General features: G+C 56.2%; 95 protein-coding genes, 3 tRNA genes and 1 other RNA gene (2 of these 99 cut by a window edge). 63 read left to right on the plus strand and 36 right to left on the minus strand.

Annotated elements, in window-relative coordinates; all coding sequences use genetic code 11:
* A protein-coding gene (locus tag IEX96_RS02715; protein WP_150004148.1) for a CsgG/HfaB family protein crosses the window boundary here: on the minus strand, window positions 1-621 show its 5' portion. 318 nt of this gene lie to the left of the window's left edge; only the first 621 of its 939 coding nucleotides appear in the window; it begins with the start codon at window positions 619-621; the stop codon falls past the left edge of the window.
* A gap of 326 nt (window positions 622-947) precedes the next feature.
* Between IEX96_RS02715 and IEX96_RS02720 the strand changes: the two genes are divergently transcribed.
* Window positions 948-1024: transfer RNA gene (locus tag IEX96_RS02720), tRNA-Ile, on the plus strand.
* Between the two features lie 142 nt (window positions 1025-1166).
* A complete protein-coding gene (gene msrC, locus IEX96_RS02725) occupies window positions 1167-1649 on the plus strand; it encodes a free L-methionine (R)-S-oxide reductase MsrC (protein WP_150004149.1) in 483 nt (160 codons plus the stop codon).
* A gap of 275 nt (window positions 1650-1924) precedes the next feature.
* On the opposite strand, the gene IEX96_RS02730 is transcribed toward msrC, so the two are convergent.
* Window positions 1925-2428 (minus strand): iron-sulfur cluster assembly scaffold protein, encoded by a 504-nt coding sequence (locus IEX96_RS02730; protein WP_188873451.1) that lies wholly within the window; start codon window positions 2426-2428, stop codon window positions 1925-1927.
* Between the two features lie 110 nt (window positions 2429-2538).
* Here IEX96_RS02730 and hisI point away from each other — a divergent pair, with 110 nt between their 5' ends.
* Genes hisI through IEX96_RS02745 form a run of 3 tightly spaced genes read left to right on the plus strand, consistent with a single transcriptional unit; the run spans window position 2539 to window position 6026 of the window.
* A complete protein-coding gene (gene hisI / locus IEX96_RS02735; RefSeq protein ID WP_150004150.1) occupies window positions 2539-3012 on the plus strand; it encodes a phosphoribosyl-AMP cyclohydrolase in 474 nt (157 codons plus the stop codon).
* Window positions 3013-3042: 30 nt separating this feature from the next.
* Window positions 3043-3819, plus strand: a complete 777-nt coding sequence (gloB, locus tag IEX96_RS02740) for a hydroxyacylglutathione hydrolase (RefSeq protein WP_150004151.1) — start codon at window positions 3043-3045, stop codon at window positions 3817-3819.
* Window positions 3820-3857: 38 nt separating this feature from the next.
* A complete protein-coding gene (locus tag IEX96_RS02745) occupies window positions 3858-6026 on the plus strand; it encodes a prolyl oligopeptidase family serine peptidase (RefSeq protein WP_229773486.1) in 2169 nt (722 codons plus the stop codon).
* A gap of 68 nt (window positions 6027-6094) precedes the next feature.
* Here the strand turns inward: IEX96_RS02745 and IEX96_RS02750 are convergent, their stop codons facing one another.
* Together IEX96_RS02750 and IEX96_RS02755 are read right to left on the minus strand one after the other, a co-directional pair.
* Window positions 6095-7021 carry a DMT family transporter gene (locus IEX96_RS02750; RefSeq protein ID WP_150004152.1) on the minus strand — a complete coding sequence of 309 codons (927 nt, stop codon included), beginning with the start codon at window positions 7019-7021 and terminating at the stop codon, window positions 6095-6097.
* A gap of 73 nt (window positions 7022-7094) precedes the next feature.
* Window positions 7095-7721, minus strand: a complete 627-nt coding sequence (locus tag IEX96_RS02755) for a peptidoglycan-binding domain-containing protein (protein ID WP_150004153.1) — start codon at window positions 7719-7721, stop codon at window positions 7095-7097.
* Window positions 7722-7947: 226 nt separating this feature from the next.
* Between IEX96_RS02755 and IEX96_RS02760 the strand changes: the two genes are divergently transcribed.
* From IEX96_RS02760 to IEX96_RS02775, 4 genes are all read left to right on the plus strand, one after another.
* Window positions 7948-9303 carry an NF038122 family metalloprotease gene (locus IEX96_RS02760; protein WP_150004154.1) on the plus strand — a complete coding sequence of 452 codons (1356 nt, stop codon included), beginning with the start codon at window positions 7948-7950 and terminating at the stop codon, window positions 9301-9303.
* A 153-nt stretch (window positions 9304-9456) separates the two neighbouring features.
* Window positions 9457-10119, plus strand: a complete 663-nt coding sequence (locus tag IEX96_RS02765; RefSeq protein ID WP_150004155.1) for a glutathione S-transferase family protein — start codon at window positions 9457-9459, stop codon at window positions 10117-10119.
* 109 nt (window positions 10120-10228) lie between these two features.
* Window positions 10229-11044 (plus strand): class I SAM-dependent methyltransferase, encoded by an 816-nt coding sequence (locus IEX96_RS02770; protein ID WP_229773487.1) that lies wholly within the window; start codon window positions 10229-10231, stop codon window positions 11042-11044.
* A gap of 85 nt (window positions 11045-11129) precedes the next feature.
* On the plus strand, window positions 11130-12176 hold the full coding sequence (locus IEX96_RS02775; RefSeq protein ID WP_229773488.1) for a LacI family DNA-binding transcriptional regulator: 1047 nt from the start codon (window positions 11130-11132) through the stop codon (window positions 12174-12176).
* A gap of 1 nt (window position 12177) precedes the next feature.
* On the opposite strand, the gene IEX96_RS02780 is transcribed toward IEX96_RS02775, so the two are convergent.
* Entirely contained in the window at window positions 12178-13767 is a 1590-nt protein-coding gene (locus IEX96_RS02780; RefSeq protein ID WP_150004156.1) for a sodium:solute symporter, read from the minus strand.
* 279 nt (window positions 13768-14046) lie between these two features.
* Between IEX96_RS02780 and zwf the strand changes: the two genes are divergently transcribed.
* The 11 genes from zwf (at window position 14047) to IEX96_RS02835 (ending at window position 28768) form a co-directional block, all read left to right on the plus strand.
* Window positions 14047-15537: a glucose-6-phosphate dehydrogenase gene (gene zwf, locus IEX96_RS02785; protein ID WP_229773489.1), complete on the plus strand. Its 1491-nt coding sequence runs from the start codon at window positions 14047-14049 to the stop codon at window positions 15535-15537.
* Window positions 15530-16243, plus strand: coding sequence for a 6-phosphogluconolactonase (gene pgl / locus IEX96_RS02790; RefSeq protein ID WP_150004157.1), 714 nt, complete (start codon window positions 15530-15532; stop codon window positions 16241-16243). The genes zwf and pgl overlap by 8 nt, the downstream gene beginning before the upstream one ends.
* 64 nt (window positions 16244-16307) lie before the next feature.
* Entirely contained in the window at window positions 16308-16925 is a 618-nt protein-coding gene (locus IEX96_RS02795; RefSeq protein WP_150004158.1) for a hypothetical protein, read from the plus strand.
* Between the two features lie 32 nt (window positions 16926-16957).
* The gene (edd, locus tag IEX96_RS02800) at window positions 16958-18766 is read left to right on the plus strand and encodes a phosphogluconate dehydratase (protein ID WP_150004159.1); all 1809 of its coding nucleotides are present in this window, start codon (window positions 16958-16960) and stop codon (window positions 18764-18766) included.
* A 27-nt stretch (window positions 18767-18793) separates the two neighbouring features.
* Window positions 18794-19438: a bifunctional 4-hydroxy-2-oxoglutarate aldolase/2-dehydro-3-deoxy-phosphogluconate aldolase gene (locus IEX96_RS02805; RefSeq protein WP_150004160.1), complete on the plus strand. Its 645-nt coding sequence runs from the start codon at window positions 18794-18796 to the stop codon at window positions 19436-19438.
* A gap of 212 nt (window positions 19439-19650) precedes the next feature.
* A complete protein-coding gene (locus tag IEX96_RS02810) occupies window positions 19651-22122 on the plus strand; it encodes a TonB-dependent receptor domain-containing protein (RefSeq protein ID WP_188873452.1) in 2472 nt (823 codons plus the stop codon).
* A 117-nt stretch (window positions 22123-22239) separates the two neighbouring features.
* Window positions 22240-24168, plus strand: coding sequence for an alpha-amylase family glycosyl hydrolase (locus IEX96_RS02815; RefSeq protein WP_188873453.1), 1929 nt, complete (start codon window positions 22240-22242; stop codon window positions 24166-24168).
* A gap of 1 nt (window position 24169) precedes the next feature.
* Entirely contained in the window at window positions 24170-25072 is a 903-nt protein-coding gene (locus tag IEX96_RS02820; RefSeq protein ID WP_150004163.1) for an ROK family protein, read from the plus strand.
* An 83-nt stretch (window positions 25073-25155) separates the two neighbouring features.
* Window positions 25156-26514: a cytochrome P450 gene (locus IEX96_RS02825; protein ID WP_150004164.1), complete on the plus strand. Its 1359-nt coding sequence runs from the start codon at window positions 25156-25158 to the stop codon at window positions 26512-26514.
* A 37-nt stretch (window positions 26515-26551) separates the two neighbouring features.
* Window positions 26552-28213, plus strand: a complete 1662-nt coding sequence (locus IEX96_RS02830; protein ID WP_150004165.1) for a GMC family oxidoreductase — start codon at window positions 26552-26554, stop codon at window positions 28211-28213.
* A gap of 123 nt (window positions 28214-28336) precedes the next feature.
* A complete protein-coding gene (locus IEX96_RS02835) occupies window positions 28337-28768 on the plus strand; it encodes an FKBP-type peptidyl-prolyl cis-trans isomerase (protein WP_150004166.1) in 432 nt (143 codons plus the stop codon).
* A gap of 181 nt (window positions 28769-28949) precedes the next feature.
* On the opposite strand, the gene IEX96_RS02840 is transcribed toward IEX96_RS02835, so the two are convergent.
* Window positions 28950-30389, minus strand: a complete 1440-nt coding sequence (locus IEX96_RS02840) for a M20/M25/M40 family metallo-hydrolase (protein ID WP_150004167.1) — start codon at window positions 30387-30389, stop codon at window positions 28950-28952.
* A gap of 144 nt (window positions 30390-30533) precedes the next feature.
* Here IEX96_RS02840 and ettA point away from each other — a divergent pair, with 144 nt between their 5' ends.
* From ettA to IEX96_RS02865, 5 genes are all read left to right on the plus strand, one after another.
* Window positions 30534-32186: an energy-dependent translational throttle protein EttA gene (gene ettA / locus IEX96_RS02845; protein ID WP_150004168.1), complete on the plus strand. Its 1653-nt coding sequence runs from the start codon at window positions 30534-30536 to the stop codon at window positions 32184-32186.
* 245 nt (window positions 32187-32431) lie between these two features.
* Window positions 32432-33922, plus strand: a complete 1491-nt coding sequence (locus IEX96_RS02850; RefSeq protein ID WP_150004169.1) for a sensor histidine kinase — start codon at window positions 32432-32434, stop codon at window positions 33920-33922.
* Between the two features lie 113 nt (window positions 33923-34035).
* Window positions 34036-35472, plus strand: a complete 1437-nt coding sequence (locus IEX96_RS02855; protein WP_150004170.1) for a leucyl aminopeptidase family protein — start codon at window positions 34036-34038, stop codon at window positions 35470-35472.
* A gap of 63 nt (window positions 35473-35535) precedes the next feature.
* On the plus strand, window positions 35536-35901 hold the full coding sequence (locus IEX96_RS02860) for a MarR family transcriptional regulator (protein WP_150004171.1): 366 nt from the start codon (window positions 35536-35538) through the stop codon (window positions 35899-35901).
* 106 nt (window positions 35902-36007) lie between these two features.
* Window positions 36008-36814 carry a C40 family peptidase gene (locus IEX96_RS02865; protein ID WP_188873454.1) on the plus strand — a complete coding sequence of 269 codons (807 nt, stop codon included), beginning with the start codon at window positions 36008-36010 and terminating at the stop codon, window positions 36812-36814.
* A gap of 74 nt (window positions 36815-36888) precedes the next feature.
* Here IEX96_RS02865 and IEX96_RS02870 read toward each other — a convergent pair whose 3' ends face one another.
* The 3 genes from IEX96_RS02870 to nudC all read right to left on the minus strand — a co-directional run bounded on the left by IEX96_RS02870 (window position 36889) and on the right by nudC (window position 41407).
* Window positions 36889-37443 (minus strand): c-type cytochrome, encoded by a 555-nt coding sequence (locus IEX96_RS02870; RefSeq protein WP_229773538.1) that lies wholly within the window; start codon window positions 37441-37443, stop codon window positions 36889-36891.
* Window positions 37444-37663: 220 nt separating this feature from the next.
* Window positions 37664-40396 carry a M1 family metallopeptidase gene (locus tag IEX96_RS02875; RefSeq protein ID WP_150004175.1) on the minus strand — a complete coding sequence of 911 codons (2733 nt, stop codon included), beginning with the start codon at window positions 40394-40396 and terminating at the stop codon, window positions 37664-37666.
* Between the two features lie 57 nt (window positions 40397-40453).
* Window positions 40454-41407, minus strand: a complete 954-nt coding sequence (gene nudC / locus IEX96_RS02880) for an NAD(+) diphosphatase (protein ID WP_150004176.1) — start codon at window positions 41405-41407, stop codon at window positions 40454-40456.
* A 204-nt stretch (window positions 41408-41611) separates the two neighbouring features.
* Here nudC and IEX96_RS02885 point away from each other — a divergent pair, with 204 nt between their 5' ends.
* From IEX96_RS02885 to IEX96_RS02915, 7 genes are all read left to right on the plus strand, one after another.
* Entirely contained in the window at window positions 41612-42196 is a 585-nt protein-coding gene (locus IEX96_RS02885; protein WP_229773491.1) for an RNA polymerase sigma factor, read from the plus strand.
* Window positions 42180-42575: a DUF6768 family protein gene (locus IEX96_RS02890; RefSeq protein WP_150004178.1), complete on the plus strand. Its 396-nt coding sequence runs from the start codon at window positions 42180-42182 to the stop codon at window positions 42573-42575. Before IEX96_RS02885 ends, IEX96_RS02890 begins: the two co-directional genes overlap by 17 nt.
* Window positions 42576-42785: 210 nt before the next feature.
* Window positions 42786-42880: signal recognition particle sRNA small type (gene ffs / locus IEX96_RS02895), an RNA gene on the plus strand.
* Window positions 42881-43069: 189 nt separating this feature from the next.
* Window positions 43070-44863 carry a DNA polymerase III subunit gamma/tau gene (locus IEX96_RS02900; RefSeq protein WP_150004179.1) on the plus strand — a complete coding sequence of 598 codons (1794 nt, stop codon included), beginning with the start codon at window positions 43070-43072 and terminating at the stop codon, window positions 44861-44863.
* Window positions 44860-45183, plus strand: a complete 324-nt coding sequence (locus tag IEX96_RS02905) for a YbaB/EbfC family nucleoid-associated protein (protein ID WP_150004180.1) — start codon at window positions 44860-44862, stop codon at window positions 45181-45183. Before IEX96_RS02900 ends, IEX96_RS02905 begins: the two co-directional genes overlap by 4 nt.
* A gap of 4 nt (window positions 45184-45187) precedes the next feature.
* Window positions 45188-45811 (plus strand): recombination mediator RecR, encoded by a 624-nt coding sequence (recR, locus tag IEX96_RS02910; protein WP_188873455.1) that lies wholly within the window; start codon window positions 45188-45190, stop codon window positions 45809-45811.
* 15 nt (window positions 45812-45826) lie between these two features.
* A complete protein-coding gene (locus tag IEX96_RS02915) occupies window positions 45827-46204 on the plus strand; it encodes a DUF2237 family protein (RefSeq protein WP_150004181.1) in 378 nt (125 codons plus the stop codon).
* Between the two features lie 117 nt (window positions 46205-46321).
* On the opposite strand, the gene IEX96_RS02920 is transcribed toward IEX96_RS02915, so the two are convergent.
* The gene (locus IEX96_RS02920; RefSeq protein ID WP_188873456.1) at window positions 46322-47116 is read right to left on the minus strand and encodes an MlaA family lipoprotein; all 795 of its coding nucleotides are present in this window, start codon (window positions 47114-47116) and stop codon (window positions 46322-46324) included.
* Between the two features lie 235 nt (window positions 47117-47351).
* Here IEX96_RS02920 and IEX96_RS02925 point away from each other — a divergent pair, with 235 nt between their 5' ends.
* The 4 genes from IEX96_RS02925 (at window position 47352) to metH (ending at window position 53036) form a co-directional block, all read left to right on the plus strand.
* Window positions 47352-48317 (plus strand): ArsR/SmtB family transcription factor, encoded by a 966-nt coding sequence (locus tag IEX96_RS02925; protein WP_150004183.1) that lies wholly within the window; start codon window positions 47352-47354, stop codon window positions 48315-48317.
* Entirely contained in the window at window positions 48314-49237 is a 924-nt protein-coding gene (gene metF, locus IEX96_RS02930; protein ID WP_150004184.1) for a methylenetetrahydrofolate reductase [NAD(P)H], read from the plus strand. Before IEX96_RS02925 ends, metF begins: the two co-directional genes overlap by 4 nt.
* Window positions 49237-50316, plus strand: coding sequence for a homocysteine S-methyltransferase family protein (locus IEX96_RS02935; protein ID WP_188873457.1), 1080 nt, complete (start codon window positions 49237-49239; stop codon window positions 50314-50316). The genes metF and IEX96_RS02935 overlap by 1 nt, the downstream gene beginning before the upstream one ends.
* A 65-nt stretch (window positions 50317-50381) precedes the next feature.
* Window positions 50382-53036 carry a methionine synthase gene (metH, locus tag IEX96_RS02940; RefSeq protein WP_188873458.1) on the plus strand — a complete coding sequence of 885 codons (2655 nt, stop codon included), beginning with the start codon at window positions 50382-50384 and terminating at the stop codon, window positions 53034-53036.
* Window positions 53037-53112: 76 nt separating this feature from the next.
* On the opposite strand, the gene arsC is transcribed toward metH, so the two are convergent.
* Window positions 53113-53460 carry an arsenate reductase (glutaredoxin) gene (gene arsC / locus IEX96_RS02945; protein WP_150004185.1) on the minus strand — a complete coding sequence of 116 codons (348 nt, stop codon included), beginning with the start codon at window positions 53458-53460 and terminating at the stop codon, window positions 53113-53115.
* A gap of 129 nt (window positions 53461-53589) precedes the next feature.
* Between arsC and IEX96_RS02950 the strand changes: the two genes are divergently transcribed.
* On the plus strand, window positions 53590-56217 hold the full coding sequence (locus tag IEX96_RS02950; protein ID WP_188873459.1) for a M14 family zinc carboxypeptidase: 2628 nt from the start codon (window positions 53590-53592) through the stop codon (window positions 56215-56217).
* Window positions 56218-56297: 80 nt separating this feature from the next.
* Here IEX96_RS02950 and IEX96_RS02955 read toward each other — a convergent pair whose 3' ends face one another.
* The 7 genes from IEX96_RS02955 to secA form a co-directional block, all read right to left on the minus strand.
* Window positions 56298-57125, minus strand: a complete 828-nt coding sequence (locus tag IEX96_RS02955; protein WP_150004187.1) for a ferritin-like domain-containing protein — start codon at window positions 57123-57125, stop codon at window positions 56298-56300.
* 165 nt (window positions 57126-57290) lie between these two features.
* Complete coding sequence (locus IEX96_RS02960) at window positions 57291-57701, minus strand: F0F1 ATP synthase subunit epsilon (RefSeq protein ID WP_150004188.1); 411 nt, start codon at window positions 57699-57701, stop codon at window positions 57291-57293.
* Between the two features lie 106 nt (window positions 57702-57807).
* Window positions 57808-59256, minus strand: a complete 1449-nt coding sequence (gene atpD, locus IEX96_RS02965) for a F0F1 ATP synthase subunit beta (RefSeq protein WP_150004189.1) — start codon at window positions 59254-59256, stop codon at window positions 57808-57810.
* Window positions 59257-59302: 46 nt separating this feature from the next.
* The gene (locus IEX96_RS02970; RefSeq protein ID WP_150004190.1) at window positions 59303-60196 is read right to left on the minus strand and encodes a F0F1 ATP synthase subunit gamma; all 894 of its coding nucleotides are present in this window, start codon (window positions 60194-60196) and stop codon (window positions 59303-59305) included.
* Between the two features lie 23 nt (window positions 60197-60219).
* A complete protein-coding gene (gene atpA, locus IEX96_RS02975) occupies window positions 60220-61749 on the minus strand; it encodes a F0F1 ATP synthase subunit alpha (protein WP_188873460.1) in 1530 nt (509 codons plus the stop codon).
* A gap of 2 nt (window positions 61750-61751) precedes the next feature.
* Window positions 61752-62309: a F0F1 ATP synthase subunit delta gene (locus IEX96_RS02980; RefSeq protein WP_150004191.1), complete on the minus strand. Its 558-nt coding sequence runs from the start codon at window positions 62307-62309 to the stop codon at window positions 61752-61754.
* A gap of 240 nt (window positions 62310-62549) precedes the next feature.
* Complete coding sequence (gene secA / locus IEX96_RS02985) at window positions 62550-65294, minus strand: preprotein translocase subunit SecA (protein WP_188873461.1); 2745 nt, start codon at window positions 65292-65294, stop codon at window positions 62550-62552.
* A 260-nt stretch (window positions 65295-65554) separates the two neighbouring features.
* Here secA and argJ point away from each other — a divergent pair, with 260 nt between their 5' ends.
* Together argJ and IEX96_RS02995 are read left to right on the plus strand one after the other, a co-directional pair.
* Window positions 65555-66793 (plus strand): bifunctional glutamate N-acetyltransferase/amino-acid acetyltransferase ArgJ, encoded by a 1239-nt coding sequence (gene argJ, locus IEX96_RS02990; protein ID WP_150004192.1) that lies wholly within the window; start codon window positions 65555-65557, stop codon window positions 66791-66793.
* Window positions 66794-67016: 223 nt separating this feature from the next.
* The gene (locus tag IEX96_RS02995) at window positions 67017-67229 is read left to right on the plus strand and encodes a hypothetical protein (protein WP_150000955.1); all 213 of its coding nucleotides are present in this window, start codon (window positions 67017-67019) and stop codon (window positions 67227-67229) included.
* A gap of 101 nt (window positions 67230-67330) precedes the next feature.
* On the opposite strand, the gene IEX96_RS03000 is transcribed toward IEX96_RS02995, so the two are convergent.
* Window positions 67331-67534, minus strand: a complete 204-nt coding sequence (locus IEX96_RS03000; protein WP_150004194.1) for a Flp family type IVb pilin — start codon at window positions 67532-67534, stop codon at window positions 67331-67333.
* A gap of 98 nt (window positions 67535-67632) precedes the next feature.
* Here IEX96_RS03000 and IEX96_RS03005 point away from each other — a divergent pair, with 98 nt between their 5' ends.
* Window positions 67633-68094, plus strand: a complete 462-nt coding sequence (locus IEX96_RS03005; protein ID WP_150004195.1) for a (deoxy)nucleoside triphosphate pyrophosphohydrolase — start codon at window positions 67633-67635, stop codon at window positions 68092-68094.
* A gap of 16 nt (window positions 68095-68110) precedes the next feature.
* Here the strand turns inward: IEX96_RS03005 and IEX96_RS03010 are convergent, their stop codons facing one another.
* Window positions 68111-68695, minus strand: a complete 585-nt coding sequence (locus tag IEX96_RS03010; RefSeq protein ID WP_150004196.1) for a carboxymuconolactone decarboxylase family protein — start codon at window positions 68693-68695, stop codon at window positions 68111-68113.
* Between the two features lie 90 nt (window positions 68696-68785).
* On the opposite strand from IEX96_RS03010, the gene IEX96_RS03015 reads away from it, so the two are divergent.
* Complete coding sequence (locus IEX96_RS03015; protein WP_150004197.1) at window positions 68786-69181, plus strand: hypothetical protein; 396 nt, start codon at window positions 68786-68788, stop codon at window positions 69179-69181.
* Between the two features lie 55 nt (window positions 69182-69236).
* On the opposite strand, the gene IEX96_RS03020 is transcribed toward IEX96_RS03015, so the two are convergent.
* The 7 genes from IEX96_RS03020 to IEX96_RS03050 form a co-directional block, all read right to left on the minus strand.
* On the minus strand, window positions 69237-70415 hold the full coding sequence (locus IEX96_RS03020) for an acetyl-CoA C-acyltransferase (RefSeq protein WP_150004198.1): 1179 nt from the start codon (window positions 70413-70415) through the stop codon (window positions 69237-69239).
* A gap of 46 nt (window positions 70416-70461) precedes the next feature.
* Entirely contained in the window at window positions 70462-70905 is a 444-nt protein-coding gene (locus IEX96_RS03025; RefSeq protein WP_150004199.1) for a universal stress protein, read from the minus strand.
* 97 nt (window positions 70906-71002) lie between these two features.
* A complete protein-coding gene (locus tag IEX96_RS03030; RefSeq protein WP_150004200.1) occupies window positions 71003-72499 on the minus strand; it encodes a PepSY domain-containing protein in 1497 nt (498 codons plus the stop codon).
* A gap of 53 nt (window positions 72500-72552) precedes the next feature.
* Window positions 72553-74703: a TonB-dependent receptor family protein gene (locus IEX96_RS03035; protein ID WP_150004201.1), complete on the minus strand. Its 2151-nt coding sequence runs from the start codon at window positions 74701-74703 to the stop codon at window positions 72553-72555.
* 99 nt (window positions 74704-74802) lie between these two features.
* Window positions 74803-75252, minus strand: coding sequence for a hypothetical protein (locus IEX96_RS03040; protein WP_188873462.1), 450 nt, complete (start codon window positions 75250-75252; stop codon window positions 74803-74805).
* A 207-nt stretch (window positions 75253-75459) separates the two neighbouring features.
* Window positions 75460-77970 carry a tetratricopeptide repeat protein gene (locus tag IEX96_RS03045; protein ID WP_188873463.1) on the minus strand — a complete coding sequence of 837 codons (2511 nt, stop codon included), beginning with the start codon at window positions 77968-77970 and terminating at the stop codon, window positions 75460-75462.
* Window positions 77971-78298: 328 nt separating this feature from the next.
* A tRNA-Gly gene (locus IEX96_RS03050) sits at window positions 78299-78372 on the minus strand.
* A gap of 128 nt (window positions 78373-78500) precedes the next feature.
* Between IEX96_RS03050 and argE the strand changes: the two genes are divergently transcribed.
* Window positions 78501-79670: an acetylornithine deacetylase gene (gene argE / locus IEX96_RS03055; protein WP_229773539.1), complete on the plus strand. Its 1170-nt coding sequence runs from the start codon at window positions 78501-78503 to the stop codon at window positions 79668-79670.
* A 54-nt stretch (window positions 79671-79724) separates the two neighbouring features.
* Here argE and IEX96_RS03060 read toward each other — a convergent pair whose 3' ends face one another.
* From IEX96_RS03060 to IEX96_RS03080, 5 genes are all read right to left on the minus strand, one after another.
* On the minus strand, window positions 79725-80684 hold the full coding sequence (locus IEX96_RS03060) for an Hsp33 family molecular chaperone HslO (protein ID WP_150004205.1): 960 nt from the start codon (window positions 80682-80684) through the stop codon (window positions 79725-79727).
* Window positions 80685-80727: 43 nt separating this feature from the next.
* Complete coding sequence (gene argF / locus IEX96_RS03065) at window positions 80728-81684, minus strand: ornithine carbamoyltransferase (protein ID WP_188873465.1); 957 nt, start codon at window positions 81682-81684, stop codon at window positions 80728-80730.
* 24 nt (window positions 81685-81708) lie between these two features.
* Window positions 81709-82890 (minus strand): aspartate aminotransferase family protein, encoded by a 1182-nt coding sequence (locus tag IEX96_RS03070; RefSeq protein ID WP_150004500.1) that lies wholly within the window; start codon window positions 82888-82890, stop codon window positions 81709-81711.
* Between the two features lie 173 nt (window positions 82891-83063).
* On the minus strand, window positions 83064-83843 hold the full coding sequence (locus IEX96_RS03075; RefSeq protein WP_150004207.1) for a hypothetical protein: 780 nt from the start codon (window positions 83841-83843) through the stop codon (window positions 83064-83066).
* Between the two features lie 229 nt (window positions 83844-84072).
* Window positions 84073-84918: an ABC transporter permease gene (locus tag IEX96_RS03080; protein WP_188873466.1), complete on the minus strand. Its 846-nt coding sequence runs from the start codon at window positions 84916-84918 to the stop codon at window positions 84073-84075.
* Between the two features lie 305 nt (window positions 84919-85223).
* On the opposite strand from IEX96_RS03080, the gene IEX96_RS03085 reads away from it, so the two are divergent.
* The 9 genes from IEX96_RS03085 to IEX96_RS03125 all read left to right on the plus strand — a co-directional run bounded on the left by IEX96_RS03085 (window position 85224) and on the right by IEX96_RS03125 (window position 92883).
* Window positions 85224-85631 carry a GcrA family cell cycle regulator gene (locus IEX96_RS03085; RefSeq protein WP_150000970.1) on the plus strand — a complete coding sequence of 136 codons (408 nt, stop codon included), beginning with the start codon at window positions 85224-85226 and terminating at the stop codon, window positions 85629-85631.
* 185 nt (window positions 85632-85816) lie between these two features.
* On the plus strand, window positions 85817-86269 hold the full coding sequence (locus IEX96_RS03090) for an SUF system Fe-S cluster assembly regulator (protein WP_210431832.1): 453 nt from the start codon (window positions 85817-85819) through the stop codon (window positions 86267-86269).
* 20 nt (window positions 86270-86289) lie between these two features.
* Window positions 86290-87759 carry a Fe-S cluster assembly protein SufB gene (gene sufB, locus IEX96_RS03095; RefSeq protein ID WP_150000971.1) on the plus strand — a complete coding sequence of 490 codons (1470 nt, stop codon included), beginning with the start codon at window positions 86290-86292 and terminating at the stop codon, window positions 87757-87759.
* A 52-nt stretch (window positions 87760-87811) separates the two neighbouring features.
* Window positions 87812-88549 carry a Fe-S cluster assembly ATPase SufC gene (gene sufC / locus IEX96_RS03100; RefSeq protein WP_150000989.1) on the plus strand — a complete coding sequence of 246 codons (738 nt, stop codon included), beginning with the start codon at window positions 87812-87814 and terminating at the stop codon, window positions 88547-88549.
* Window positions 88546-89883, plus strand: coding sequence for a Fe-S cluster assembly protein SufD (gene sufD, locus IEX96_RS03105; RefSeq protein ID WP_150004208.1), 1338 nt, complete (start codon window positions 88546-88548; stop codon window positions 89881-89883). Before sufC ends, sufD begins: the two co-directional genes overlap by 4 nt.
* A complete protein-coding gene (locus IEX96_RS03110; RefSeq protein WP_188873467.1) occupies window positions 89883-91130 on the plus strand; it encodes a cysteine desulfurase in 1248 nt (415 codons plus the stop codon). The genes sufD and IEX96_RS03110 overlap by 1 nt, the downstream gene beginning before the upstream one ends.
* A complete protein-coding gene (locus tag IEX96_RS03115) occupies window positions 91127-91609 on the plus strand; it encodes an SUF system Fe-S cluster assembly protein (protein ID WP_150004209.1) in 483 nt (160 codons plus the stop codon). Before IEX96_RS03110 ends, IEX96_RS03115 begins: the two co-directional genes overlap by 4 nt.
* 21 nt (window positions 91610-91630) lie before the next feature.
* Complete coding sequence (locus IEX96_RS03120; protein ID WP_150004210.1) at window positions 91631-91963, plus strand: HesB/IscA family protein; 333 nt, start codon at window positions 91631-91633, stop codon at window positions 91961-91963.
* 2 nt (window positions 91964-91965) lie between these two features.
* Window positions 91966-92883: a hydroxymethylglutaryl-CoA lyase gene (locus IEX96_RS03125; protein WP_150004211.1), complete on the plus strand. Its 918-nt coding sequence runs from the start codon at window positions 91966-91968 to the stop codon at window positions 92881-92883.
* A 75-nt stretch (window positions 92884-92958) separates the two neighbouring features.
* Here IEX96_RS03125 and IEX96_RS03130 read toward each other — a convergent pair whose 3' ends face one another.
* Window positions 92959-93888 carry a TraB/GumN family protein gene (locus tag IEX96_RS03130; RefSeq protein WP_188873468.1) on the minus strand — a complete coding sequence of 310 codons (930 nt, stop codon included), beginning with the start codon at window positions 93886-93888 and terminating at the stop codon, window positions 92959-92961.
* Window positions 93889-94113: 225 nt separating this feature from the next.
* Here IEX96_RS03130 and rpmI point away from each other — a divergent pair, with 225 nt between their 5' ends.
* From rpmI to IEX96_RS03165, 7 genes are all read left to right on the plus strand, one after another.
* Window positions 94114-94314 (plus strand): 50S ribosomal protein L35, encoded by a 201-nt coding sequence (rpmI, locus tag IEX96_RS03135; protein ID WP_150000977.1) that lies wholly within the window; start codon window positions 94114-94116, stop codon window positions 94312-94314.
* 21 nt (window positions 94315-94335) lie between these two features.
* The gene (gene rplT / locus IEX96_RS03140) at window positions 94336-94701 is read left to right on the plus strand and encodes a 50S ribosomal protein L20 (RefSeq protein WP_150002251.1); all 366 of its coding nucleotides are present in this window, start codon (window positions 94336-94338) and stop codon (window positions 94699-94701) included.
* Between the two features lie 142 nt (window positions 94702-94843).
* Window positions 94844-95914 (plus strand): phenylalanine--tRNA ligase subunit alpha, encoded by a 1071-nt coding sequence (pheS, locus tag IEX96_RS03145; RefSeq protein WP_229773493.1) that lies wholly within the window; start codon window positions 94844-94846, stop codon window positions 95912-95914.
* Window positions 95911-98301 (plus strand): phenylalanine--tRNA ligase subunit beta, encoded by a 2391-nt coding sequence (gene pheT, locus IEX96_RS03150; RefSeq protein ID WP_150004214.1) that lies wholly within the window; start codon window positions 95911-95913, stop codon window positions 98299-98301. Before pheS ends, pheT begins: the two co-directional genes overlap by 4 nt.
* A gap of 137 nt (window positions 98302-98438) precedes the next feature.
* The gene (locus tag IEX96_RS03155) at window positions 98439-99434 is read left to right on the plus strand and encodes a methyltransferase domain-containing protein (RefSeq protein WP_188873470.1); all 996 of its coding nucleotides are present in this window, start codon (window positions 98439-98441) and stop codon (window positions 99432-99434) included.
* A gap of 74 nt (window positions 99435-99508) precedes the next feature.
* Window positions 99509-101311, plus strand: a complete 1803-nt coding sequence (gene lepA / locus IEX96_RS03160; protein WP_150000981.1) for a translation elongation factor 4 — start codon at window positions 99509-99511, stop codon at window positions 101309-101311.
* A 119-nt stretch (window positions 101312-101430) separates the two neighbouring features.
* Window positions 101431-103662 (plus strand): methyl-accepting chemotaxis protein, encoded by a 2232-nt coding sequence (locus IEX96_RS03165; RefSeq protein ID WP_188873471.1) that lies wholly within the window; start codon window positions 101431-101433, stop codon window positions 103660-103662.
* A 329-nt stretch (window positions 103663-103991) separates the two neighbouring features.
* Here the strand turns inward: IEX96_RS03165 and IEX96_RS03170 are convergent.
* Window positions 103992-104078, minus strand: a tRNA-Leu gene (locus IEX96_RS03170).
* A gap of 185 nt (window positions 104079-104263) precedes the next feature.
* Here IEX96_RS03170 and IEX96_RS03175 point away from each other — a divergent pair.
* On the plus strand, window positions 104264-105217 hold the full coding sequence (locus IEX96_RS03175) for a complex I NDUFA9 subunit family protein (RefSeq protein WP_150004217.1): 954 nt from the start codon (window positions 104264-104266) through the stop codon (window positions 105215-105217).
* A gap of 214 nt (window positions 105218-105431) precedes the next feature.
* Window positions 105432-105614, plus strand: a complete 183-nt coding sequence (locus IEX96_RS03180; protein ID WP_150004218.1) for a hypothetical protein — start codon at window positions 105432-105434, stop codon at window positions 105612-105614.
* A 24-nt stretch (window positions 105615-105638) separates the two neighbouring features.
* Here the strand turns inward: IEX96_RS03180 and IEX96_RS03185 are convergent, their stop codons facing one another.
* Window positions 105639-106460, minus strand: a complete 822-nt coding sequence (locus IEX96_RS03185) for an undecaprenyl-diphosphate phosphatase (RefSeq protein WP_150004219.1) — start codon at window positions 106458-106460, stop codon at window positions 105639-105641.
* Between the two features lie 527 nt (window positions 106461-106987).
* Here IEX96_RS03185 and IEX96_RS03190 point away from each other — a divergent pair.
* The 3 genes from IEX96_RS03190 to gltB all read left to right on the plus strand — a co-directional run bounded on the left by IEX96_RS03190 (window position 106988) and on the right by gltB (window position 113688).
* Window positions 106988-108457 carry an NAD(P)-dependent oxidoreductase gene (locus IEX96_RS03190; protein ID WP_150004220.1) on the plus strand — a complete coding sequence of 490 codons (1470 nt, stop codon included), beginning with the start codon at window positions 106988-106990 and terminating at the stop codon, window positions 108455-108457.
* A gap of 65 nt (window positions 108458-108522) precedes the next feature.
* Window positions 108523-109056, plus strand: a complete 534-nt coding sequence (locus tag IEX96_RS03195) for a DUF2059 domain-containing protein (protein WP_150004221.1) — start codon at window positions 108523-108525, stop codon at window positions 109054-109056.
* Between the two features lie 126 nt (window positions 109057-109182).
* Entirely contained in the window at window positions 109183-113688 is a 4506-nt protein-coding gene (gltB, locus tag IEX96_RS03200; RefSeq protein WP_188873472.1) for a glutamate synthase large subunit, read from the plus strand.
* Window positions 113689-113780: 92 nt separating this feature from the next.
* On the opposite strand, the gene IEX96_RS03205 is transcribed toward gltB, so the two are convergent.
* On the minus strand, window positions 113781-115343 hold the 3' portion of the coding sequence (locus IEX96_RS03205) for an ABC transporter permease (RefSeq protein WP_150004222.1). 30 nt of this gene lie beyond the right edge of the window; the window shows 1563 of its 1593 coding nt (coding positions 31-1593); its start codon lies off the right edge, out of view — the gene reads right to left on this strand; the stop codon is at window positions 113781-113783.

Below are 115343 nucleotides of genomic sequence, written 5' to 3' on the forward strand. Positions count from 1 at the left end.
TTCGATCATGTCCTCAACGGCAACGGACAGCGCCTTATCGGTCAGGGTACCATCGAATTTCGAAGTGCTCCCCATGCCAAGAATGGTGTGCGTTTCAGTGGTTGCCTCGCCGGCCCCCGTGGCAGAATGAAAGACCAATCCCGTGCTGACATCCACCAGGCGCACGGCCACTTTGGAATGCGCTCTTTGGGTTTTTCTTTTATTGAAAAAGCCGCGTTTGCCATCCACCGTGCTGCCAAATTCAACCACCGATCCCAGGATCAAGGTATCAACGCCAATGATGCGTTCTTTCTTTTCAGCCTCGGCAGGTGCGGAACGGGATTGTTCGCGTTGAATTTCAACAAGGTCAGAGCGTTCAAAGACGAGAAATTTATCCGACTGCGTAAGATACGCAGCCAAAATATCCGCAGCTTGCTTGCCTAGGGGGTCAAGATCTTGGTCACGCAACAAGCTTTTTCCGTAACGGGTTTCATTGGTGAACCGGCCTATGGCGATTTTTTGCTTGAGCTGCGGCGATGCCACCGTTTCTTGCGCATGAACGGGTGGCACAACAGAATTTGGGATCGCAAAAACGCATGCGGAGGCAAATGCCACGCATGCAATCAATTTAATCAACTTCACGACAGTTTCCCCTTTGGCAGACTTATAAAGACAATTTGGATAAAATTTTAGTGATTTACAAGAAATTTTCTATTTCAACTATAAACTAAAAATTAAGGTTGCAAAACCCGACGCTTTGGCCCTTGTGGGGAGGCAATAAACGCCCCTTCTGTATTTTACGTCAGAATTTTCCCGCTGCATTTTTGTGCAAGATCCGGGGCAGATCGCATCTGTTCCGCGGGATCTGGGGGCAAAGCCTGTTAAAATGCATTTTCTCCGAATTGGTTCTTGGCCTCGGCCAAGGGCATTGCTATCTAGGACACATATTCCTTATTGGACAGCAATAGGGGCCTGTAGCTCAGTTGGTTAGAGCGAACCGCTCATAACGGTTTGGTCGCAGGTTCGAGTCCTGCCGGGCCCACCACGTCCTTAATGGTGTGGCGTTGACAAATTGGTGATCCGGGGTCGAAACGCACACCGAGCCCTATCATCTTAAAAGCCACGCTTTGGGGGCCATCCCCATCCTCGATTTATTTCACAATTTCGATCTGTTTTGGGAGCGCCTTATGCAAGATGCAGAAAAAGCCCGCCGATATGGCGAGGTTGCAAAGCAAATTTCCGCCGTTCTTGAAGGCGAATCCAATGAGGTAACACGGATGGCCACGGTGTCGTGCCTCCTGTCACAAGCCTTCGATTATTATTTCTGGACCGGCTTTTATATGGTCGATCCCGAAAAACCGCATGAACTGGTGGTGGGGCCTTATCAAGGCACGCTGGGCTGTTTGCGCATACCATTCGGCAAAGGCGTGTGCGGCGTGGCCGCCCAAAGCAGAGAAACGCAACTTGTGGCTGATGTGAATGCGTTTCCCAGCCATATCGCTTGTGATTCGCGCAGCCAGTCAGAGATTGTCGTGCCGGTTACACGGCCCGATGGCACGCTGATGGCCGTCTTCGATGTGGATTCCACCGCGCTCAATAGCTTTAACGAAGTTGATAAACAGTGGTTAGAACAAATACTTAACGATGTTTTTGGGAAAGAACCCGCATAAAATATCCTCAAAGGGGACAGATTAGGTCTTGCATTTCACGAAAATGTGATCGATACAAAGGGCAGGGGTCATGGCTTAGCAACGGAACAGTGCATCATGCCGGCTATTTCCCCAAATATCTCCCGCAAAGATCTTGATCGGGCGCTCCGCATTTACAAAACGATTTTCGTTTCTCATCCGCCGCGTTTGGCCGATGAAACGGATTCGTCCTATTTCGCGCGCCTTTCCCGTTCAATTTTCACCGGCATTGCGCAATCGCAGATCTATAGCATCCATCAAGACCGGAGCACGCCGCCTCCCTCACCCAAAACGGAGGCCTGAGACGGGCCACTGGCATTCATCTCGTCTTTGGACTTTTCGGCCCAGCCATCAAGTGCAGCCAAAGCGGCGTCGAAAATCAGCATCACAGAGGCATGGCGGGATTTATGATCTCGCACCGGCTCCAGAATGTGCAGGGCTTCAAAAGGCGGCGCAGGCGGCGGCCCGTTTTCCTGCAGCATGGCGCGAAAATCATCCGCCGCATGGGCAAGGCTTTGCCGGTCAAGCCCGATCAGCTTTGGAGCGACAATGGCTGTTGTCGCTTGCCCCAAAGCACAGGCCCGCACATCCAATCCCAATTTCAAAAAGCGGCCTTGATCATCGAAAATCGCATCCAGCCTCAGCCGCGATCCGCAAATGCGGCTGGTGCGGGTGATGCTGATCTGCGCATCCGCCAAAGGCGCGGTAAACGGGATCTCGGTTGCAAGCCGCAAAATGTCTTTATTATATAAAGCGCTCATGCCCCATGAAATAAGAGCTATGCAGGTAAAATCCAAGCACTCTTCATATCCTGAGCAGACATCGTGCAAGCACTCTGGTCAAAGCCCACAGTTCGGGGCAAAGTGCGGCCATGACCAACTTATCTCAATCAACTTCTTTTGCCCCCCCTCCTGCGGACAAAACCGCCTTGGAGCAAGGGACCGCCCTGACGCCCCGCTTTGGCCCCGACGGGCTGATCCCGGCCATTGCCACCGATCATGAAAGCGGCATGCCTTTGATGCTGGCTTATATGAATGCCGAAGCCCTGGCCCTGACCATAAAAACCGGCGTCGCGCATTATTATAGCCGGTCCCGCCAAGCCCTTTGGAAAAAGGGTGCAAGCTCGGGGCATTATCAGGATGTGTTAGAGATCCGCCTTGATTGCGATCAGGATGCGGTATGGCTGCGGGTGCATCAACACGGCCCCGGCGCCTGTCATGTGGGGCATAAAAGCTGTTTTTACCGCCGTGTTTCCGGCCAAGACGCAAGCACAGCACAGCTTGAGGAAACCGCCGCAAAAACCTATGTGCCAGACGATGTATATGGAAAAGATCAACCGTCCTGAGCGCGTCTCGGGAACAAGCGGAGAAAACGGATGAGCGATTTCCAGATCGAACAGGTGTTCATCGAACAGCCTTTGGCCAATTATGTCTATCTGGTGCGAGAGCCTGAAAGCGGGCAAGTGGCCGTGGTCGATCCGGGCTGGACGCAGCCTGTCAAAACAGCGCTGGATGGGCTTGGCTGGAAACCGGAAGTGATTTTGCTCACCCATCATCATGCCGATCATATTGGAGCCGCAGAAGCATTGAAGGCTCTTTATGGGGCGCGGATCGTGGCCCCGGATGCGGACCGTCACCGCATCAAAGGGGCCGACGAATGGGTGCGCGAGGGAGATAGCGTACATCTGGGCGCAGCACGCGGCGACGTGATAGCAGTGCCGGGCCATACCAGCGGCCATGTGGCCTATTATTTTGCCGACCAGAAAGCCTTGTTTTGCGGTGACACACTCTTTTCTTTGGGCTGTGGCCGCCTGTTTGAAGGCACGCCGGAACAGATGCTACACTCCTTACGCAAATTGGCGGCGCTACCCGAAGAAACACTGATATGTTGCGCCCATGAATATACCGAAGCCAATGGCCGCTTTGCTCTGACCATCGAACCGGAAAATCAGGCCCTGCTGACACGGATGAAAGAGGTGGCAGCCCTGCGTGGCGAAGGTCAGCCCACCGTGCCCTCCACTATGGGTATCGAACGTGCCACCAATCCGTTCTTGCGGCCGCACAGTCCGGAAATCCGCAAGCAGTTGGGCATGGAAGCGGCCAGTGATGTGGACGTCTTTGCACAAATACGCAAACGTAAGGATGCGTTTTAAAACCATAATATTTAACCATCATTTTGGGGAGAACTGAGATGGACCAGAGACGATATCTATCGTGGCGCGGGATGTACCGGCTGGGAATGGCGGCAGGTGTCGCGCTGACCTTGGCTGCTTGTGACGCGCAAAATTCCGAAAAATCGACGAAAGAAAGCAACGAATCCGTGACGCAGCAGACGCAATCGGGCGACCCTTATCTGTGGCTTGAAGAGGTAGAGGGCGACAAGGCTCTTGAATGGGCGCGCACGCAAAATGCCGTGTCTTTGGCGCGGCTGGAAGGCGATCCGCGCTATGAAGACATTCGCGCGGCGGCAGAAAAAATCCGCACCGCATCCGACCGTATTCCCTATGGCCAGATCATCGGCGACGAGGTGCGTAATTTCTGGCAAGACGATACCCATGTGCGCGGGATCTGGCGGCGCACCTCTCTTGAAAGTTATCAAAGCGACTCCCCGCAATGGGAGGTGATCCTCGATCTGGATGCCTTGGCCGAAACAGAAGGAGAAAACTGGGTCTGGAAAGGGGCCAGCTGCCTTGCTCCCGATAACCGGCATTGCATGGTCAATCTGTCACGCGGCGGAGCCGATGCGGTGGTCTCCCGCGAATTCGATGTGCAAAACGGCCGCTTTGTGGAAGATGGTTTTTATCTTGCGGAAGAAAAGCAATCGGTCAGCTGGATCGACGCGGACCGGTTGTTTGTGGCCAGCCCCCATGCGGGCGGTTCCAAAAACACATCGGGTTACGCCCGCACGGTGCGAATTTGGCAACGTGGCTCAGATCTGGCCGACGCCGAAACCCTGTTTAGCAGCGCCGAAACCGATGCCTTCACATTCCCGGTGGTCATCCACCGCCCCGAAGGCACCGAATTGTTCGTTTCCCGTGCGCCGGATTTCTTCCATGAAACCCTGTATCATGTGGGGTCTGACAACAAGCTGACCGAATTGGCTCTTCCCGATGACGCCAATTTCCAGGGCCTGTTCAATGGGCGGGTGATCGCCCTTTTGCGCAGCGAGTGGACCGTGGGGGATGTGATGGCCCCGGCGGGTGCTGTGGTGTCCTTGCCGCTTGACGATCTGCTGAAAGACACAGCCTCAAGCATGACCATCATTGCCAAGCCAACCGACAGCATGGCCATTGAAGGCGTACAGATTGGCCGCGATGCGATTTATGTGGCCCTTCTGGATCAGGTGCGCGGGCGTTTGGCAAAGGCCCAACCCAGCGCGGAAGGCTGGACCCTGACAGATGCGGATCTGCCGAAAACCGGCAATGTGTCTATCGTTTCAGGCAGTGGCTTTACCAACACCCTTTTGGTGAATTTTGAACGGTTCCTGGAGCCGGACACGCTGTATCTGATTGATGAGACAACCGCAAAACCCATCAAAGCCATGCCGGCGCGTTTCGATGCGTCTGCCTATGAAGTGGCGCAACATTTCGCCACCAGCGACGATGGCACCAAAGTTCCTTATTTCTTGATTCGTGCCAAAGATGCGGCGATGGACGGCTCTACTCCCACCATCCTTTATGGCTATGGCGGGTTTGAAATCTCTCTCACCCCCAATTATTTGTCGCCCTTGGCCATTGAATGGCTCAAACAAGGTGGCGCTTATGCCGTCGCCAATATCCGGGGTGGCGGAGAATTCGGCCCCCGCTGGCATAAGGCGGCGCTCAATGAAAACCGCCCTCGTGCCTATGAGGATTTTGCCTCCGTCGCACGCGATCTGATCGATCAGGGCCTGACCAGCGCTTCGCATCTGGGCATTTATGGCGGTTCCAATGGCGGTTTGTTGACCGGCGCCACCATGGTGCGCAATCCCGAATTGTTTGGGGCCGTGGTTTCGGCGGTGCCGCTTCTTGATATGTTGCGGTATCACAAGCTGTTGGCCGGTGCATCATGGATTGGCGAATATGGCGATCCTGATATTCCAGCGGAGCGGGCGTGGATCGAAACCTATTCGCCCTATCAGAATGTTTCTGAAGACGGGACATATCCGCCGGTGTTCTTCACCACCTCCACCCGCGATGACCGGGTGCATCCCGGCCATGCCCGCAAAATGGCAGCCAAGATGATGCAGCAGGGCCATGCAGTGCTGTATTATGAAAATATCGAAGGCGGCCATGCGGGCGCAGCCAATCTGAAGCAGGGGGCCATGCGCGATGCGCTGATTGTCACCTGGTTCTTGCAAGAACTGAAAGACGCGGACTAACGCCCGGTTCTTGAGCAGTCATAGCAAGGGGGGGGTGCTTTTCCGGCGCCCCCCGGCTTTCAAACCGATCAGATCAGCGTTTGCGGGGCACTGTCCCCGTCCCGGATGCGGCGGCGGTTCAGGCTACCCAATCTGGCCAGCACAATACCCAACAAGACCACCCCTCCTCCGGCCAATTCCCATGGGCCGAGACGTTCCGCGAACAACAGCCATGCAGCCAAAGCGGCAATCAACGGCTGCAATAGCAACCCCACGGCGGAAAAAGCGGCTGGCAAATGCGCCAAGGCATAAACAATCAATCCCTGCCCCATGATCTGGCTAACCAGTGTCAGCGCGATCAAAGGAAGCCAGCTTTCCGGCGTTGCGGGCAGGATGTCCGGCTCTGATACAAGTGCCACCCCAAGCAGCGCTATGGCGGTGGCAATGGCGGTAAATACCAGAATTTCAAAAGCGCCATGATTGGCGCGCAGCTTTGCCGCGGTGATGAAATATCCCGCATACATCACCGCAGAGGCCATCCCCAAAAGATCCCCGTTCAGACGTTCGGGTGCAAATTCAAGGCTGGCCCCCATCAGGGCCACAGCCCCCACCAAAGCGGCCACCAAGCCCAGCAAAAACAGGCGGGAAAAACGTTCTTGAAACAGCACAAAACCCGCTAATGCCACGAACACAGGATTCAAATTGGTCAAAAGCGTCGCATTGGCCACGGATGTTAAGGCAATCGACCAATGCCACAGCCCCAGATCGGCGGCAAAAAACAGGCCGCACAAAGCCAATAATCCCCAATTATAGGGGCGTTTTTTGGGGCTGGGAGTGACCGCCATCCACAAGGCCAGAAGAGGAACCGACAAAACCATGCGCCAAAAGGCGGTGGAAACCGGGCCAATATCGGAATAGCGCACGAAAATGGGCGCAAAGCCAATGCCGATGGCCCCGATGAACAGCGCGATTAAAGCCAGTTTCGCACCCGAGCCTTCCGGCTTGTTTTGCATCATGAAGACTGCCTTGATCTGCGCAGGCGGGCCTTGTTTTCCAAGCCTCGCCAAGCGATGAGACGATATATATCCCCTATCGGTTTTTCCCCGAAGTCGGCAGCCCTTCGGCAAACAGATGAAACAGCGTGACTTGATCGGGCAGGCCCGTCACCTCGATCTCTTTCGATTTTTGAAACGCTTCCAGAGCAAGGCGGGTTTTCGGGCCGAATGTCCCATCGGCAGTGCCTTCCAGAAATCCACCCTGGATCAATTTAGCCTGAGCGCGGCGCAGAATTTCTTGATAGATGGTTATGCTGCTATCGCCTTGCCCCAGAACGAGAGACTTGGATTCACTACGCAGCCGTTGTTCCGACATGATAAGGCTCAAATAATCCGTCGCCCGAAACAGGGGCGTATCTTGATTGTCCTTGCAAAAGGATATGAGAGCGAGGGTCAGGAACTGGGTATTTTGCCACGGCACCATATCGAAAGTGTCGTCTTGAAAGCGGTTCAACGCCGTCAGATATCCCTGAACCCAGCCGATATAATATGTGTATTGCTCTTTACGGTCCCGCTCGGCTTCCAAGAACAAAGAGCAGGCCTGCGCGCCCCCGCCTTCTACGGCAAAACGCTTGTTTGTATCTGCAGCCCAAGCGGGCGCGGTGCAAAAGGTCGTAGCAAGACACGCTGCGGACAGCGAAACGGCAAGCGCTTTGAACATGATCGGGTCCTCTAAAATTTGTCTCCCATGGCGTGGCGAGCGGTGGCCCGCCTGTCAACTGTCGGATTTTTTTACAGATAAACGGTGTACGGCTTCAGCCTGATAAAAATTCCGACAGGTTTTCTTAAACCAAAGGCTTAAAACATGGAATTCTCCCGTTGAATTAAATGGCATAAGAATTGCTTGGATTGTGTTGAATAATAATAATTGCAATCAGGGTAGAGTAATGAAAAGCATGAAACGGTTTTTGGGCGGCGCTCTCACCGCAGGGATTTTGGCACTTTCTGCACCAGCGCATGCCATTCAGATTGATCTGAATTTCAATTTCGATCCCAATATTGATCCGGCTTTGGCCGATGATGCACGCCGCGGATTCAAGAAAGCTGCGCAATTATGGGAAACGCGTCTTAAAGATGATACCACCATCATTCTGGATGTGGGATTCGCACCCCTTGCCCCCAATGTGATCGGCCAAACGGGGTCATCTTCAGCGGTTGTCAATTATTCTGTGTTCCGCGATGCCTTGGCCGCAGATCAAACCAGCGGTAAAGATAAAGTCGCCGTCCAGAATTTGGTGCAAGACGATAGCCTCTCGTTTTTCACCAACACCTTGGGGACCCTCGATGGCGGCCCGGGCATTTCATTTGATTCGGCAGGAAACAGCGTGTTTTCCACCATCGACAATACAGCGCTGGATGTGAACACCGCCAATTTGAAAGCTTTGGGATTCACAGGCCTTGATGGTGTGGTGGATGGCTCGGTCACCTTCAATTCAGATTTTGATTTTGATTTCAATCGATCAGATGGAATTGATGCAAACGCCTTCGATTTTATCGGCGTTGCCGCCCATGAAATCGGCCATGCCTTGGGCTTTGTCAGCGGCGTGGATTTCGTGGATCAGTTCACTGGCGCGGGCCCCACGTCAGAAGTTATCCGTGACGTGGTGGAAAACCCCGCCAATGCGGATTTCTTCCGGGCGCTTTTGGGCCTACCCGCCGATGCCGTGATCACCCGTGATATTCTGGCCAATGTGAATATCTTCGAGATCGTGAATGCGGTCTTTAATGTTCCCGATAATTTCAATGCGGTGTTCTCGCCGATGGATCTGTTCCGCTTTTCCGATCTATCATTTGATGGGCAGGGCAATTTCGTTGGCTTTGATCTGACCTCCCATCTGGGCATTGACGGGCCTTTGACCTTCGATGATTTCGACACGCAATTCGCCAACCGTACCGACATTCCCTTCTTTTCATTCGATGGTGGCAAAACGCAAATTGCTCCCTTCTCGTCGGGTAGTTTCAATGGTGGCTTTCAGTTCCAGTTCCCCGATGGAACGATCATCGATCTAGGCGGCAATCAGGCGTCACATCTGATTGAGGTCTTCGGCGTGATTTCCCCCTTCGGTATCATGGATCCCACAGCCGGCCGCGGTGAACAGGTGGATATCAGCGGGATCGATTTGGCGGTTTTCGATGTGATTGGCTTTGATATTCCGCTGCCAGCAACGGTCCTGTTTTTAGGATTGGGCTTGATCGGCTTCGGTGCAACCCAGCGACGTCGGCAGGGACGCCAAGCCGCTTAAAACACTGTTGCCGATCGGCGCTTTGATCTAAACAGTCAAATAAATGTGAATGCGCGATGCGTTTGTTCGTATCGCGCATTATCTTTGTTTGCCCCTATCAAAATCTTTCCATGTCAAACCGGCCAGCCGATGCCACAATAGGAAAAGCCCATCATGATTGATCTTTATACCGCCGCCACACCCAATGGCTTCAAAGTGTCCGTCACTTTGGAAGAAATGGGCCTTCCCTATACTGTAAAAGCCATTAATTTGATGGCGGCCGAGCAGAAAGAAGACTGGTTTTTGAAAATCAATCCCAATGGTCGCATTCCTGCAATCATTGACCGGGACAATGATGATTTCGCGGTCTTTGAATCCGGCGCGATCATGCTGTATCTGGCGGAAAAAACCGGAAAACTTTTGCCAAGCGATCCCAAAGCACGCTCGCAAGTCATCCAGTGGCTGATGTTCCAAATGGGTGGTTTGGGGCCGATGCAGGGGCAGGCCAATGTGTTCACCCGCTATTTCCCCGAACAAATTCCTTCGGTGATTGCACGGTATCAAAATGAAACCATGCGTCTTTATGGGGTGCTTGACCGCGCCTTGGAAGGCCGGGATTTTCTGGTAGGCGACTATTCCATTGCTGATATCGCCAATTGGTGCTGGGTCAGAAGCCATGCCTGGTGCGGTCTTGAAATTGATGGTCTGCCCAATCTGAAAGCATGGGCAGACCGTATCGCGGCCCGCCCGGCGGCGGAAAAGGGCGTGTCCGTACCACCGCGCACCATTGATGATGAAACGGCCGTGAAAGCGGCGCGGTCGATGCTCCAACGCTAAAACCATAAAGGCAGGCACCATTTAAGCGCACGAATTCTGTCCTTTTTCTTGCAGCAAGGCCCCGGCTTTTGTAGCCTGCCACCGGGGCCTTTCTTAATGGAGATATTTTATGCGCCTTTCGCACCTCTTTCTCGCGCTTGTGATGCTGCTGCCTGCGCACCGGCTTGCAGCGCAAGATAGCGATGCCATTGACCGGGCGGTTACGGAAAATCCGTATCGCACCGCCGATCAAAAGGCGCGGGATGCCTACCGCCATCCAGCCGAAACCCTGAAATTCTTTGGCATCACCGCCGATATGACGGTCGCCGAACCATTGCCCGGCTGGTACACGGAAATTCTGGGGGATCTGCTCCGGGATAAAGGCACCTATATCGCGCTGAACACAGCGCCACATCTCTCCCAAAATGCCGGCAGCCGGGCGCGCTCCCATGTCTGGCGCGATAATTATATCGCCTCCAAAGGCAAATTGTTTGGCGATAAGGCCTTTGCCCGCTTCATGCTGACCGAAGACGGTTTTGCCGCTGATGACAGTGTGGATGCCATTCTTGCTTTTCGCAGCATGCATGGCTGGGTGTATAGCGATGTGCTGGAAGAGGTTCTGGCCGAATTTTTCCGCGTCATGAAGCCCGGCGGCGTGCTGGGTGTGGTGCAACACCGGGAAAATGAAGACTCACCCAATACCCCCGCTGACCGGCGCGGTTATCTGAAGCAAAGCTTCGTGATCGAAGCCGTTACGAAAGCGGGTTTCGTGCTTGCGGATCAAAGCGAGATCAATGCCAATCCCAAAGACACCAAGGATTATGAAATCGGGGTCTGGGGCTTGCCGCCGGTATTGCGCGCCGGAAGCGATGAAGAACGGCGCAAAAATCAGGCAATTGGCGAATCCGACCGGATGACGCTGAAATTTGTCAAGCCGGGACAATAAGGATCACGGGATGGTGGCGCCTTTTCGCCCCTGTGGCGGCCCTTTTCGCCATCCCGATCCAAAAGCGGGCCATGAGTGACCAATCATGACCATTCGGCGATCCACGCCCAAAGCGGATATCAAAACCATGTCCGATATCGCCCGTCTGGCGGGGGTATCGGAATCCACCGTGTCACGGGCTTTGGCCGACAGCCCGTTGGTGAATGCCAAAACCAAAGACCGGGTGCGCCGCATTGCCCACAGCCACAATTATGTGGTGAATGAACAGGCACGGAATTTCCGCTTGAAACGCACCGGCACCATCGCCGTGGTAATCCCCATCGATGCCAAGCAGCAGCAGCCGATTTCCGATCCGTTCTTTATGGAATTGCTCGGGGCCATCGCCGATGCCTTGAATGCCCGCGGCTTTGACCTTTTGCTCAGCCGCGTCAATGCCGGAGACAGACATTGGCCCGATGCGGCCCTTGATAGCTCCCGGGCTGACGGTACCATCATCATCGGCCAATCCTCCCAGCATGAAACCCTGAACAGTATGGCCGATACCGGTGCGCCAATGGTTGTGTGGGGCGGGCGGCTGCCAGACCAGCGCTATTCCACTGTGGGCTGCGACAATGAAACCGGCGCCCTTGAAGCGACAAAGCACCTGATTGCACAAGGGCGCAAACGCATTGCCTTTATGGGGCATCGTGGCTGGCCAGAGGTGGAATTGCGATATAAAGGCTACCAACGGGCGCTAGAGACCGCAGGCCACGAAATAGATCCGGATCTGGTGTTTGACAGCCGCTTTACCAGCGAGGATGCCCATCGGGTGATCGCACATCTGGATCTGAAGACTTTGGCCTTCGACGGGCTGGTGGCCGCCAGTGATGTTCTGGCCATGGCGGTCATCAATGCCCTGCAGGCGCGGGGCATCCATGTACCCAAAGATGTGGCCATCACCGGTTTTGACGATATCGCCCTTGCCACTTGGTACAATCCACCGCTCACCACCGTACGCCAGCATATTTTGCAAGGCGGGCGCTTATTGGTGGATCTGATGATGTCGAAAATTGCCGGGGAAGCCATCGCGCCTTTGATGATGACCCCAGAGCTGGTGGTACGCGCCTCCAGCGGCGCGCACCAAGCCGATTAGGCTACCAAAAGCTGATCACAATGACAGCGGTGACCGCCAGCAGGCCCACCGACAAAATCCGGTAATTCTGCCACCAGGGCAAAGCGGCAAGTTCTTCGGATTCCGCATGCCATGTGGCAGGCGTCCATAACAATCCTTCGGTTTTTTCCGGCAATGGCGGCGGGGTCATCAGGCTGACCACCACCAAAGTGATGCTTGAGATCACGAACAGGATGGGGGCCACATATAAAAAGCTGATCACCGGTTCATCCACCAGCACCTGATTGCCGATGAAGAACACCAATCCGGCCAAACCGCCAATCACCAAAGCTGCAAACCCGCCCGAGGCATTGGCACGTTTCCACAAAACCCCGAACACGAACATGGCCACAATAGGCGGCACCGTATAGGCCAGAACCGCTTGCAGATATTCAAAGATCGATTGGAATTTTGCGATCTGCGGGGCCCAAAGCACAGCAAGCATCATGAACACAAAGGTCGATATCTGCCCGGCGCGCATCAACTGGTGCGGGTTGAGCTGAGGCCAGATGCGGCGCACGAAATCCATGGTCACAAGGGTCGATGCGGAATTGAGCGTGCTGTCAATTTGCGACATCAAAGCCGCCACAAACCCCGCCAGAACCAATCCCATGATGCCCACCGGCAGCAAATCCACCAGCATGGTGGGATAGACCAGATTGGGATCTTCAATATCGGGATAGAGCAAGATGGCAATGGTGCCGGGGATCACCATGATAAACAGCACCGGCAGCTTCAAAAAACCGGCAAATAAGGCACCCCAGCGCCCATGATTGATATTCTTGGCAGCCAATAAGCGCTGCACCATGAATTGATTGGTGCACCAAAAATAAAATCCCAGCAAAAAGACGCCGGTAACAAGGCCGGGCCAAGGCACACCGGGATCACCCGGCGGACGGATCAGGCTTAATTTGTCTTGCGGCACAGCGGCCACAACGGCGTCCCAGCCGCCCACCTGTTCCAGAGCGAAAATGGTAATCAGCACAGACCCGACCACCAATAACACCGCCTGAATGGCATCGGTGAACATCACCGCCGCAAGACCGCCCGCAATGGTATAAATCCCGGCGGCAATGGCCAAAACCGTAACGGTGGTCCAGATATCGAGGCTGGGGAACATCATTTGCAACAGCAAAGCGCCCGCAAACAGCCCGCCGGCGGTATCCACCACAATATTGAGGAACAAAGTCAATAAGGAGAAATAGGTACGCGCCCGATCATCATACCGTTTAGAGAGAAATTCCGGCATGGTATAAACCTGCGCGCGCAAAATAGCGGGCAGGAAAAACACCGCGAACACCACAAGGACAACCGCAGCCATCCATTCATAGTTAAACACGGAAATGCCGGTGGAATAAGCCGAGCCTGCCAACCCCACAAGCGTTGTGCTGGAAATATTGGAGGCAAAAAGCGACAGCCCGATCACCGGCCACAACATGCCCCGACCGGCAAGGAAAAAATCGCTGGCCGTATCATGCTTCCGGCCAAACCAAATGCCCAAACCGATCGCAATCACGAAATAGGCGGAAATCAACCCGATATCGATCGGATGCAGTGAGATACCCAGTTCCATATGTCTCCCCAAAGCGTTCTGGTTCCCGGCGTCTCACCCTGTTTCGGATGACTCTATCCAAGAAACGTCTTAAAGCTTTTGCGACTTTTGCTGCCCTTGATCGGGCAATCTCCGGCAGTCTAGCGCCCCTTTTTGGCAAAAGCACCCTATCACTGTGCAAATATTTGCAATCGATTGCAATGTGCTAAACATCATTTTTATGCCATAGGAGGGCTTCATCTCTTTATTTTATAACCAAAAACGCCGTACATGACGGTGTATATATGCATGATTTGACGAATGCGGGATAGTTTTATGCAAGAACACGGCACCAACCGACCCAGTGATCTGATCATCTTTGGCGGAACCGGTGATCTGGCCATGCGCATGCTGTTTCCATCCCTGTATTTTTTGGACAGTGATGGCCATTTGGCCGATGATGTCCGGATTATCGGGGCGGCCCGGTCTGATCTTGACCGCGACGGGTTTCTAGAAACGGTGCATGAGCGCCTAAAAAGCCATATCGCCGCAGACTATTATGATGAAGCCTTGTGGCAACGCTTTGCAAAGCGCATTGATTATTGCCCTGTGGATGCGGTGGAGGGCACCGGATTCGATAGCTTGGCCAAGGCGGTGCGTCTGGATGAAGGCGGCGAGCTGGTGTGTTATTTTTCCACAGCCCCGCGCTTTTATGGCGACATATGCACCCATCTCAAGGCCCATGGACTGGCCGGCAAAAACACCCGCGTCGTTTTGGAAAAACCCATTGGCCATGATCTTTTATCATGCCGGGCGGTGAATGATGCGGTGGGAGCCGTGTTTGCAGAAGACCGCATTTACCGCATCGATCATTATCTTGGAAAAGAAACAGTCCAGAATTTGCTGGCTTTGCGCTTTGCCAATTCCCTGTTCGAGCCCCTTTGGAATGCCAATGGCATCGAGCAGGTCCAGATCACCATTTCCGAAACGGTGGGCGTGGAAGGGCGCTGGTCCTATTATAACGACTCAGGCGCTTTGCGCGATATGTTGCAAAACCACATGCTGCAGCTTTTGTGCCTTGTGGCAATGGAGCCGCCCAACACCCTTGATGCCGATGCGGTGCGCGATGAAAAGCTGAAAGTTTTGCGGTCTTTACGGCCCATCACCAAACAAGAGAACACGCTGAAGTCGGTGGCCGGTCAATATACGGCCGGCGCGGTCGGCGGTACGGCGGTTCCGGGCTATCTGGATGAAGCGCAAGAAGAAAGCCGCACGGAAACCTTTGTGGCCTTACGCGCCGATATCGATAATTGGCGCTGGCGCGGTGTGCCTTTTTATCTGCGCACCGGAAAGCGGCTGCCTTATCGCTATAGCGAGATCTTTATCCAGTTCAAAGGGGTACCCCATTCGATCTTCCCCGAAGAAAGCAATCTCACTTTAGATTCCAACAAGCTGGTAATCCGCTTGCAACCGGAAGAAAATATCAAGCTGTGCGTGATGAACAAGGTGCCGGGGCTGGGCCGTGACGGCATGAAGCTGCAAGAAGTGTCCTTGGATCTTTCCATGACCAAAGAGGCGCGCACCCGCCGTCGCCGCATCGCTTATGAGCGCTTATTGCTGGATGTACTGAACGCCAATTCCACCCTGTTTGTGCGCCGCGATGAAACCGAAGCGGCCTGGGCGTGGGTGGACGGCATTTCCAAAGGATGGCGGGATCTGGATTTGAAGCCCAAGCCTTATTCCGCCGGAACATGGGGGCCTGCCGCTTCGGTGGCGCTCACCGAACGATATGGGCATAGCTGGCATGATTGAACCATTATTTGTCGAATATCCCGATGCCGAAGCCATGGCCGACAGCCTGGCCGGACATATGGCTTTAACCTTGGCGGAAGCCACCGAGGCACGGGACATTGCCGGGCTGATCGTTTCCGGCGGCTCCACCCCCAAAGCCCTGTTTCAGCGCTTGGCGAAGCGCAAACTGGATTGGGAAAAGATCTGCATCACTTTGGCCGATGACCGCTGGGTGGATGCGGACCATCCGGCCAGCAATGAAAAACTGGTGCATGAAAGCTTGCTTGTCGATGATGCGAAAAAAGCCTCGTTCATCAGCCTCAAAACTCCGGCCAAAACAGCGGTGGAAGGGGCGCCAGATGTTCAAAAACGCTTGATGGATTTTCCATGGGCTGCGGATCTGGTTCTTTTGGGCATGGGCGAAGATGGGCATACCGCTTCGCTCTTTCCCGGAGCCGAGGCGCTAAACGCTGTCTTGTCCCCTGAAGGGACGGATTTGTGCCTTGGATTGACACCGAAAATCCTGCCAAAAGATGCCCCCTTCGAGCGCATGACCCTGACCTTGCCCGCGCTTTTGGATTCGGCCCGGATCATTTTGATGCTAAAAGGCGCCGGCAAGCGTCATGTCTATGATCGGGCAATGGCGGGAACGGATATCTATGAAATGCCCATCCGCGCGATCTTGCAACAACATGAGGTGCCGGTTGAGGTCCACTGGGCCCCTTGACCTTTCCCCATGGGAGTGCCCCCTATTGGTCGGGTCTGAACAAACGAAACAGCAAGGGGTCGATATGCGGAAATTCTGGTCGGCGGCACTTATATATCTGGGCATTTCTGGCATAAGCCTGATGACAGCCAATGCACAGGAAACGGCGGAGCCTTTGCCCCCATCCGTGGCCAATCAGGATGCCGAAACGGAGACGAACCCTTTGGAGCCCATTGCCGAAACCCAATGGCCGCAGATTTTTCCGCCTTTGAATGTGCTGATCACACCGCGGCGGGACCGGGTTGAACCGGAAAACGATACCGCACAGGACGGCCCTGCCGAATGGGCACAGATACCCCTTGCCAATGGCCGGACAGGCGATCTGTTGGGGTTTTTGAATGCACAGATCGATCATAAAGCCGATTGGCAGGCGGATGAAACATTCATCGCCGCCCAAAAAGCCTTGCGGTTGGACGAAAAAGCGCCCGATACCCGTCAGGCTTTGGTGGAGCGGGCCAATATGGCCGTCATCATGGGCGGCGGATTTTTGCATATGAGCATGGCACAGATCTTTGTGAATTTCGGCTTCGAGCCCGATGGAACACGGCCCAAGCCCAACCCATATGGGGTCCTTTCACCCATTGATCCCGTCACATGCCATGAAGGCGGTATTTCGTGCCGCCAATCAACCATACCGAATTAAGCCTATTTGCCAGAGAAATGAGGAGACACAGGATGCATCCCACACTGTCCGAAGTGACCACCCGCATCCGCGAGCGCAGCACCCAAAGCCGCGCCGATTATCTTGAGCGCATAGAGGCCGCGCACCGCGAGGGCCCCAATCGCAGCACCTTGTCTTGCGGCAATCTGGCCCATGGCTTTGCCGCAGCGGAAGGCGACAAGCCCAGCTTGCGCGGCGAACGGGCGCCCAATATCGCCATTGTGTCTGCCTATAATGATATGCTGTCGGCCCATCAGCCCTATCAACGCTTTCCCAATCTGATCAAATTGGCCGCCCGCGAGGCCGGTGCCACGGCACAGTTCGCAGGGGGTGTCCCCGCGATGTGCGATGGCGTTACCCAAGGCCAGGACGGCATGGACCTGTCGCTGTTTTCCCGCGATGTGATTGCACAGGCCACCGCCATCGCCCTGTCGCACAATATGTTCGATGCGGTGCTGGCACTGGGCATTTGCGACAAGATCGTGCCGGGCTTGATGATCGGCGCCCTGAGCTTTGGCCATCTGCCCGCTATTTTCGTGCCGGGCGGCCCCATGCCATCGGGCCTGCCCAATGATGAAAAAGCCCGTGTGCGCGCCCTTTTTGCCCAAGGCAAGGTGGGCCGCGAAGAGCTGTTGGACGCCGAAGCCAAATCCTATCACAGCCCCGGCACCTGCACATTTTATGGCACGGCCAATTCCAATCAGATGATGATGGAAATGATGGGCGTACATCTGCCCGGTGCGGCTTTTGTGCATCCCAATACCAAATTGCGCGATGCTTTAACGGCCTATGCAGCAAAACGTGCCGCCGCCATCACCGGCCTTGGCAATGCCCATACGCCTTTGGGGCGTCTGATTGATGAACGCGCCATCGTCAATGCCATGGTGGGGCTGATGGCCACCGGTGGGTCCACCAATCATACATTGCATCTGGTGGCCATTGCCAAAGCGGCGGGCATAAAGATCAACTGGACGGATTTTTCCGATCTATCGGATATTGTGCCTCTTTTGACACGCATCTACCCCAATGGTTCGGCGGATGTGAATCATTTCCACGCAGCGGGCGGGATCGGCTTTCTAATCCGCGAACTGACGAATGCCGGGCTTTTGCACGGCGATATTCAAACCATATATGGCGTCCCCCTATCCCAGCATGCGGTGGAGCCGGGATTGGAAGACGATCGCTTGGTCTGGCGGCCTTCTCCGCAAAAAAGCGGGGACGAAGATGTGCTGCGCGGCGTGGACAATCCCTTCTCTGCCACCGGTGGTCTGAAGCTTTTAGAAGGCAATCTGGGCCGCAGCGTGATCAAGATATCGGCGGTGAAGCCCGAACATCGGGTGGTGGAAGCACCGGCACGGGTGTTTCATCATCAAAGCGAACTGGTCGAAGCCTTCAAAGCCGGAGAGTTGAACCGGGATGTGGTGGCCGTGGTGCGCTTCCAGGGGCCACGCAGCAACGGAATGCCGGAATTGCACAAGCTGACCCCCAGCCTGGGCGTTTTGCAAGAACGTGGCCATAAGGTGGCCCTGATCACCGACGGGCGCATGTCGGGCGCATCGGGCAAGGTGCCTGCGGCCATTCACCTGACCCCGGAAGCGGTGGATGGAGGGCCGATATCGCGCATCCGCAATGGCGATATCATCCGGCTGGATGCGGACGCCGGAACATTGAATGTGCTGCTTGAGGATGCAGACTTCGCCGCCCGCACGCCGGAGCAGGCGGATATATCCTCCTACCACTTTGGCATGGGCCGCGAACTGTTCGCATCCGCACGCCAGGCCGTTTCCAAAGCCGAAGAGGGTGCCTCTTTCATTCTGGGATAAAAGGTTCATCATCAAGGAACACTGCATATGACACAGGCCATCCACACAATCATGACCACCGCACCGGTGATCCCGGTTCTGGCAATCGACCATATCGAGCACGCCGTCCCTTTGGCGCAGGCCTTGGTGGCCGGTGGCTTGCGGGTTCTTGAAATTACCCTGCGTACAGACGCTGCAATCCCAGCCATCGAAGCCATGGCACAACAGGTGCCCGGTGCCATTGTGGGGGCGGGCACCATCCGCACACCGGACGATCTGAAACGGGTAGAACAAGCGGGCGCGCGCTTCGCCGTAAGCCCCGGCCTGACCGACGCCGTGGCAAAAGCCGCACAGACCAGCACGGTGCCTTTGCTGCCCGGTGTGGCCACCGCATCAGAAGTCATGCGTGCCAATGACCATGGCTTTGACCATTTGAAGTTCTTCCCTGCCGAATCCTCGGGCGGTGTGGCGGCTATCAAGAATTTCTCCGGCCCCTTTCCCAATGTGTTTTTCTGCCCCACCGGCGGGATCAATGCCACTAAGGCGCGGGATTATCTAAACCTTGCCAATGTGTTATGCGTGGGCGGCAGTTGGGTGGCACCCAAAAACGCGGTGCAGCATGAAAGCTGGGCAGAGATCGAGCGGCTGTCCAAAGATGCCTTTCACAATGCAGCGGGGCCAGCAGCCGGCTAAAGCCTTTCTGACCGCCTGAAAGAGCGTTTTGTTACGTAACATTTTGCAAAACCATTATTGCAATCGATTGCAAAATCTTTTACCGTCCTCGCGATCATATGGATGGGGTGCGCCATTTATGGCGGAAACACAAAGCGCCTGATCCAAACTGGCGGCCATTAAATTCCACAGAGATGCCATGGCCTGCCGCATCATTTTGGGGAGAGAATCCAATGAAACAAGCAACACGCTTTGGTTTAATGCTATCGGTGGCCACTGCAGCCTTTGCCGCATCACCTGCTGTTTCGCAGGTTGAAAACGGGGATGCCGACGAGGCTTCCACAAATGCCGGAATGCTTGAGGAAATCATCATCACCGCCGTGCCCATCAGCGGCACAAAAATGACCACCAGCGTTTCCACCAGTTCTTTAAGCGCCGAAGAAATCCGTAATTTTGCACCGCGCTCCACCGCCGAGATTTTCCGCAATATTCCCGGTATCCGCTCTGAAAGCTCTGGCGGGGGCGGCAATGCCAATATCGCCGTGCGTGGCCTGCCCATTTCCACGGGTGGCGCGAAATTCCTTTCGCTGCAAGAAGATGGCCTGCCGGTTTTGCAATTTGGCGACATCGCTTTTGGCAATGCGGATAATTTCCTGCGCGCCGACAGCACCATTTCGCAAATTCAAGCGGTGCGCGGTGGCTCGGCCTCCACATTTGCGCAGAACTCCCCCGGTGGCGTGATCAATATGATCAGCAAAACCGGCGCACAGGAAGGCGGCAGCATCGGCATCACGCGAGGCATCGGCTTTGACCGCACCCAGCTTGATTTCGAATATGGCGGCCCCCTTGCCGACGATCTGAGCTTTCATGTGGGTGGCTTTTATCGCACCGGCGAAGGCACCCGCAACACCGGCTTCAATGGCGATGATGGCGGGCAGATCAAAGCCAATATCACCAAGGATTTTGAAAATGGCTATGTGCGGCTTTATTTCAAACATCTGAATGACCGGGAAACCACCTTCCTGCCCATGCCGCTTTTGGCCACCGGCACCAATGAAAATCCGAAATTCCGCTCGGTGGAAGGGTTCGACGCCAAATCCGACACTCCCCATTCCCCCTTCTTGTTGTCGGGCCTTGGCCTTGACGGCGAAAACAACCGCCGCCGCCTTGATCTTGATGATGGCATCCGCGCCCTGAGCACCGCCATCGGCATCGAGTTCGAATTCGATCTGGCCGATGATTGGCGGATCAGCAATCGCGGCCGCTATTCCGAAAATTCCGGCGGTTTCGTTGCGCCCTTCCCGGCCAGTGTGGCCAGTGCATCGTCCTTGGCCGAACAAATCGGCGGAGCCGGGGCAACCCTTGGCTATGCCAATGGCCCAAGCGGTGGTCAGGCCATCGCCAATCCCGCAGCGCTCAATGGCAATGGCTTGGCCATGTCCGTGGCGTTGTTCGATGTGGATGTGAATGATTTCGACAATTTCGCCAACGATCTGAAACTCGCCAAATCCTTTGAAATGGGCGATATGGGCGATGTGGATGTGACATTCGGCTATTATAAAGCCTCGCAAAACATCAATATGGACTGGGTGTGGAACTCGTTCCTGATGGAAGTGAAGGGCAAGGATGCCGCCCTTTTGGATGTGTTTGACGCCAATGGCCAAAAACAGACCCTGAACGGCCTGTTCCAGTTTGGTGATCCCTTTGGCGGCTGCTGTACCCGCAATTACAATGCCGATTATGATACCGATGCCCCTTATGCCTCTGTATCATGGATCACCGGCGATCTTAGCCTTGATGCCAGCCTGCGCTACACCTTCGGTGATGTTTCAGGCAGCTTTGCAGGCACCATTCAGGCCCCCTTTGATGTCACCGGCGACGGCGTGATCGAAGGGCCGGAACAAAATGTCAATCTGGTGGATCTGGCCAATCCTTCGCCCGTTGATTACACATATGATTATGCCTCTTACACCTTTGGGGCCAATTATCTGTTGAGCGACGATCTGGCCGTTTTTGCCCGCTATAGCCGGGGTGGCAGCGCCAATGCAGACCGTTTGCTGTTTGGCCCTGCCATTGCCGCCGATGGCTCTTTGGTGGATGAAGACGCCGCTGTGGATATCGTCAAACAAACCGAAGCCGGTGTGAAACTGCGGACCGGCGGGCTTAATCTGTTCGGCACATTCTTCTATGCCAAAACCGAAGAACAGAATTTCGAAATCACCAGCCTCACCTTCATCGACCGCAAATACCGCGCCTATGGCTTCGAGCTTGAAGGGGCCTATTCCTATGGTCCGTTCGATATCACCGCCGGGCTGACATGGACCGATGCGGATATTGTGGAAGACAATCTGTCGCCGGATCTGGTGGGCAACACGCCGCGCCGGCAAGCGGACCTGATTTATCAAGTGACGCCATCCTACACGGATTATGGCTTCACCATCGGGGCCAATATCATCGGCACCACCAGCTCCTTTGCCCAATTCAACAACGAGCTGAAACTGCCCGGCTATACGCAGGTGAATCTCTTTGCCAATTACGAGATTCTGTCCGGTCTGGTGTTGTCGGCCGATGTGAACAATCTGTTCGATACGCTGGGCGTTACCGAAGCGGAAGAAGGCTCTATCCTGCCCAATTCCGATGCGGTGATCCGGGCGCGCGCCATCAATGGCCGGACGGCTTCTGTCACATTGCGCTATAGCTTCTGATCTTTAACGTAAACCCTTAACGCACCCGCTTGGGACGGCTTTAAAAGCCATCCCGGGCGGGTGCGCCCAACGGTTCCGTGCGGCCATATGCGCTGCCATTTGATGCAGGATCGGACTATGTCTCTTCAAACAACGCCGGAGCGGATGCAGGCGGCGGACCTTGATGGCATCGGCCTTGATGACGCAGACAAAGCCCTCTTTGCGCTAAGAAAACAGATCTTTGGCCCTGATGCCGATGCGGCCCTGAAAGCGCTTTACGGCCACCGGGCCGATTTTCAGGATTGGTTGGCGCGGTTTTACGACATTGCAGCCCAAGGCCTTGCCAATCGCTCGGCCGAATTGCGGGAACTGGATGCCAAGCGGGTTTATACCCCTGATTGGTTTCAAAAGCCCCATATGCTGGGCTATTCCGCCTATGCGGACCGGTTTGGCGGCACCTTGGACGGGGTGCGCCAGCGCCTTTCCTATTTAAGCGATCTGGGCGTCACCTATCTCCATTTGATGCCTGTCACCTGCCCACGGGAAGGGGAAAGTGACGGCGGCTATGCGGTGGCCGATTATGAACGCATCGATCCCCGCCTTGGCACCATGCAGGATCTTGAAGCGCTGGCCAGCGCCTGCCGCAAGCACGGCATCAGTCTTGTCAGCGATCTGGCGCTCAACCACACCGCCGATACCCATGAATGGGCACAGGCCGCCCGCGCCGGCGATCCGGTTTATCAAGGCTATTATCATTGCTTCCCCGACCGCCAAGTCCCTGATCAGTATGAACAAACGCTGGAGGATGTGTTTCCCGCCAGTGCGCCGGGCAACTTCACCCATATCGCCGAAATGGATCAGTGGGTCTGGACCACATTCTATCCCTATCAATGGGATCTGAACTATGCCAATCCGGCCGTCTTTGGTGAAATATTGCGTATCATGCTGGTTCTGGCCAATCGCGGGGTCGAGGTCTTGCGCCTTGATTCCGTGGCCTTCATGTGGAAACGCCTGGGCACGGATTGTCGCAATCAGCCTCAGGTCCATCATTTGTTGCGCGCCTTTCGCGCCCTGACCCGCATAGCCGCTCCGGCTTTGGCTTTAAAGGCAGAAGCCATTGTGGCGCCAGAACATCTCACCGCCTATCTGGGCGAAGGCAAATATGCGGGCGAAGAATGTCATTTGGGCTATCATAATACCTTGATGGTGCTGTTGTGGTCGGCCTTGGCGGAAGGACGCGCCGAACGGCTGACAGAGATGCTGCGGCGGATGCCTGCCCCCCCCGCCAATACAAGCTGGATCACCTATATCCGCTGCCATGATGATATTGGCTGGCCGGTTCTGGATGTGGACCGCGAGGCCCAAGGCCCAAGCGACCATGTGCGGTTTTTATCAGATTTCTATGCGGGTCGGGTCGCGGGCGGCTTTGCGCGCGGACAATCTTTTCAAACCGGCGACGACCGCGCCGTTCATGGCAGTTCGGGGATGCTGGCCTCTTTGGCGGGGCTGGAAGCCGCCCTTCAAGAGAGCGATGAAACCGCGATCGATCTGGCCTTGGCGCGTATTCGGCTTTTATACAGCATTATCTTCGCCTTTGGCGGCATTCCGCTTTTGTATATGGGCGACGAATTGGGGATGCTCAATGATTACAGCTATGAAACCGACCCTTTGAAGGCGATAGACAGCCGTTGGCTGCACCGCCCCGATATGGACTGGAAAACCGCCGAAATGCGCCATGACAGCGGCAGCATCGCAGGGCGGGTTTACGACATGACACGCACTTTGATTGCCTGTCGGGCGGATTTTCCAGCCTTGCATGGGGATACACCATCGCGGCCTTTGTCTGGCGACAATCCCCATATATTCATGATGCGGCGATCCGGCGCCCGCGGGCGGCTTCTTTTGCTGGCCAATTTCGCGCCCAACCCACAATCTGTTACCATCAAGGCCATAAACGCCGCACGCTTTCGCTTTCCCTTGCAAGACCGCCTGACCGGGCAGACCTATGAGGGAAGCGGAGATCTTGTGCTTGGCCCTTATGACACGGTCTGGCTTGAGGAGGTCTGACATGACACAGCCAGCGCTTTTGGGTGGCATAGAAGCAGGCGGCACAAAAACCATCTGCCTGATCGGCACCGGACCGGATGATATCCGCGCCCAGATACAGATGCCCACCCGCACAGCGGATGAAACTATCCCCGATATTGTGGCATTTTTCCGCGAACGCAGCGCAGAATTGGGGCCGGTCGCCCGCGTGGGGCTGGCCAGCTTTGGCCCCATTGACCGCGATCCCCTCTCTGCCACTTGGGGGCATGTGCTGACAACGCCCAAAACCGGATGGGCAGGCACGGATTTTGCCGGTGCGGTGGCGCGGGCGCTGGATGTGCCGGTGACATTCGATACCGATGTGAACGGGGCCGCATTGGCGGAAGGGCTGTGGGGCGCGGCGCAAGATGTGGCCGATTATGCCTATCTGACCGTGGGCACCGGCATTGGCGGCGGCATTGTTGCCAATAACCAGCTTGTGCATGGCGCCATGCATCCCGAACTTGGCCATATGGCGGTGCCCCGCGATCCAGAAACCGATCCTTTTGAAGGCCATTGCCCCTTTCACGGCGATTGTTTGGAAGGATTGGCCTCCGGCCCGGCCATAGAAGCACGCTGGGGCCATCCGGCCTATGACCTGTCGGCGGATCATCCGGCATGGGCCATGGAGGCGCAGTATTTATCTGTGCTGGCGGCCAATTTGATCCTGATGCTTTCCACACGGCGCATCTTGTTTGGCGGTGGCGTGATGGCGCGCAACAGCCTGTTTGCCGCCCTGCGCGCCCAAACGAAAGAGCGGCTCAAGGGCTATCTGACGGTTTCGCCCTTTGATGGCGATTTGACGGATGTGATCATGCCACCCGGCCTTGGCAAACGTGCCGGCCCTTTGGGTGCATTGGCGCTGGCGATAAAAGCAAACGCCTAAAACAAGCACGCCGGTTTTGGTGGGAGAGGCATGGACCATAAGCAGATATAGTCTGGCTTGGTTCCACCTTAAAAGGCACCCCCATGGCCAACACGGCACCAGATGTGCAGCATCCCTTGAACGCCGGCAGATTGGATCATATCCCCGGTGAAAATGGCTGGCCGGTCATCGGCAACAGCCTGGAAGACCTGCGCGATCCCCGGGCCTATACCCGCCGCATGCTGGATCGCTATGGCCCTGTTTATCGCCATAAACTTTTCTTCCATGAACAAGTGAGCATGATCGGCCCCGAGGCCAACGAGTTCTTTTTGCTCGACCGTGAACAGGCCCTGTCTTCGGAGCAGGGCTGGATGCCGTTCTTGAAAGATCTGTTTCCGCGCGGCCTGATGTTGTTGGATTTCGACGAACATCGCGCCCATCGCAAGATCATGACCGTGGCCTTTAAAACACCGGCCATGAAGCATTATTGTGAACGGCTGAATCTGGGGGTGCCCGCACGCATTGGCGCATGGGGACAGGCCGGGCGGTTCCGTTTTTATGATGCCATCAAGGCGCTGACACTGGATATGGCCACCGATGCCTTTCTTGGCATGAAGCCCGGCGGGCAATCGGCCAAGGTGAACACCGCCTTATCGGATATGGTGGCGGCATCGGTGGCCCTGTTCCGCTATCCTTTGCCCGGCACGCTTTATGGCCGGGGTGTTGCGGGACGGCGGTTTATGATCGCCTTTCTGGGAGACTTGATCGCCAAGCGGCGGGGCGGTGCGGGCCGCGATACCTTTAGCCTGCTATGCAATGCAAAGGATGAAGACGGCAACAGCTTCACCGATCAACAAATCATCGACCATATGAATTTCCTGTGGATGGCCGCCCATGACACCATCACCTCATCGGTGACCACCCTTGTTTATGAATTGGGCCGCAATCGGGACTGGCAGGAAAAACTGGCCGCTGAATGTGACACCATCGGGGGAGAGCATTTGGATTATGGCGATCTCGGCCGGTTGGAGCTGGTGGATTATGCCTTCAAGGAAGCCATGCGGTTGAATGCTCCGGTGCCTGCCTTGCCGCGGATGACGGTGCGCGATACCGAATTTGGCGGCTATGCCTTACCCAAGGGAACATTGGTGGGGATTTCCCCCACCTTTGTCCATCGCATGCCTGAACTGTGGCCAGAGCCGAACCGCTTCGATCCCATGCGCTTTTCCCAGGAAGGCGGCGTGCGAGACCGTCATAAATATGCGTGGGTTCCCTTTGGCGGCGGGGCGCATATGTGTCTGGGGCTGCATTTTGCCACCATGCAGGCAAAAATCATTCTGTTTCATCTGCTGCGGCATTGGCGGATTGAATTGGACAGACCCGATTATGAAGCGCATTTCCAGATCATGCCATTGACCAAGCCAAAATGCGGCCTGCCCGTGCGGCTGGTGCGGCGGTCATAGGGCCTGAGAACTTCAGGATAACGGGGAAGGAGGGGAGATGGAGGCGTTTGATTTCATCATTGTGGGTGCGGGATCGGCGGGGTGCGTGCTGGCCAATCGGCTGAGCGAAAATCCGGACCACCGCGTCTTGCTGCTGGAGGCCGGACCAAAAGACAGCAATCCCTTCATCCATATGCCTTTGGGCTATGCCATGACGCTAAAGTCCACCACCCTCAATTGGCAATTTCCCACGCTTCCAGATCCCCATACCCACAACCGCATCCATAAATGGCCGCGCGGTAAGGCGCTGGGCGGGTCATCATCCATCAATGCCATGATCTATATTCGCGGCAATCCCGGTGATTATGATGGCTGGCAACAAATGGGCTGTACCGGCTGGGGAGCATCGGACGTGCTGCCCTATTTCATGCGGTCGGAAGATTATCAGCATGGCCAACAACCGGGACATGGCGTTGGCGGGCCGTTACCGGTGCGGGAACCCGCCTATGTCCATCCCATGTCAAAGAAACTGATGGACGCCTGCGCCCAGTTCGGCCTGCCCAAGCGCCATGATCTCAATATCGGTGTGCAAGAAGGGGTGGGCCTGTGCCAGTTCACCATTGATCGCGGCGCGCGGATGTCCACGGCACGGACATTTTTACGCCAGGCAGCCCATCGCCCCAATCTGGACATTCGCACCGAAGCGCTGGCCCATAACATACTATTCGAGGGAAAACGCGCCTGCGGTATTCGCTATCAGCATGCCGGAAAAATCGTGGATGTTGCGGCCCGGCAAGAGGTGATTTTGTCCGGCGGCACGGTCAATTCCCCGCATCTGTTGGAACTTTCCGGCATTGGCGATGCGGCACGGTTGAACGCCATCGGCATCTCCCCCTTGGTGGATCTGCCCGGCGTGGGCGAGAATTTGCAAGACCATTATAATGCGGCGCTAAGCTGGCAGTTTAAAGCGGGAACCCCTTCCATCAATGCCATGGCACGGGGCTTGCCGCTTTTGGGATCGCTGATGCGCTATCTGTTGCGGCGTGACGGGATGATGTCGGTGGGGCCGGCCCATGTCACCGCTTTTGCCCATACACGCCCCGGCCTGAAAAGCCCCGATATCCAGTTCCACGCCACCCCTGCCACCCTGGATGGGGACGCCTATGCGCAAAACGAGCTGGTTTTCCACAAAGAACCGGGGCTCACTTTGGGGGCCTGTGTGCTGCGTCCGGAAAGCCGCGGCTCCATCCATGCCAAAAACGCCGATCCGCAGGCTTATCCCGAAATCACCGCCAATTATCTGGAAACGCAAACGGATCAGGAAACCATGGTGGACGCCTTGAAACAAACGCGCGAGATCATGGCCCAACCCGCAATCGCACCCTTTGTGGAAAAAGAACGCGACCCCGGCGCAGCGGCACAAAATGATGCCGATTTGCTGGCCTTCGCCCGCGAAACGGGCACCACCATTTTTCATCCTGTGGGCACCTGTGCCATGGGGCCTGCCGATGACAAGCGCGCGGTTTTAACACCGGATCTGAAGGTCAAGGGCGTTCAGGGCCTAAGGGTGGCCGATGCCTCCATAATGCCGCGCCTTGTTTCGGGAAATACCAATGCACCGGCCATCATGATCGGCGAAAAAGCCGCAGACCTGATTTTGGGAAAAGCCCCACCGGCGGCAGTTGCATGGCCCTGCCATGGGGAGCAGCCCTCCGGTTGAGCAAGGCATCGACCGAAAAGGGGCTTTTTTTGCCACTTGCATTGACTTTTAAGGCCGAAACCCTGACGTTCAGGCGGTGAACTACGCAACTCTACACGCAAAAGAAGTCCTAGGAGAGAGATTTTGTCCACGGCAAGCACGGGTGACACCGTCAAGGTCCATTATACCGGTACGCTCGACAGCGGCCAACAATTCGACAGTTCGCATGACCGCGAGCCCATTTCCTTTGAACTCGGCAAGCGGCAGGTGATTGTCGGTTTTGAAACCGCAATTGAGGGCATGGCTCCGGGCGAGACAAAACAGGTGAAAATTCCCGCCGACGAGGCCTATGGCCAGCGCCGTGATGATCTTGTTTTCGCCGTGCCGCCCGATCAGTTCCCTGCGGAAATGAAAGCCGAAGAAGGCATGCGGGTCACCGGCACAACACAGCAGGGCCAGCAAGTTGAAATGATGATCGTCAAAGTGACGGAAGAAACCATCACTTTGGATGCCAATCATCCGCTTGCCGGTCATGATCTGACATTCGATCTGGAACTTGTTGAAATTGTTGGATAAGTCCAAACTTTAACAACAAGAAAACCCGGCAGGTTCTGTTCCTGCCGGGTTTTTTTATGGGCAAGGTCCGCCCCGTATCCAAATTGTTTTCACAGGTTCCCGGCTTTGGTTTGATGTCATAAGACATCAGAAAAGCTTGGGACGATGGATGCCGGGCGAATCGGTTCCTTATCCCTGTTTTTTAATTCTGCGTCCCCGCCTGTTCGGGCGCATCCGCTTGTGGGCGGAACTCCACATCCAGATTGGCGGCCAACCACGCAAACACCGCATAAGCAGCGATATTTTGCTGAATATCGGCAAGATCGATTTTATCGAAGGTGTCGTTTGCCGTGTGGTGCAGATCGAAATAATCGGTCCCATCCTGATAAAGCGCGGCCACCGGAACACCAGCCATACGCAACGGAATCACATCAGGGCCGCCCCCCGCATCATTGGCACCGCGCCCGATCCCCAAAGGCCGCAATTGGCGATGAATGGCATTGGTAAAGGGCAGGTCTTCTTCACCCACACGGGTGCGGAAATCCCAGACCCTACCGGCTCCGAAATCGGATTCGGCGGCAATCACATGATCGGCCAATTCGTCCTTATGCGCTTCGGCATAGGCCCTTGCGCCCAAAAGACCCACTTCTTCGGCCCCCCACAGCACAAGACGAATGGTGCGCTTGGGAGCAAAACCGCTGTCTTTGATCAGCTTTAAAGCGGCCGTGGTAATGCCAACGCCGGCACCATCATCCACAGCGCCGGTGCCCAGATCCCAGCTATCCAGATGGCCACCGATCACAATGATTTTTTCCGGCTGCTCGGTGCCTTTGATCTCGGCAATCACATTGCCCGATTGCACCGGTCCAAGGGCTTTGGGGGTCAGGGTCATATGCACCTGTGCGGTGCCGCGCTCCAACAGTCGGGCCAATTGATCCGCATCGGGATTGGACAAGGCGGCGGCAGGAATTTTCGCAATGCCGTCCTTATAGCGTGTGCCGCCGGTATGGGGAAAACGGTGGCTATCGGTGCCCACCGAACGGATCAGAACCCCCACGGCACCCTTTTGGGCCGCAACGGATGGTGAATTGCCGCGAATATAGTTGGTGTTGCCATAGCCCGAACCATCTTGCGAGCGATAAAGCTTCAGATCAACAAACGCGATCTTGCCATCAAGGCTGCCTTTTGGAGCGGCTTCCAGTTCATAAAGATCGGTAAAGCGCACCACTTGCGCTGTGATGCCGTCTTCCGGTGTGGCCACAGATCCGCCCAGAGCGGTGATATGCAAGGGCTGGACCGCCTCGCCCACAATTCTGGCCGTTTCCACGCCACGCGCCCAGCCATCCATGGTGAACGGTTCGATGCGGGCCGTTTCAAAGCCCAGATCCTTTAGCGTCTTCAGCGCCCATTGGCGGGCCGCGGCTTCCCGGTCACTGCCCGCAAGGCGCGGTCCGATCTCTGTGGTCAGCCCCTCGATCAGCTTATATCCTTGCTGGTCTGAAAGCCCTTTGGCCCGCAGCTTTGCCGCCTGTTCAACGAGGGCCGGATCAAGCGTGGCAACGGATGACGTTTGCGCCCCCGTGGGGGTGGTCGCAATGGCGGTGGATAGCACAAGGCATGCGCCCAGGATCATGCGCTTCATCGCATGCGTCTCCTTTTTATTCCAATCAAAGGCCAGACGTTAACCGCCTTCCGGGTTATCTCCAAGCCTGCCGATTGCGTGAAACCGGCGAGTGCGGTATGGAGCGCGTGAAATTCTTGTCGTTTGAAAGGTTCGGTGTACGTCATGGTTCAGTATGTTTTCCACATGCAAGGCCTCAACAAACAATATCCGGGGGGGCGTCATGTCCTGAAGGATATTCATCTCAATTTCCTTCCCGGTGTGAAAATTGCCGTGATCGGCGTCAATGGCTCGGGGAAATCCACCCTGATGCGGATCATGTCCGGTATCGACAAGGACTTCACCGGCGAGGCCTGGGCCGCAGAGGGCATCCGTACCGGCTATCTAAGCCAGGAACCCTATCTGGACCCGGAAAAGGATGTTTTGGGCAATGTGCGGGACGGTGTGGCCGCGCAGCAGGCCATCCTTGATCGCTATAACGAGATTTTGGCGGATTATTCCGACGAGGTGGCCGATGAAATGGCCCGCCTGCAAGACGAGATCGACGCCAATAATCTGTGGGAACTGGACAATCAGGTCGACATTGCCATGGACGCCCTACGCTGTCCGGCCGGTGATGCCGATGTCACCACATTGTCCGGCGGAGAGCGTCGCCGGGTGGCTTTGTGCCGCCTGTTGCTGGAAAAACCCGATCTTTTGATGCTGGATGAACCGACCAACCATCTGGATGCCGAATCGGTGGCGTGGCTTGAGCGCTTCTTGCAAGAATATAAAGGCACCGTGGTTCTGGTGACCCATGATCGCTATTTCCTCGATAATGTGGTGGGCTGGGTTTTGGAACTGGATCGCGGCCACGGTATTCCCTTTGAGGGCAATTACTCGCAATGGCTGGAAGCCAAACAAAAACGTCTCTCCCAGGAAGAGCGCAAGGAAGAAGCCAAGGAAAAGGCACTGGCGCGGGAACTGGAATGGATCAGATCCAGCCCCAAGGCGCGGCAGGCAAAATCCAAGGCGCGTATCCGGGCCTATGATGAAATGCTGCAAGAACAGCAGGAAAAGCTGTCGGGCACCGCGCAAATCAAAATGCAACCTCCCGGCCGTTTGGGCGGCAAGGTGATCGAATTCGAAGGTGTCTCCAAAGCATTTGGCGATCGCCTGCTTTATGAAAATCTCACATTCTCCCTGCCACCGGGCGGCATTGTCGGGGTCATCGGCCCCAATGGTGCCGGGAAAACCACCTTGTTCAAGTTGATCACCGGCGAAGAAACCCCCGATGCCGGCGGCATCACCATCGGTGAAACGGTGAAACTGGGCTATGTGGACCAAAGCCGCGATGCTTTGGACGACAACAAAACTGTTTGGGAAGAAGTGTCTGGCGGCGACGATGTGTTCTATTTCGGCAAGACCGAGATCGCCACACGCTCTTATGTGGGGGCCTTCAACTTCAAGGGGTCGGACCAGCAAAAGAAAGTGGGGCTCCTGTCAGGCGGGGAACGCAACCGCGTCCATCTGGCAAAGATGCTGCGCAAGGGCGGCAATGTGTTGCTTTTGGATGAACCCACCAACGATCTGGATGTGGAAACCCTGCGGGCTTTGGAAGAAGCCTTGGAAAACTTCGCCGGATGCGCCGTGGTGATCAGCCATGATCGCTTCTTCCTTGACCGATTGGCCACCCATATCCTCGCCTTTGAAGGCGACAGCCATGTGGAATGGTTCGAAGGCAATTTCCAGGCCTATGAAGCGGATCGCAAGCGCCGTCTTGGTGATGATGCCAACACACCGCACCGCTTGAAATTCAAGAAATTCGACCGCTCCTGAAGCGGCCCGAACACTGCGAAAACAAGAATGCCGGGTGCTTGTCGCCCGGCATTTTCACATGGAAAGAAAAAACCGGCAGGAGAGCGCATTAAAAACACATCTATATTTTGTAAATATATAAAATGCAGCTATACTTCAACCGGGACAAAAAAATATCGGGCCACCACTTTTGAAGCTGCCGAAAAAGGGAAGACCGCAACACAAGCTGCACGTCTCGGAAACCCACGTCCACCAAGGCAGAACACATGACCGCCACAGCGAGTCAGAAAACAGAAAAAAAAGAGGCACAAGAGCCTCTTCCGCCCGGCAAGCATGGCACGCGTTCTGTCTTGAGCAATCTGCGCATCCTGATCTATTTGATGGCGCTTACCGGACTGACGGGCCTTTTTGGCGGATGGGAAATCCACAAAATCGGGACATTGCACAAGCTCAATTATCTTCATGTAAAATACAATCAGATGCTGGTGCAGGATCTGGAGGTATTTCGCAAAGGAGCGGAACCGATCAATCAGATGCGCCGTGATGTCCAATTGATCCGGGAACAACCCATTGCCTGCCTCGAGATCATCGGCATGGTTGAAAAGGTGGTGTTGTCAGCATTCCAGATCTTGCGGGCCGTACAGGTTTGCCACGACGATCTAAAGCTGACGACGGAGGTTCTTTCCACCCTTGATGCTTATGAAGCCGGGCGATTGTCGCGGCCTGCATTGATCGATATTTTGGAGCAGGCGGTTGTCCAGATCACCAACCATTCCCTGCAATTCGAACCCCTTGTGGAAGATGCGGAAAATGCGGTTCTCAAAACAACAATAACGCTGCTCATCCTGATGGCATTGGTCATTCCCATCGTGGGCATTTTTGTAAGCCGCGCCGTATCCAATGATTGCCAGGAACTGGTCAGAACCCAAAAACGGCTGATAAAAGCCCGCAAGGAAGCGGATGAAGCCAATCTCGCCAAGTCGAAATTCCTAGCACATATGAGCCATGAACTCAGAACGCCCCTAAATGCCATTATCGGTTTTTCCGATCTGATGGCCCTGGAGATTTACGGCAAGCTAGGCGATTCGCGCTATCGGTCATACGCGACGCATATCCGCGAATCTGGAAAGCATTTATTGCATATTATCAATGATTTGCTTGATCTGAGCAAGGTCGAGGCGGGCAAGATGGAATTGCAGCTGAAAAGGACCGAGATCAAGCCACTCATAAAAGACGCGCTAGAGCTTGTGGCGCTGGAAACGAAACAGAACAGCCCCACCGTCCATATCGCCTTGCCAACCCATCCGCCGCGCTTGCTGGTGGACGAACGGTTGGTGAAACAGGCTTTGGTCAATCTCATCAGCAATGCGGTGAAATTTACGCCAGACACCGGCGAAGTCCGTATCAAAGGCTCTTTGACCAAAGATGGACGCTTCCTTCTCGACATTTCAGATAACGGAGTGGGCATGACCGAAAGCGAGTTGGCAATCTGCAAGCGGCCCTTTGGGCAAATTCACAATCACGTCCGGGACGATCAGCACGGAACAGGCTTGGGGCTGCCTTTGGTCAATCTGTTCATGCGGCTTCATGATGGGCAACTGGAAATTTCTTCACAAAAAGGCAAAGGCACCAAGGTGCGCCTGATCTTTCCTGCCTGTTGTGTGCTAACGGCCCAGGAAATGGCGGCGCAAACACTGGCAACGCAGGCGCGAACCACACAGACAGCGCCAACACAGATTGACCGCCGCGTCATTTAAACCACAATACCCCCACTGACTATCGGGCCTATACGCCCCCCACATCCTCTGGATGTTATCGGGGGTCTTGTCGTATAAACGGCGATCATCCTTGCCCCTCGCATAAAAAGAGCATGCCTGTGACCTTTGACCCCAATAGCTTTCTTGAAATCAATGACCACGAACAGGCCATTCCGGTGCTTGCCCTGTCTGTTGCAGCGCATGCGCAATGGCGCAAAACCGCGCCTGCCGATGTGCAGCATTGGGAAGATTTGCAAGGATTCGAGGCCAAAAAGGGAGCGGTGATGTTTGTGCCGCCAACCGCCCAAAGCGGTGCGGCCATTGTGCTGGGACTCGGCGAAAATGGCGATGTCAATGCGCCGGACCCGTGGGGCTGGGCTGCCCTTGCCGACCGGCTGCCGCCCGGTATCTATCGTCTGCCCGAAGGCATGCCAGGCATGGCACAGGAAATGGCCGCTCTGGGCTGGGCCTTGGCGCAATATCGTTTTCGCCGTTATCTGAAACACAGCGATCAAGGGGCACAAACACCGGATAAACCAAAACGCCTGCTCCTTTCCGATAAAGGGGCCTGGGAAAGGGCCACACGGGAAGCCGCCGCGGTAGCACTGGTGCGCGATCTGGTGAACACCCCCGCCAATGACATGCTCCCCTCTGATCTGGAGCGGGAAAGCCGGACCTTGGCCGACCGTTTCTCTGCCACGGTGACAATAACCACCGGCGATGCCCTGCTGGATGCCAATTTCCCCGCCATCCATGCGGTGGGGCGGGCATCTGCCGATGCGCCAAGGCTTATCGATCTGCGCTGGGGACGGGAAGACGCGCCAAGACTCACTTTGGTGGGCAAGGGGGTGTGTTTCGATTCAGGCGGACTGGACATCAAGCCCGCAAACGGCATGCGCCTGATGAAAAAAGACATGGGGGGGGCCGCCCATGTTTTAGGATTGGCGCAACGCATTATGAGCGACAAACTGGATGTGCGCCTGCGGGTGCTGATCCCGGCGGTAGAAAATGCCATTTCAGGCACAGCCTTTCGCCCCGGCGATATCATCAAAACCCGCAAGGGCCTGTCCGTAGAAATTGGCAATACCGATGCGGAAGGCCGCTTGGTCCTGGGCGATGCCCTGACATTCGCCTGCGAAGAAACACCGGATCTTTTGCTAGACTTTGCCACACTTACCGGCGCGGCGCGGGTGGCACTGGGGCCGGATCTTCCCGCCTTTTTCACCGCAGATCACGATTTGGCCGACCACTTCGCCAAAGCCGCAGCAAGCACCGGCGATCCTTTATGGCGGCTTCCTTTATGGGAGGCCTATCTGGACTATCTGGATAGCAGCGTGGCCGATATCGCCAATGCCGGAGACAGCCCGTTCGGCGGGGCCATCACGGCTGCGCTTTACTTATCGCGCTTTATCACCCCGGAGGTGACATGGGCGCATTTCGATGTTTATGCGTGGAACCAAAAGCCGCGCCCCGGTCGTCCGGCAGGCGGCGAGGCCATGGCCCTGCGGGCTGCTTTTTCTGTGATTCAGGATCGATTCGGTGCATCCTGACTTGTCTTTGACAAAAAAACCGATACGCTAGCGAAACGAACCACGTATCGAGGGATACCGGATATGACGGATCGCACGCTGTCCGACCATTTGGGCCTATGGCACCGCGCACTTATTGGCAGTGTGCGCTCTGATGCACCGGATCTGACCACCAGGCAGATGGCTATTCTTCTTTCGATTTATACCACAAGCCCTCCGCATACCGTGCGGGGATTGGCTGCAGAACTCGGGGTGGCCAAACCGGTGATTACTCGGGCTCTGGATACATTAAGCGTATTGGGATATGTGCGGCGCAAGCGCGATGAACAGGATCGACGCAGCGTTTTTGTGCAGCGAACGGTGAAGGGCGCCGTTTTCTTGAGCGAATTTCGCGATATTCTGGCACAAGCGGATGACCCCTCGTCGATCCGACTAACGGCATCCCGGTAACCTCTTGCGATGACATCATCTCCGAAAGCCTGATATGACATCCCCGAAAAGAGATCCTCGTATCACACCGGCTCGGCCGGATTTGGCCGCTCGCTTTCTGGAGGGCATGGTCGAAGCAAGCCGATTCTCCGAAGGCCAACCCTATGTGGTGGTATCAGGCACCACAGCCTTGCGATCGCAAGCCAGTGGCACCGGAGCACAGGTCAGCGAGCTTTTATTCGGTGAACGCTTCACCGTTTATGAAGATCGCGGGGGCTGGGTATGGGGGCAATCGGCGCGTGATGGTTATGTAGGCTATGCCGAACGCACAGCCGTTGCACCCGATCCGTCTTCAGGCCTGCCTACCCATATGGTCAGCGCCCTTTTTGCCCATTTGATCCCCACGCCAGACTTGAAGACCAGCGCCCTTGCCTTGCTGCCCATGTCGGCGCAACTGACCTTGGGCGAATTGAGCCCATGTGGCGGTTATCGGAGGGTGCAGGAATATGATGGCTGGATTTGCGTGCGCCATATCCGGCAGATCGGCGAGCCCAATGGAGATTATGTATCCATTGCCGAGCGCTTTTTTGGTGCGCCTTATTTATGGGGCGGGAAAACAGCAAGCGGCATTGATTGCAGCGGCTTGGTGCAGGTAGCCATGGCCGCGGCAGACATAAGCATGCCCCGCGACTCAGACCTTCAGCTGACAGCTTGTCGGCACCGGCAATGGACAGCCATAAAGCGCAATCATGCCCGGCGGGGCGACCTGGCGTTTTTCCCCGGCCATGTGGGGATCATGGTAGACCATGAAACGCTGCTGCACGCCAATGCCACCAATATGGCGGTAACGGTGGATCCATTAACCGATGTGATTGATTGGGTGGGCCGCAGCGAAGAACATCCCTTTAGCGGGCTTTATCGCCAGCCCGAATAAGCACGCACCAGCCCCTATATGACAAAAGAGCCGTGCCGGGAATTTTCAAGAATCCCCGGCCCCGCGATTTTGTTTTATTCCGACCCGGCTTCCTCTTCCACCGCAGGAAGGGGCAGCGGTTGATCGGATTGGGCACGCAAAAAGGCGATCACATTGGCACGATCAGTCGGTTTGCGCAGGCCAGCAAAGGCCATTTTGTTGCCCGGAATGGCTTCATTGGTGTTCAAAAGCCACGCATCAAGCTGTTCATAGGTCCATTCACCGCCATGATTGGCCAAGGCATCGGAATAGCCAAAGCCCGGTTTGGACCCGATGGCGCTTCCCACAATGCCAAACAGATTCGGGCCGATTTTATTGGCCCCATCCTTATCATAGCTGTGACAGGCGGCACATTTGGCAAAGGCACGCTGGCCCTTGTCGGCAGAGGCTTGCGACAAAAGCATGGCCAAAGACGGCCCTTCGGGCTCGGCTTCCTTTTCCGTGTCCTCACTGGCCACATCCGGCAAGGCCACAGCATAGGCCGGTGTTTCTGGGGCCTCTACATGAAACCGCCCTTCGGTCAAAATAGCACTGCCTTTGACCAACAAAAGCGCGATCAGAATGCCCGCAAGGGCTTTGTTCACCGTCATCGTATCCACGAACTATGCTCCTCCTGCCCTGGTCTTTTTGAACGACGCTTTGGGCGGCGCAGACCATAGACCGACAGCGGCCCCTATCGCAAGCCGCACCAACTTTGCGGTCTTCTTATCGTGCTGTCCGCTTTCATGCAATGCGACAGATGGTCATTTTATAAGAGAAAGGCCGGGAGGACACCCCTCCCGGCCTGATTTCATTGAAATAACGTCTCGATCAGCGTGCGCTGAAATAGCTCGTTACTTGTTCAGCCTTGGCATCCACAAGGGCCGCGCAGAGCCGGATACGCTCCAATGTTTGCGCCAATTCCCGCGGGCCGCCTTCCAGATCGTCCACCTTATCGGCAAAGAAGGCATTTACTTCCTCAGCCCGTTCTACGGAGCAAAAACCACTGCCCATATTGGCAATAGCCCCTTTGCGCCATGTCGGGATACGGGGCAGCAAAACATCCAGATTGCCTTGCACCCATTCCCACATGGCTTCCCGCTGTTCCGAAACGCCCACCTGAGAAAAGGCAATCAGAATCGCTTCATTGTCGCGCACCCGCTCGTCTCCGATCACCGAACGCATCAGGCTCGCCACATCATCGGCTGGCGACGTGGCCAAAGCGCCCAAGGCCCGTTGACGGAATGTTGCATCGCGTGAGGCAAGGGCACGATCCAGCAAGGTCTGGGCAAAGTTGAAATCTTCTTCCTCAACGGCCACAGCCAGCGCTGTTCCCACAATCCCCGCATCCAAGGCACTGTTATCGAGTTCTTCGCCATCGCCAAGATAGGCTTTGGCGCGCTCGACCAAGGTTGCACGCAAGGCTTCATCTTTCCCCAGATTCGCCATGGCACTGACAAGAGAGCCACGCAGCAAGTGGGTTTCACCGGTTTCGCCTGCCGCTGCCTCAAGGCCAAGGCTTTGCAAACGGTCGCCATAAAGATCCCGCACAAGGGCAGAAATACCGTCTTTGGCAGCCTCGCTTTGAGCCAAACGACCATACATCAAGCCCAGATCGGATACTGGCTGGGTTGCCACTTCGCGGTTATCCGCCTTTGCCAGAATACCGAAGGCATCCACCATCGTTGCGGTCGATGCATCATCCGAACGATATGCGGCGGACAAAGAACCCAAAAGCGCCTGTGCTTCCCGCTCGTTCAGCGCATCGAAATTGCTAAACAAAGCCGACCAGCCCTGTTCATCCAGCGCCATGCGGTAATAGCCCGAACCATTGTCATTGGGCATCAACCAGGCCGGGCAGCTTTGTGACGGAAGCTCTATTGTGGCTTCCGCTTCGCTCAAGACCGTGCAAAAGCGATCGCGACCTTCCGCTGTGCCATAAGCCATGCACACCGGAATTTTCCATGTCTGGTCGCGGTCACCCTCTGATCCAACGGGGAAATAACGCGATTGGTTTAACGTGACGCGAGGAATGGCATCGCCATCACAGGACAGTTCCGCCCGCACGATAGGCACACCGGGCTGGAACAGGAAGCTGCGGAACGCATCCACAACATCAGGGCGGTTTGCCCCATCAGCCAAGGATTGCATGAAGTCGTTCACATCCGCCACATCATTGGCAAAACGCTCCATATGCAACCGCACACCTTCGCGGAAGGCATCTTCGCCCAAAAAGGCTTCAAACATGGCCAGAACGCCGCCACCTTTGCGGTAAGTGATGCCATCAAAGGCCGTGGCAATATCATGATTGGAGCGGATCGGTTCACGGATCTGGCGCGCAGTGGCAAGGCTATCGGACCCCATAACGCCCAGTGCTCCCCGGAACGTGGCGGTAGAAAATCCCCGACCCGGAAAGGCCATGTCTACGGACTTGTTCCCCATCCAGGTAGCAAAGGATTCATTCAGCCAGATATCGTCCCACCATTTGGGCGTAACCAGATTGCCAAACCATTGATGGGCCAGTTCATGGGAATGCACAGAGGCATAGGCCCGTTTTTGACCTTCCGACACTTGCGATCCATCGCCCAGCAGCAAAAGCTGTTCGCGATAAGTGATGGCCCCGACATTTTCCATGGCCCCGGCCGCAAAATCGGGAACGGCGATGATGTCCAGTTTGGGATAAGGGAAGGCCACATTGAAATAGCGCTCCTGGGCTTCAATGATGGCTTGGGTGTTTTCCAACGCATAACCAAGCTGGTCGCCTTTGCCCTTGGCGGCCACACCGCGCAATGGCAACGGACGATCGCGCACCTCATTGGGCGGCAAATCGCCAAAATCCACCACATCCAAAGGCCCAACTGCAAAAGCAATCAGATAGGTGGGCAAGGGAGGCGTGGTTTCATAATGACGGGTGACAAGACCATCGCCGGCATCTGTTTGCGAGACTTCCGGCGTTGCGGTGATTACCGTATCGGTGGCTTTGGCGGTTACGGAAATATCGAAAGGCGTTTTGAACGCCGGTTCATCAAAGCTGGGGAAGGCCAGCCGCGCCGACGTGGCTTCAAACTGGGTGAAGGCATAATCTTCACCCCCTTCCGTTACTTTATAAAGCCCTTCCAGCGCGCCATTGAAGGGCGCGGTATATTGGAACGACAAAGTGGCCGGGCCTTTTGGCGGGGTGCTGTCGAGACTGATGCGGGCAATCCCCGTCGGGTCCACTTGTTCGTAACTGGCATCGATGCGCTGGTCGCCCACTGTCAACCACACATCGCTCACATCCAGATCATTGCCATGCACCCAAAGAATGGGCGACGGTTCATTGATGGCCACGTCAATGGCCACCGCACCGGAGAAACTGTCTTTGGTCGGCAAGATGGTCAGATCAAGCTGATAATGGGTAGGAACCACAGAATCGCCAAGCTGGCCATGGGGAATGGCATCCGCCGCTACCGTGGCCTGATCCTGTTCAGACGTGGATGTCTGCTTTGTTTGTGTGTCATCATCACATGCTGCAAGCGCAGAGAGTGCTGCAGCTCCTATCAGTAGTCGCCAAACGCGCATCATAAAGTCTCCCGATCCGATGATTGTTGTTTATATTGCAGCGAAGACTAACGGCATGGGTCACCCCGCGTCCAGCCACCTTTTTATTAAATGATGGGCAAGGGCAAGACGCGGCGGCACCATAAGGGCTTCGCTTTCCCCGTCCATGGCCCTTGCAACCTCCCGGCGTGTGAACCAGCGCGCGTCTTCCAACTCTGTCCGGTCCACCACGATTTCTTCGCTCAACGCCTGAGCGATAAAACCCAACATCAAATTTGAAGGGAAAGGCCAGGGCTGGCTGCCTACATAAGAAACCCCGCCGATCACGATCCCGGCCTCTTCATGCACTTCACGGCGCACCGCAGCCTCCAGCGACTCGCCGGATTCCACAAAGCCCGCCAGCGCCGAATACATACCCGGAGGAAAGGTCGGCTGACGGCCCAGAAGGCAAAAATCACCGCGCACCGGCACCATGATCGCCACCGGGTCGGTGCGCGGATAATGTTCGCTATTGCACGCCTCGCAATAGCGTTGATAGCCGCCGCGCCGGGCAACGGTGGTGCTTGAGCAACGGGCGCAAAAGCGATGCCGCGCGTGCCAGGATAAAATGGCCAGCGCTTGCGCCACGATGCCGGTAATGCCCTGATCATGGGCCGGAGAGCCGAGCTGCATGGCCAGCGACCGCCCATCAAGAAACAAAAGCGGCCGGGATGCCTGTATTACCTCGGTTGGCAGGTCCCACTCTTCGGGGCAGCGCACGGCGAACAACGGCGTTTGATCCTGTTGCACCCCCAAAAACACGCAATCGGCCTGCGCTTCGATCAGCGGGGCCATCTGTACATAAGTGCTGTAAAATAATGTGGGCGGCGTGCCACCATGAACGGCGACCTTCCCGGAGCGCACGGCCAAAAAGCGCCCTTTTTGGCAGGCCTTTAGGAGCCAGTCTTCATCGCCGCGGCGGTTTTCCGCACGGTCGAGCGGATTGCCGCAATAGGCAATCATAAGATCAGGGTGAAACAGAGCTGCATCCATCATCGCCGTTTGATGCCATATATTCCGGTTAAAACCAATTCAGAACCAATCCCGCATGAATGACCACAAGTGCGCCGTCCAGCGATTGGCAGAAAATGCTCACAAAAATGAACCCAAGAGCAACAATGACGCACCTTAATCCTGTACCGCGCAGAAACGAGCCAATCAATAAAAGCGCCGCGAACGAAAACAAAGAAGGGGCCTATCGTGCATAACGACAAAGAGCGCCTACTCGATGACTATCTGGTGACGGCGGCGCGCATTGGCGACCGACGGGCATTGGACCATCTGGTGGCCCGCTGGTCACCCCGGTTTTTGCGCCATGCCTATAGGCTATTGGGCGATGAATCCATGGCGCAGGATATGGCGCAAGAGGCATGGGAGCAGATCCTGCGCGGTCTGGCGCGATTGGAAGACGCGCGGGCCTTTCCCGCCTGGGCATATCGCATTGTGACGCGCCGGTGCGCCCGCGCCATCCGGCAATTGGAAAAACATCGGAACGGCCAGAAAGCTCTGGCCGCGGACCCAACGCCCCTCGCGTGCGACACCGTGGACAATGAACCGGCGGACAGCGCACACCGCGCCGATATGGCCCTTGTTCTGGCGGCATTGAAAACCTTGCCGGGCCCACAGCGGGCTGCTTTGGCGCTGTTTTATATGGAGGATCTCAGCATATCGGAAATTGCAATCGTGCTGGAAATCCCTGTGGGAACCGTCAAAACCCGCCTGATGCATGGGCGTTTGAAAATTCGGGACATCGTGAAAGGAACTGGTGATGACCAAATTGGATGATTTAATCGAAGACGCACTGACGCATGAAAACCAAACATTGTCGGGACACAGTGTGGAACCGGGATATTTCGCACAGGCCAAAGGGCTCTTCCATGGCCCGCTTGGCTGGGTGATGTGGTTGGTGTATATTGTGCAGGTTCTTGCCTTTGCAGCGGCTGCTTTTTCTTTTTGGCAGATGCTCATCGTTTTGGAAAGCGTAATGGCTGTGCGCTGGGGCATCGGGGCCGTTCTTTTGTTCTTGTTCACCCTGTCGGGCAAAAGCTTCATGGGCAGTCATCTGGAAGCGAACCGCATATTGCGTGAAGTGAAGCGACTGGAATTGCGCCTGTCTATGATGGAAGCCGCAAAAGCCAACGACTCAGTGGGAGAGCCAAAATGAGGATATGGTGTCTGCTTGCTTTTCTGGTGGTGCTGTTTTTGCAAAACACCCCCTGTTCTGGCTAAATCGCCAACACAAAGAACAGGGCAAAAGCCAGCCCGCCACAAAACCGGACCTGCGCTTGGCCGGGAAACGCTTACCAAACAAGGCGGACGTGCTCTTCTTGCGCTTCCCTCTTGCATCATAAAGCGGAAACACGCATATAGCGCATGGGAGCCGGTGCGGACGAACCTTTCGCCAATCCGGTCAGGTCCGGAAGGAAGCAGCCGTAACGAATTCGGTCCGGGTCGTGCCGGTTCCCACCTGATAAAATCAGCAAAACATGACAAGGTCCGTTTCAGCGTGGAAGCGGGCTTTTTTATAAGAAATCGGGGCCACGCGCCTAAAAAACACGAAAATGCCATGGAAGACTTGCCTTGATCCGGCCACGCTATGGCATAGTGTGCGCCCATGAGTGAGTCGCAATTTTCGGATAAAATGAAGGTCACATCCGCATGACCGATGGTGCCACCCCGTACCGCGTTCTGGCGCGCAAATATCGTCCTCAAACCTTTGATGCCCTGATCGGTCAGGAAGCCATGGTCCGGACGCTTGGCAATGCCATTGCCGCAGGTCGGCTGGCCCATGCCTTTATTCTGACAGGGGTTCGAGGCGTTGGCAAAACCACCACGGCGCGGCTGATCGCCCGGGCGCTCAATTGCATCGGCCCCGATGGCACAGGCAGCCCCACCACCAATCCATGCGGACAATGCGATCCCTGCCGGGCCATTGCCGAATCACGCCATGTGGATGTGATGGAGATGGATGCCGCCAGCCGTACTGGCGTTGATGATATTCGGGAGATCATCGACGGCGTGCAATATGCCCCGGTTTCCGCTCGCTATAAAATCTACATCATCGATGAAGTGCATATGCTGTCGAAAAATGCCTTCAACGCCTTACTCAAAACCCTTGAAGAGCCGCCAGAGCACGTCAAATTCCTGTTTGCCACCACGGAAATCCGCAAGCTCCCCGTGACCGTTCTGTCGCGCTGCCAGCGTTTCGATCTGCGCCGTGTGGATGCCGATGCCTTGGTAGCGCATCTGATGGGCATTTGCGAAAAAGAAGAGGCAAAAGCGGATACGGAAGCACTGGCCATGATCGCCCGCGCCTCCGAAGGTTCGGTGCGCGATGCCTTGTCTTTGCTGGACCAAGCCATTGCCCATGGGGCAGGCACAGTGGATGCGGCACAGGTGCGCGACATGCTGGGTCTGGCCGACCGGGCGCAGGTTCTGGACCTTACCCGCTCTGTGATGGCCGGAAAGCTGCCCGAAGCTTTGGCGATACTGCGTGGCCAATATGATCTGGGCGCCGATCCGGCGGTGGTCTTGTCAGACATGCTGGATAGTATTCACTGGCTGACACGGCTCAAGATCGCCCCCGAAGCCGGTGAAACAGCCGCCCCGGAGGCGGAACGCACATTGGGCGCGGAAATGGCGAAAACACTGTCCATGCCGCATCTGACCCGCGCATGGCAAATGCTGCTCAAGGGGCTGGATGAGGTGCGCATGGCCCCCACCCCCATCGCCGCAGCGGAAATGGTCCTGATCCGGCTGGCTTATGTGGCCGACCTGCCCAGTCCGGCAGAGGTCATCAAATCCCTCAACAAATCAGCGCCAAGCGGCCATATAGCCGCCACATCCGGTGCCGCACCGGCAGGTGCCGGCCCCACCGCACAAGGCTCTCCGGACACACAGCCTACAAGCGCCTTGGCACAAAACCAGTCCGCCCCCACCCCGTCCGGCGGCGCGCAAATTCTGGCCATGCGCCAAGAGAGGGAAGACGAAACCGGCGCAGACTCTCCCAAGCATCCGATACCAACGGATTTTGTCGGACTGGTCAGGCTGTTTCATCTGGAAAAAGAAGCGGTCCTTGCCACCATGTTGAAGGATCGGGTGCGGTTGGTAAGCTACCGCCCCGGCTGCATCACGGTCAGTGTGGATGAAGATGCCCCGCCCGATCTGGCGCGTCGGGTACAGGCTTGCCTGAAGCAATGGACCGGGCAGGATTGGCAGTTTGTCATCAGCCAGCAAGCGGGCGAAGCCTCGCTGCACGAGAAAGAACTTGCACATAAAGCACGGGTGCGCGAGGAAGCGCTGCATGACCCGCTGGTCGTCGCCGTGATGGACGCATTTCCCGGCGCACGGCTGGCAGAGGTGCGCGAACCCTCGGATCTGGCGGCAATGGCCGCATCCGGAACCCTGGCGCTTTTAGAAACGGATGCCGAAGGCGAGGAGATCGACCAATGAAAAATCTGGGCCAAATGCTGAAACAGGCGCAGCAAATGCAGCAGAAAATGGCGGATATGCAGCAAGCGCTGGATGCCATTGAAGTCGAAGGCCACTCTGGCGGTGGTCTGGTGGTGGTGCGCCTGTCGGCCAAGGGCGATCTGCGGAACGTAAAGATAGACCCGTCGCTTTTGAAGGCCGATGAAGGCGAGATTTTGGAAGACCTGATCAAAGCCGCCCATGCCGATGCCCGCGAAAAAGCCCAGGAACGCAGCCAGGAAGAAATGAAAAAAGTCACGGGCGGTTTGAACCTGCCCGAAGGCATGCAGCTTCCTTTCTAGGAGAATGGCCATAAATCCTCTCCCCCCCGGCGCGGGCACGGCTATCGGCATTGATGGCCTGATCGCTTTATTGGCCAAATTGCCCGGCCTTGGCCCGCGCTCGGCCCGCCGTGCGGTTTTGCAACTGATCAAAAAACGCGAAAGCCTGATGCAGCCATTGGCGCGGGCACTGGCAGAGGTGGCCGACAGTATTCGCATTTGCAGCACCTGCGGAAATGTGGATGTGCAAGATCCCTGTGCCATTTGCCGCGACCCGAAACGCGATGCCGGTCTTATCTGTGTGGTGGAAGATGTATCCGATCTGTGGGCTTTGGATCGCGCAGGATTGTTTCGGGGCCGTTATCATGTTCTTGGCGGCACGCTTTCGGCCCTTGACGGGATAGGGCCAGACGATTTGAATATCGGTCCTTTGGTTGACCGGGTGCGCAAAGGCGACATACGCGAAGTGATTTTGGCGCTCAATGCCACAGTGGATGGCCAGACCACGGCGCATTATATAACGGACCGACTTGGTGCCTTAAACGTTGATGTAACAGCCCTTGCCCATGGATTGCCAGTGGGCGGTGAACTGGATTATCTCGACGACGGTACCTTGGCCGCCGCCATGAAGGCGCGGCGCAAATTCTGATAGAAAGGCGCTTTTATGGACATGGAAGATCCGGTCAATGTGTTGGGCGGACAATTGGCAGACTGTGGCCGCGATCCCGTGACCGGCTTCTTCCGTGATGGCTGTTGTAACACCTCCGATGAGGATATGGGCAGCCACACGATCTGCGTGGTGATGACAGCAGATTTCCTCGCTTTTTCAAAAGCGCGCGGAAACGATCTGTCCACGCCCATGCCGCAATTCGGTTTTCCCGGCTTGAAGCCCGGCGACCGTTGGTGCCTGTGCGCCGCACGCTGGCAAGAAGCGTTTGAAGCCGGCATGGCCCCAAAAGTGCGGCTGGATGCCACCCATGAACGGGCTTTGGACATTGTCCGCCTTCCCGACCTGATCCGGCACGCCATCGATCTGCACTGACACAGCCTTTGGCTCCCTCGCATCACTGAGGGAGGCAAATGAAAACCCCCGGCCACCTTATAGGAGCCGGGGGTTTATAAAGGCACTGCCCTGCAATCAGGCAATCAGCTCTTTAAATTATTGCGGGAAATCACCGAAATCCTGTTCGAACAGATCTTCTTCTTCCTGCGATTGTTCGGTCTTGCCATTGGAAATTTCATATTTACGGCGTTGGCGGAAGGCCGAACGGGCAAAGGCATAAGGATCATCGGCTTTCATCAATTCCTTGATTATACCCCAATTGCGATCCCGCGCTTCTATCACCCCACCGGCTGTCCAGCCGCGCTTCGTCCATTTCTTATCGGCAATATCAAGACCAAGGCCCACCGGCTCGGACAATGTATCGCCAATGAATCCCACAGTATCGCGCGGATTGGTGGGGCCAATAATGGGCAACACAAGATAAGGGCCATCGCCCACACCCCATACCGCCAGCGTTTGGCCGAAATCTTCATCCACATTATCGATACCAAAGGCCGTTGCCGGATCGGCAATACCGCCAATCCCCAAAACCGTATTGGCCAAGAACCGCTTGGTGGCAATGCCCGCGCGCCCCGGTTCGCCCTGCAATAAAGAATTGACGATCACCAGCGGCATTTTGGCATTGGCGTAGATATTGGTCACCGCCTGACGGAAAGGATCGGGAACGATGGTACGATAGACCCATGTGATGGGCTGCAAAATCACCGTATCCAGCGCGCTGTTCACCTTCCACATGGCCCGGTTGAAAGGCTCATAAGGGTCATTTGCCTCTTCATAAGCAGCCAATGCCTCCGGGTCACTTTCCGGCGGGCGCGTGGCACAGGCAGCAACAGAAACAATGAGAAACAGCGCAAAGACGCTACGGAACAAAGAAACAAGGATTGGTTTCATAAACAGAATGGCTCCCGGAAGGGCTGACATTTTGGGGGATGGACCCAAAGAATCAGGCCCCAAGCGCCTCAGCCTTAGCAGAAAGAAAGGGCTTTGCTCAACTATGACAAAGTCCCGTCTCGTGAATTTGATGTGACGGACAGGCAATATTGCAGCGCAAAAAATCATTTACGAGACATAAAGATATGTTTATATAAGATCACCACACGATCATTACCCAAGGACCAGCCTCGCCATGGATGTCATTTTGTCTGCTTTACGTGCTGCCGGAGAACCGACCCGCCTGCGCATCCTTGGGCTTTTGGGGCATGGGGAACTGACAGTGACGGAATTGACGCAGATTCTGCGGCAAAGCCAGCCCCGTGTGTCGCGGCATTTGCGGCTGTTATCGGAAGCCGGTTTGCTAGACCGGTTCCGTGAAGGGGCGTGGGTATTTTACCGCATTGTGGAAAGCGGCCCGCAGGCCTATCTGGCCCGCACCATCGTCGATCTGCTGCCCGAAGATGATATGGAGCATCAACGCGATCTGGAGCGGCTGGGCGATGTGCGGGAAGCCCGCGCCGAGGCGGCGGCGGCCTATTTCCGCGCCAACGCCCCCCATTGGGACAAGATCCGCTCGCTTTATGTGCCGGAAGAACAGGTGGAAAAGCGGATCTTATCGGTTCTCGATGATGTGCAGGTGAACGATCTTTTGGACATCGGCACCGGCACCGGCCGTATTCTGGAAGTCTTTTCCCGCCATATCAAACGCGGCTTGGGCATTGATCTGTCGCCGGAAATGTTAACGGTGGCCCGCGCCAGTCTCGCCGCCAAGGATCTGGCCCATTGTCAGGTTCGGCTGGGAGATATGTATGACATTCCCTTGGCCAATGAGAGCATGGATCTGGTGATCCTGCATCAGGTTTTGCATTTCGCAGAAGATGCGGCATTGGCACTGAAAGAGGCCGCCCGGGTCTTGCGCACCGATGGGGTGGCGCTGATTGTGGATTTTGCCCCCCATGACAATGAAGATCTGCGCGATGATCACCAGCACCGCCGGTTAGGCTTTGCCGATGAAGAGGTGTCGTTATGGGCGCGCGCCGCAGGGCTTGGCACCACCGCGATCGAGCATCTGGACGGCGGTGAACTGACCGTTACCCTGTGGCGTTTGCGCAAAACCGCAGCGGGCCAACAGCCCAAAGGTCTGGAACTGGCATCATGAGCCAGCTTCGCAGCCTTTCCCCGTCCTTGTTTGCCGATCGCCTTGCAGATACGGAGGTATCGTTCGAGTTTTTCCCGCCCAAGTCCGAGGCCATGGAAACCCGCCTGTGGGCGGCGATCAAAACCCTTGAGCCTTTGGCGCCGCGCTTTGTCTCAGTCACTTACGGGGCGGGCGGTTCCACCCGCGAGCGCACCCATAACACCGTGCGGCGGCTGATCCGTGAAACCAAACTTGCCCCGGCGGCGCATCTCACCTGCGTTGATGCCAGCCGCGAGGAAATCGACGCCATTGTGCGCGATTATCGTGACAGCGGCGTGCGCCATATCGTTGCTTTGCGCGGCGATGCGCCCGACCCCAGTAAAGGCTATCAACCAACGCCGGGGGGCTATGCCAATGCCGCCGAACTGGTAGCCGGCATCCGCGCCATTGGCGATTTTGAAATTTCCGTCGCCGCCTATCCCGAATGCCATCCGGAATCCGCCTCATTGGTGGCGGATCTGGATAATCTCAAACGCAAGGTGGATGCAGGGGCCACCCGTGCCATCACCCAGTTTTTTTTCGAAGCGGACCAGTATTTCCGGTATCTGGATCACGCCCGCTCTTATGGCATCGACGTGGAGATTACCCCCGGTATTCTGCCCGTAACCAATGTGAAGCAATTGAAGCGCTTTGCCGATGGGTGCGGGGCCAGTGTGCCGCGCTGGATGGCGGATTTGTTCGAAGGGCTGGATGACCTGCCGCAAACCCGCGCCCTTGTGGCGGCAACGGTGGCGGCGGAAATGTGTCGGCGCTTGCAGGCGGGCGGCGTCAACAGCTTTCATTTCTACACATTGAACCGCGATGAACTGACCTATGCCATCTGCCATATGTTGGGCATCCGGTCTTCCACCCATGACACATCCCAGGAAAAGGCCGGATAATGAATGCTGTTTCAAAAACACCGCCCGTACGGGATGTGGCGCAAGCCCTGCGGGATGTGGCGCAAAAGCGTATACTGGTGCTGGATGGCGCCACCGGCACCATGATCCAGTCTTATAAGCTGGAAGAAGCCGATTATCGTGGCAGCCCGTTCGCCGCATCTGTGCGCGATCAAAAAGGCAATAACGACCTTTTGTGCCTTACCAAGCCCGATATCGTGCGCGACATCCATGAAGGGTTTTTAAGGGCCGGGGCCGATATCATCGAAACCAACAGCTTTAATGGCACCCGCATTTCCCAAGCCGATTACGGCATGGAAGATCAGGTGGAAGCGATCAATCTGGCCGCCGCCCGTCTGGCCCGCGAAGCCGCCGATGCGTGGACGGCGAAAACACCCCATAAGCCGCGATTTGTGGCCGGTGCCATCGGCCCCACCAACAAAACCCTTTCGGTATCGCCGCGCGTCTCCGAGCCGGGCTACCGCGATGTGGGCTTCGATGAAATGAAGGATGTTTATAAGCAACAAGCCCAAGCCCTTCTGGAAGGCGGGGTCGATCTTTTACTGGTCGAAACCATTTTCGATACGCTGAATGCCAAGGCGGCATTGGTGGCGGTGGACGAATTAAACGAAGAACGGGGCTACAAAATTCCGGTGATTCTGGCCGTCACCATCACCGATCTGTCCGGACGCAATCTATCGGGCCAGACGGTGGAAGCCTTCTGGTATTCGGTGCGCCACGCCCGGCCCTTGGCTGTGGGCATGAATTGTTCTTTCGGGGCCGATCAATTGCGCCCCCATGTGCAGGCACTGGCCGCCAATGCCGACACATTGATCTGTGTTTATCCCAATGCGGGCCTGCCAAACGATATGGGCGAATATGATGAATGTCCCGACCATACAGCAGGCTCTTTGGAAGGCTTCGCCAAGGATGGTCTGGTGAATATCGTTGGTGGTTGCTGCGGCACCACAGCCGAACATATCGCCGCCATCGCCAAGGCTGTGTCCGATAAAGCACCGCGCCAAGTGCCCAAAGAAGAGGCCCGTCTGCGCCTGTCGGGGTTGGAGCCCATGACGGTCTGATCGCCTAGGCCCTGTCAAAAAACCCCTTTCCACCCGTCTCGACCCATTTCACAGCCGGAAATTTCATGCCCCAGCCAATCGCACAATTTATCAATATCGGCGAACGCACCAATGTCACCGGATCGGCGCGCTTTAAAAAGCTGATCATGGCCGGGGATTATGAGGCCGCTCTGGATGTGGCCCGCAGTCAGGTGGAAAATGGGGCGCAGATCATCGATGTGAATATGGACGAGGCCATGCTGGACAGCGCCGAGGCCATGACCATCTTCCTCAATCTGATCGCCACCGAGCCCGATATCGCCCGGGTGCCCATCATGATCGACAGTTCCAAATGGTCGGTGATTGAAGCAGGCCTGAAATGCGTGCCCGGCAAGGCCATCGTCAATTCCATTTCCCTGAAGGAAGGCGAGGCCCCCTTTCTGGAGCAGGCCCGCATCATCCGTCGCTTTGGCGCGGCCACCGTGGTGATGGCGTTCGATACGGACGGACAGGCCGATACGGTGGCGCGTAAGGTGGCCATTTGCGAACGGTCCTACCGCTTGTTGACCGAAGCCGGATTCCCTGCCGAAGACATCATTTTCGATCCCAATATCTTCGCCGTGGCCACCGGAATCGAAGAGCATAACCCTTATGCGCACTATTTCATCGAGGCTACCAGCCAGATCAAAAGCCGCTGCCCCCATGCCAAAATCTCCGGCGGTGTCTCCAATGTGTCTTTTTCCTTTCGCGGCAATGATCAGGTGCGCGAAGCCATGCATTCGGTGTTTTTATATCATGCCATCAAGGCGGGCATGGATATGGGCATCGTCAATGCCGGACAATTGGCGGTTTATGACGATATCGATGCCGAGCTGCGCGAACGGGTGGAAGATGTGATTCTCAATCGCCGGGAGGATGCCACCGACCGGTTATTGGAGATCGCCGAACGCTATAAAGGCGGTGGGAAGCAACGCATCGAGGATTTGAGCTGGCGCGAGGCAGAAGTGGAAAAACGCCTTGAACATGCGCTGGTAAAGGGCATCGACAAATGGATTGTCGAAGACACCGAAGAAGCCCGGCAAAAGGCCGAACGCCCCATTCAGGTGATCGAAGGGCCGTTGATGGACGGCATGAATGTGGTGGGCGACTTGTTTGGCTCTGGCAAAATGTTCTTGCCGCAAGTGGTAAAATCGGCGCGGGTGATGAAAAAAGCCGTCAGCCATTTATTGCCCTATATCGAGGCGGAAAAAACCCAGGGCAAAGGTGGCCCCAAAGGCCGCATCCTGATGGCCACGGTGAAAGGCGATGTGCATGATATCGGCAAGAACATCGTTGGCGTGGTGCTTCAGTGCAATAATTTCGAGGTGATCGATCTGGGCGTGATGGTGCCTTGGCAGGATATTCTCGATCGGGCGCACCAGGAAAAGGTGGATATGATTGGCCTGTCGGGCCTTATCACTCCGTCTCTGGATGAAATGGTAACCGTGGCCGAAGAAATGGAACGGGCCGGCCTAGATCTACCTTTGTTGATCGGCGGGGCCACCACCTCGCGCATGCACACGGCGGTGAAAATCGCACCCGCCTATTCCGGACCGGTGGTGCATGTGCTGGATGCCTCGCGTTCGGTGGGGGTGGCGGGCACGCTGGTATCTGACACGATGCGCGATGCTTATGTGGGGAAGATCCGCACCGATTATGACGACATCCGCGAAAAACGTCTGGCGCGGCCCAAGGCCGACCGGCTGATTTCATTGGATGCAGCGCGGAACAATAGGGCAGCGATCGACTGGGAAGGCTATCAGCCGCCCCGCCCCAACTCTTTAGGGCGTGTGGTGTTTGACGATTTTCCCCTGTCTGATCTGGTGGAGCGCATTGACTGGACACCCTTTTTCCGCACATGGGAACTGGCAGGCACCTATCCCGGCATTTTGAAAGATCCGGTTGTGGGTGAAGCGGCGCGGTCCTTATTTCAGGATGCCCAAGACATGCTGGCGCGTATTGTAAAAGAGCGCTGGTTGAAAGCCCGTGGCGTCTGCGCCTTCTGGCCTGCCAATGCAGATGGTGACGATGTGATCCTATGGACCGATGACAGCCGCACCCAAGAATTGAAGCGCGTGCATTTCCTGCGCCAGCAACAGCAAAAGCGGGGCGATCGGGCCAATGATTGTCTGGCGGATTTCATCGCACCAAAACACACAGGTCTGGCCGATTATATGGGCGGCTTTGCCGTCACTGCGGGCTTGGGGATTGAAAACAAACTGGCCCAGTTCAAAGCGGCCCATGACGATTATTCGGCGATCTTGCTAAAAGCGCTGGCGGACCGGTTGGCAGAAGCCTTTGCCGAACGGCTGCATGAACGGGTACGGCTGGACCTTTGGGGCTATGCCGCCGATGAAACGCTGAGCAATGAAGACATCATCAAGGAACGCTATCGTGGCATCCGCCCAGCACCGGGCTATCCCGCCTGCCCCGACCATTCGGAAAAACCGGCACTGTTTGATCTTTTGGATACACCGGAAGCCACAGGCATCCATCTGACCGAAAACTTTGCCATGATGCCCGCCGCCAGCGTTTCGGGCTATTATTTGGCCCATCCCGACAGCCATTATTTCGGCATCGGAAAGCTGGGCCGCGATCAGGTGGAAGACTATGCGGCGCGGCGCGGTGTCTCTATGGAACAGGCGGAAAAATGGCTGTCCCCCAATCTGGGCTATGAACGGACACGCACAATTCGCACATAACCGAGCGGGCAACACCGCGCCCGCCCAGGCTAATCCATGAAGTCAATCCGCGATGGCGGGCTGGCGGAACGGGTGCTTATAAAATCTTCAGCACCTGCTCGGGTGGGCGGCCCAAAGCGGCCTTGCCTTGATGGAACACCACCGGGCGCTCGATCAGCTTGGGATGGGCCGCCATCGCCGCCACCAGATCGGCATGGCTTAAAGACGGATCGTCCAGCCCCAAATCTTTATAAAGGGCTTCACCGCGCCGCATCAGATCGCGCGGGGCTTTTCCCAATAATGTCAGGGCCTGTTCAATATCCTGTGCCGTCGGGGCATTTTCCAGATAGAGCCGGATTTCGGGATTGATGCCTTGCTCTTCCAAAAGCGCCAAAGTCTGGCGAGATTTTGAACAGCGGGGATTGTGCCAGATTTTGGTGGTCATAAGCGCGCTCCTTCAAGATCGAATATGCTCTTTCTAGCTGCCTTTTCCAAAAGCATGCAAGGCTTGGCAGAAAGGGGCGTTGGCGGCTAGGCTATGGGCTCGGGGATATAAATCAAAGGGGCCGCCCATATGTACCGAGCCATCACCACCATCGTCGCTTTGCTGTTTATTTTTACCGGACTTGCGACCCATGCAGAACCCATCGGCTATTTCACACCCGATGATGTCACCTATGATCCGGCCATCCCGACGCCAGAGGCTTTTTTACGCCATGAATTGGGTGCGCAGCCGGTACGCCCTGACCGGATGGTCGATTATCTGCGCACTGTGGCGGGTTTGTCTGACCGGATCAGCATTGAAACCATCGGCTATAGCCATGAAGGCCGCCCCATCGAGTTTCTGGTGGTCACAAATCCTGAAAACCAGAGCCGGCTTGAAGACATCCGCACCCGGCATGTGGCACTCAGCAATCCCGATAGCGGCACACAGCCCAATGACAGCATGCCGGTGGTCACATGGCTCAATTACGGGGTGCATGGGGCGGAATCGTCTGGCATGGATGCGGTGATACCGGTGGTTTATCATCTGGCAGCGGCCAAGGGCGATGCCATTGAGAACACCTTGTCCCAAAGTGTGATCCTGATCACCGCCATCTTCAATCCCGATGGCCATTCGCGGCGTATCAACCATGTCCTGAAATTCATGTCCGATGTGCCGGTGACAGATCCGGCGCATGCGGCCCATGATTTATGGATCGATGCCCGCACCAATCACTATTGGTTCGATCTCAACCGCCAATGGCTGTTGCAAACCCAGCCCGAAGCACAGGCCTGGCTCTCCAAATGGCATCAGTGGAAACCCAATGTGACGGTGGATTATCATGAGATGGGCTCCAATTCGACATACTATTTCCACCCCGGCGTGCCCAATCGCAAAAACCCCCTGATCCCCGACCGCTCCCGCCAATTGCTGAAAGATATGGCGCACTTCCATGCCAAAACGCTGGACCGCGATGGCACGCTTTATTTCACCGAAGAAGGCTTTGATAATTATTATATCGGCAAGGGCTCCACATATCCCCATATCAACGGCTCGGTAGGGATTTTATTTGAAGCCGGCGCAGCGCGCGGCGGGGCCATCGAAACCCCCAATGGGGTGCGTCATTATGCGGCCAATATCCGCAAGCATTTCCGCACCTCTTTGTCCTCCATAGAAGGGGCGCGCAGCCTTGCCCCGCAGCTTTTGGACAATCAATACAGCTTTTTCCAGGAAGCCAAAGAACAGGGCCAGAAAGATGATATCCGCGGCTGGGTGTTCACTTCCCCGGATAAGGCCCGGCTGGCGCATTTCCTTGATCTTCTGGAGCGCCATCAGGTGCAAGCCTATGCCCTTGCCCGCGATGTCACGGTGGACGATCACAGTTTTCAAGCCGGAGATGCCTATCTGGTGCCCGTAGCACAAGCGCAATATCATATGATCAAGGGCCTGTTCGATCGGGTCCGCAGCTTCAAGGAAGCGATTTTCTATGATGTCTCCGGCTGGACGCTGCCTTTGGCCTATGATCTGGATTACGCAGCCCTGAATAAAAAAGCGTGGCGCGCCGACCTTTCAGGCGATGAAGCGCAGGCGCATATGGCATGGCCCCGCGCCGAAGCCCCGGATCGCGCCTCTTATGGCTATGTGTTTTCCTGGGAAGACTATTATGCACCAAAGGCACTGAACCGGCTATTGGCCGCAGGGGTGCATGTACGCGGCGCCATGGAGCCTTTTTCCGTCCTGACCAGCAAAGGCGAACGCCACTTTTCGCGCGGCGCCTTGTTCGTGCCTTTGGCCGGTCAGGATGATGTGGATGCGGACAGCCTTTATGAGCATGTGACATCTGTGACCCAGATCGAGGGCATCCCTGTTCATGCCGTCACATCGGGCCTCACCCCGACCCAAGGTGCCGATCTGGGCGGGCGCAGTTCGTTCCAATCGCTCAACACCCCCCATGTGGTGCTGGTTTTTGACGATGGGCTGTCAAAATATGAAGCGGGAGAGGCATGGCATCTTTTGGACAAGCGCATGCAGATCCCCGTCACCTTGCGCGCCAAAAGCGATCTGATGGGTCTCGATTGGTCACGCTACAGCCATATGGTGCTGCCCGGTGGGCGGGCGGCTTTAAACAGCCGCAGCACCAAACGACTGGAGCAGTGGATCAAGGAAGAGGGCGGCACGCTGATCGCCCTGCGCCAAGGGGCTGCATGGGCGCAACAGGCCCTGCTGAACAGCGGTGGAAACGCCAAGGGCAAAGACAAGGCGCAAGCACCCAAAACATCACAGCGGACGGATTATGCCGATTATGATGTAGAAGAAGCCAAAGACGTGATCGGCGGGGCAATCTTTGCCAGCGATCTTGATATCACGCATCCTTTGGGCTTTGGCTATCAGGATCGGTTGATCCCCAGCCATCGCAACACCACACTTGTATTGGCCACTCCCCAAAATCCCTATGCCACCATTGCCCGTTATCTGGAAACATCGCCCATTCTTTCCGGCTATGCTTCCGACAAGCGCCTGGCAGAGATTGCCGGATCACCCATGATGGTGGCCGAACGACTGGGCCGCGGTACCGTGATCCTGTTTGCCGACGACCCCAATTTCCGCGCCACTTTTCTGGGTACCAACAAGCTCTTTTTGAACGGCCTGTTCTGGTCGAAGGCCTTTCGCGCACCAAGAAGCATTGGCGACGAGGAAGAAAACGCCCTCGCCCATTAAGAACAGGGCATAAGGCTTTCAAAACAAAAAATAAGGGCGGTGCGATGATACGCGCCGCCCTTGTTCATGAAAAGCTGATGTCAGGCGGCTTTGGCCAGCCGGTCGCGCCGCCAGCGCACAAAATGCCAACTGGCACCGGCGGCCAGATTGGCGAAGCGGCCATTGGGATTGAAATCGGCGGCGCGCAGGATCATGCGGGCGGCATTTTCGATATGCGGGCGTTGATAAAGGCTCATCGCCCCGCGCCAATAGGCCGTTGCATTATCGCCGGTATTATAAACGGCATCGGGGTTTTTGGGCAGCACATTGGCGGCGAACCACGCATAGGACAGCTCATCATCTTCGGCTTCTTGCACCCGACCGATGGCCACCTTCAACCGCTCCCACAGGCTGAGCTTGTCGCCGGATTTATAGCGCTGCAGATGCTTTTGGAACAATTGATAGTGGAAAAATTCATCAATGGCGATGCGGCGGCAAACCTCTTTCAACACCGGTTCTTCGCTGGCATCGCGGATGGCGGAATAAAAAGAGGACGTGCCAGATTCCACCACACAACGGGCAATCAATTCCCCGGCATGGCTACCGCGCACCGATTGTTCCGCCCCCAAAGGCAGGGAATAGCCTTTGCGGAACAGCGCAAGGCTTTCCTCGAAGGAAAAGGACGGATCGGCGATTTCCGCCCAGCGGCCAAGGGCGGCCCCATGTTGCGCTTCTTCCACGCCCCATTGGCGTGCCGCATCTTTAAAGGCCTCGTCATGGGAAAAAACATTGCACAAATAGGTCACATAATCGGCGGAATTGGCCTCCACCAGCGCCGCCGCCTTCACCACGGCCAGCAAGGTTGGCGACAGTTTCGTCGCATCGAACTGATCCCAGTCAATCGACTCCAATGTCCATTTTTGCGCCATTGTTTCTGTCTCGACCCTCGTTTAAATGCTGCCACATAAAGACGGCTGCACAGCACAGTTGTTCCAAAAACAAAAAAGCCGCGCCAAGGCACGACTTTACTGCCCAATCGGGCCAAAGGTCAAAAGGAACACTTTGCGCGAAGCAAAGCCGCTGTTTTTGACCGCTCAAGCCTGACGGATGATATCCCGCAAGGGGCCCATCCATGCCAATTTGGCTTCAGCCCGCTGAAGCGCCAGCGCATCTTTCGCCAGCTCCAGATCTTCGGTGGCATTTTTGATGTCTTGATCAAGCTGTGCCGCATCCACGGTATCAAGGTCGATGCTGTCTTCCGCCAGAACCACGATCCCTTTGGCATTCACCTCCACAAAACCGCCTTTCAAGAACAGCTTTTTAGGGGGCTGACTTTCGTCTTCAAAAACGGAAATCATACCGGGACGCAAGGTGGACATGAAAGGGGCATGGCCGGGCAGCACACCGAATTCCCCTTCCGAACCGGGCACGATCACATGCGCGGCTTCCACGTCCATCAACAAACGCTCAGGGCTTACCAATTCGAAATGTATTTGTTCCGCCATAGCGGCCACCTCCTCGATGTGCCTCTCTCCGCACAGGGCGAAGAAAGGCGATCGTCACATCATGTCTCCCGAATGGCGCCCGAAAATTTGCGGACACCACCGGTCATTAGGCTGCTTCAGCGGCCAGCTTACGGGCTTTCGCCTTGGCATCTTCCAGCGTTCCAACCATGTAGAACGCGGATTCAGGCATATCATCGCATTCACCATCCACAATGGCCTTGAAGCCCTTGATGGTGTCTTCAAGCTGCACGAACACGCCCGGGAAGCCGGTGAAGATTTCTGCCACATGGAAAGGCTGCGACAAGAAACGCTGGATTTTACGGGCGCGGGCCACGGTAAGTTTGTCTTCTTCCGACAATTCATCCATGCCCAGAATGGCGATGATATCCTGCAAGGATTTGTAGCTTTGCAGAACGCGCTGCACATCGCGGGTCACTTGATAATGCTCTTCACCGATAATGCGCGGATCAAGCATACGCGACGAGGAATCCAGCGGGTCCACCGCCGGATAGATGCCCAGCTCGGCAATGGCGCGGTTAAGCACCGTGGTGGCATCCAAATGGGCGAAAGATGCAGCTGGGGCCGGATCGGTCAAATCATCGGCGGGCACATAAATGGCCTGCACCGAGGTGATCGAGCCTTTGTTGGTAGAGGTAATGCGCTCTTGCAGAGCCCCCATATCCGTGGCCAATGTCGGCTGATAGCCCACAGCGGAAGGAATACGACCCAAAAGCGCCGACACTTCCGACCCCGCCTGCGTGAAGCGGAAAATATTATCGACGAAGAACAACACGTCCTGACCTTCCTGGTCACGGAAATATTCCGCCATGGTAAGACCGGACAGCGCCACGCGGGCACGGGCCCCCGGGGGTTCGTTCATCTGGCCAAAGACCAGCGCCACTTTCGATCCTTCCGAGGTGGGATTGCCATCTGCGTCTTTGGCAATAACCCCGGCGTCGAGGAATTCATGATACAGATCGTTGCCTTCACGGGTCCGCTCACCCACGCCGGCAAACACCGAGGTGCCGCCATGGCCCTTGGCGATATTGTTGATCAATTCCTGAATCAGCACGGTTTTGCCCACGCCGGCACCGCCGAACAGGCCAACCTTGCCGCCCTTGGAATAAGGAGCCAGCAAATCCACCACCTTAATGCCGGTGACCAGAATTTCCGTATCCGTGGATTGATCCACAAATTCAGGGGCAGGGGCATGGATGGGAGCCGTGGCCTTGGCATTCACAGGGCCGCGCTCATCCACAGGCTCACCCACCACATTCATGATGCGGCCCAATGTTTCCGGACCAACCGGCACGGAAATCGGGCGACCGGTGCTTGTCACTTCCTGGCCGCGCACCAACCCGTCAGTGCTGTCCATGGCGATGGTCCGCAGGATATTTTCCCCCAGATGTTGCGCCACTTCCAACACAAGCCGTGTGCCATGATTGTCTGCTTCAAGGGCGGTCAGGATTTCGGGCAGGTCGCCATCGAACTGCACGTCCACCACGGGGCCGATGACCGATACAATACGGCCCGTATTCTTGGTGCTCTTTGCCATCTCTTCTCTCTCCTCGCGTTCCCGCAACGGATTGCCTGTGCTTGTCTCAGAGCGCCTCTGCGCCCGAAATGATTTCGATCAGTTCCTTGGTGATCACAGCCTGACGGGTCCGGTTATACTGGATGGTCAGACGGTCGATCAGATCTCCGGCATTGCGGGTCGCCGCATCCATTGCCGTCATCCGCGCGCCCTGTTCAGACGCTGCATTCTCAAGAAGGGCCCGATAAACCTGCACGCTCACATTGCGCGGCAACAGATCATCGAGAATTGCTTCTTCATTGGGCTCATATTCGTAAATCGCATCACCGCCTGCATCCAACAGACCATCGGCCTGATCCGCATCGGGCAATGGCACGGGGATGAGCTGTTGTTCGGTGGCGATCTGGGTCAGTGCCGACTGGAAGCGGGCATAAAACAGCACCGCCACATCGAACACGCCTTCATCGAACATCACCCGCACCCGCTCGGCAATGCGCGCGGCATCGGAAAAGCCCACATAACGGGTGCCGCCCATATCCACAGTATCAAGGATACGGGTTCCGTAAAAACGCTGCAGCTGCGCCCGCCCCTTACGGCCAACGCACAGGATTTTCACATCCTTGCCTTCGGCCAAAAGGGCATCAATGCGCCGTTTGGCGGCCCGTACGATATTGGTGTTGAAACCACCGCACAAACCACGCTCGGAGGTGGCAACCACCACCAGATAGGTCCGGTTCTGGCCATTCCCCACAAGCAAGGGTGAGGCGCCGGGCAGGTTGGCCACCGATTGGCCAAGCGCACCCATAACTTTATCCATGCGCTCGGCATAGGGCCGTGCGGATTCTGCGGCTTCTTGCGCTCGTTTGAGCTTGGAGGCCGCGACCATCTTCATCGCCTTCGTGATCTTCTGCGTCGACTTGACGCTGGCGATGCGATTTCTGAGATCCTTGAGGCTGGCCATTGCTGTCCCCTATCGGACGTCGATTAAGCGAAATTGCCCGAGAAGCTGACGAGAATCGATTTTAGTTCGCTTTCGATCGCATCGGTCAACTTCTGCTCAGTACGGATTTTCTCAAGCAGATCGGCATGTTTGGAACGCATCTGGGTGAGAAATTCAGTCTCGAAACGGGTCACTTGATTGGCAGCAACCTTATCCAGATAACCGCGCGTCCCTGCATAGATGGACACCACCTGCTCTTCCACCGGCATCGGTGAATATTGCTTCTGCTTCAAAAGCTCGGTCAGGCGCTGGCCACGATTCAGCAATTGCTGGGTGGATTTATCCAGATCCGAACCAAACTGCGCAAAGGCTTCCATTTCACGATACTGCGCCAGTTCCAGCTTCATGGATCCCGACACCTGCTTCATGGCCTTGATCTGGGCAGCAGACCCCACACGACTCACCGACAGGCCCACATTAATGGCCGGACGAATGCCGCGATAGAACAGGTTTGTTTCTAGGAAGATCTGGCCATCGGTGATGGAAATCACATTGGTCGGAATATAGGCGGACACATCACCGGCCTGCGTTTCAACGATGGGCAGCGCGGTCAATGACCCGGCTCCATGATCTTCGTTGAGCTTGGCGGCGCGCTCCAGAAGGCGGCTGTGAAGATAGAACACATCCCCCGGATAGGCTTCACGTCCCGGAGGACGACGCAGCAACAACGACATCTGGCGATAGGCCACGGCCTGCTTGGACAGATCGTCATAAACGATCACGGCATGCATGCCATTGTCGCGGAAGAACTCACCCATGGCGCAGCCGGTATAAGGCGCGAGGAACTGCAAAGGAGCAGGCTCGGACGCCGTGGCGGCAACAACGATGGAATAGTCCATCGCGCCATTTTCTTCGAGGGTTTTCACGATCTGGGCGACGGTGGAGCGCTTTTGTCCAACGGCCACATAGACGCAATAAAGCTTTTTGGATTCATCATCACCGGCATTTACCTGCCGCTGATTGAGGAAGGTATCGATGGCAACGGCGGTTTTACCGGTCTGACGGTCACCGATGATCAGCTCGCGCTGGCCACGGCCCACAGGCACCAACGCATCAACGGCCTTAAGACCGGATTGCATCGGTTCATGCACCGATTTACGCGGAATGATGCCCGGCGCTTTCACTTCCACGCGCTTTCTTTCGGCATCCACGATCGGGCCTTTGCCGTCGATGGGATTACCAAGGGCATCCACCACGCGGCCAAGCAACCCGCGGCCCACCGGCACGTCCACAATGGTGCCCGTCCGCTTGACGGTATCGCCTTCCCGGATGTGCTGATCGGATCCGAAAATCACGATCCCCACATTGTCGGCTTCCAGATTGAGGGCCATGCCCTGCACACCACCCGGAAATTCAACCATTTCCCCGGCCTGAACATTGTCCAGCCCGTGGACACGGGCGATGCCGTCCCCCACCGAGAGAACCTGACCAACTTCTGAAACTTCGGCTTCAACACCGAAGCCTGCGATCTGGTCTTTGAGGACCTGCGAAATTTCCGCAGCACGGATGTCCATGGTCAAACCCCTTTCATGGCGCGTTCGAGACTGTCGAGCTTGGTGGCGATTGATCCGTCGATCATGCGGGAGCCGAGTTTGATGACAAGTCCGCCGATCAGCGACGGGTCCACATCCGCATTGATCGCCACATCACGCCCGGCAATCGACTTCAATTTGGCCTCCAAGGCCGTCATTTGTGTTTTGGTAAGCGCCCTGGCCGAACGGATATCGGCGGTCACTTCCCCTTTATGGGCAGCCTGCAGCGCCGCAAAATCGCGAATCGCAGGTGCAAGAGTGTTCAGGCGACGGTTTTGCGCCAGAACACCGAGAAATTTCATGGTCAAGGGCGACAGGCCCAAAGGCTTGGCAAGGCTCGCCACCATCGCACCTTGTTGGGTGCGGGTGAGAACAGGCGATGCCACCATTGCGGCAAAATCGGCACCATCAGCCATCAGCGCCTTCAATTTGCTCAGGTCGCTCTCAACGGTGTCCAGCGCGTCTTGTGCTTGGGCAAGCTCGAAGAGCGCCGTCGCGTAACGGCCGGACAGTCCGGAAACGATCGCTTTCTCTGCGGGCAAGGTCTTGATCCTTGTTGGGAAATCATGGTCGTTCGATTGTTGAAGCGATCTTTAGCGGGGTCCGTTTCCGGTCCGACCAGTGGTCTTGCCGCCAAGCCGCTCCACAACCAAGCGCGCACCCCTTAGCACAGGGGTTTTAGAGGTGCAAGCAAGCGGCGGGCAATTCTTTCACAGATCGGCCTTGCCGACCTGTTTTTACATGCAAAGCCGCCGCCATCTGCACCGGTCCAGATACATACATCAAAGCACCCCGTGGCAGTGCTTATATTTTTTGCCAGAGCCGCACGGGCAAGGCGCATTGCGGGAAACCCGCCCCCAAGTCGCGGGATTATTGGGGTCTACATCACGTGCCGCCTGACGCGCTTCCACCGTACCGCCCACATTCACCACCTGGGCAGACGCCCCCAAAGGCGCTTTTCCGGCGATCTGGTCCTGACCGGTATGGGGGTCAGGATGCTGGGCGCTCATTTGTTTGGGCGGTTCCGGCTCGGCCGGGGCTTCGGGGCGTTGCAGCTCCACATGACTCAACATCTGGGTCACCGATTCGCGCACATGGCCAAGCATCGCTTCAAACATCGCGAAGGCTTCCGTTTTATATTCATTAAGCGGATTGCGCTGGGCCAAGGCGCGCAAATTCACCGCTTGCCGCAGATAATCGAGATTGGCCAGATGGTCTTTCCATTCCTGATCGATGATCTGCAATAACAGGCTTTTTTCCACCTGCCGCCAGACATCCGGCCCATAGCGCGTGGCTTTTTCCGCCATAGCCCGCTCGCTGGCCATATCCAGCCGCTCGATCATTTTGGCCTGATCGATGCCTTCTTCCGCCACCCAGTCGGCCAGTGGCAAAGTCAAAGAGAAAACCCGCTTCACCTCGACATCAAGACCATCCACATCCCATTGTTCGGGATAGGCCTTGGCCGGACAATGGGCGCCCACCAGCGCATGGACGCTTTCCTCGCGCATGGCCTTCACCGTATCGGCCACGTCCTCCACATCCATGATCTCGCGGCGCTGCTCGAAGATCACCTTGCGCTGATCGTTCATCACATCGTCGAATTTCAGCACATGCTTGCGCATTTCGAAATTGCGCGCTTCAACCTTTTCCTGCGCCTTTTCGATGGCCCGGTTGAGCCAGGGATGGACGATGGCCTCGCCTTCCTGAATGCCCAGCTTCACCAGCATGGCGTCCATGCGTTCAGGGCCGAAAATACGCATCATGTCGTCTTGCAAAGACAGATAGAATTTCGAGGTCCCCGGATCGCCCTGACGGCCGGAACGACCGCGAAGCTGATTATCGATACGCCGCGATTCGTGCCGTTCGGTGCCCATCACATAAAGCCCGCCGGCTTCCAGCACCTTTTGCTTTTCTTCTTCCACCTCTTTGGTGATTCGGGCGATGGCTTCCTGGCGTTTTGCTTCATCGGTGATGTCGGCGGTTTCATCAGCGATGCGCATGTCCAGATTGCCGCCAAGCTGAATGTCGGTGCCGCGGCCGGCCATATTGGTGGCAATGGTCACCGCGCCCAAGCGGCCAGCCTGTGCAACAATGCTGGCTTCCTGCTCGTGATAGCGGGCGTTGAGCACATTGTGCTTGACCTTGCTCTTCTTCAAAAGCGTGGAGAGAAGCTCGGATTTTTCAATGGAAACCGTGCCTACAAGCACCGGCTGGCCGCGTTCCCGGCATGCGCGGATTTCTTCGACGATGGCCTGATTCTTTTCATCGGCGGTGCGATAAAATTCATCATGCTCATCTTTGCGCTGTACCGGCCTGTTGGTGGGAATGGCCACAACATCAAGGCCATAGATTTCGCCAAATTCCGCCGCTTCTGTGGCCGCGGTACCGGTCATCCCCGCAAGCTTGGGATACATGCGGAAATAATTCTGAAAAGTGATGGATGCCAGTGTCTGGTTTTCCGACTGGATTTCCACCCCTTCGCGGGCTTCCACCGCCTGATGCAAACCGCCGGACCACCGACGACCGGCCATCATACGTCCGGTGAACTCGTCAATGATGACCACCTTGCCATCCTTGACGATATAATCCGTATCGCGCTCGAACATTTTCTGGGCGCGCAGGGCCTGATCCACATGATGAACGATGGCGGTGTTTTCGTAATCGTAGAGATTCTCGCCCTTCAACAAATCATGTTCGCGCAGAATCTCTTCGATGCGCTCGGCCCCTTCTTCGGTGAGGGCAATGGTCTTGTTCTTTTCGTCTTTTTCATAATGCGTGTCATCCAAGCGACGCACCAGACGATCGATCTTCAAATACAGATCCGACTTGTCTTCTGTGGGGCCGGAAATGATCAACGGCGTACGCGCTTCATCGATCAGGATCGAATCTACTTCATCGACGATGGCATAATTGAAGGGCCGCTGCACCATCTGGTCCAGCCGGTATTTCATATTATCACGCAGATAATCGAAGCCGAATTCATTATTGGTGCCATAGGTGATGTCGGCGGCATAAGCAGCCCGGCGCTGATCGTCGTCCAGATCATGCACGATCACCCCAACACTGATGCCAAGGCGATCATAAACCTTGCGCATCCAATCCGCATCGCGGCTGGCCAGATAATCATTCACCGTAACGATGTGAACGCCCTTGCCTTCAATGGCATTGAGATAAGCGGCCAGAGTGGAAACCAGCGTCTTGCCTTCGCCGGTTTTCATTTCCGAGATATCGCCATTGTGCAGCACCATACCGCCGACCATCTGGACGTCGAAATGGCGCAGGCCCAACCCACGTTTTGCCGCCTCGCGCACGGTGGCAAAAGCCTCGGCCTGAATATCGTCCAGCGTTTCTCCGGCTTTCAAACGCTCCCGGAACTGATCGGTGCAGGCACGCAAGGCCTCGTCGGACAATTTTTCAAAATCAGGTTCGAGCGCGTTGATGGCTGCAACTTTAGCCATCAGGCTTTTCACGATCCGGTCATTGCGTGACCCAAAGATCTTTTTGGCGACTGCGCCCAAACCTAACATGTATAACCCCTTGAAAGACGGTGAGCCCATATGCCTCACAGCCATGCTGTTCTTTTGTGGACACGATGTTTTAGATACACATCGCGCTACTTTGCTTGTGGAGATAAGCGGGCCATTTGAGCCTGTCAACCAAGCCGACCCGGACAAAGGCTCTTGCATGGTGATCTGCCTCCCATCAAAGTGCGCTGTTTTTGGCTTTCTGCTGCCCCTTTTCCGGGCTGAAGAGGCTTTGTCGAACGCTTGCTTTTAAAGGAACGCCCATGGTTGCGCTAAAACGTTCGCCGCTTGCCCCCAAGCGCTTTCCCAATATGCTGCCGGTGCCGGGGATCGACCTTGCCACGGCGGCCACCGGATTGCGCTATAAGGGGCGACCGGACTTTTTGGTGATGCGCGCGAAAAAAGCGGTGGCAACCGCCGGCGTCTTTACCCGCTCCCTCACACCATCCGCGCCGGTGGATTGGTGCAAGACACAGTTGCATGATGGCTATGGGCTGGCACAGGCCATTGTCGTCAATGCCGGAAACGCCAATGCCTTCACCGGCAAGATCGGGGCAAAAGCCGCCGAATCCGTGGCCGAAGCGGCAGCGGCCCGGCTTGGCTGTGCACCCGGACAGGTGCTTCTTGCCTCCACCGGAGTCATCGGTGAGCCGCTCGACAGCCGGCCGTTGATCACAGCGCTGGATGGCCTGTCCTTTCACGGATCACATTGGGAAAGCGCCGCAACCGCCATCTCCACCACCGATACCTTTCCGAAAGGGGCCTGTGCCATTGCGCAGATTGAAGGCCAGCAAGTGGTGCTGGCAGGTGTCGCCAAAGGATCGGGCATGATCCAACCGGATATGGCCACCATGCTGGGCTTTTTGTGCACCAATGCAGCCCTTGCGCCGCCTGTTTTAAAAGCGCTGTTGCAAGATGCCGTCGATCATAGCTTCAACCGAATCACCGTGGATTCCGACACATCCACCAGTGATACGGTTTTGATGATGGCCACAGGAGAAGGGGCACAATACGCCCCGATCACCGAAGCGGACGATCCGCGCCTTGAGGATTTCCGAGCGAAATTGCGTATCCTGACACTGGATTTGGCACATCAGATTGTGCGCGATGGCGAAGGCGCCAGCAAATTTGTCACCGTGCGTGTTTCAGGGGCCGAAACCGTTGATGCCGCCACGCATGTAGGCTTTGCCATTGCCAATTCGCCGCTGATCAAAACCGCTTTGGCCGGAGAAGACCCCAATTGGGGACGCATCGTGATGGCGGTGGGAAAATCCGGTGAACGGGCGGACCGCGACCAACTGAAGATCTGGATCGGCGACCAGCTTGTGGCGGAAAATGGCATGCGCCATCCCGCCTATGATGAAGAAACCGCCGCCGCCCATATGAAAGGCACAGATATCTGCCTGCATGTGGATCTGGGGGTGGGAAAGGCCGATGCCACCGTTTGGACCTGCGATCTGACCCATGGCTATATATCCATCAATGCCGATTATCGCAGCTAAGGATATGGCTTCCTGAGATAGGCAAAGCATAAATAACATATGAGGCAGGACCTGCCGGGTATCGGGGGAAGATTCTGCCCCCGACCCGCATCTGTTCTGAAAGAACCTCATAAGGAAAATTAAAAAATATAATTAAAACAGGGAATTACGCATCTTCTTGGACTCTGGCACGGCTCTTGAAAAGACATCCGCAGAAAGCCAACCGCTTGAAGGAGATCTGATCATGTCCAGCCCGTCCGATGCCTATCTCACCTTGCTGCAACAGGTAGAAAATGCGCTTGAAGAGGCTTTGCATGGAGGCAAAGTACCGCCCGGCCACAGCCAGCGCGATGAGCTGGAAAGCATGCGCCGCGAAGTGTCGGCCGTGCGTCGTGCCATGCTCGAACGCGACATCCCCCAAGAACAGCCGATGACCGCCGCCATGGGCATGCGTTGACAGGCATATAAGTTCCCATTTGGTGAAGGGTTGGCCCAAACGGGAGGATATAAGCAGGCGAAGATCTCTGGTCTTCGTCGCAGATCAAGCAGTTTGGAAATTCATTGGGAAGTGTCGCTCATGGTGCTTTCTGCGTTTTCCATATTGCTTGATAAAGCATTGAAGCTATCGATGGCCTCTGCCCCGAACAGAGAGGCCACAGCAATAATAACCACAGACATGATCGCAATGATCAGGCCATATTCCATCATGGTCGCGCCGGATTTGTCGCGCAGAAACCTGCCGATTCGTGAATGGCTGTGCATGGGCTCTCCCCTGATTCCCCATAAGCCTGCCGGAAAATCCTTGCACAGATGTTAAAGGGACAATTGTCTGAAAATGCGCTTCATGCTAGGCGCATGGCATGACAGAAAACGCCCATCAATCCGCCCCGTGCCCGCCCCGCCCCATCAATGTGAGCGGCAATCTGCCCATTATCCATGTTGTGGCCGCCGCCCTTGTGGATAGCGATGGCCGGGTTTTGATCGCCCAACGGCCCGAAGGCAAAGCCATGGCGGGCCTGTGGGAATTCCCCGGCGGCAAGGTGGAAACGGGCGAAATCCCCGAAATGGCCCTGCGCCGCGAGCTTTATGAAGAACTGGGCATCGATGTTTGTGTCTCTTGCATGCAGCCTTTCAGCTTTGCCAGCCATTCCTATGACCGGTTTCATCTGGTGATGCCATTATTTGTGATACGCAATTGGGACGGCCTTGTGCGCCCCTTGGAAGCTGCCGCGCTGAAATGGGTGCGCCCGATGCGATTGGGGGACTATCCCATGCCCGCAGCCGATCTGCCCCTTGTGAGCATGTTGCAAGATTTACTTTAAGAGCTTGCCGTTCGGATCAGGATTTCTTTTCCGCATAGGGGCCGCGAGAGATCAGGCTGTCTTCAGAAACGCCGAGCCCCAGAATCGTGCGGTTTACATAAGAAAAATAAGACACAACCTGATTGATTTCCAAAATCTCGCCATCATCAAAGCCGGCATGGCGCAGGGCATCGATATCCGTTTTCCCAACAGCGCGGGGGCTGCGGGCCAGCTTTTCCGCATAATGGGCGGCGGCGACATATTTTTCGGCAAGCGCGGTTTGCGGCAAACCGGCCTCCAAAGCGGTGCGGATTTGCGCCGCACGGCCATCATCATCAAGCTGCTGCCGAAGCGCGGCATAGCAATATTCCACACAATAGGGGCAGCCATTGACCAGACTGGTATAAACGCCCACCACATCCAGAATCCACGAAGGAAGTTTGTTTCCCGGATGATGAAAAATGGATCTGTAAAGCGCCATATGCCCGGCAAGCGTGTGAGGCCGCAGGGCATGCGCCATCAAAAGGCCATCGACAATGCCATCTTCCGCCTCGGCATCCTCATAAAGAGATTGGAGTTCCCCGCTGGCTTCGTCGGGCTTGATCGTCGTGATCCAAGTCATTTTTAACCCCTCAAGTGCCGATTATGACACGGGATATAGAATACGTTAAGATGACTTTTAACGCCCCGATATAATTTGGGAAATAGGATTATGCTTGGTAAAAAAACTGGATTGCTCATTTTGTGGTTCGTAGCATCACAAACAGCGCTAGCACAATCACAAGATCAACCACCCCCATCCGGGCCAGAAGAGCTGGCACAGGATGCCAGTGCGCCCCCCTTATGCACCGCACAGCACGAGGGCCTGTTGAGCTGTCAGGCCAACCGGGTTTGCGAATGTATCCATGCCCAGGCGATTCCGGCGCAAGGGCTTCCGGACCGCTGGCGTTGGGATTGCTCCATCAAGCGGCCACGATGCGAACAGCCACCAGCGGATCTGGGTCAGAATCTGGACCTGAACGAATGGCCGGTAATCATTGATTATGAGGCCGGCCAAGCCCATGAGCATGAGCACGGCCATAAAAACAAGGCCGACCGGCCCCGATAAAGCATGGCAATACGGGACCGGATCAGCCTTGGGAAGAAAGAGCGAAGAGGCTAAATCAAACCACTTCAAACAATCCGGCAGCCCCCTGGCCACCGCCCACGCACATGGTGATAACAACGAATTTCACACCGCGCCGCTTGCCTTCGATCAGCGCATGGCCGGTCAGACGTGCCCCCGACATGCCATAAGGGTGGCCGATGGAAATGGCGCCACCATCCACATTGAATTTTTCAGGATCGATGCCCAGCTTGTCGCGGCAATAAAGCGTTTGGACGGCAAAGGCTTCGTTCAGTTCCCAAAGGCCGATATCATCCACCGTCAAACCGTGGAGCTTCAACAATTTGGGAATGGCAAACACCGGACCGATCCCCATTTCATCCGGATCGGTGCCCGCAACGGCCATCCCGCGATAAATCCCCAAAGGCGCGATACCACGGCGCTCGGCCTCGCGGCTGTCCATGACCACCGCAGCGGACGCGCCATCTGAAAGCTGGCTGGCATTGCCTGCGGTGACACATTTTCCCGGCCCCCGCACCGGCTTCAGGGACTGCAATCCTTCCAAAGTGGTGCCGGGCCGATTGCCTTCGTCTTTTTCGATATGCACATCCCGACTGGAAATCTCACCAGTTTCTTTGTCTTTCACCAGCATTGTGGTGTCGAAGGGAACAATCTCCGCATCGAAACGGCCCTCCTCTTGGGCCGCGGCGGTGCGTTGCTGCGAGCTGAGCGCATAAGCATCTTGCTCTTCACGGCTGATACCATAGCGCTGGGCAACAACTTCGGCTGTATCGATCATCGGCATATAAGTGGCCGGGCGCATCGCCACCAAAGACGGGTCCGGCTCCACCCGGAATTTCTCGTTCTGAACCATAGAGATGGAATCAACGCCACCGCCGACGGCAATTTTCTGACCGTCAAACAAGACCTGCTTGGCCGCCGTGGCAATGGCCATCAGGCCAGAGGCGCATTGGCGATCCACCGACATACCGGGAACATGGGTCGGCAAGCCGGCCCGCAAAGCCGCCAAGCGGCCGATATTGGGGGCCTGCACCCCTTGTTGCAACGCCGCACCAAGGATCACATCTTCCACTTCACCCGGATCAATGCCCGCCCGTTCTACCGCTTTGGCGATCACATGTCCGGCCAAAGTAGGGGACGGCGTATTGTTGAACGCCCCGCGAAAAGCTTTTCCGATGGCAGTCCGGGCGGTGGAAACGATAACGGCATCATGCATGGGTTTTATCCTTTAGAGACATCGGCTCGTGAAAGAGACAATTTCGTTACGGAACAAGAACAACTGGTGTTTCGGCAATATGGGCAACGGAATTGGCCACAGAGCCAAGGACCAGATCCGCAAAGCTGGAATGGCCGCGTCTGCCGACGATGATCATTTCCGCCTGCCGCTCTTTCGCCAGCTTTTTCAGCTCGCGGGCGGGATTGCCCCAGCTATAATAACTGTCCACATCGGTAACGCCCAAGGATTTGGCAAGCTCGACAAGCGGAGCCAGAACCGTTTCCTTGGCAAGTCTTTCTTCTTCTTTTTTATCAACAGGGCGGCGCATGGCTTCTTCCACCGAAAGCGGAGTGAAGCCCGACCAATGGACGATATTGGCCAATAGAATATGTCCACCGCTATGGGCCGCATGCTTGGCGGCAAATTCAACGGCCCGACGGCTGCACTCGCTTCCATCCACGCCAACGATATAAAGATAGGTCTTGGACATTTGGCTCTCCCCTTCAATCCATCTGGCTTTCCCGATGACATATCAAAAAAGCCGAAGGACTAATCCTGACAGAGCCTTGCGCCGATTGCCCGCAGGATCAAGGGCTCTTTTTCCGCTGTGTGTCCAATTGCCGGATTCGGCGGATTTGTGTCACCCACCCGAACAGGCTTGTCAGCACGATCAGGGCGACAAAGCTCATGATCACCACATCCCGCGGCTTTTGTCCCATCCAGTCGAGAAAGCTCCATTTATGGACGGTGTTGAAAAATTTTCCTTCCCGCACATCCGCCTTGCTGACGGTGGCTGCCACAACCGCATCAGCGGCATCAACAAACAAAAGCGGCGTTTCGGGATCGTCAAAGGCCACACGCCAAACCGGCAAGCGCTTGTTCAAGAACCCGTATTCCGGGGTAAAGCCATGCACCTGATCCATGGAAACGATCCGGTTCTCGCCGAGTCCGGTTGCCTTTATTGCCAGCGCCCGCGCAATATCTTGCGCGGCATTTTCCATCAATGCTCCGCTGTCACCTTTGATCCACAAGGCTGTGGGCAATGCCTTGGCAGCAGACATTGCCTGATCCGGCATCGCCCCATGATGGGCATGGGCAAGAGCGCTATGACCGGCGCTTTGCTGCGGGGCCGCCAACGCCACCCGCCACACAAGATCACCTGCTTCCGAACGCGCAGCCGAAAGGCCTGTTACCGCCTGTGTTGCAGCGTGGGTTTGTGCCATAGCCGCCACATCATCGCCCTTTAGCCCTAAAAGCTCGGACGCCGAAAAGCGGGTTTGCGGCACAACCGAAGGGGCAGCACTCAAAAGCGTGCTGGCATGCAGCAAATGATACAGGCCGGAACTTGAAAACATCAAAGCCGGAATCACGGCCGCATGGGCAAGAATCCGATGCCATTTTCGGTCCATCTTGGCTTTTCTTCTGGCCCGCAAAAGAATCAGCAAACCAAGCCCCAGCACCGCCGCTGCAAACAAGCTGCCAATCAATAAACCGATCAGCATCACACGCGCCCATTCCGCACCTGCGGGTAAAAAAGACATGGTGTGCACATTGGTGAACACCGTAAGGATCGCATCCCGTGTGCGATTGCCGATGGTTGCCAATCGCCCGCTGCCGGTGTCCACATAAACGGTGATGCGGTCCGATCGGTCAAACACCACACGCCAGATGGGCAAAAGCGGATTATTGGCCGGATAATCTGCCGTATGCTGCGTGAGATAATCTGCCGATTTGATGGGGCTGCTTTGATCGCCACTATAATATCGGGCCAAGGCCTCGGCCCGCATCCGGTCCCCATCGGGCTGTTCAGCGCCGGTTTGCGGATTGAAATAACGGCGCGGACCATCCGCCCCTTCCCGGATCAGATAATAATCATTGGCGGTCTTGGCGGCCTCCGGCCCGGTGCGAACGGCCCGCACTTCAACGGCAGATGAAATGCCGGCCCCTTCCATGATCGCGCCGGGGGCCTGTGCACCCCCTAATTCAAGCGGCCAGACGGGCGTGGAAAAACTGGCAGGACGCGGCGACAACCACACCATGATCGGATGTGAAAGACCTGACAGCCCCCAAAGGAGGGCTGCCACGCCTGCAATCCATGCGGCTCTATAATGCCATTTGAATACTGATTGCTTCATGATCAAAAGCTGGCCTTGATCCCGGCAAAAACACCAATACCGTCACCGGGCGTGAACACATTGAGCGCGGTTCCATCAACGGAGGCATCAATCACGTTCGAGAAGGTGGAGATGTACCGCTTATTGGTGATGTTTTGCACATTGGCATAAAATTCCAGACCATCGGCGATGGTTGCCCCGGCCTTCAGGCCAAACACTGCATAATCGGTGGCTCTCAAGGTGTTGGCAAAGTCCACCCATGGTGCCTTCGGCGCCCATTCCAGAGTCATGGCAATATGGAAGCGATCCGGCTCTTCCAACCGCACTTCCGCATTCAGCAAATGCCGCACGGTCACCGCAAGCTGATTGTTTTCGAACTGTTCATCATCCTGGAAGAAGAAGTCGCTCAGCGTATAGGCCCCTTCGATGATCAAACGGGCCTCATCCCGCCCGAACAGACCCTCGGCGGCGGTCAGATGCAGGCCGGCTTCCAGCCCTTGATGGATGGTATCATCGGCATTGAAGCTATTGGCCGGGATATTGCCATCAATGGCGAAGCGCAGGAATTCCCCTTCGATCCATGCCCGATATAAGGTGACATCCCAAGCCAGTGGACCCATGGCCCCCCGCGTTCCCACTTCTGCGGTCCAGCTTGTCTGCTTTTCAAGTTCGACAAATTGCAAGATCGGTCGTTGCACCAGTTCCGAGAAAGCAGGCGGCTCGGCACTTTTGGTAATGTTGGTCCAGATCTGCGTGCGGGGAGCAACATCCCAAAGCAGGCCGAATTTGGGATTCAGGGCTGAATAATTCACCACATCATCATTGATCGGGTCGAAATTGTCCGTGAAATCGCGCTTCGTCGCAAAGGCTTGCAGGCCCAGATCCACCGCAAATGTATCGGTCAGATAAATCTGGTCCGTTGCATAGCCTTGAATAATGGACGCATCCTGCTGCGTGGACTGGATGTGAAACCCGCGCCGGCCACCTTCATTGACAAACCAGTCATCATCGATCGTGCTGCGCCGCGCGGTCATGCCAAGGGTGATATTATGGCGCAATCCGGCAAGGCTCAGACTGTCTGTATAGCGCCCGAACAAGCCATAATCCCGCACTTCATCGTCAATAAACACAAAGATGGGATGGTCAAGATCGCGGATGGTGCCATAAGCGCCGAAATCCAGTTGCCCGCTGGCCCCCATTTGCACACTGGTTTTGTTGATCAGCCGCAAGGACCGGATATTACGCGCCCAGTCATTATCGATATTGTTCTGGACGGCCTGTTTGCGGTCTGTGAGAGCGGTGTCGAAATCCAGCGATCCGGGGATTTCCTGATTGATATGATTGGCGATCATATAGAAGCGGGTTTCCACCTGTTCCGAAAGTTTTATACCCACATTGGTTGTAAATCGCCCAGTGATTTGCGTGCTATGGTCGCGAAACTGGTCAGAATGGACGCCGGTGGCTCCAGCGAAGAAATCCCAGTCATCTCCGGCCCGCGCCATCATTCCGGTCACCTTGGCCGTGCCGAAACTGCCGCCTTCCACCATCAGGCTATTGGCATCTGCGGCGGTGCGCCCGGTGGGGGACACCACATTAATGGCCCCGCCCAAGGAAGCCGCGCCAAAATCGAAACCATTGCCGCCTTTATACACTTCAAGATAGCGCACAAGTCGTGAATCAATTTCCTGAAAATCACCAAAACCGTCAGAGAAGTTGATCGGCGTACCATCCAGCAACAGCTCGACACCGCGCAAATGGAAGTTCAGGCCCAATCCCGATCCGCGGATGGACAGACGAATTTCTTCCGAATAGCGTTCTTGCGCCAAAACACCGGGGGTCATACGCAACATGTCGCCCAGATGTTCTACATATTCCTGACCGAATTCTTCAGCAGCGACCAGATCCACCGCCCCGGAAATACGCGTCATCCGGCGGCGCGCCTCTTCCAGGCCGGGGGCTGTCATAGAGCCCTTGCGGTCTTCGGTCACAATAATTTCTTCAACGATGGAGCGGTTTTTTGGCCCGTCCGCTCCCTCTTCCTCCAAAGAGGCGGCCCAGCCTTGGGCAGTAAAGGGCATATGGATCAACAGGCCGAAAACAAGAGCGCTGGCCGTTTGGCAAGCACGGGCCTTCGCGCAGGCATTCAGCCTGCGGCTTTTCATAGAACGCAGCATAAGGATATATTTCCCGAACACTCGTGCGCATTACGATTGAGCGCACAATTACGCATATGGCCCGACAGGAAGGAGCGGGCGTTTATAGATCAAAAAGCGTTATGCGTATGCGGGAGGAGCGCGGGCATCGAAATTCCCAAGGGCCGCCATATTATCAAGGCGGATATCCTTGGGCCATGCCCAGGAGCGGGCCATGGTCCATAAAGAAAGCAGGCATCCCAGAAGGATCATTGCAGCGGCGAGAGCTGCTATCACCGCAAAGACGCAAGGCGCTGCATCGCGGTGTGTCATATCCGACTGTGTGCCATCTGCTTGTGCGTGATGTTGATGTTCGTCAAATACCCCTTCAAAGGGCGTGCCTTCGACCAGCCCTTCAAGACCATCGGGGCAGAGCACAATCAACGGACCATCGGATTGCGCCCATGACATATCAATCATAAAGCCTACAGGGATCAAAGCACGCAACAACAGGCCGCTTAAAAGCAGCCAGAGCCCCCAACGCGGAATGGGAAGCGCCCCTTGATATGTATGACAATCACGCATGGTCATATGGTGCCGCACGCCTGTGCAAAATGTCAACTTATAAGTGCGCAGATTTTATATCATGGTTATAAATACGGGAAGAATGTCACAAAATGATCACAGGGGACATTTCCCTTCTGTTTTTTGTGAATCCGGCGCCGGAAAAGGCGTCTTATGCGGTCTGTCTGTCATCGGACATTCTGTGCCGATGCTCTTCTTCTGCGCATAACGCGCCTATGCCACAGACCGTCCGGTAAGGCGGGTGATTTCCGCCGCCAACACATCCAGATTAAGCGGTTTGGGAACAAAGCCGTTAAAACCGGCCTTTCCGAATCGGGCCTGATCATCTGACTGCGTGCTGGCCGTAAGCGCAATGATCGGCGTTTGGGCTCCGCTGCCTTTAAGCGACCGGATGGTCTGTGTGGCGCGAACGCCATCCAATACAGGCATATAGGCATCCATCAACACCACATCCCACGCATTGGCCTTCACCTGATCCACCGCTTGGGCCCCGTCATCGACAATCTCATAATGCACATTCCAGCTTCCCAAAATCGCCGACATAAGCTGTTTGTTCATGTCATTGTCATCGGCCACCAGAATACGCAGCGGGCCATCGGCCTGTTGTGCGTCCGGCGAGCCCACCGGATCATCATCCGGTTGATCCGGTGCGTCGCATAACAAATCAGGCACAGCAGCAGGGGCGTCCCCGGACGGACTCGAGCAAAGCTGGCATGGCTCGCTGGAATCCGAGGCAATCTCTACCGGGACTGCAAACCAGAATCGGCTTCCCTTGCCTTCTTCGCTGTTAAAACCAATGTCCCCACCCAAACACAGGGTAAGCTGGCGGCAAATATGCAACCCCAGTCCGGTTCCTTGGATATCTCCTCCGGCACCCAATTTTCCCTGATTATATTGCTCGAACAATATGGCCTGCACATCATCGGCGATGCCGGGACCGCTATCCACCACTTCAAACATCAGGGTTATTTTTCCTGCATCTTCTTGCTTTTCAGCGCGGGAAATACGTACCGTGACACCACCGTACTGAGTGAATTTAATGGCGTTGGAAATCAGATTGAACAGCACCTGCTGGATACGCTTGGGGTCGGCAATGATCCGATCAGGCAGATCGGCAGCCAGATGAACATCGAAGGTCAAGCCACGTTCTTGGGCATTGGGCTGCCATAAATCACTATAGCTTGAAACCAAGCTTTTCAGGTCAATGACACACGGCTCCAGATCCACTCGTCCCGCTTCGATTTTCGAAATATCCAGCAGATCATTCAGGATCACCAGCATCGCCTGACCCGCCTGCCGAATCGCTTCAGCCTGCCGGCGTTGGGCCGGATTGAGCGGACTTTTCAACAACACTTGCGCCATGCCCAGCATGCCATTGAGCGGGGTGCGGACCTCATGGGTGGTTGTGGCCAGCAAATCGGATTTCGCCCGGTCGGCTTTTGCCAAGGCATCCTTGGTTTTTTCCAGTTCTATCGCCTTTAAGGCGGCGATTCGGCGGGCAAGAATATTGCTCCGCAAGCTCCAGGCAAGCCCGCCCGCAATCAGAACCATGATCGCCAAACTGCCGACCGTGACCTGTCGATAGGACTTTTCCTTCTCCAATTGCAGGGCCTGGATTTTCTGATCACGGTTCAAAAGGGCAATTTCATGATCCTTTTCCGCAAGATCGAATTCGGCGCGCAAAAGGGACAGGGTGCGATCACGCGCCTGATTGAACACCGCATCTTTCAAGACGATGTGCTCTTCCAAATGCTGCAAGGCGCTTTCGATATTGCCTTGCGCACGCTCGATTTGGCTCAGCAGCGCATGCATATCGCGCAGACGGTGATTTTCCTTGGTTTCAAGAGCAAGGTCCAACGCCCGGTTGGCAAGCGTGAAAGCATCGTCCACACGCCCGTCGGCCAAGGCGATCTGCGCCAGATACTGAAAATTGTCTCCAGTAACGGATTTGATGCCTAAGCGCGTTGAAAGTGTCAGGCTTTGATTGAGATATGGCGCGGCCTCCTGATATTGCCCCATCCGGACCAGAGCTTCGCCGGTATTGTGCAAACCATGCGCAAGAAAATACGAATTATCGGAGGCACGGGCCAGCACGCGGGATTCTTCCAGAAGGGGAAGCGCCTTTTCAGAGGCTCCGGCTTCCACCAGCACATAGGACAGATTAATCAGAATCCGGTTCAGCAAAGTCGCTTCATCCAGATCCCTAATCTGCTGAAGAGCCGTACGCAAGAGACTCTCCGCCTCTTGATAATCGCCGGTCAGCGCATAAAGCGTGGCAATATTGGTGAGGGATTGCACAAGGGCCAATTCCAGACCAAGCGCCCTGCGCAAATCCATCGCCTTACGCATGGCCAATAAAGACCGATCCATTTGGCCAAGGCGCATATAGGCCACGCCAAGAGAATCATTGGCATCGGCCAAATCCGGCCCTGTAATGGCATGGGCTTCGGCAACGGAAATGGCCTGATGCCCCAATTTTAAAGCATCATCGAAAGCGCCCAGGCGGGTTTGGGCGCGGGCCGCAAGGCTCAGGGCTTTCACCTCTAGCCCGGGAGCCTTGATATTCGCCACCCGTTCCAGCGCTTGTCTGGCAAGAGACAGCGATTGCGCCGGATCGTAATCACTCGCGGCCACGGCATCGGCCACAAGCTGTTCCGCCGATTGGAGCTGTGCCGACCGGAGCGGGATTTGCGAGGCGGTGGCAAGACCGCTCCAAACCGTCATCAGAAGAAACATCCACAGGGGCAAAGAGCCGGCCACTTGCCTATAAGGCCGTTCAACGTGGTTCACTGATTCTAAATATCCTGCATGAAAGGCACCTAAAAGTTTCTATATGTTGCCAATCACGTGTTTCTATTTTCTTAAGACGAGGCATCGCCCAGAAAAATCACGAAAATATTCGTATAATTGGCGAGGGCAGGAAATATGGCCAAAGCTATGGGTGTTTGCCGCGCACTCCATCAAACCCTATGACTTATGCGCCAATGCCGCCGAAAGGGGACCGCGTGCCCACATGGCTTTGAGTATCAGCGAATTGGCGGGAAATAAGGAATGGAGCGGGTGAAGGGAATCGAACCCTCGTCACTTGCTTGGGAAGCAAGAGCTCTACCATTGAGCTACACCCGCATCAGGCTGGGCAGGAAACTAGAGCCGGTGCGTTGCGAAATCAAGCGTCAATGATTGCACAGCACAAAAGGCGCTGGCATGGTGAGCTTTCTTCCTCTTTGCAGCCCAAGGACTCTGCCGTGCAGCCAATGGATACGCCGCTCGAGATCATCAAACATCTGATCAGCTTTCCCACCATCAGCCATAACAGCAATATGGATCTGATCGCTTATGTGCGGGAATTATTGGCCGAGCACGGGATCACCGCACAATTATTTGAAAATCCAGAGGGCACAAAAGCCAATCTATTGGCCAGTTTCGGGCCTCGGGATACGCCCGGCCTTCTCATCTCCGGCCATACGGATGTGGTGCCGGTTCTGGGGCAAGCCTGGTCGCGTGATCCTTTTGAAGCCACCATCCATGAAGGGCGGCTCTTTGGGCGCGGCGCATGCGATATGAAAGGCTTTATCGGTCTGGCTTTGGCATTGATCCCGCGCCTTGCCAAAGCCGATCTGAAAGTGCCCGTGCATTTGGCCCTGTCCTATGACGAAGAAGTGGGATGCGCGGGCGTGCGCTCTTTGGTGGATCATCTGGCGCATCTGCCGGTCAAGCCACGCTTTGCGCTGGTGGGCGAACCCACCTCCATGAAAATCGTCACCGCCCATAAAGGGATCTGCGTGCAACGCATCACCATCACCGGAAAGGCCGCCCATTCCAGCCTGCCCGATGAAGGGGCCAATGCGCTTTTTGCTGCCGGTGATCTGTTGGGTTTTCTTTCAAAAATGGCCACAGATCTGCGCGAGATTCGTGACGAACGTTTCGAGCCTGCCTTCACCAGCATCAATATCGGACAGGTTTCGGGCGGCAATGCGGTGAATATCATTGCCGATCATGCGGTAATCGATTGGGAGTTCCGCCCCATCCCCGAAGCCGATCCTGATGCGCTTTTGGCGAAGATAAAAGACTATGCACAAAGCGTGGTACTGCCGAAATTGCGCGCCACAGCCCCCCAAAGCGACATCCGGTTTGAAACCATCGCCCAAGCCCCGGCTTTGGATGCTGCGGGATCAGAAGATGCGGAAGCGGTGATGCGCAAGTTGACAGGGGCCAATGAAAGCCATGCCGTTTCCTTCACCACGGAAGCCGGATTGTTCCAGAAAATTTCGGGTATTCCGGCCATTGTGTGCGGGCCGGGGTCCATCGAACAGGCCCACAAACCCGATGAATATGTAAGCCTTGATCAGCTTGGGCGGGCGCAAAGGCTTTTATCGGCCCTGATCGATTGGGCCGAGCGAGGCCAGGCAGAATCAGCGTTATGAAGACAAGGGCAGAGGGGCAGAGGGGCAGAGGGGCAGAGGGCCAAGATCACAGCGTCACTCTGCCAATCCCACATCTTTTGGGGCAAAATGATAAGCGCGGCTGCAAAATTGGCAAATGGCCTCGATCTTCTCGTCTTTGATCATATGGCGCAGATCATCTTCGGGAAAGGTGCCCAGAACGGCCAGAAGCTTATCGCGGGAACAGCGGCACTGATGCGCAACATCCAAAGGATCGGACACCCGCACGCCATCTTCGTGATAAAGCCGGTATAACAGGCTGTGCAGATCAAGCTGCGGGTCCAGCAGCTCCACCGCCTTGACACTTTCCATCAAGATGGATGCACGCCGCCAGTTTTCCTGCTCATTGCGGTCCAAAAGCCGGGGGCCGCCCTCTTCACCCCGCGCCAGATGCTGCACCATGATGCCGCCAGCCCGCCAATGTCCAGACACCGGATCAATATCCGCCGCCAGACGCAGCGCCGTGGGCGTTTGTTCGGAATTCAGGAAATATGTGACCGCACAGTCGCTTAAACTTTCCCCGGTCAAATCCACAATGCCTTGATAGCGCTCCATATCCGCGCCTTGATCGATGGTCATGGCCATATAACCACCATGCCCCACAAGGCTGCGAAAATCCGGGTCAGCCCCCAAAGCCGCCAAGGCTTCCGCATCATAATCCGCATAGCCCCGAATATGACCGGGCGTATCGAAATCGGCGACCAGAAAATTCACCGGCGCACTGTCTTTGGCCTTGGCCTGAATGGTCACCGTGCCGTCGAATTTCAAAATCGAGCCCAAAAGCCCCGCCAGTGCCACCATCTGCCCCACCAAAGTGGCAATCGCCTTCGGATAATCATGGGCGATGATGATTTCATCCACCGCTGTGCCCAGCCGGATGGCGCGGCCGCGCACATCCATGCCTTCGATCTGGAAGGGCTGGACCTGATTATCCGACGTGCCGCCATCTGCCACAATAATGGGCCGGTTATCTGATCGTTTGGCACTGTCCGTCATGGGTCAACTCACGCTTAAGGGCTGAATGCCCCCCATTGCCACATTAGCAGGTCCGGTTAAGGCACCAATTGAGAATCGCCTTTTGCGCATGAAGGCGGTTTTCAGCCTGTGCCCAAACAGCCGATTGCGGGCCATCCATCACCGCATCCGTTACCTCTTCGCCACGATGGGCGGGCAAGCAATGCAAGAACAGCGCATCGGGGGCGGCATGGGCCATCAAATCGGTTGTCACCCGATAAGGCTCGAAAGGGGCCAGTTCCGAAGGCGCCCGTTCCTGCCCCATAGAGCTCCATGTATCGGTATAGATGGCACGCGCGCCCTTCACCGCTTCCACGGGATCATCGGTCACGGCCACATCGGCTCCTTCTACCTTTGCCGCCGCCAAAACATCTGCATCGGGCAAATGGCCGCTTGGGCAGGCAAGGCGCAGCCGGAAATCAAAGCGCATCGCCGCGTGAATCATCGACGTGGCCACATTGTTGCCATCGCCCAACCACGCAACGCTTTGCCCCTTGATCGGGCCATTGGCTTCTTCAAAGGTCAGCATATCGGCCATCAACTGGCACGGATGGCTATGATCGGTCAGGGCATTGATCACCGGGATCGACGCATAGTGGGCCATTTCGGTCAGGTTTTTATGGTGATCGGTGCGCAACACAATGGCATCGCCATAGGCAGACAACACCCGTGCCGTATCGGCGATGCTTTCGCCGCGCCCCAATTGCAGCCGGCTGCCATCCAGATCGCTGGCTGCCCCGCCAAGCTGACGCATGGCCACTTCAAAGGAAATCCGCGTGCGGGTGGAGGATTTCTGGAAAATCATCAGCAAAAGATCACCATTCAAAGGCGCTTTGCGATCAGGCGCCCCTTTGGCAAGGCCCGTGCGCCCCGCTTTCATGGCTTTGGCATCCTCAAGAATACCGCGCAAGGTGGTGGCATCCAGAAGATCCAGATCCAGAAAATGCCGTACAGCGCTCTGCGCCGCGTCAGACCGTGTCATATATCTCTCCGAACCCGAAAGGGCTTATCCCGCATCATTCTCGACATCTTGCGTCAAACTGGCGAGGGTTTTCTCCAAAAGCACCATGGCTTCATCCACCTGTGGGCGCTCGATAATCAAGGGCGGCAACAGGCGGATCACATTGTCGCCCGCCGGGGCCACCAAAAGACCATTGGCCAAAGCCGCCGCCACCGTTTCACGCGGATCAAGGCCACGCAGCTTCACGCCCAGCATCAGGCCGCGCCCCCGCACGGCTTCAACCACATTATGATGGCGGCTTGCAAAATCATCCAAAGCGGCCTTGAGATAGGCCGCAATATCAATCACATGATCCAGAAAGCCCGGCTTCAACAATTCATCGAGCACCGCATTGCCCACCGCCATAGCCAGCGGATTGCCGCCATAAGTGGTGCCATGGCTGCCCGGCGTCATGCCGCTGGCCGCTTCTGCTGTGGCCAGGCACGCCCCGAAGGGAAAGCCGCCGCCAATGCCCTTGGCCGCTGCCACAATATCGGGGGTGATCCCCGACCATTCAAAGGCAAACATCTTGCCCGTGCGGCCCATGCCGCATTGAATTTCATCGCAGATCATCAAAAGACCATGTTCATCACACAAGGCCCGCACGCCCTGCATATAGGCATCGCTCAGTGGATTGACCCCGCCTTCGCCTTGAACCGGCTCTACCATGATGGCGGCGGTTTCCGGCGTGATCGCCATTTTCATAGCCTCCAGATCGCCGGGGATCACCCGGTCAAATCCGGGCAAAAGCGGCCCAAAGCCCGTGACCAGCTTCTCCTGACCAGCCGCGGAAATTGCCGCCATGGAACGGCCATGAAACGCACCTTCCAATGTGATAATGCGATTTTTTTCCGGCTGGCCTTTGTCATAAAAATATTTCCGCGCGGTTTTGATCGCGCACTCAATGGCTTCCACGCCAGAGTTCACAAAAAAACATTTCTCGGCAAAGGTGTTTTCCACCAGCCGTTCCGCCAAACGATCCTGATGGGGAATACGGTATAGATTGGAAGTATGCCAAAGCTTCGCCGCTTGATCTTGCAGCGTTTTCACCAGATGCGGATGGGCGTGACCAAGGCTTGAGACAGCAATTCCAGCATTGAAATCCAGATATTGGCGGCCATTAACATCGAAGATATAGGCGCCTTTGCCATGGTCAAATGCCACCTCTGCTTGCCGATAAACCGACATCAGTGCTGAAGTCACTGCGGCCTCCCTTTTTTCCCATATGACCGGCCCTGTCCAATGCGGTTATGTGGGCCGTAAACAGTTGGCGCGGCCCCCATTCAGGCGCCGCGCTCAAATCTGTTGGCAATATCGGGTTTCGGACTGCCCCTGTCAATGTAGCGGCGGTCCAAAATCGATTACTGGTCGGCCTGATCCGCGATCAGGGTCAAATCCCGCCGTTGCATGCCATGCATGGTGGTGGAAGACTTGGCGATCTTGAAATACCGTTCCAATAAATCCTTCCAACCCGCATGCTCGTCCAGCATGGCCTCGATTTCCGCATTGCGCCGGGCCATGGTGGCTGCATCGGGGGCATAGCTGATAAAGGTCACCTGATTGCCTTGCATGCCGATGCCTTCATAATAAACATCATAGGCATAAGGAATCTCGAGCTCCTCGTAGATAGCCTTGGCATCAGCCAGCATGTCTTCTATCTCGTCCCAATGGCCGAGTTTAAAGCTGAAGCTATCGATTTCCATGAAGACATCGCCATCATCAGGCGAGCCCCCGGCAGCAGGTTTATAAGACACTTCTTCGGCATAGCGTGACAACCAGCTGCGGCTGTCCAACAAAGATGTCTGCATGCCATTATAGTGGTCTTGAAAGGCATCGCCCCCTTCTTCCCAAACCATGCCGCGGGAGGCAAACACCTTATCCAGATCCGCATACTGTCCGATGGGGGTCACCAGATAATAGAGATTACGCCATTGAGCCACATAGGTATCGTGGGGATAGCCTGCCTCTTTGGCCATATCAAACATGGCTTTGAGATGCTCTTCAAAGGCGGACATTTGCGCCGGGTCCACTTCCAATTCAGTGATCATCTCTCGCTTGGGGGCATCCGACTGCGCAAAAGCCGTAGCGGATAGCAAAAGAAAAACAGGGGCGATAACGGCCCCAATCCATTTACGGAACATAAGATCTCTCCCTAATATGTGGTGCGTAACAACACAGGCGGGAGATCATGCCATCCTTACACCTACCCACATTTCTAGACACAAAGCGTCCCGTCCCTTTGTGCACTATAAAACAAATGGTTAATAAAACAAAATATTATGTAGATTATGCAGAAAATGCCTATAAAGCAAAAGGATAGGCCGGTGCCTATCCTCTGTCAGTTTATCAAGACTATGCCGCGTCAAGCGATCAGGATTTCAGCCGCCAGCCGGATTTCAAAGCCCGCCATGTGATGACCCACAACAGCACATCAATGCCCGCAATCACTATAGCACCGGTCAAAACGGAACTGTCTGCCTCACCGATAAAGCCATAGCGGAAGCCGTCAATCATATAGAAAAACGGATTGAATGCCAAAATCGGCTCCAGCCATTGCGCACCCGATCCCATTTTTTCCTTCAGCCGGTCGATGGAATAAAAAGTGCCCGATAACAAGGTTAAAGGCCCGACGATGAAATTGGTGATGGTGGCCACATGGTCGAATTTTTCGGCCCAGATGCCGGTCAAAATGCCCATCAGCGACAACATGATGGCGGCCCCGGCCCCGAAATACAGGATCGCCAACGGGTGGGTAATCATGATGGCGGGAATAGGCAAAAGCGCAAAACAGCCGATCAGCACCGCACAGATGGTCAATCCACGGGTTACACCGCCCGCCACGAAGCCCAAAGTCAGCTCTGCCGGCGATAAGGGCGGCATCAGCACATCAACGATGGTGCCTTGCACCTTGGCGATAATCAGCGACGACGATGTGTTGGCGAAAGAATTTTGCAGCAAGGCCATAATAATCAGGCCCGGTGCGAGAAACTGGGTATAGGCCACAGAGGTGGTCACCCGGTCGGAGCCGCCCAAAACCACCGCAAAAATCAGAAAGAACAAGATGGCCTGAACGGCAGGCGCGCCGATGGTTTGCATCCAGACCTTCAAGAAACGACGCACTTCCTTTTCATAAACGGTCCACAGGCCAAGACCGTTGATCCGTCCGATACGGCGGCTGCCGGGCTTGTGAATGTCATTGATGGCACGCATGGTCATAAAGCCGTCTCCAGACGAGGATACAAACGATTTTCCCGCCTGAACCGATCCGGTGGGGGAAAATCGTTGCCCACAAATATCCGTCTCGCCCAGCCAGCGCAAGTGGGCGGCAGCCTCGCCACCCGAAAACACTCCCTCCCCGGCCCTTGGGATGTTATTTGGACATCTGTGCGGGCTTGTATGCGCGCGATAAGCCTCTATATAGTGCGCTCAATCCAATTTGAGTGCGTGATGGAAATCGCCACAATGTGCGTTTTCGGGTGTTCCCCGATGTGCTTTGCGACCTTTTTGCTTAAGGAAGACCCATGGCTTGGACAGATGAAAGAATCGATCTCTTGCGACGCTTGTGGGAGAAAGGCTTATCTGCCAGCCAGATTGCCGGGGAAATCGGCGATGGCGTGACACGCAATGCCGTGATCGGCAAAGCCCATCGCCTGGGGCTGAAGTCCCGCCCTTCACCGGTGAAAACCGATTCGAAAAACAAGAAAGCCTCCGGAAAGGCTGCGAAAAAAGATAAAAACGCCAAGGTCACGCTTTTGGATCTGACGGAACGCATGTGCAAATGGCCCATCGGCCATCCCGGCGACGACGATTTCCATTTCTGTGGCAAAAACTCTGTTGCGGGCATGCCTTATTGCGAAGCGCATTGCCGCGAAGCCTATCAAGCCCAGCAGCCGCGCAAGGACCGCCGCCCCCCGCGCGTGCGCCCCTGATCGCTCAAAAGGCCGCATGGAACCACCGATCGTGCCAAGCGCGACGCCCCATGCCCGAAGACCGTCTTTCACATTATTGACAGGACCCCGCAGCGCCCCCATTTGAAAGTGGACAGTTTCGGTCCGATTTGTTATGCGGAGTCGAATTTTTACGGATAAGGTTCACGATCAAGGGTGAGGCGGCTGTGATCAGACTGACAAATCTCGCAGATTATGCCGTTGTTTTGATGGGCTCTCTGGCCCGCCGTGACAGCCGTGTGAATGCGGCCGATCTGGCCTCGGAAACCGGCCTTCCTGTGCCGACGGTTTCAAAAATTCTGGGGGCTTTGTCGCGCGCTGGTCTGGCTTTATCCCATCGTGGCTTGAAGGGCGGTTTTTCTTTGGCCCGCCCCTCGTCTGAGATCAGCATTGCCGATGTGATCGAAGCGGTGGACGGACCCATCGCCCTTGTGCACTGCATTGAAAACGCGCCCGGCGATTGCGATTTCGAACCGGTTTGTTCTATGCGCACCCATTGGCAGGTCATCAATGCCGCCGTGCGCGATGGCCTGTCGGGGGTCACGGTTGCCGATATCGCCCATAGCCCGTTGCCACCTGCCTTCGCCCAGATGCGCGGCGCGGCGCGCGACAAGTTTTAGTCTAAAAAGGACGCTACCAGATGGTTGCCACCACCCAAACCAAAGATCAGGTCGCCGAACTTGCTGGCACATACAAGCATGGCTGGTCCACCGAGATTGAATCGGAGTTTGCGCCCAAGGGTCTTAATGAAGATGTGATCCGTTTCATTTCGGCCAAAAAAGAAGAGCCGCAATGGATGCTGGACTGGCGCTTGAAGGCCTTTGCCATGTGGCAAAAGATGGAAGAGCCGGATTGGGCGATGATCAGCCATCCCCCCATCGACTACCAAGACACCTATTTTTATGCGGCCCCCAAGGCAAAGGATGGCCCCAAATCCTTGAACGAGGTGGACCCCGAGCTGTTACGTACCTATGAAAAACTGGGTATTCCCATTGCCGAACAGGAAGTTCTGGCAGGGGTTGAGGGGGCGGCCAAAGTGGCGGTGGATGCGGTGTTCGACAGCGTATCGGTGGCCACCACCTTCCGCAAAGAGCTTGAAAAGGCCGGCGTGATTTTCATGTCGATTTCCGAAGCCATGCGCGAACATCCCGAGCTTGTCCGCAAATATCTGGGCTCTGTGGTGCCGCAACGGGACAATTTCTTCGCCACATTGAATTGTGCCGTCTTTTCCGATGGCACCTTTGTCTATATCCCCAAAGGGGTGCGCTGCCCCATGGAGCTTTCCACTTATTTCCGTATCAATGCGGAAAATACCGGCCAGTTTGAGCGCACGCTGATCATTGCCGATGAAGGCTCTTATGTCAGCTATCTGGAGGGCTGCACCGCCCCCATGCGCGATGAGAACCAGCTGCATGCCGCCGTGGTGGAACTGATCGCGCTGGATGATGCGGAGATCAAATATTCCACCGTCCAGAACTGGTATCCCGGCGACAAGAACGGCAAAGGCGGGATTTACAATTTCGTCACCAAGCGCGGGGCCTGTCGGGGTCGCAATTCCAAAATTTCCTGGACACAGGTGGAAACCGGCTCGGCGATCACCTGGAAATATCCAAGCTGTATTCTGGAAGGCGATAATTCCGTCGGGGAATTTTATTCGGTGGCGGTGACCAACAATCGCCAACAAGCCGATACCGGCACCAAAATGATCCATATCGGCAAGAACACCCGCTCGAAAATCATCTCGAAAGGGATTTCGGCGGGCCGTTCCAACAACACCTATCGCGGATTGGTGCGGGTGATGGGCGGCGCCGACAATGTGCGCAATTTCACCCAGTGCGACAGCCTGTTGCTGGGCGATCAATGCGGCGCGCACACCGTTCCTTATATCGAGGTGAAAAATCCCACCGCCCAGATCGAGCATGAGGCCACCACCTCGAAAATCTCCGACGACCAGATGTTTTACTGCATGGCCCGCGGATTGGATGCCGAAGAGGCGGTGGCCATGGTGGTCAACGGATTCGCCAAAGAAGTGATGAAAGAACTGCCCATGGAATTCGCCGTCGAGGCGCAAAAGCTGTTGGGCATCAGCCTTGAAGGCAGCGTCGGGTAACACGGCCCTCAATGGGCGACATAACACAGATAAGAGGCACCAAGTGAGCACATTGCTTGACATCAAGAACCTGCACGTCGCCATCAAAGGCGAAGAAATCCTGAAGGGGCTGGATCTGACCATCGCCTCTGGCGAAGTGCATGCGATCATGGGGCCGAATGGCGCCGGAAAATCCACCCTTGCATCCACCCTTGCGGGCCGTGAAGATTATGAAGTCACCGAAGGCTCCGTGCTCTATCAGGGTGCCGACCTTTTGGAACTGGCCGCCCATGAGCGGGCCGCCAAGGGGGTGTTTCTGGGCTTTCAGTATCCCACCGAAATCCCCGGCGTTTCCAATCTGAATTTCCTGCGCTCTGCCCTTAATGCCCAGCGCCATCAACGGGGCGAGCCGCCCTTGGATGGCGGGGCCTTCATGAAGCTGGCCCGCGAAAAGGCCGGGCAGCTTGGCATGTCCATCGATATGCTGAAGCGCTTTGTGAATGTGGGCTTTTCTGGCGGCGAGAAAAAGCGCAATGAAATGGTGCAGATGACGGTGCTCGACCCCACCATCGCCATTCTGGATGAAACCGATTCCGGGCTGGATATCGATGCCTTGAAAGTGGTGGCAGACGGGATCAACACCATGCGCGGGGCGGATAAGGCAATCTTGCTGATCACCCATTATCAAAGGCTTCTCGATTATGTGAAGCCCGATCATGTGCATGTGCTGGCAGATGGCCGCATCGTGCGGTCCGGCGGCCCCGAACTGGCTCTGGAACTGGAAGAAAAAGGCTATCAGTCGGTGGCATGATGATGGATCAAAGCTCAGACATATCGGGTTTTCAAAAAGCCTATGACACCACGCGCCCCGCCTTGCCGGGCGGGGGCTGGTTGCAGGAATTGCGCCATATCGCCATGACCCGTTTCATGAGCCTTGGCTTGCCCGGCCGCAAATTGGAAAGCTGGCGTTATGCAGACCTCAAGGCCCTGCGCAAAACCCCGTTCCAGCCGGTTACCAAAGCGCCGGAAGCAGACATTGCGGCCATTGAAAAAGCCGCTATAGCCGGGCTGGATGCGCCGCGTCTGGTGTTTGTGAATGGGCGTTTTTCACGGCCTTTGAGCCGGCTTCACACATTGCCCGCCGATCTGGCCCCCAAAAGCCTGCGCGATGTTTTGATGCTGGGCGGCGGGTCGATCCGCGATCTGGTGATGGATCTGCGCGACGGCGATGCCTTTGACCAGCTCAACACAGCGATGATGAGCGAAGGTGTGGTGATCGAAGTGCCCGAAGGCATGCAGGTCAAAACCCCCATAGAAATTGTTTATCTGGTAACCGATGCGGACAATGGGGCCGCCCATTTGCGCAATGTGATCCGGCTGGGCCAAGGGGCGTCCCTTACGGTGGTAGAAAGCTTTGCAGGCGATGACAGCCGCTTTTTCACCAACCAGATCACCCAGACCACCCTTGCCGACGGAGCCGATCTGACCCTGCTGCGTCGCCAGCATGAAGGGTCGGGGACAGTGCATGTCTCGCGCACCTATGCCACCCTTGGCAAAGCCCGCTTCCAGATGGCATCCATCGCCAGCGGCAGCACCAGCACCCGCCATGAATTGCGCGCCGATGTGACCACCGAAGGCGGCCATGTGGGCTATGAAGGCATCCAGCTTGCCCGTGCCGGTCAAGTGCTGGATACGCTGACCTTCATGGACCATGCGGTGCCAAGCTGCACCAGCACCCAGACATATCGCGCCGTTCTGGCAGGCCAGTCCAAAGCAGCGTTCCAAGGCAAGGTTCTGGTCCGCCGTGATGCCCAGCATACGGATGCGCGGCAAAAAGCCGACAGCCTGCTGCTGGATCGTGCGGCCGAGGCCAGCACCAAGCCCGAACTTGAGATCTATGCCGATGATGTGCAATGCGCCCATGGAGCAACGGTGGGAGAGCTGGACGCCGATCAGGTGTTTTATCTCATGGCGCGCGGATTGGCCCCCAATGAAGCGCGGGCCTTGCTGGTGGAAGCATTTGTTGCGGAACTCTGCGGGAATATCGCCAATGAGCCTGTGCGTGATGCCTTTCTGGCCGATGCCCGCAACTGGCTGACCTCTGCCAATGCCGCCATGGATGCACCAAAAGAAGGGGACCAGTGATGGACGGCCAAGCCCTCGCCTCCCCCGCATCCTATGATCTGGATTCTGTGCGTGCCGATTTTCCGATTCTGTCGCAGCACATGCACGGCAAGCCCCTGGTCTTTCTGGACAGTGCTGCATCAGCGCAAAAACCCCGTCAGGTAATCGACGCGGTCAGCCGCTTTTACGAAACCGGATATGCCAATATTCATCGCGGCGTCTATCAGTTGAGCCAGGATGCCACCGAAGCCTATGAAGCCACCCGTGAAACGGTGCGGGCCTTCATCAATGCCGATAGCACCAAGGAAATCATCTTCACCCGCGGCGCTACCGAAGGCATCAATCTGGTGGCCAATAGCTGGGGCCGTACCTTTTTAAAGGCTGGCGACGAGGTGGTCCTGAGCGCCATCGAGCATCATTCCAATATCGTGCCGTGGCAGATGCTGCGCGATGCCATCGGCATTACAATCAAAGTGGCCCCTGTGGATGACGAAGGGGCGCTGGATTTTGATGCCTATGAAGCGCTGTTGAGCGAAAAAACCAAGCTTGTGGCGTTTGTCCATATTTCCAATGCCATCGGCACAGAACTGCCCGCCAAACAGATGATTGCCGCCGCCCATAAGGTTGGGGCGAAGGTGCTGGTGGATGGCTGTCAGGCCGCGCCCCATCGGCCTTTGGACATGCAGGATCTGGATGCCGATTTCTATGTGTTTTCCGGCCATAAGGTTTACGGCCCCACGGGCATTGGCGTGCTATACGGCAAACGCGCGCTTTTAGAAGCCATGCCCCCGTGGCAAGGCGGCGGCGACATGATCTCTACGGTGACTTTCGAGAAAACCACATGGAACGATCTGCCTTATAAGTTCGAGGCGGGAACCCCCAATATCGCCGGTGGTATCGGGCTAAAGGCAGCGCTTGATTATGTCTTGGCCATCGGTTTCGAGGCAATCATGGCCCATGAAGCGGACCTTCTGGCTTATGCGACAGAAAAGCTTGCCCCTTTGAACGATATTCGCCTGATCGGTTGTTCGCCCAAACGGGCCGGAATCCTGTCGATTGTGATGGAGGGGTGTCATCCCCACGACATCGGCACCATATTGGATAGAGAAGGCATTGCTGTACGGGCCGGACATCATTGCGCCCAACCGGCCATGGACCGGTTCAATGTACCGGGTACAGCGCGGGCCAGCTTCGGGCTTTATACCAGCCGGGCCGATGTGGATGCCTTGATCCGCGGCCTTGAAAAAGTGAAGAGTATCTTCGGATGATGGATGACAATTTCAAATCGGATGATGGCGCAGAGAACCCGCAGGGACGCCCTGTATGGTCGCACAAGCAAGATGGCGGCTATCTGGAAGATTTCCTGAAGGCCGAAGGCGAAGGCGAAGCCGATGCGGACAATGCGCAAGACACAGCAACCGATAGCGTGCCGGCAGCCTCCGAAGGCGATCTGAAAACCCGCGTCATCGAAGCGCTGCGGCAGATTTACGACCCGGAAATTCCGGTCAATATCTATGAGCTGGGGCTGATCTACGGCGTCGAGGTGGATGCCACCAACAATGTGGACATCCAAATGACCCTCACCACCCCCCACTGTCCGGTGGCTGAAAGCATGCCCATGGAAGTGGACAGTCGGGTGCGCTCTGTGGAGGGTGTGAACGATGTTGATGTGGATCTGGTATGGGATCCGCCTTGGGATATGTCGCGTATGTCCGATGAAGCCCGTCTGGAACTGGGGCTGTTATAAGCCTTGAAGGAGTGCATCGCCATGACTGCGGAGTTTGAAATCACCGAAAAAGCCGCCGCCCATATCAAGGCCCTGATGGCCAAGCGGGATACACCGGCCTTGGGTATTCGCCTTTATACCAAAGCGGCGGGCTGTTCGGGCCTGATGTATAAAGTGGATTATGTGGAAACCGCCAGAGACGACGACGCCGTGGTCGACGTGGCGGACGTGAAGCTGTTTATCGATAAAGAGTCGCTGCCTTATCTCAAGGGCGCGCGCATGGATTGGAAAGACGACAAGTTCGAAACCGGCTTCGTGTTTGACAATCCCAATGCCAAAGCCCTGTGCGGTTGCGGCGAAAGCTTCATGGTCTGATCATGCATCGTCCCGTTGAAATGGTGGAAGTGGGCGCGCGCGATGGCTTGCAAAACGAGCCGGAGCTTGTACCCACCGAGACGAAAATCGCCCTGATCGAACGGATGATGGACGCAGGGGCCCGCCGCATCGAAGTGGCCAGCTTTGTGCACCCCAAATGGGTGCCGCAAATGGCCGATGCGGAAGCGGTGGTGGCTGGATTGCCCAAGCGCGATGATGTGACTTATGTGGGGCTGGTGCTCAACAAGCGCGGTTTGTTGCGGGCGCTGGACAGCCGCGATACCGGCGGAGGCATCGATGAAGTGGGCTGCGTGGCCGTGGCCTCTGACGGTTTTGGTGAAAAAAATCAGGGCATGGGCTGGGAAGCATCGGTCGATGTGGTGCGCGATATCTGCCGCCTTGCCCATGCGGAAGATATGGCGGTTCAAGCCACCATTTCCGTGGCGTTTGGCGATCCCTTCGATGGGGCCGTGCCCATGGCGCGGGTGGTGGATATGGCCAAGCGCATCGCAGAGGCAAACCCGAAAGAACTGGCGCTGGGCGATACCATCGGGGTGGCGGTTCCGGCGCAGGTAACGGAGCTGTTTTCAAGGCTGCGTGAAGCCATTCCCCATATTCCGTTACGCGCCCATTTCCACAATACCCGCAATACCGGCATCGCCAATGTCTGGGCAGCCTATCAGGCCGGCGTTTCCATCATCGATGCGTCACTGGGAGGATTGGGCGGCTGTCCTTTTGCCCCCAAGGCCACCGGCAATGTGGCAACGGAAGACGTGGTTTATATGCTGGCCCAATCCGGGGTGGACAGTGGTCTGGATCTGGATCGGTTGATTGGGGCAGCCCGCTGGTTTGAAGGCAAGATCGGCAAACCGCTGCCCTCCATGTTGGCCCGCGCCGGGGGCTTTCCCACCGGACAGTAACCCAAATAAATCCGGACGACGACATCTGCTGCCGCCGCCCGGATTTTCAAAGCAAAAATGCTTTTATTGGCCCCTTTATTGACGGGTCAGCTCATGGCCATTGGCGCGCAATAAGGCAATCACGCTTTTATCGCCTATCAAATGGCCGGCGCCCACCGCCACCAAATGGGTGCCCGGTTCTTCAAGCAGGCCCTCTAAAGCCGGAATCCAGTTTCTATTGCGCTGATACAGCAGTTTATCAGCCAATTCCGGGCTTTCCTCCAAACCAGCGGTCAATATTGCATCCAATGCATCCAGATCACCGGTCAGCCAGGCTTCTTTCAGTTCTTCAAAATACTGTGCCAGATCATCGATCTGCTCCAGCCCTTCTTCGATGAAAGCCACTTGCGCTTCATCGGACAGATTGGCAAACAGCATTAATTGCTCTTCGCCCTTTTCAAGACCGCGAATGTCCTTACCGCTGGCGCTGGCGAGCTGTCCCAAAGTGCTATCCACACCATATTGCGGCAAAAAGCCCGCCTGCATGGCCGACATGACGCTGATTTGCAGCCCTGCCATCCACGGTTTCATGCGATCCATCGCCTGCACAGGAATGCCGCGTTTTTCATAGGCGGCGGCCAAATGGTCATAGCTCTCTTTGGGGAGGTGGTTAGACAGTGTGTCATCGGGGGTGTAAAATCCCAGCGACTGCACCAATTGTTGTAATTTAGGCGAAGCCATCTCGGACGGTGTCAATTCCAAAGTCAGGCTATCGGCCTTATCGGCAATGTCTTTCAATTCATCGCTCAGCCACGGCGTATCGGCTTTCAATAAATGAATGGTGCCCAAAAAATACACCGCCGACCCGTCTTTCTCCATTTTCCAGATGGCGGGCGCATGGTGGGCCGGATCTGTTTGGGCAAATGCCGATGGAGTGGCGGCGGCCAAAGACAGGCTAATAAAAGCCAATCCACAAAAAGCCGCACGGCGGCCCATGCGGTGAAAAAATGTAAGAAATGCGCGCACAAATATCTCCATCAGAAAGCTGAACATAAACAAACGAAGCGCCTATGGTACCAAAAGCGCACAGGCTGGCAACGCCTCTCTTGCACAAAGGGCGGGCAGGCTGTATATGCCGTGGCTTCGATAAAGGAACTGGGTGGTCCGGCCTTGTGACAGGGCATGCCGCGGCGACCCGAAAAACAGCACAAGTGCGTGCGTTATGCACCACGCGTCTGAAAGGAGTGCAAAATGCCCAAGATGAAAACGAAGAGCGGCGCCAAGAAGCGCTTCAAAATCACTGCCTCTGGCCGCGTCAAAGCAGGCCAAGCCGGCAAACGCCATGGCATGATCAAACGCACCAACAAGCAGATCCGTAATCTGCGTGGCACCGACACCTTGTCGGATGCGGATGCAAAGATCGTCAAAAAATTCATGCCCTACGCCGGCTGAGCGGATTAAGGAGAAGCAGATATGGCACGCGTTAAACGGGGTGTGACCACCCATGCCCGCCACAAAAAAGTTATCGACCAAGCCGCCGGTTTCCGCGGTCGTCGTAAAAACACATTCCGCACCGCCACACAGGCTGTGGAAAAGTCTTTGCAATATGCCTACCGGGATCGCCGGACCAAAAAGCGCAATTTCCGCGCCCTTTGGATTCAGCGCATCAATGCCGGTGTGCGTCTTTATGGCCTCACCTATGGCCGCTTCATGCATGGCCTGAAACTGGCCGGGATCGAGCTGGACCGCAAAGTGCTGTCCGATCTTGCCGTGCGCGAAGAAGCCGCCTTTAAGGCGCTTGTCGATCAAGCCGAGGCAGCCCTGAAAAAGGCCGCGTAACCAAACCCGCATCCGCGGTGTTTGACACGTCGTCTCAGATAATTAGGGGGCTTCCCGGCCGGGGAGCCCCTTTTGCTTGTCCCGACATTTGAAGAACACCCCGACACGCATCACAGACCCATTACATCAAGCGAGCATGGATATGAGCGAGCAGCTGGAACACAGCCTTCTGGCCGATATTGAACAGGCCGCCTCCCCCGACGCTTTGGAAGCGGTTCGGGTGAAAGCCTTGGGCAAGAAGGGCCTTGTCACCCAGGAAATGAAGCAGCTTGGGGCCATGACGCCCGAGCAGCGCAAAGAAGCGGGCCCGGCGCTCAATCAATTGAAAACACGCATCATGGATGCCATCGCTTTGAAAAAAGCGGCGCTCGAAGCGGCGGCGCTCGATCAGCGTTTGGCGCAAGAGCGTCAGGATATGACATTGCCGGTGTCCCCCCGTCGGCAAGGGCGCATCCATCCCATCACCCAAGTGCTTGATGAACTGTCGGAAGTGTTCGCCGATCTGGGCTTTGCGGTCGCCGAAGGGCCGCATATCGAAGATGATTTCCATAATTTTACGGCGCTCAATATCCCCGAGCACCATCCGGCCCGGCAAATGCACGATACCTTCTATCTGCGCCCGGACGCCAATGGCGAGCGCAAGGTGTTGCGCACCCATACCTCGCCGGTGCAGATCCGCACCATGCTGAATGAAAAGCCGCCCCTGCGCATCATTGCACCGGGCCGCACCTTCCGTTCCGACTCGGATGCCACCCACACCCCCATGTTCCATCAGGTGGAAGGGCTGGTGGTGGACCGCAACACCCATATGGGCCATCTGAAGGGCTGCCTTGAAGCATGGCTCAGTGCGTTCTTTGAGGTGGACCGGGTGCGTATGCGCTTTCGGCCAAGCTATTTTCCCTTCACCGAGCCTTCGGCAGAGGTAGACATCAATTGCGCATGGCGGGATGGCGCTTTGGTGGTGGGCGAAGGCGATGATTGGCTGGAAGTTCTGGGCTGCGGCATGGTCAATCCCCGTGTGCTCAGCGCCTGCGGCCTTGATCCCGATGAATTTCAGGGCTTTGCCTTCGGGGCGGGGCTCGACCGCTTGGCCATGTTGAAATATGGCATGACCGATTTACGGCCCTTCTTTGAAGGGGATGTGCGCTGGCTCGATCATTATGGATTCGCGCCGCTGGAGGTGCCGACGCTGGCCGGAGGGTTGTCGAAATGAAATTCACATTAAGCTGGCTTAAACAGCATCTTGAAACCGAAGCATCCCTTGCCGAGATCACAGACACCCTGACCCGCATCGGCCTTGAAGTAGAAGGTGTGGACGACCCGCGTGAGGCTTTGGCCCCGTTCAAGGTGGCCCATGTCATCGCCGCCGATCCGCACCCCGATGCCGACCGCTTGCGCGTGTGCAAGGTGGACACCGGCAAAGGCATCATTCAGGTGGTTTGCGGCGCCCCCAATGCGCGGGCAGGCATGAAGGGTGTGTTTGCACCGCCCGGCTCTTATGTGCCGGGGATCGACATGACCCTGAAACCGGCGAAAATTCGCGGTGTCGATTCGTCGGGCATGCTGTGTTCCGAACGGGAAATGATGCTGTCCGATGAACATGATGGCATTATCGAACTGGATGCTGATGCCCCCATCGGCGCGTCCTTCGCTGAAATCGCCGGTCTTGATGATCCGGTGATCGATATTGCCATCACCCCCAATCATCCCGATGCTTTGGGCGTTTCCGGCATTGCGCGGGATCTGGCCGCCGCCGGTCTGGGTCGGGTGATCACGCCCGAGATTGCGCCTGTCGCTGGCACATTCGATTGCCCCATCGCCATCGAGACCGATGCACCAAACGCCTGCCCGGTCTTTGCCGGCCGGCTGATCCGGGGCGTGAAAAACGGCCCCAGCCCCCAATGGCTGCAGCAGCGTTTGAAGGCCATCGGCCTGCGTCCCATTTCCTTGCTGGTGGATCTGACCAATTTCCTGACCTATGACCGCGCCCGCCCCCTGCATGTTTATGATGCAGCGAAAATCGGCACCACGGTGCATGCCCGCCTGGCACAGCCCGGCGAAAAAGTGGCGGCCCTTGACGGCCAAACCTATGAAACGGCAGGCGGTGAATGTCTGATTGCCGACGATAACGGGCCATTGGGCTTTGGCGGCGTCATGGGCGGCGAGGCCTCTGGCGTCAGTGCCGATACCGTGGATGTGCTTGTGGAATCCGCATGGTTCGAACCCGTACAAACCGCGCAAACAGGGCGGCGCCTAGGCATCGATTCAGATGCCCGCTACCGCTTTGAACGCGGCGTTGACCCGGCCTTTGTGATACCGGGGCTAGAGCTTATCACCCGCATGATCCTTGATCTGGCTGGCGGAGAGGCGAGCCGGATCGTGGTGGCCGGAACCGTGCCCACCCCTGATAAACGCATTGCTTTCAACCCGTCGCGCGTTGCCAGCCTTGGGGGGCTTGATCTACCCGAAAGCCGCTCCCGCGCGATTTTGGAAAGCCTTGGCTTTGGCTGGGAACAAAGCGATGAAGGGATCATGGTTCGCGTGCCCAGCTGGCGGCCCGATGTGGACGGTGAAGCCGATCTGGTGGAAGATATCCTGCGCATCGAAGGCTATGACAAAGTGCCGTCTGTGGCGCTGCCACGATTGCATGATGTGGCCCGCCCGACCCTGACTCTGGGGCAAAGCCGGGCCCGTTCTGTAAAACGGTGTCTGGCCCTTGAAGGGCTGTTTGAAGCCGTCACCTGGTCGTTCATGGACAGCACCACCGCCCGGGCCTTTGGCGGCCATGATGATCTGATGCTGGAAAATCCCATTTCCTCGGAATTGGATATGATGCGCCCCAGCCTTGTGCCCAATCTGGTGCAAGCCGCAGGCCGCAACCGCGATCGCGGCGCAGGATCGGTGGCCCTGTTCGAAGTTGGACCGGCTTATTGCGGCACCAAGCCCGAAGATCAAAGCCTGATCGCTGCCAGCGTGCGTCTGGGCGTAACCGGCGCCCGCCATTGGCGCAACTCGTCGCGTGAGGTGGATGCCTATGATGCCAAGGCCGATGCCATCGCCGCACTGGCAGCCGCCGGAGCACCGGTGGAAAATTTACAAGTCTTCGACGGTGCTCCCCACTGGTACCATCCGGGCCGGTCGGGAACATTGCGCTTGGGCCCAAAGCGCATTCTTGCTGCGTTCGGGGAAATGCATCCCAATGCCTTGGCAGATCTGGATGTGAAAGGCCCCGTGGTGGCAGCCGAAGTCTATCTGGACCAGATCCCCGAGCCAAAACGCAAAGGCGGGCGTAGCCGGGCGGCCCTGCGCCTGTTGAACCTGCCTGCGGTGGAGCGCGATTTTGCGTTCCTCATCGACCGCGATATAGATGTGGGAACCGTGATCAAAGCGGCGAAAAGTGCCGATAAACGGCATATCGAATCGGTGGATGTGTTCGACATTTATGAGGGCAAAGGGGTTGCGCCGGAGTCAAAATCTGTGGCGATCGCGGCCAGATTACAACCCCAGGAAAAAACATTTACAGAAAGCGAAATAGAAGCGATTTGCGCGAAAATCGTCGCTATGGTTGAGAAAGCCACAGGGGGTACCCTTCGCCGCTAAGACTCTGCTAACCTTTTTTTGTCAGGATGAAATCTGTCTAGGGTGGGCGTATTGCGCCCTTCCTATTCCGGTGTCGTTTTAATGTGCGGACCCATAATTCTATGGCCTCGTCTCGGCAGAAAAAAGCGGCTTCTCCGATGTCACTGAAAGTCCGTATGATGGCTTGGTGGCAAGGCTATGATCCTGCGGATGTGGAAAAATTGCTGGCGCGGAAAGCGGCTTTGCAACAAAGCAATGTGCCTGAAGATCCGCCCAAACCTCCCGCTTCTCCAGCCAAACCGGCACCGGACGTTTCCCCCGAAGATCTGGAATTGCCTTTCGATCCATGGGATTCAAACCGGGTAGAAATTGCGCAATATATCTGGGGCGAGGGATATTGCGGTCCCGGCGGCCCCGAGCATGTGATTTCGGTCAGCAAATTGCTGGCCTTGTCGCCGGAAATGAGCTTGCTTGAAATTGGCGCGAATCTGGGCGGGCCAGCCCGCACCCTTGCCGATAAATTCGGCGCCTGGGTAACCGGCTATGAAACGTCGGAGCGCTTGGTAAAGCTCGCCAATGAAAAATCGCTGATGGCCGGCATGGCGAAAAAGGCCGACATCAAGCACTTTTCCACAGAAGAGATCGACAGTTTCGGACGCAATTTCGATCGGGCCTTCGCAAAAGAAGCCTTTTTCACCATTGAAAACAAAGCCCGAATGATGGGGCTGGTGGAAGCACATCTGAAGCCTTCTGGCCTGTTTTTGATGACGGACTTCGTGCTTGGCTCCGATAATGTTCTTGGCAAGGAAAGCTATCGTCAATGGCGCGAATCGGAACAGGAAAAACGCCGCCCCTTTATGGTGACTTCGGCAGAATTGGTGGATCTGGCGAAAAAGGCCCGCTTCAATATCCGGGTCAGTGAAAATATCACCCCCACCTATATCGATCTGATCAACAAAGCCTGGGCCGGAGCCGATAAAGTGGCGGCGCAATTATCCCGACAAGAAGATGGCGACGCACTGTTGCAGGCCCTTTTGAAAGAGGCGGAATTCTGGTCTTTGCGCCGCCGTATGATGGAAAGCGGCGATTTGCAGGTCTGGCGTTTGCTGGCCAGCAAGAAATCCGAAAAGCCGTCCATGATGTCCAATTGGTAATATCTTAAAGAAATCGACGGCCAATAGACGAAGCCGCATTGCAGCAAGGCTGCAGCAGCGCTATATGACGCGCCATGGCCAAACTGGAAAACATTCGTAATTTCGCGATTATCGCGCATATCGATCACGGCAAGTCCACGCTTGCGGATCGCCTCATTCAGGATTGCGGTGGGCTGACCAACCGCGAAATGAAGCAGCAGGTGCTCGATTCGATGGAGATCGAGCGCGAGCGGGGCATTACCATCAAGGCGCAGACCGTCCGGCTGGAATATAAAGCCGATGACGGAGAAACCTATATCCTCAATCTGATGGATACCCCCGGGCATGTGGATTTCGCTTATGAAGTCTCGCGTTCGCTGAAAGCCTGCGAAGGCTCGCTTTTGGTGGTGGATGCAAGCCAGGGCGTAGAAGCCCAAACATTGGCCAATGTGTATCAGGCCATCGATATTGACCATGAAGTGGTTCCGGTTCTGAACAAGATCGACCTGCCCGCCGCCGAGCCGGAGCGAATCCGACGCCAAATCGAGGATGTGATCGGCATCGACGCCTCTGAAGCCATTCCGGTCTCTGCCAAAACCGGCGTCGGCGTCCATGAGGTGCTCGAAGCGCTGGTCACCAAGCTGCCCGCCCCCAAAGGCGACGCCAACAAGCCCTTGAAAGCCATGCTGGTGGATAGCTGGTACGACCCCTATCTGGGCGTTGTCGTTCTGGTCCGCGTGATGGACGGGGTGATGAAAAAAGGCATGGTGATGAAGATGATGGCCACCGGGGCCGAGCATCCCATCGACCGCGTCGGTATTTTCTCCCCCAAGAAAACGCCGGTGGAAAGCCTTGGGCCGGGAGAAATCGGCTTTATCACTGCAGGCATCAAGGAAGTGGCCGACACCAATGTGGGCGACACCATCACCGAAGCCAAAAAACCTTGTGCAGAGGCTTTGGCCGGATTCAAGCCGTCACAATCCGTGGTGTTTTGCGGCCTGTTCCCCGCCGATGCCGCCGATTTCGAACATCTGCGCGACAGTTTGCACAAATTACGCCTGAATGATGCCAGCTTCGAGTTTGAAGCAGAAAGCTCGGCCGCCCTGGGCTTCGGGTTCCGCTGCGGATTTCTGGGCATGTTGCATCTGGAAATCATTCAAGAGCGGCTGTACCGCGAGTTTAATCTGGATCTGATCACCACCAGCCCATCGGTGGTATATAAGGTTCATAAAACCGACGGGACTTTGGAAGAACTCCACAATCCTGCGGATATGCCCGACCCTGTGCGCATCGCCCATATCGAAGAACCATGGATCGAAGCCACCATCATGCTGCCCGATGAACATCTGGGCTCCGTTTTGAAGCTGTGTGAAGATCGGCGCGGCATTCAAAAACAGCTCACCTATGCTGGCAACCGGGCCATGTTGATCTATGAATTGCCGCTCAATGAAGTGGTCTATGATTTTTATGACCGCCTGAAATCCGTCAGCCGGGGCTATGCCAGCTTCGATTATCAGCTGAAGGAATATCGTCAAGGCGATCTGGTGAAGCTGTCGATTCTGGTGAATGCCGAACCGGTGGATGCGTTGGCAATGCTGGTGCATCGGTCACAGGCAGAAACCCGGGGACGGGGCTTGTGCGAACGGCTTAAGGATTTGATTCCGCGCCAAATGTTCAAAATTCCGATTCAGGCGGCCATTGGAGGCAAGGTGGTGGCGCGGGAAACAATCTCCGCTCTCCGTAAAGACGTTACCGCGAAATGTTACGGCGGAGACGTCTCACGCAAGCGGAAGTTGTTGGAAAAGCAAAAGGCGGGGAAAAAGCGTATGCGCACCTATGGCAAGGTGGAAATCCCCCATGATGCGTTCATCGCCGCCCTGAAAATGAACGATTCCTGACCTTAAAATTCGCATTAAGTTTAGCGTTTAATATTCCTTAATACCAGCTTGTCACAATGCGACAGAATACCGGGCATGTTCGAGTGCCTGAGTCGTGGATGGTACCTGGGGTCGTAGAAATGTTATCTATGCTTGGTTGGGACAAAAAGAAACTGACAGCACTTTTGCTCCGCGTTCTGACGGTGCGAAATTCTCTTTTGACAATTGTCGGCGTACTCGTTGCGGTTGTGGTGTTTTATGGAGCCATCGCTGCGCTGACTGCCCTTGACCGCCAACGGGACGCGGAATTGCAAGTGGCCGTCGGAGACGCCATCGAAGCCATGACCCAGGCAAAACTTGCCTTGGCGGTCGAGCGGGGCGTGGTCAGCACCGCCTTGGGCTTTGATGAAGCGCCGGACCCTCAATTTTCCATGATGATGTCAAAGGAACGGGCGCAGTTCGACCGATCCTATGAAAGCCTGCACGACCATCTGGACTCCCTTCCCGATTTCCCCAATAAATCCGACCTGATGAGCGCCATGGCAGAGGCGCAAAAGAGCTATATGACCTTGCGCGGTTCGGTCGATCGCGCCCTGATCCAGTCTGCGGATAACCGCGAATCGCGGATCGGACGGAATGCCTCCAACGCTTTGGGCGATCTGATCGAGAGCATTCTGGATGTGCGCCTTGCCCTAACCTACAGCTTTGCACCCAGCCAACCCTCTATTCAGGCCAATGGTCAGCTCAAATATCTGCTGTGGCGCATGCAGGAATATGCCTCGCGGGATTGGGCCACCATTGGCGAGTCCATGGCCTCCGGGCGCCCCTTGTCCAGCCTGATGCTGCAAATCGTTTCCACCTATAACGGCCATGTGGAATCCGCATGGCAAGATGTGCAAGCACTGGTAAGCTCGGACCTCGTTTCCGAAGAGCTGTCGCCTTTGCTGGAAGATGTGCGCGGCACCTTTTTCGACAATTTCGGTTTGGACCGCGACGAGGTTTATGCCGCCGCCGAACTGGGTGAACCAAACCCCTTCACCGCCCTTGAGTGGATTGAAAAAGCCACCGATGCTTTGGAACCCGTTCAAACACTGGCGGAACGGGCCGGCGAACTTTCCAGCGCACAAGCCCTTGCCAATGAAGCGGCGGAAGCAGCCCAATTCTGGAAAGATGTGGTTCTCTTGGCCTTTACCCTGATGGTTGGGGCCATTTCTTTCTGGCTGGTGGTGCGGCGGATCGTGGGGCCCATGGCAAGCCTGTCCCGCACCATGGTCGAATTGTCCCAGGGCAATCTCGAAGTTCCCGTACGGGGCACCCGTCGCAGCGATGAAATTGGCGACATGGCCCGTAGTGTTCAGGTGTTTAAAGACAATGCGGTGGAAAAAATCCGCCTCGAAACCGCGCAGCATGAAGCGGAAGAACGCCAACGTCGGGAAAGTGAAGAAGCCGAACGGGTGGCCCGCGAACGGGAAGAAGCCCAGCGCCAGCGCGAATTGGAGCGGGAAGAAGAATCGCGGCGGCAGCGCCAGGCAGAAATGCTGCAACTGGCCGATACCTTTGAAGCCTCGGTCATGCAGGTGGTGGATGGCCTCAATCAGGCCGCCAGTGAAATGGAGCATGCCGCACAAGGCCTGACGGAAACCGCCAACGACAATGCAAGCCGGGCCAGCGTCACCTCCAAAACAGCGGACCATGCAACCAACAGCCTGCAAATGGTGGCCAGCGCCGCCGAAGAGCTGTCTGCCTCGGTGCGCGAAATTGCCTCCCAGACCAACCAATCCAGCACGTCGGCCCGCGATGCCGTGGAACGCACGGAGCGTGCCTCCGGCGATATTCGGGAATTGGTGGATGCGGCCCAGCGAATCGGTGATGTGGTCAATCTCATCAATGATATTGCCGATCAAACCAATCTCTTGGCGCTGAACGCCACCATTGAAGCGGCACGGGCCGGGGAAGCCGGGAAAGGCTTTGCCGTCGTGGCAAGCGAAGTGAAGTCCCTGGCCAATCAAACAGCCAAAGCCACCAGCGACATTTCAGCCCAGATCGATGGCATGCAAGACGCAACGAAAAAGACCGTCGATGCCATCGAAGCGATCCGGACCATCATTGCGGAAATCGATACAACGGCGGTATCCATTGCCTCGGCGGTGGAACAGCAAGACGCCTCGACTCAGGAAATCGCCCGCAATGTTTCGGAAGTGTCGGCCGGTGCACAAGACATTTCCCGCGATATGGCCAGCCTGAATGAAGGAGCTGCCAGCAATGGCGCGGCCGCCAATCAGGTGCTTGGCTCGGCACAATCACTGGCCACCCAATCCAGTGACTTGCGCGAGCAGGTGCAACAGTTCCTGAGTTCGATCCGCTCGTCCTAAAATACAAGATCGCTTTCAATCAAAGGCCACGGCCCATGGGCTGTGGCCTTTTTTATGCGCACAAAGTCCCAAGGCGCTTTACCCGCCCCCTTAAAAAGCAAGGCAGAACGACCAACCAACCGGACGATCGGGCAATCGGATGATGATTTTTAGGAGTCCTGTCCGGACCAAAAAAGAATGGCGCGAATACCGGGCATAGAGGGGGCCTGACGGCCATCGGAGCCTAAAAGGCTACCATGCTCTTATTGTACGGGATCTGCTGCTTCAGCCAGCGCACAGCCACATTGGGCGGGGCGGCAAAAGAAAGCCGAAGCAAGTCAGAGAAAGAATGGTGCCCAGGAGAGGACTCGAACCTCCACGACCTTGCGATCACTGGCACCTGAAGCCAGCGCGTCTACCAATTCCGCCACCTGGGCAGGTGGGTTGTAAGGCGGCGATAGCTAATAGGCATCGCCCATCTTGTCAAGCTGCTTATTTGCCCCGCCATCAGATCTTTTTCACATCAATTGTCGTAATATGGCCAACAAGATACACTTCATCATTGGGCCTGCCTTTCTGGCCGCGAAAAAACCCCGGATATCGGGGCTGATCGGAGGCGAACATGACCTATCCCCTGGTAACGGTTTTTGGCGGATCCGGCTTTGTAGGTCGCTATGTGGTGCAGGCTTTGGCCCGAAAGGGTTGGCGGATATGCGTGGCGGTGCGTCACCCTGATCAGGCGCTGTTTCTTTTATCGCTGGGTGCGGTGGGGCAGATCCAGACCGTTCAAGCCAATATCACCCATCCACGGTCTGTGGCCGCCGCATTGAGACGTGCCGATGCCGCGATCAATCTTGTGGGAATTCTCTATCAACGCGGATCGCAAAAATTCCATAAGATACAAGCCGAAGGAGCGGGCCTCCTTGCCAAAGCGGCAAGCCGGGAAGGGGTGAAGTCCTTTGTGCAGATCTCTGCTATCGGAGCCGATAAAAACGCCTCCTCTCTTTATGCACAAAGCAAAGCCATGGGCGAAGAATCCGTCTATGCGGCCTTTCCCAAAGCCACCATATTGCGGCCCAGCCTTATTTTCGGCCCCGAAGACGACTTTACCAACCGCTTTGCCGCCCTTGGGAAGCGACTGCCCTTCATGCCGGTGATCTCTGGCGATACACGCTTTCAGCCGGTTTATGTGGGCGATGTGGCCAAGGCAGTGCTGGCTGTCTTGATGGGCGGGCCAGCCACCAAAGCGCGGACCTATGAGCTTGGCGGGCCGGAGATTTTTACCTTCCGATCGCTTTTGTCGTTAATCATGGATCAAGCAGGGATTCACAAGCCCTTGCTTGACATTCCCATGCCGTTGGCGCGTCTTCAGGCGGCCTTGCTGCAATTTTTGCCCAAGCCACCCCTGACACCAGATCAACTGCGCTTGCTGATGCTGGACAATGTGGTGCAAAGCGATGCGCTGACCTTGGAAACGCTGGGAATCGCCGCCACCCCCATGGAAGCGATTTTGCCGGGATATTTCATCCGCTATCGCCCCAAAGGACAGTTTGCACGGCATCCGTCCGCCGGATGACCTGAAAAGGCGGCACGCCCTGCCGGGTCGAATATTCCGTTTGCTGCAAAAACCACATAGTCCCCATGCCGTACCGCCAGGCTTTCCGGCCTTCAGCGCATTTGGCCCAAAGCTTGCTAAGGCTTTCCAAGAAGGATCATCCTTTGCGACCCACCACCGGGCTTGGCCAGAATGACAAGCCATCTGAAAAAGTGACAGACCAACAGGCCAAGCTATGTCCAACCAACCTTACGAAACGAACCGCCTGTCCTTAAAGGGCCATGACTGTGATGAAAGAGCCAAGACGCACAGCATCCCCCAAAGCCGGGGCACCCATCCGGCGATGAGCGACGCGGAACGTCGCCGCACGGCACGATTGATCGCTCTTTCCTTACGCCGCGCGGTAACCCCTAGCTGAAGGCTGAACATCAAACGCAGGCGTTTATAAAAGCACCCACAGCAGCAACGCCAAGCCCAACGCCACGCGATAAACAACAAATACGGTCATGCTGGCATGTTGCAACCAACGCATCAGGAAATGAATGGCCGCAAGGGCCGCCGCAAAGGATAAACCGGCCCCGATCAAGGCATCCTGCCATGGCCCATCCATCCCTTTTTCCACCAGATCAAATCCCGCCAGCGTACCGGCCGCCAAAATGGTGGGAATGGAAAGCAGCATGGAAAAATGCGCCGCATCCGGGCGCTTGAAGCCAAGCTGACGGGCCGCTGTCATGGTAATCCCCGCGCGGCTCGTACCCGGAATAAGCGCCAGAATCTGTGACAAACCGATCAGCAGCGCCGCCTTCAATCCCAGGCTCTTTATTTCTTTCTCGCATGGCCTTTTTTGATCCACCCCGTAAAGAAGCAAGCCAAAGCCAATGCTGGCAAAAGCAATCACCAATGGGCTACGCAAGGCATCGATCAATCCGGTCAGCTTGAACGCCAATCCCGCTATCACCACCGGCATAGTGGCCAGAACCAATCCCCAAAATAGCGTCGGATAACGGCTGCCCGCCACAGCCCGACGGGCAGGCGCAACGCCAAGGCTTCCCAGCATTGCCAAAGCCAAGCCTTTCGTATCGCGCCAGAAATACAGCAAAACAGCCGCCAATGTGCCCACATGCACAGACACATCGATCAAAAGGCCCTGATCATCCCAGCCGGTAAGAACCGGCACCAGAACCAAATGCGCCGAAGAGGAAATGGGAAGGAATTCTGTGATCCCTTGCACAAGAGCAAGGATCAAAAGATGGAAAAGCGGCATTCACAGTCTCCGCATCACAAAGTCGCAAAAGCGATAAAAACAAGAATAAGGCACGCAACACAGCCTCGCTGTTATGCCCCGATCCCCTTCATCATGCCAGTGGTCCCTTGCCCCATATGGTGCAAGGTCCGTTCATGTGTTTGAACGCTGCGGATATGCTTGGTGTCCCGAAAACGCTTTATGCTCTCTTTTTTAAGACAGGTTTACTGCCCTATAGACCATTTCATACTCGTTTTCCAAAATTTATGATGATAGATTACCGATATCGAGATTGTCAGAGCAGCAAGGTCGCCTCAATCTGTCGTCTTTTGCTGTATCGCATGGTCTTGATCCGCTGTCTCACCCAGCCAACGGGCATGGCCCCGGCCGGATTGGGGAAGAAGGGCACAGTGTCACACGGAAACAAATGACATATCCCAAAGAAGAGGGGGCCGATGGCTTGACTGGCAAGCAGCCCAAATCGCCCTGACGAGCCGAGCCACCGGGCTGCCTGAATCGCCCAAGCCGCTATAAGAAAAGGATCCGCCATGAGCGAGCCTATGCTGAAATTCGTCTCCATTGCCCAGGCCATGCCGACCAAACGGTCGGCGGTGGAACGGCAAACGGATTTCAACGAGATTTATAGCGCTTTTGCTGCGGAAAAAGCCGCCGAACAGGCATCGCGCTGTTCGCAATGCGGCGTGCCATTTTGCCAAATCCATTGCCCCTTGCAAAACAACATCCCCGATTGGCTGCGTTTGGCCGCCCAAGGCCGCTGGGAAGAGGCCTATGAAATTTCATCGGCCACCAATTCCATGCCTGAAATATGTGGCCGCATCTGCCCGCAAGACCGGCTGTGCGAAGGCAATTGTGTCATTGAAAAGGGCTTTGACTCCGTCACCATCGGGGCCGTGGAAAAACACATCACCGATCTGGCGTGGGAAAAAGGCTGGGTACGCCCCATCACGCCCCCCATGGAACGCGATCAAAGCGTTGGCATCATCGGGGCCGGACCTGCGGGGCTGGCGGCAGCCGAGCGCCTGCGCCGCAAGGGCTATCAAGTAACGGTCTATGATCGCTATGACCGCATCGGCGGGCTGCTGATTTATGGCATTCCCAATTTCAAGCTGGAAAAAGAGGTGGTCACGCGGCGCGGCCAGCGGTTGATCGACAGCGGCGTTACCTTCCGCCTGAATGTGGATATCGGGCGGGATCTGAGCTTTGGCGACCTGCGCAAAACCCATGACGCGGTTTTGATCGCCACCGGCACCTATAAGGCCCGCGATATGAAAGCGCCGGGCGTGGGATTGGGCAATATAGTCCCTGCGCTTCCTTATCTGGTTCATGCAAACCGCATTGGATTGGGCGATCAGCTGCCCGAATCCGATCTGGATCGCTTTGATGTCGAAAACAAACGGGTTGTGGTGATCGGCGGCGGCGATACGGCTATGGATTGCGTGCGCACCGCCATCCGTCAGGGGGCCAGCGCCGTGACCTGCCTTTATCGCCGCGACCGGGACAATATGCCCGGCTCGGCCCGCGAAGTGGCCAATGCGGAAGAAGAAGGCGTCCAGTTCAACTGGCTCTCGGCCCCCGAAGCCTTTTTGGGGCGGCGCACGGTGAACGGCGTGCGGGTTTCCAGCATGCGCCTTGGCCCACCCGATTCCACAGGACGCCGCGCCCCGGAGCCTTTGCCCGACCAAAGCCACAGCCTGGACGCCGATCTGGTGATCCATGCCCTGGGATTTGAAGCCGAGAATCTCCCCAAAGCCTTTGGCACGACGGACCTTCTCACCACCGGATGGGGAACCGTGAAAACCGATCATCGCAGCATGACAACCTCTATCAAAGGGGTGTTTGCCGCAGGGGACATTGTGCGCGGGGCGTCCCTTGTGGTGTGGGCGGTGCGCGATGGTCAGGATGCCGCAAGCGCCATAGACCGCTATTTGAAGGACCAGCGCAATCCCAAGCCGGAAACGCAGCCAGACCGCACAATGGCGCTTGAGACTGTCAGTTAGGGCTTGCGTAAAAAGCTACCTTTGGCGAGCATTGCCAACCTTCAATCCAACCGAAAGTTTAACGAATGTTCCGACTCTCCTTATCCCCTCTCCACGCGGTGCGCTCTTTTTCCTTTGCCGCGGTTTTTGCCGGGCTTTGCCTTGCCGCACCCGCCAGCGCCCAAGAGGATGAAGAAAAGACCGCCGCCATCCGTGAATTGGTAGAAATCACTCAGGTGGAAGCCATGGCCGACCAGATGATCGGCCTGTTCAATGAAGATATTCTACCCATGCTTTTGGAGGCCAATCCCGACCAGTCCGAAAAGCTGCGCACCATTGTTCGTGAAGAAGTAACGGCCACCATGAACGATATGAAACCGGCGGTGGTGGCCCTTACGGCCTCTGTCTGGTCGCGGCATTTTTCAACGCAGGAAATCCGTGAACTGACCGCCTTCTACAAAACGCCTTTGGGCATCAAATTGCTGGAAAAACAGCCGGTCATCGCCCGCGAAAGCATGCAGGCAGGTATGCAGATGTCGCAACAGGCAGCCATGACAGCCATGGAGCATATCAAGCAGCGTTTGACCGCTGAATCCTTAAGCATTCCAGCGCCGCTTTAAGACCCTTTCCGCCGGCGCGCCAAGGCCCCGTGCTTCGGGCGCGGCTGGAAAGACCCAAGCCATTCGTCACCCTATGGACCCTTAACCGCTTATGTTGATGGTCCGCGATGTCAGGAAAGACCCCAGATGAGTGTTTACCCCCCCAGCGCCATTGGCCTTTACGATCCCATGGACGAGCATGCCGCCTGCGGTGTCGGCCTTGTCGCCGCCGTGAACGGAAAGCCTTCGCGTCGCGTGGTGCTGTCAGGCATCGAAGCACTGAAAGCCGTGTGGCACCGGGGGGCTGTGGATGCAGACGGAAAAACCGGCGACGGTGCGGGTATCCATCTGGAAATTCCCCATGCGCTGTTCCGCGATCATGCGGAACGCATGGGCCAGAACATCGCTGAAGATGAGCGCATCGCCGTAGGCATGGTGTTTTTGCCGCGTACCGACCTTTCGGCGCAAGAACGCTGCCGCTCCATCGTTGAGGGCGCCATTCTCGCAGCCGGGCACAAGATCTATGGCTGGCGGCAAGTACCGGTGGATGCATCCGTCATCGGAACCAAGGCGCAATCCACCCGCCCCGAAATCGAACAGATCCTCATCTCCAATGCCAAAGGCCTGGATGAAGAACATTTTGAACGCGACTTATATGTGATCCGCCGCACCATCGAAAAAGCGGTCATAAAAGCACAGATCAATGAATTTTATATCTGTTCGCTATCGGCCCGGTCGATCATCTATAAGGGGCTGTTTCTGGCTGAACAATTATCGGTGTTTTATCCCGATCTGAAAGACAGTCGTTTTGTATCGTCTTTCGCGCTTTATCATCAGCGCTATTCCACCAACACATTTCCGCAATGGTGGCTGGCCCAGCCTTTCCGCATGATCGCCCATAATGGCGAAATCAATACCGTGCGTGGCAATGTGAACTGGATGCGCAGCCACCAGATCCGCATGGCCTCTCTGGCCTTTGGCGACCGCGGTGAAGCCATCAAGCCTGTGGTGCCGCAAGGCGCGTCGGATTCCGCCGCCCTCGATTCGGTGTTCGAGCTTTTGGTGCGTGCCGGCCGCTCCGCCCCCATGGCCAAAAGCCTTCTGGTGCCGGAATCCTGGTCGAAACGGGTCACCATGCCCGATGCACATCGCGCCATGTATGCCTATTGCAATTCGGTGATGGAACCTTGGGATGGCCCCGCCGCCCTTGTCGCTTATGACGGGCGTTTTGCCATGGCAGGGCTGGACCGCAACGGCCTGCGTCCCTTGCGCTATACGGTCACCCGCGATGGCTTGGTGGTTGTCGGCTCGGAAGCGGGCATGGTGGTGGTCCATGAAGAAGATGTGGCGGAAAAGGGCCGTTTGGGGCCGGGCCAGATGATCGCCGTGGATCTGGCAGAAGGCCGCTTTTACCATGACCGCGATCTCAAGGATCAACTGGCGGCTGCCCGGCCTTTTGAACGCTGGGTGCGCCATTTTAAAGATTTCGCCGATATCGTCCCCGACGATCGGGACGAGCCTTCGGCCTTCGATCATTCCGAATTACGCCGCCGACAAATTCTGGCGGGGCTCAGCCATGAAGATCTGGAACTGATCCTGCACCCGCAGGCCGCCGAGGCCAAAGAGGCCATCGGATCCATGGGCGACGACACCCCCCTTGCGGTGCTATCCACGCATTATCGCCCCTTGTCGCACTATTTCCGGCAGAATTTCTCGCAAGTGACCAACCCCCCCATTGATCCTTTGCGCGAACAACGGGTGATGTCGCTCAAAACCCGGTTCGGGAATTTCGGCAATGTTTTGGATGGCGACAATCCGCAAAACAATGTGCTGATTCTTGAAAGTCCGGTGCTGACCTCGCGGGAATATGCCGCTTTGCTTGATTATTGGGGCAATGAAGCCACCATCATCGATTGCACCTTTGATATCCATGAAGGCTCTGGCGCACTGAAATCGGCGCTGGACCGTATCCGCGCCGAAGCGGAAGATGCGGTGCGCTCTGGCTTGGGGCAGATTTTCCTGACCGATGAAAAAGTCTCCCCGGATCGGGCGCCGGTGCCGATGATTCTGGCCACCGGCGGGGTCCACACACATCTTCTCAATCAGGGCCTTCGCACCTTTGCCAGCCTTAATGTGCGGGCCGCCGATTGTGTGGATACCCATGCCTATGCGGTGCTGATCGGCGTTGGAGCGACAACGGTCAACGCCTATCTGGCGCAAGAAGCGCTGCAAGAGCGCCATAGCCGTGGCCTGTTTGGCAGCATGAGCCTTGAAAAATGCCTGAGCAACTGGAAAGAAGCCATCGACAATGGCTTGCTGAAAATCATTTCCAAAATGGGCATCAGTGTCATTTCCAGCTATCGCGGCGGGGGCAATTTCGAAGCTCTGGGCCTGTCGCGGGCCTTGGCTGCGGAATTTTTCCCCAATGTGCCATCGAAAATTTCCGGCATCGGCCTTGCGGGCATTGAAGAAACCCTGCGCGCCAATCACGCCCGCGCTTTTGGCGAAGATGTCACCAGCCTGCCCATTGGCGGCCTATACCGCTATCGTGCCGGTGGGGAAACCCATGCCTTTGAAGGCCGCCTGATCCATATGCTGCAAATGGCCGTGGCCAGCGGGGCCAGTTCGCAATTCCGCCATTATGTGGATGCTCTGGCCAAGCTGCCGCCGGTCAATCTGCGTGATCTGATGGACTTTGTCCCCAAGCAAAAGCCCGTCAATCTGGACGAGGTGGAATCGGTGACCGCACTCAGGAAGCGCTTTGTAACACCGGGCATGAGCATGGGGGCGCTCTCCCCCGAAGCCCATGAAACGCTGGCCATTGCCATGAACCGTATCGGGGCAAAATCGGTATCGGGCGAGGGGGGCGAGGATGAGCGCCGCTTCACGCCTTATGCCAATGGCGACAATGCCAATTCCCCCATCAAGCAGATCGCGTCCGGGCGCTTTGGCGTCACGGCGAAATATCTCAATAATTGCGAAGAAGTGGAAATCAAGGTCGCCCAAGGCGCAAAGCCCGGTGAAGGCGGCCAGCTTCCCGGCTTCAAGGTGACGGAATTGATCGCCAAGCTGCGCCATTCCACCCCCGGCGTTATGCTGATCTCTCCGCCGCCCCATCATGATATTTATTCCATCGAAGATCTGGCCCAGCTGATCTACGATCTCAAGCAGATCAACCCCATCGCCCGGGTTTGCGTGAAGCTGGTGGCCTCTGCCGGCATCGGCACCATTGCCGCCGGTGTGGCCAAAGCCCATGCGGATGTGATCCAGATTTCCGGCCATTCGGGCGGCACCGGGGCATCGCCGCAAACCTCTATCAAATATGCCGGTGCCCCATGGGAGCTTGGGTTGGCCGAAGTGAATCAGGTGCTGACCCTGAACCGCCTGCGCCACCGGGTCCGCCTGCGGGTGGATGGCGGCATCAAAACCGGGCGCGATATTGTTATCGGGGCGCTTTTGGGGGCCGAGGAATTCGGCATCGGCACCGCATCATTGGTGGCCATGGGCTGCTTGATGGTGCGTCAATGCCATTCCAATACCTGCCCCGTGGGCATTTGCACCCAAGATGAAGCCTTGCGCAAAAAATTCGACGGATCGGCGGAAAAAGTGGTCAATCTGATGACCTTCCTTGCCGAAGATGTGCGAGAAATTCTTGCAAAACTCGGGGCCACCTCTCTAGAGGAAATCGTCGGGCGTTCCGATCTGTTGCGGCAGGTAAGCCGCGGGTCACCACGTCTGGACGATCTGGATCTCAACCCCATACTCGTGCGCGTCGACGCCTCTGATGAAGAGCGCATCTGCCGCGTGGATGGCCGCAATGAAGTGCCCGACACCCTGGATGCCCGCATGGTAGAAGATGCCAAGCCGGTGTTCGAACGCGGGGAGAAAATGCAGCTCACCTATGCGGTGCGCAACACCCACCGCGCCGTTGGTACCCGCTTTTCCGCCCATCTGATACGCCAAAAGCGGCACAAGGATATGGCTCCCGGCCATGTAACGGTGCAGCTCAAGGGCTCTGCAGGCCAATCCCTTGGAGCCTTTGCTGTGCGCGGGTTGAAGCTGGTGGTTTATGGCGATGCCAATGATTATGTGGGCAAGGGTTTGTCGGGCGGCACCATCGTTGTGCGCCCGCCCGCCCGCTCGCCTTTGGCCAGCAATGAAAACACTATCATCGGCAATACGGTGCTTTATGGGGCCACATCGGGGCAGTTATTTGCCGCAGGGCAAGCGGGCGAACGCTTTGCCGTGCGCAATTCCGGCGCCGAAGTGGTGGTCGAGGGCTGTGGCGACAATGGCTGCGAATATATGACAGGCGGCACCGCCGTGATTTTGGGATCGGTGGGCGATAATTTCGCCGCAGGCATGACCGGCGGCATGGCCTTTGTCTATGATGACCGGGAGATTCTGGACAATCACCTCAACCGCGACACGGTGGTGTTCGACCGCATCCGTTCGCCGCGCTGGGAAGCGGAATTGAAACGCCTGATCGAACGGCATTTGCTGGAAACGGACAGCCGCCATGCTGCCATGCTTTTAAGCAACTGGGCAGAAACCCTTGAGCGCGTGTGGCAGGTGGTGCCAAAGGAAATGCTTTCACGTCTGCCCTTTCCTTTGGTGGAAAACGCCCAGACGGCCGAAAAAGAAACCGCTTAAAACCGCCAATATCTTCCACAATCAGTATCTTCGGCAAAAAGAAAAGGGCAGCTCAAAAGCTGCCCTTTTTGCATGGTTGGAAGGGGGTCAGCCTATCCCCCTTGGCGTACCAATTTTATGAGCTGACCGACTTTTGGCTTGCCGCTGGACAAAACGGCGATGCGGAAAATCTTGCCCGATGCCCACAGCAACACGGCAATGGTGAAAAGCTGCACCAATACAGAGCCGACAATATCAAGCATCGGCGGCTCGGACGTGGCCCGCGCCATCATCATGAACGGCCCAAAGAACGGCATCCATGACAATAACTGCGCGCCGGACCCATTTGGGTCATCGGCAACAGCCCAAACCACAAAGGGGACCACCATCATCAACAGCACCATGGGCGTGGACATGTTCTGCACGTCCCGCGATGTTTCGCAAAATGCTCCCAAGGTGAGAAAGATGCCCGCAAACAGGAAATAACCAAGGACAAAATAAACAAACAACGCCGGAAGAATGGGCTGTTTGGAAAACACGTCCAGCAAAATTCCCGCAAATTCTACAAAGTCGCTCCCACCCGCCAACAGGATGACCGCAAGGAACATTCCCACCGAAAAGGCAAACATGGTCAGCGCCACCAAAGACGAGCCTAAAAGCTTGCCGATCAGCAACTGATTGGGTGTTACAGAACTGACCAGCACCTCGATGATCCGGCTGGATTTTTCTTCCATGGTGTTGTTCATCAACATGAACATATTGATATAGAGAAAATAAATCAGCATCACCGACAAGGCGCGCGGCAAAATGCGGGCGATCATGTCCGCCGTCGTCAATTCCCGACCATCCTTGGCAGAAATATCCAGCGTCCGGAGAGGAGCTCTGTAATCCATCCGCTCCAGAACCTCTGAATCTCCAGCATAGGCCACAAGTTCCGTCTTTTGAAACACCACATTCGCAGCCCTTGGCAAACGTCTGGCGAGGCTTTCCGGAAGGGCACCATTGCTCCAGATCTGCACGCTTTGCCCGGGTTCCGCATAGCCAAGGGCAGAGGGGCTGCCGGGCTGTACAGGTGCGGCATCAGGCTGGATCAACACCACAGCGCTCAATGTCTCCGGCTTGTCACTATCGGGAACAGTTATATTCCGTTCGCCAGTAAGCCACGGCCGTAAATAATCCGCTGGCGCTCCCCTGAGGTCCGCTTTTGCCAGATCGTCAGGCACATCCACCAGACGCAGGGTTTTAGGCTCCAGAACCGGTGGCGGCGACCCGGGCTTTACAAACGGAGCGGCGATGCTCATGGCCCAGACAAGCCCGCCATTGTTCAAAAACGCATCGGCATCGGCATCTGTAAAATCACTGCGGCGTTTCAATAGCAAAGGAGGCACTTGTCTAGGGTCAAGGCCCTGATCGGTTTTAAACTCCGGAAACGCATAGGCGCGGACATAAGAGGTAATCTCTGCCAGCGCATTTCGCGCATAAACACGCTTGATCTCCTGCGCCAGCATATCGCCATAACGCGCCTCTTCTGTCAGATCCACAATAGCCACATTGCGAATGACACTGGTATGCGAAGACAACCATTGCGGCACAAACATGCCCGCAGACATCAATAACGGGATCAGTACAAGGGAAATGAGAAAACTTTTGGTCCGCACCGTCTCCACAAATTCATG

The organism is Iodidimonas muriae (assembly GCF_014647255.1).
Taxonomy (GTDB): Bacteria; Pseudomonadota; Alphaproteobacteria; order Sphingomonadales; family Rhodothalassiaceae; genus Iodidimonas; species Iodidimonas muriae.

Coding starts and splice junctions, on each gene's coding strand:
- IEX96_RS02810 (WP_188873452.1), top strand. CDS start 19,651: ATGAAACAAGCAACACGCTTTGGTTTAATGCTATCGGTGGCCACTGCA.
- IEX96_RS02795 (WP_150004158.1), top strand. CDS start 16,308: ATGCGGAAATTCTGGTCGGCGGCACTTATATATCTGGGCATTTCTGGC.
- IEX96_RS03085 (WP_150000970.1), top strand. CDS start 85,224: ATGGCTTGGACAGATGAAAGAATCGATCTCTTGCGACGCTTGTGGGAG.
- IEX96_RS03195 (WP_150004221.1), top strand. CDS start 108,523: ATGTTCCGACTCTCCTTATCCCCTCTCCACGCGGTGCGCTCTTTTTCC.
- pheS (WP_229773493.1), top strand. CDS start 94,844: ATGAGCGAGCAGCTGGAACACAGCCTTCTGGCCGATATTGAACAGGCC.
- IEX96_RS03125 (WP_150004211.1), top strand. CDS start 91,966: ATGCATCGTCCCGTTGAAATGGTGGAAGTGGGCGCGCGCGATGGCTTG.
- IEX96_RS03010 (WP_150004196.1), bottom strand. CDS start 68,695: ATGACTTGGATCACGACGATCAAGCCCGACGAAGCCAGCGGGGAACTC.
- IEX96_RS02905 (WP_150004180.1), top strand. CDS start 44,860: ATGAAAAATCTGGGCCAAATGCTGAAACAGGCGCAGCAAATGCAGCAG.
- atpA (WP_188873460.1), bottom strand. CDS start 61,749: ATGGACATCCGTGCTGCGGAAATTTCGCAGGTCCTCAAAGACCAGATC.
- gltB (WP_188873472.1), top strand. CDS start 109,183: ATGAGTGTTTACCCCCCCAGCGCCATTGGCCTTTACGATCCCATGGAC.
- IEX96_RS03040 (WP_188873462.1), bottom strand. CDS start 75,252: ATGACCATGCGTGATTGTCATACATATCAAGGGGCGCTTCCCATTCCG.
- IEX96_RS02890 (WP_150004178.1), top strand. CDS start 42,180: ATGACCAAATTGGATGATTTAATCGAAGACGCACTGACGCATGAAAAC.
- rpmI (WP_150000977.1), top strand. CDS start 94,114: ATGCCCAAGATGAAAACGAAGAGCGGCGCCAAGAAGCGCTTCAAAATC.
- sufB (WP_150000971.1), top strand. CDS start 86,290: ATGGTTGCCACCACCCAAACCAAAGATCAGGTCGCCGAACTTGCTGGC.
- IEX96_RS02730 (WP_188873451.1), bottom strand. CDS start 2,428: ATGAGCGCTTTATATAATAAAGACATTTTGCGGCTTGCAACCGAGATC.
- IEX96_RS03155 (WP_188873470.1), top strand. CDS start 98,439: ATGTCACTGAAAGTCCGTATGATGGCTTGGTGGCAAGGCTATGATCCT.
- metF (WP_150004184.1), top strand. CDS start 48,314: ATGAGCCAGCTTCGCAGCCTTTCCCCGTCCTTGTTTGCCGATCGCCTT.
- IEX96_RS02875 (WP_150004175.1), bottom strand. CDS start 40,396: ATGATGCGCGTTTGGCGACTACTGATAGGAGCTGCAGCACTCTCTGCG.
- recR (WP_188873455.1), top strand. CDS start 45,188: ATGGCCATAAATCCTCTCCCCCCCGGCGCGGGCACGGCTATCGGCATT.
- arsC (WP_150004185.1), bottom strand. CDS start 53,460: ATGACCACCAAAATCTGGCACAATCCCCGCTGTTCAAAATCTCGCCAG.
- IEX96_RS02850 (WP_150004169.1), top strand. CDS start 32,432: ATGACCGCCACAGCGAGTCAGAAAACAGAAAAAAAAGAGGCACAAGAG.
- lepA (WP_150000981.1), top strand. CDS start 99,509: ATGGCCAAACTGGAAAACATTCGTAATTTCGCGATTATCGCGCATATC.
- IEX96_RS02840 (WP_150004167.1), bottom strand. CDS start 30,389: ATGAAGCGCATGATCCTGGGCGCATGCCTTGTGCTATCCACCGCCATT.
- gloB (WP_150004151.1), top strand. CDS start 3,043: ATGAGCGATTTCCAGATCGAACAGGTGTTCATCGAACAGCCTTTGGCC.
- IEX96_RS03070 (WP_150004500.1), bottom strand. CDS start 82,890: ATGTCGGTTTATCGGCAAGCAGAGGTGGCATTTGACCATGGCAAAGGC.
- argE (WP_229773539.1), top strand. CDS start 78,501: ATGGATACGCCGCTCGAGATCATCAAACATCTGATCAGCTTTCCCACC.
- ettA (WP_150004168.1), top strand. CDS start 30,534: ATGGTTCAGTATGTTTTCCACATGCAAGGCCTCAACAAACAATATCCG.
- IEX96_RS02995 (WP_150000955.1), top strand. CDS start 67,017: ATGTCCAGCCCGTCCGATGCCTATCTCACCTTGCTGCAACAGGTAGAA.
- IEX96_RS02920 (WP_188873456.1), bottom strand. CDS start 47,116: ATGAAACCAATCCTTGTTTCTTTGTTCCGTAGCGTCTTTGCGCTGTTT.
- IEX96_RS03120 (WP_150004210.1), top strand. CDS start 91,631: ATGACTGCGGAGTTTGAAATCACCGAAAAAGCCGCCGCCCATATCAAG.
- IEX96_RS03035 (WP_150004201.1), bottom strand. CDS start 74,703: ATGCTGCGTTCTATGAAAAGCCGCAGGCTGAATGCCTGCGCGAAGGCC.
- IEX96_RS02915 (WP_150004181.1), top strand. CDS start 45,827: ATGGACATGGAAGATCCGGTCAATGTGTTGGGCGGACAATTGGCAGAC.
- msrC (WP_150004149.1), top strand. CDS start 1,167: ATGCAAGATGCAGAAAAAGCCCGCCGATATGGCGAGGTTGCAAAGCAA.
- IEX96_RS03175 (WP_150004217.1), top strand. CDS start 104,264: ATGACCTATCCCCTGGTAACGGTTTTTGGCGGATCCGGCTTTGTAGGT.
- IEX96_RS02780 (WP_150004156.1), bottom strand. CDS start 13,767: ATGGAACTGGGTATCTCACTGCATCCGATCGATATCGGGTTGATTTCC.
- IEX96_RS02775 (WP_229773488.1), top strand. CDS start 11,130: ATGACCATTCGGCGATCCACGCCCAAAGCGGATATCAAAACCATGTCC.
- argJ (WP_150004192.1), top strand. CDS start 65,555: ATGGTTGCGCTAAAACGTTCGCCGCTTGCCCCCAAGCGCTTTCCCAAT.
- IEX96_RS03185 (WP_150004219.1), bottom strand. CDS start 106,460: ATGCCGCTTTTCCATCTTTTGATCCTTGCTCTTGTGCAAGGGATCACA.
- IEX96_RS02820 (WP_150004163.1), top strand. CDS start 24,170: ATGACACAGCCAGCGCTTTTGGGTGGCATAGAAGCAGGCGGCACAAAA.
- IEX96_RS03080 (WP_188873466.1), bottom strand. CDS start 84,918: ATGACCATGCGTGCCATCAATGACATTCACAAGCCCGGCAGCCGCCGT.
- IEX96_RS03025 (WP_150004199.1), bottom strand. CDS start 70,905: ATGTCCAAGACCTATCTTTATATCGTTGGCGTGGATGGAAGCGAGTGC.
- IEX96_RS02830 (WP_150004165.1), top strand. CDS start 26,552: ATGGAGGCGTTTGATTTCATCATTGTGGGTGCGGGATCGGCGGGGTGC.
- IEX96_RS03115 (WP_150004209.1), top strand. CDS start 91,127: ATGATGGATGACAATTTCAAATCGGATGATGGCGCAGAGAACCCGCAG.
- IEX96_RS02750 (WP_150004152.1), bottom strand. CDS start 7,021: ATGATGCAAAACAAGCCGGAAGGCTCGGGTGCGAAACTGGCTTTAATC.
- IEX96_RS03180 (WP_150004218.1), top strand. CDS start 105,432: ATGTCCAACCAACCTTACGAAACGAACCGCCTGTCCTTAAAGGGCCAT.
- hisI (WP_150004150.1), top strand. CDS start 2,539: ATGACCAACTTATCTCAATCAACTTCTTTTGCCCCCCCTCCTGCGGAC.
- IEX96_RS03020 (WP_150004198.1), bottom strand. CDS start 70,415: ATGCATGATGCCGTTATCGTTTCCACCGCCCGGACTGCCATCGGAAAA.
- secA (WP_188873461.1), bottom strand. CDS start 65,294: ATGTTAGGTTTGGGCGCAGTCGCCAAAAAGATCTTTGGGTCACGCAAT.
- IEX96_RS02765 (WP_150004155.1), top strand. CDS start 9,457: ATGATTGATCTTTATACCGCCGCCACACCCAATGGCTTCAAAGTGTCC.
- IEX96_RS02950 (WP_188873459.1), top strand. CDS start 53,590: ATGTACCGAGCCATCACCACCATCGTCGCTTTGCTGTTTATTTTTACC.
- pheT (WP_150004214.1), top strand. CDS start 95,911: ATGAAATTCACATTAAGCTGGCTTAAACAGCATCTTGAAACCGAAGCA.
- IEX96_RS02970 (WP_150004190.1), bottom strand. CDS start 60,196: ATGGCCAGCCTCAAGGATCTCAGAAATCGCATCGCCAGCGTCAAGTCG.
- metH (WP_188873458.1), top strand. CDS start 50,382: ATGCCCCAGCCAATCGCACAATTTATCAATATCGGCGAACGCACCAAT.
- IEX96_RS03165 (WP_188873471.1), top strand. CDS start 101,431: ATGTTATCTATGCTTGGTTGGGACAAAAAGAAACTGACAGCACTTTTG.
- IEX96_RS02745 (WP_229773486.1), top strand. CDS start 3,858: ATGGACCAGAGACGATATCTATCGTGGCGCGGGATGTACCGGCTGGGA.
- nudC (WP_150004176.1), bottom strand. CDS start 41,407: ATGATGGATGCAGCTCTGTTTCACCCTGATCTTATGATTGCCTATTGC.
- IEX96_RS02900 (WP_150004179.1), top strand. CDS start 43,070: ATGACCGATGGTGCCACCCCGTACCGCGTTCTGGCGCGCAAATATCGT.
- sufD (WP_150004208.1), top strand. CDS start 88,546: ATGATGATGGATCAAAGCTCAGACATATCGGGTTTTCAAAAAGCCTAT.
- IEX96_RS03075 (WP_150004207.1), bottom strand. CDS start 83,843: ATGTTCCGTAAATGGATTGGGGCCGTTATCGCCCCTGTTTTTCTTTTG.
- IEX96_RS02815 (WP_188873453.1), top strand. CDS start 22,240: ATGTCTCTTCAAACAACGCCGGAGCGGATGCAGGCGGCGGACCTTGAT.
- IEX96_RS02855 (WP_150004170.1), top strand. CDS start 34,036: ATGCCTGTGACCTTTGACCCCAATAGCTTTCTTGAAATCAATGACCAC.
- IEX96_RS03110 (WP_188873467.1), top strand. CDS start 89,883: ATGGACGGCCAAGCCCTCGCCTCCCCCGCATCCTATGATCTGGATTCT.
- IEX96_RS02770 (WP_229773487.1), top strand. CDS start 10,229: ATGCGCCTTTCGCACCTCTTTCTCGCGCTTGTGATGCTGCTGCCTGCG.
- IEX96_RS03190 (WP_150004220.1), top strand. CDS start 106,988: ATGAGCGAGCCTATGCTGAAATTCGTCTCCATTGCCCAGGCCATGCCG.
- pgl (WP_150004157.1), top strand. CDS start 15,530: ATGATTGAACCATTATTTGTCGAATATCCCGATGCCGAAGCCATGGCC.
- IEX96_RS02860 (WP_150004171.1), top strand. CDS start 35,536: ATGACGGATCGCACGCTGTCCGACCATTTGGGCCTATGGCACCGCGCA.
- IEX96_RS02870 (WP_229773538.1), bottom strand. CDS start 37,443: ATGACGGTGAACAAAGCCCTTGCGGGCATTCTGATCGCGCTTTTGTTG.
- IEX96_RS02865 (WP_188873454.1), top strand. CDS start 36,008: ATGGTCGAAGCAAGCCGATTCTCCGAAGGCCAACCCTATGTGGTGGTA.
- rplT (WP_150002251.1), top strand. CDS start 94,336: ATGGCACGCGTTAAACGGGGTGTGACCACCCATGCCCGCCACAAAAAA.
- zwf (WP_229773489.1), top strand. CDS start 14,047: ATGCGGGATAGTTTTATGCAAGAACACGGCACCAACCGACCCAGTGAT.
- IEX96_RS02935 (WP_188873457.1), top strand. CDS start 49,237: ATGAATGCTGTTTCAAAAACACCGCCCGTACGGGATGTGGCGCAAGCC.
- IEX96_RS02960 (WP_150004188.1), bottom strand. CDS start 57,701: ATGGCGGAACAAATACATTTCGAATTGGTAAGCCCTGAGCGTTTGTTG.
- argF (WP_188873465.1), bottom strand. CDS start 81,684: ATGACACGGTCTGACGCGGCGCAGAGCGCTGTACGGCATTTTCTGGAT.
- IEX96_RS03015 (WP_150004197.1), top strand. CDS start 68,786: ATGCTTGGTAAAAAAACTGGATTGCTCATTTTGTGGTTCGTAGCATCA.
- atpD (WP_150004189.1), bottom strand. CDS start 59,256: ATGGCAAAGAGCACCAAGAATACGGGCCGTATTGTATCGGTCATCGGC.
- IEX96_RS03060 (WP_150004205.1), bottom strand. CDS start 80,684: ATGACGGACAGTGCCAAACGATCAGATAACCGGCCCATTATTGTGGCA.
- IEX96_RS02925 (WP_150004183.1), top strand. CDS start 47,352: ATGGATGTCATTTTGTCTGCTTTACGTGCTGCCGGAGAACCGACCCGC.
- edd (WP_150004159.1), top strand. CDS start 16,958: ATGCATCCCACACTGTCCGAAGTGACCACCCGCATCCGCGAGCGCAGC.
- IEX96_RS02805 (WP_150004160.1), top strand. CDS start 18,794: ATGACACAGGCCATCCACACAATCATGACCACCGCACCGGTGATCCCG.
- IEX96_RS03000 (WP_150004194.1), bottom strand. CDS start 67,534: ATGCACAGCCATTCACGAATCGGCAGGTTTCTGCGCGACAAATCCGGC.
- IEX96_RS03045 (WP_188873463.1), bottom strand. CDS start 77,970: ATGACGGTTTGGAGCGGTCTTGCCACCGCCTCGCAAATCCCGCTCCGG.
- IEX96_RS03005 (WP_150004195.1), top strand. CDS start 67,633: ATGACAGAAAACGCCCATCAATCCGCCCCGTGCCCGCCCCGCCCCATC.
- IEX96_RS02760 (WP_150004154.1), top strand. CDS start 7,948: ATGAAAAGCATGAAACGGTTTTTGGGCGGCGCTCTCACCGCAGGGATT.
- IEX96_RS02825 (WP_150004164.1), top strand. CDS start 25,156: ATGGCCAACACGGCACCAGATGTGCAGCATCCCTTGAACGCCGGCAGA.
- IEX96_RS02955 (WP_150004187.1), bottom strand. CDS start 57,125: ATGGCGCAAAAATGGACATTGGAGTCGATTGACTGGGATCAGTTCGAT.
- IEX96_RS02755 (WP_150004153.1), bottom strand. CDS start 7,721: ATGTTCAAAGCGCTTGCCGTTTCGCTGTCCGCAGCGTGTCTTGCTACG.